The following is a 115,343-nucleotide window of genomic DNA, read 5'->3' on the forward strand; positions in this document are numbered from 1 at the left end:
GGTGCACCATAAACAATAAGGGTTTTAACACCACGATGTGCTTTAACACCATGCTTTGCTTTAAGTTCTTCAATGGTTTTTGCTTCTGGCGTATCGAATGTGTTTAATTCTTTAGATGGAGCAGGGCGTGCTTCGCTAGGTGCAACTGCTTCGGCTTTTTCAATATTTGCTGCGTAATCACTTTCATCACTGAATGCGATTGCATCTTCACCTGATTCTGCTAACACGTGGAATTCATGAGAAACACTACCACCAATTGACCCTGTGTCTGCAATTACTGGACGGTAATCTAGACCTAAACGCTCAAAAATATTGCAGTACGCTTGATGCATACGTTGGTAGGTATTATCCAGACACTCTTCTGTCATATGGAAAGAGTAAGCATCTTTCATGGTGAATTCACGTGCACGCATTACACCAAACCGAGGACGTACTTCGTCGCGTACTTTAGTTTGAATTTGGTAGAAATTAATTGGTAGCTGCTTGTAGCTGTTAATTTCTTTACGTACTAGATCTGTGATCACTTCTTCGTGTGTAGGGCCAAGCGCGAAAGGGCGGTTATGTCTGTCGTTAATACGCAATAGCTCAGGGCCAAACTGTTCCCAGCGGCCAGACTCTTCCCATAGATCAGCAGGTTGAATAACCGGCATAAGTAACTCGATTGCACCGGCTTTGTTCATTTCTTCACGAACTACTTGTTCAACTTTGCGTAAAACTTTCAAGCCTGATGGCAACCAAGTGTACAAACCTGATGCAAGTTTACGGATCATGCCTGCACGAAGCATAAGTTGGTGGCTGATAATTTCAGCATCAGAAGGCGTCTCTTTTAGAGTCGCAAGAATATATTGACTGGTACGCATGGTGGTTCCGTTCGTATAGTATTTTGTTTTTCTAGAAAATGGCCGTTAGTTTAGCAGTGCTAACGAGCCATACAAAGTGTTTATTAACGTTCAATACTGATTTCTGTGACAAGATTGTGTTCACCGTCGACTTGCCAGCGAATATTGTAATGATACAAGTTCATTCCGTAGGTCTGTGTGCCTGTTTTTTGTTTTTTGTAAGCAGGTCGGGGGTCTTGTTTAAGTACATTGGCAATAAACTCTGGCAGTGATTTATCAGATTGCTTTGCTAAAAACTCAGTCGCTTGTTTTGAAAACTCAACAGTCATTAAGGTTTCTGGACGTGTATCGGCAAAACCTGCAGAAGCTTCAGGCATGGCATCTGAATAGGGTAAATAGGGCTTTATATCGATAATCGGTGTGCCATCAAGTAAATCTATCCCAGATAAAAGTAGCGCGAGTTGACCGTTTTTATATTCAACCCCCTCTAATTTCACCGCACTCATGCCAATGCCATTAGGTCGAAAAGTGGCTCGGGTTGCAAATACGCCTTTTTTTTCATTGCCGCCTAAACGGGGCGGACGTACAAGCGCAGAATAGCCTTTGTCAGCGGTTTCGTGAAAACGAAACAACAACCATAAGTGTGTAAACTCTTCGATACCTCGAACAAACTCTTCGCGGCTAAATTCTTTACTAAAAATCAGTTTGGCTTTTGCCTCAGGCACTAAACGGGGCTGTCTAGGTATGGCAAACTTTTGTTTATAAGGAGATTGAATAAAACCGACAGGCTCAATTTGGTAGTTTTCCACAAGCAACTAAATATAAAAACATAGATGTTCAGATTGTAACTTTTCTAAAGCAAATAAACCATGTAATGAAGGTGTAATGGCGTGTAATTGGATTATTTTGCAAACCGACATAATCTTATGTCTGAATTATCGTTTAAGTTACAGAAAAATGACTGATAAAAAAAACGCATCTAGGTTTATTGCCACTAACCATCAACCACATGAGTATGAGCGAGAATTATTGATGAGTGCAAGATCATCAGCCTTAAAAGATCATTTTGCTTCTAGAACAATATTTAACCTTAAGGGAACGAAGAGTACTTCAAGAGGGAGTGATGAGAGTGAACATGGGATTTGAACACAATATTGATGTCGTATGTAGAAAGGTAATATTAAAATATAGCTGTGAAGAGTTACACAGTTCGATTAAAGATTCGCTTATATCGAGAAAAACAAAACTAAATGAGCTTGTTTCTCAGATCCAAGATGGCTTAGTGAGCCCTAAAAACTTTGAACTCTTGATTGAAGAGCAGAAGTCATTATTAATTCACGATTTAAAAACGAATAAACATAATCAGCAGCAAATAAATGACATTGCAAATATGGCCATTTATGAACTTGCTAAGCATGCTCTTAATTAAAATAATTTATTCTTCTACTGTGCGATGAAGCAAGGATTCAGTTTCAATCGCTATTTCTTTCATTTTAATTGCATATTGCTCTAACTTTTTCTGCTCTTTGGTTTTTGCTACAAACTGTGGCACTGGTACTGGGTAACCTGCTTTATCCATCGCAATAAAACTAATAATGCAATGATTACTTTCAGATAGAATATTGTTTTGTGGATCGCCGCATTTTACTCGAATGAAAATTTGCATGCTTGTTTTACCGGTATGTGCGATTTGCGCTGTGACTTCTACAACTTGGCCGACAAGAATAGGGCGTTTAAACCTGACACCTGCGACCGAAACGGTGACACAATAACTGCCACTCCAGCCGGCTGCACATGCATAACCAGCTTGATCTATCCACTTCATAACAATGCCGCCATGGACTTTACCGCCAAAATTGACATCAGTGGGCTCTGCTAAAAATCTAAAAACAAGCTCAGATTGCTGATTCATAAGTTTTAACCTATTGCGATGAGTAATGTTAAGTATAGTCAACAGGCTGCAAAACGAAAAAAGGGCCATAAGGCCCTTGTGCAATTTAGGTATAAGAATACAAATTTACATATTTGGATAGTTCGGACCACCGGTCCCTTCAGGCGTCACCCAAGTGATGTTTTGACTCGGATCTTTGATGTCGCAGGTTTTACAATGAATACAGTTTTGGGCGTTAATAACGAACTGCTTCTCACCTTCGTTTTCAGAAATTTCATATACGCCAGCAGGGCAATAACGCTGTGCAGGCTCATCAAATTTAGCAAGATTAACGTTAATAGGGATCGCTTTATCTTTTAACTGCAAGTGACAAGGTTGCACTTCTTCATGGTTGGTATTTGATAAAAATACAGAAGATAATTTATCAAAACTAAGTTTACCATCAGGTTTCGGGTAGCTAATGGTGTCACATTCACTCGCAGGCTTCATACATGCATGGTCTAAGGTCGTGTCTTTAAATGTGAATGGTAAAGACCCATTGAAAAAGTTTTGATCTAGGGTGTTATAGGCGCCACCTAAAATACTACCAAACTTATGAATAACCGGACCGAAGTTACGTGATTGATATAACTCATCATATAACCAGCTTGATTTGAATAACTCGGCAAATGAACTTAAATCAGCAGTTGGGTTTTCTTGTGCTAGGGCTTCTATAATTGCATCGGCAGCTAACATGCCTGATTTCATTGCGGTGTGATTACCTTTGATTTTGGCAAAGTTTAATGTACCCGCATCACAGCCAATCAATAAGCCGCCTGGGAAATGCATTCTAGGCAGTGAATGGAAACCACCTTTTGCAATAGCTCTTGCACCATAGGCGATGCGCTCACCACCTTCTAATGCTTCTTTAAAGACTGGGTGGTGTTTCATTCGCTGGAATTCATCAAATGGACTCAAATGTGGATTTGAGTAATTTAAGTCAACGATAAGACCCACAACGACCTGATTACTTTCAGCATGGTACATAAATGAACCACCTGTTGTGTCGCCTGTTAGTGGCCAACCAGTGCCGTGTACAACCGTGCCTTCTTTGTGCTTACTCGGATCAATTTGCCAGATCTCTTTAAAGCCTAAGCCGTAATGTTGTGGTGTTGCGTCTTTATCGAGTTCAAACTCTTTAATTAACTGTTTACCTAAATGACCACGGCAACCTTCAGCAAACACAGTGTATTTTGCTCTAAGCTCCATACCCGGCATGTAGCTATCTTTCGGCTGACCTTCTCTGTCTAGGCCCATATCACCTGTGACAATGCCTCTTACTTGATTGTCTTCAATAATGAGAGAGTGTGCACTGAAACCAGGGAATACCTCAATACCTAAGCTTTCAGCTTGTTCAGCAAGCCAACGACATATATTCCCCATAGATACAATATAGTTGCCATCATTCTTGAATGTCTTTGGGATCGCAAAATGAGGAATGCGGGTGGCATTTTCTTCATTTTTGAATAGATATATTTCGTCTTCGGTGACTTGCGTATTTAAAGGTGCACCTAGAGTTTTCCATTCAGGTAATAATTCATCCAGTGCTTTGGTTTCAAATACAGCACCAGATAAAATATGTGCGCCGACTTCAGAGCCTTTCTCAACAACGCAGATCATTAATTCTTGTTCTTTTTGTTGTGCTTGTTGAGCCAGACGAATTGCACATGAAAGGCCTGCAGGTCCTGCGCCAACAATTACAACGTCAAACTCCATCGTTTCGCGTTCGACCATATTATCCTCACTTATCTTGACGGTAGCGTAAACGTTTAAATGTTTTTATTGTGACCTAGTTATATGACGCAATCTTGATCTTGACCGCGATTAAACGACAAGGAACACATTAAAATGGCTGACGGATTGCCAAATAAACGTTTATTTAAATATTAAGTTTTTTATAAGTTAATCTAAGGTTATTTTAGGTTGACGTTTACGTCAACAGGAAGTAGGCTGATTGCATTAAATAAATGTATTGACGTTAGCGTCATCTTCAAGAATTAACCAGATCATGGAGTAACTATGAAAGTACTTGTGCCAATCAAACGCGTGATTGACTACAACGTCAAGGCAAGAGTAAAGCCTGATAACAGTGATGTTGATCTAACGAACGTAAAAATGGCAATGAACCCTTTCTGTGAGATTGCGGTAGAAGAAGCCATCCGATTAAAAGAAGCGGGCATTGCGACAGAAGTGATTGCTGTGTCTATTGGTGATAAAGCTTGTCAAGAGCAGCTACGTACCGCACTAGCACTAGGCGCTGACAAAGCCATTCAAATCGATACAGATGCAAAGCTTGAGTCGATTCACGTTGCTAAGCTGCTAAGTAAACTTGTAGAACAAGAACAACCTGAATTAGTTATTTTAGGTAAGCAGTCGATTGATTCTGACAATAATCAAACTGGTCAAATGCTTGCGGCATTAACAGGTCGTAGCCAAGGTACATTCGCTTCAAAAGTGGTTGTGGAAGGTGGTAAAGCATTAGTTACTCGTGAAGTGGACGGTGGTTTACAAACTGTGTCGCTATCACTTCCAGCAGTTGTTACAACAGACTTACGATTAAATGAACCGCGTTATGCTTCTCTACCAAACATTATGAAAGCAAAGCGTAAGCCATTAGACGTAGTTGCAGCTGACAGCCTAGATGTTGATTTAGCACCTCGAACTGAACTTTTGAAAGTTGAAGAGCCAGCTAAGCGTGAAGCAGGTATCATAGTTGAAGATGTAGCAGAGCTTGTAAATAAATTAAAAACTGAAGCTAAGGTGATCTCATGAGTGTATTAGTAATTGCAGAGCACGAGCAGGGCGCTCTTAAACCTGAAACAGCTAAAGTTATCAATGCAGCTACAAAGATTTCAGACAATATCACAGTGTTAGTTGCAGGTCATTCAGTCGCAACTGTCGCTGAATCTGCTTCTAAAATTGCAGGTGTTACGGCAGTAATTGTTGCTGATAAGGCTGTGTTTGAACATCAGCTAGCAGAAAGTACTGCGGACTTAGTTGTGGAGCTTGCTGCTGATTATTCACATATTCTTGCAAGTGCTTCAACCACAGGTAAAAACACTTTACCTCGTGTAGCTGCTTTACTGGATAAGTCGCAGATTTCTGAAATCATTGATGTTATTGATGCAGATACTTTCAAGCGACCAATTTATGCGGGTAACGCAATCGCAACGGTTAAGTCAGCAGAAGATAAAAAGATTATTACAGTGCGAGCAAGTGCATTTGATGCGCAAGGTGAGCAAGCTGCAGTTGCAGTTTCGTCTGTTGAAAGTGGTGCTGATAATACCCTTTCTGAGTTTGTTTCCGTTGAGCAAACTGAATCAGAGCGTCCTGAATTAAATGCAGCACCTGTTGTGATTTCAGGTGGTCGTGGTATGCAAAATGGCGAAAACTTTGCGCTACTAAATGGTATTGCAGATAAATTAGGCGCTGCGATAGGTGCTTCACGTGCAGCTGTTGATGCTGGCTTTGTACCAAATGACATGCAAGTAGGTCAAACAGGTAAGATTGTTGCGCCTGACTTATACATTGCAGTTGGTATCAGCGGTGCTATTCAGCACTTAGCAGGTATGAAAGACTCTAAAGTGATTGTTGCTATCAACAAAGATCCAGATGCACCAATTTTCCAAGTTGCTGACTATGGTTTAGTAGCCGACTTATTTGATGTGTTGCCTGAACTAGAAAACGCATTATAAAAACAATAGTTTCTGGTTGTAAAGCCGCGCTCCATTTTATGGTCGCGGCTTTTTTTATTACACAGTAAATTGACTGACTAAAGCTTTTAAGTGTGAGGCTTGTTTATCCAAAGAGGCACCTGCATGACTGGTTTGCTCGACAAGCGAGTTGTTTTGTTGAACACTTTGGTCGATTTGTTTAATGGCAATATTGATTTGTGACACGCCATTTGACTGCTCACTACTTGAAATCGCAATGTCATTCATAAGCTTTGACAGAGTCTGAATACTATTTACGATATCGCGCAGGGTATTACCTGATTGCTCAGCGAGCATTAATCCATTTTCAACCTTGTCGGCACTGTCTTTCAGTAATCCTGAGATTTCTTTAGCTGCATCCGAGCTTCGTTGTGCTAACTGTCGCACTTCAGCGGCAACCACGGCAAAGCCTCGACCTTTTTCACCCGCTCTCGCGGCTTCAACGGCTGCATTGAGCGCAAGTAGATTAGTTTGAAATGCAATGCCATTGATTACTTCAATGATATTAGAAATTTCATTTGAACTGTCACTAATGGCCTTCATTGCGGTAACTGTATTATTAACTAATTCACCACCTTCGATGGCTTGTTGGTCGGCATTTTGAGCGTGTTCATTTGCGGTTTGTGCATGTTTGGTATTACTGGTGACTTTATCAGTCACTTCACCCATAGAGACGGTAGTTTCTTCAATAGAAGCCGCTTGTGATTCTGTGGATGAATTCAACTCTTGTGTAGATTGACTTATCTGCGCTGAGGCATTCGCAACGGTATTTGCTGTTTCATTAATTTCGCTGACCATAGCGGCAAGATTTTCGATACTTTGGTTTACTGAGTCTTTGAGACTTGCAAAGTCACCTGAGTAGTTACCATTGATTTTTTTAGTTAGATCGCCTTGCTCTATGGCATTCATCACGGTGATACAAGACTGTAATGGGGTAGAGATAGCATCTAGTGTATCATTAATTGATGAAACAATGTCTCTATAAGCTCCTTGGTGTAACTCGACATCAGCACGCTTTGATAGCTCACCAGAATTAGCAGCACTAGCTAACATTGAAGTGTCATTTAAGAGCAAGTTAATGGCATGAATACTTGTTTCAAAACTGCTCAGAATGTTCTCAAAATCGCCTTTGAATTGTGATTTGTCTAGATTGGGTAGTTGTCCAACGGCAATGTTATCAAGATAGCTAGATGTGAGTTGTACTGGCTGTATGATGGCATCAAGAGTTTGGTTAATGCCAGTGATGATAGATTTAAATTCTCCATTATGCGCATTGCTATCTGCGCGATTAGAAAGCTCACCTGCTAAAGCGGAATTTACTAAATACGTAGAGTCAGAAATTAGTAAGTTAATCGCTTTTGCGCTTTGTTCCAAAGATTGTTTTATCTTTAAAAAGTCGCCTTGGTAGCTCCCTTCAATTTTATTTGGTATTTCACCACGGGAAATGGCTGTGAGATATTTTTCTGTTTGCATGACGGGAGATACAATAGCATCAAGCAAGCGGTTGATGCCTTGGCTTAGTGTCAGCATAAAGCCGTTTAGGTTGTCTACGTCTAACCTGGCGTCCAATTGGCCTGCTACCGCAGCATTAATAATGTCGTCTACTTTATTTTCTGTGTTTCTCTGTTCGGTTAGATCATCGAGTTCAACGACCACACCAATTACATCACTAGCATTATTTAAAACAGGGCTCGCTGTAATATTTAGGTAAACATGCTCGACATTCATTTCGAATTGAACTTGTTGGCTTTTAGCTTGTTCAATTTGTTGTTCATATTTACTCGACAATATTTGAATAATATTAGAGCCAATCAGTGTTGAAGGACTGTTGATTAAACTCTGATAGCGATTTAACAGTGTATTTGTTTCATTATTAGCGTAAATAATTTCATTGTTTGCTTTGTAAAGTAAAACTGGGGAAGATGCGTTGTCTAGTGCTTGTTTAATTCGGCCGCTTTCTTCAGCTTGTAATTTTTGCTGGAGCATTTGTTGGGTCAATTGCTCATTAGCTTCACGAATGTTGGTTTGCATCTTATCGAGCGAAGTAAGTAAAGCGCCAATCTCATCTTTACTAGTTGAGTTGATGCTGTTTTCTAAATTACCGTCAGATATTTCAGTTGCAACTTGTGACGCTATTTTTATAGGGCGAGTGATCCAACGCTGAATTAACAATGCCATGATCACGATTACTATAAATGAAACTGCTAGGATGATTACAGTGCTTTCAAAGATCGCAGTTTCTTTTTCATCACGCAGTCTTTTTACTGCATTGTCAACATACTTATCTATGGATTGATTGAGTTCTTTTAGCTGAGTTGCAGCTGCTCTATCTATACCTTTAACGGCTTTGTCACCTGCTTGAGTATTGTAATTCGCATTTTCAAAATCAGACAAACCAATACGATATAATTCACCAAGCTTATTATGCTCAGTTTTAAATTTATTAAGTTGTGACTGGATAGCTTCAGGTAAATAGGCTTTAGCCATAAGCTCAGAAGTTAGGTTTTGTACAACCTTTTCTTGTTCTGTAAATTGCTTTAAATATTTCTCGAATTGTTCAGGGTTTTCACCACGAATAAGAATATTTTTCCACTCTTGGACCTGAGTTTTGAAAGTATTTAAGATGAGGTTAACTTTTAATTGTGCGCTTAACTCTTCTTCTATTAGAACATCATATTCTTGTGCAATATATTTAACAGAGTTAATCGCGAACATTGCACTGAGAAGTACTAAGGCTAATCCACCAAAAACTGTGCTGAGTAACTTGGCTTTAACAGTCTTCATCTTCATTCCCTAAATTTATTTCAGTATTATGAAGACTAGTGAAATATAATATTAATTCAATGCTTTGTAAGGAATAAAATAATAAAAGGCCAATAAATTGGCCTTTTATTAGTGTCATTACTTTAAATTTAGAAGAATGCTCTGACACCTAATTTAAAGTTTCTGCCAGGAAGCGGGGCTTGCTCTTTAATTACAGAGGTATGAACAAAGCCTAGCTCATCTGTTAAGTTATCAATATTGAAATAAGCCATTACGTCATTGCCTGCAATATCAAAATCATACTGCATACTTAAATCTACTAATGTATAACCAGCTGTCTTACTCTCATAAGAGCTAATGTTATTTTGACTTGCGTAACGCGTCACAGTTAAATCAGCAACTAAATTATCAAGTGCGTATTCGTATTTAACACCAATTTTATTGCTTGGAATACGAGGTAAATAACTTGAGTCTTTTAGTTTTGCCGTAATTGAGTCAGCAAATAGCTTAACCGTATTTTCTTCATTCAGCTTGTAGTGAGTATCTAGTTCAAAACCATATAGCTCAGCATCTTGGCTCTTGAATTGGTATACAGGTAACGCGCCTTCATGCTCATGGTCAGCTTCTTCAATACCATGTTCAGAAGAGTAAATTAAACCAGTATTTTCTTGATAGTAATAGTTTTCAACATCGTTATAGAAAAAGTTTAGTGTGTAACCAAAATCACCAGTGAATTTTCTAAAGCTGATGTCAAAGTTCGTAGAAACTTCTTGTTGAATATCTTCTGGTTCGAAGTGGGCTTCACCATTTTCTAAATGATAACCAAGACCTAACTCATAAGTACTTGTTGCGATATGCGTACCGTTAGAGAGTAATTCAGCAGTTAAAGGTGAGCGTTCAGAGTGCGACAAGTTAACAGCAATGTTCTGTCCTTCTGCATAATCATATACACCACCAATTGAGTAGCTCATATTAGTTTGGTTTAACTCGTATGCAAATAAACGTGTTTCATCATGCTCTTCGTGATCGTGATCGTGATCGTGATCGTGATCGTGTTCATCATGTTCTTCGTGTGCTTCTTCAGTGATAACACTTGAAAGCTGGTAGTCCTCAATACGAGCACCAAGCTCAAGGGTAAAGTCACCGAACTGCTTTTCTTCTAAAACATAAAGCGCATGATTTCTTGTTTCAGTCGCAGGCGTAAATGCCTCTGCACCTTGAGCTTCATAATCACTATCAGAGAAATGATAGCCAATAATACCATGCCAACCAGCAAGTTTATGCTCAACACTAGTTCTTAATTCAGACGTTTTATTTTTGAAAGTTGTGCCTACAGCGCCGCCTTCAATTTCACTGTGTTGATAATCTGTAAAACCTGCTTTCACATTAATATTTTCAATGTAATCGTTGTGAAGTGCGTAATTTAAAAGTGCTTGCCAACGGTCTTGTTTTACACGTGCAAAAACACTTTCTTCGTCATGGCCTTCGTCTTCATGAGATTCATGTTCATCCTCTTCATGGTCATAGTCATGGTCATGGTCATGGTCATGGTCATGATGAGCGTGACTATGCGCAGGAATACCATAGTCTGTATCAATTCTGCCAAATGAGAAGCCTACGGTCAGGTGGTCATTTACATAGCTGGTACCAAAATTAACTTGTTGAGAGTCGATGAATGTATTTGGTACTGATTTTAAAAGTTCTTCGTGTTCCTCATGCTCTTCATGTTCACCGTGCTCTTCATGTTCATCATGCTCTTCATGTTCATCATGCTCTTCATGTTCACTATGTTCTTCATGAGAAGGGTATTCAGGTGCGTCATAATCTTTACCATTTCTTACTACACCGTCAAAATGGAAATTGAATCCATCTTTACCTGTTTCGAATAAAGCAGCATAAGTATTTGTATTTGAGACAGTATCAAAACTATACCCAACGGCACCTGTTGTAGTGTCAATAATATCTGTTGGAATACGGTTATCTACAACGTTTACAACACCACCAATTGCACCAGAGCCATAAAGTAGGGTTGCTGGGCCGCGTAATACTTCTATTTGTTCGGCAGATAAGCTCTCATTAGTTGTTGCGTGATCAGGGCCAATACGAGAAGCGTCACTGCTATCTAAACCATTTTGCGTAATTTTTACTCTTGGACCATCTAAACCACGAATAATTGGGCTGGAAGATACTGGCCCGAAGTAGCTAGCATTAATGCCTGGTTGACCTTTAAGTGTCTCGCCTAGAGTTGGCTTAGCTTGCTTTTTCAATTCATCGCCAGATAGAACTGAAACAGGTGACGCCATTTCTAAATTATTTTTATGAAGGGCAGAGGCGTAGACAACAATGCTTTCAACTGAACTCGGCTCTAAAGATACTACTACGTTGCCTTGATCTGCTTTGATATCAATTCGCTGGTCAATGTAATTGTTTTTAGTGATGTGTAGTTGACTATCAGCATCAGTATTGATGCTAAATTTACCAAACCTGTCAGTAATAACAGATTGCTTTTTACCATGCAGGTGTACTTTAGCACCAGATATAGGTTGTTTGTTTGAGTCAATCACTTTCCCCGTGATTTGCGCAGCATATGCATTGCCTGCAGACAAAGCTGTCAGAATTGCAGTCGCAATTATAGAGTGTTTTTTCATCTTAGTACTTCATTAATGTTCTCAGTTATAGTTATGGTATAACAACACCATGCTTGCGATCAATGAATGTTATACTGTAGCTTTGTTGAATTATCGCATTTATGATCTAAAGTTAGTTCATTAGGGACAGGAGTATCTGATGAGCAAGCCTTTTGTATTTAAAGTAAGGTTAAAAGTGGCGGATCTTTTTCACCATGCAAATCATATAGAAGTGTTTACGGCTGCTGTTGCAAAAAGAGAAACGCTAGAGCATTTTTTACTTAGGATCTTAGGGTTTTGCGCACTTTCATACAACCAGCACACTTTTTTAAATCAAAAGTCAGATAAATCGTATCCGGATGTTTGGTGTGAAAACGATGAGCAAGAAATTGTCTTAGCCTTATATGTATCAGAGTTAGAAATAAGCGAGATTAACCGGCTATGTAAACTTTACGATAAACTTTTGATTTTAACTATCGACGGTGAGCACTGGTACGAAGAAGTATCTCCACACTTAATTCAGCATCACAATATTAGTATTTTTACCCTTAAAGCTAGCTTTTTAGAAGATCTAAAATTAAACCTAACCAATAGTATGCACTGGGACATTTTAATTGAACAGAATTCGATGAGTGTGAGTGATAAGTCAGGTTATTATCAAACAGAAGTAAAACAACTTTGTTAAAACTAGAGTAATGTGATTGAAATATCAGTTAAAGGTTTAGAGCAACACATTAACACTTCGCCATCTCTTACAAATGCTAACGGCTCTTGGTTGTAAATCACTTCACCTGAATTAAGTTTGGCTCTACATGCACCACAAAAGCCTTCTCTACATTGATAAGTAACTTCAATATTAGCTTTTTCGAGTGCATCTAGTATGGAAGGGCACTGAGCCGCAAATGTTAGCGGCTCAGAATGTTCTTCAATAGATATTTTAGAACTGGGTTTCGAATTCATTATAAATCGAAATCACCAAAGTCAGATGCATCGACTTGAGAGTCGATTTGGCCGACTAGGTAAGAGCTGATCTCAGCTTCTTGCGGAGCAACTTGCACGTTGTCTGATACCAACCAGGCATTGATCCACGGGATTGGATTGCTCTTAGTCTCAAAAATAGGCTTTAAACCAACAGCTGACATGCGAGTGTTAGTGATGTATTCAACATATTGGCAAAGGATGTCTTTGTTTAGACCAATCATAGAGCCATCTTTGAACAGGTATTCTGCCCACTCTTTCTCTTGCTGTGCAGCTTCCTCGAACATACGAATTGCTTCGGCTTCACATTGCGCAGCAACAATAGACATCTCAGGATCGTCTTTACCTTCTTGCATAATATTTAGAATATGCTGAGTACCAGAAAGGTGAAGGGCTTCGTCACGGGCGATAAGCTTGATGATCTTTGCGTTACCTTCCATCAGTTCACGCTCTGCAAAAGCAAATGAACAAGCGAAGCTTACATAGAAGCGGATAGCTTCTAAAATGTTTACAGACATGATGCAAAGATAAAGCAGTTTCTTAAGCTCAAATAAGTTAATTCGAACTTCTTCACCATTAATTACATGCTTGCCTTCACCGTAAAGGTTATAAATAGAAACCTTTTCGATTAATTCGTCATAATATTTAGTAACCGCGTCAGCACGCTCATTGATTTTATCGTTGCTTACGATGTCGTCAAAGATAACTTCAGGTGACTGCGTTACGTTACGAATAATATGTGTATATGAACGGCTGTGAATTGTTTCACTGAACGCCCAAGTCTCAATCCAAGTTTCAAGCTCTGGGATTGAAACGATAGGCAATAATGCCACATTTGGCGAACGGCCTTGCACACTATCTAGCAATGTTTGATATTTCAAGTTGCTTAAAAAAATGTGCTTTTCATGCTCTGGCAACGCTTGGAAATCTAAGCGGTCTTTAGATACATCAACTTCTTCTGGACGCCAGAAAAAAGAGAGTTGCTTTTCAATTAATTTTTCAAAAATAGGGTATTTCTGCTGGTCATAACGTGACACGTTTACAGTTTGACCAAAAAACATTGGTTCTTTTAACTGGTCATTATGATTTCTGCTAAATGTAGAATAAGACATATTTTTTAATACTCGATAACGCAAAAAAGTGAGTAAGCACAATGCTTACTCACGTCTTAATTAAATTTTACACGCGCCGCCTTCGCAGCCATCATCTTCAATTTCTGGTTTTAATTCGTCTTGAGAGTCTGACGCACCATCACGTGTATTGTGATAATAAAGTGTCTTAACACCTAACTTATAAGCAGTAAGCAGGTCTTTAAGAAGCAACTTCATTGGTACTTTACCACCTTCAAAGCGAGTTGGATCATAATTCGTGTTAGCAGAGATAGTTTGGTCAATAAACTTCTGCATGATACCTACAAGACCAAGATAACCGTCATTCGAAGGGATGTCCCAAAGTAGCTCATATTGTTCTTTTAGCTTTTCATATTCAGGCACTACTTGCTTCAAGATACCATCTTTACTTGCTTTAACACTGATATGGCCGCGAGGAGGCTCAATACCATTTGTCGCATTTGAGATCTGTGATGAAGTCTCTGATGGCATCAGTGCAGATACCGTCGAGTTACGCATACCGTGCTCTTGAATGCTTGCGCGTAGCGAATCCCAATCAAGGTGAAGCGCTTCGTTACAAATGTTATCTAGATCACGCTTGTAAGTATCAATCGGCATAATACCTTTTGAATACGTTGTCTCATTGAACTTAGGACATGCACCACGCTCTTTAGCAAGTTCATTTGAAGCTTTCATTAGATAGTATTGAATCGCTTCGAATGTGCGGTGTGTTAGGTTATTCGCACTGCCATCAGAGTATTTAACGCCATTTTTCGCAAGATAATAAGCATAGTTAATTACACCAATGCCTAGCGTACGACGACCCATGGTTGCTGTGTGTGCAGCAGGAACCGGGTAGTCTTGGAAATCTAATAGATTATCAAGTGCACGAACAGCAAGCTCAGCTAATTCTTCAAGTTCATCTAGAGAGTCGATTGCACCAAGGTTAAATGCTGATAGCGTACACAGCGCGATTTCACCTTCTGGGTCATTAATGTGTGAAAGCGGCTTTGTCGGCAGCGCAATTTCAAGACATAAGTTAGACTGACGGATAGGTGCAACCTTTGAATCAAATGGGCTATGCGTATTACAGTGGTCAACGTTTTGTAAGTAAACGCGGCCTGTACTCGCACGTTCTTGCGCAAACATAGAGAATAGCTCAATCGCTTTAATGCGCTTCTTACGAATAGACTCATCTTGCTCGTACTGTGTATATAATCGCTCGAACTCTTCTTGATCTTCGAAGAATGCATCGTAAAGACCCGGCACATCAGACGGGCTGAACAGCGTAATGTAGTCGTCTTTGATAAGGCGAGCGTACATTGTTTTGTTGAATTGCACACCGTAATCTAGGTGACGAACACGGTTTTCTTCAACACCACGGTTGTTTTTAAGTACCAGTAGGTTTTCTACTTCTAAATGCCAAAGCGGGTAGAATAGGGTAGCTGCACCACCGCGTACACCACCTTGAGAACAACTTTTAACAGCTGTCTGAAAGTGCTTGTAAAACGGAATACAACCTGTGTGGTACGCTTCACCATTGCGGATAGGGCTTCCTAACGCACGAATACGACCAGCATTTATACCAATACCAGCACGTTGACTCACATATTTAACTATTGCTGATGAAGTCGCATTGATTGAGTCTAAGCTATCACCCGTTTCAATTAATACACAAGAGCTGAATTGACGTGTTGGTGTTCGAACACCTGCCATGATAGGTGTCGGTAATGAAATTTTGAATAAAGAAACGGCATCATAGAAACGTTTGATGTAATCAAGACGAGTTTCCTTAGGGTAATCAGAGAATAAACTCGCAGCAACAAGGATGTATAAGAATTGAGCACTCTCATAGATTTCGCCAGTTACACGGTTTTGTACAAGGTACTTACCTTCTAACTGCTTCACCGCTGCATAGCTAAAGTTTAAGTCGCGGCTATGATCTAAGTAGTTATCAAGCTCGTCAATTTCTTGCTCGGTGTAATCGATAAGAAGGTGTTGATCATAACGCTTTTGTTCAACCAGCTTTGTAATGTGATCGTATAAACGTGGCGGCTCAAACTGGCCATATGCTTTTTTGCGTAAGTGGAAAATAGCTAAACGCGCAGCAAGGTACTGGTAATCTGGAGAGTCTTTATCGATCAAATCGGCAGCAGCTTTAATGATAGTTTCGTGAATATCTTCAGTACGGATCCCATCATAAAATTGAATGTGTGATTTTAATTCAACCTGAGAAACTGAAACATTATCTAAGCCTTCTGCAGCCCAAGTAATGACGCGGTGAATTTTATCGAGATCGAGCGGCTCTTTGCGGCCGTTTCTTTTACTGACAGATAACTGTTGGTTCATAGCTGTGCCTGTAATCCTTCGGATTGAATATTTAAAAAATAATTGGCGAAAAAAAGCTCAGGTTTTGACCACTATATATGGTGGTTCTTCTGATTGGGATCACAAGATAGTGGGGTTCAATTTAATTTGCAATAGCAAGGTAAATGCACAAATGTGGATAAGTTTGGGATAAATAAAAAGTGTTAGTAACTATTAACCTTTTGAGGTTTGACGCAAGTAACCTCAGCAGGAAATCAATAAAAATGATGCGATTTTTAAAGAAAATAAAAAAATATTTATAGTGTTTTCTTAATGAGCAGCTTGTGGTGATGAAAGAGCCAAAACACTAGATGTAGTGTTTTGGCGTAAATATGAGCACTAGATATGGTCTAGCACTAAAAGAGGGTTAGTTAAATTTAGATCTGCTTGCCAACTATACGCATCTTCAAGACTTGGGATGTATCCCCATAAAGCACAGGCAGAAGTCATACCAGCCGCTTTTGCTGCTTGAATATCTCGTTGTGCATCACCGACATAAAGGCATTCTGATGAACTAATACCTAATTGTTCTGCTGCATATAATAATGGCTTAGGTGAAGGCTTTGCTTCATCTAATGTGTCTCCACAAACAATAACTTCAATTTCTTTAAGTTCTGAAATTTGCCCAATTAGTGGTAAAGTCAGGAATGTTGGCTTATTTGTCATGATTGCGACTTTTATATCATCATTAATTAAAGATTGAATTAATGCTGGTACACCATCAAAGCAATCCGTATGCACTGCAATGTTAGCTTCATAATGATCAAGTACATCTTGTCTTAAGCGAGCTAAATCAAATTCAGCGAGACGACTACCAAAGCCAACATCTAAGAGCGCTTTTACGCCATCAGAAATAGCAGGGCTATATACCTCTCGAGAAACAGCAGCAAGTCCATTTATTTCAAGAACGTGGTTTAAAGCAGCCCCCAAATCGTCAGTGGTGTCGAGTAGGGTGCCATCTAAATCGAATATGACAGCCTTCATTAATCAAGTTTCTCGAAATGTAGTAAGTAATTCACACTGACATCATCATTTAAGGTAAATGTTTTATTGATTGGGTTATAATTGATCCCCGCACTTGCGCGAACTTTAAGGCCTGCTTTTTCAGCCCAGCCGATTAAAACAGAAGGGCGAATAAACTTATCGTGCTCATGTGTACCCTCAGGTACCATTTTTAGAATTTTTTCTGCACCGACGATTGCAAGTAAATACGCTTTAATCGTTTTGTTTAGCGTAGAAAAGAACACACTTGCGCCAGGCTTTGCCATTTGTGCAGCAGCTTGGATAATAGATTCTGGATCTGGGACGTGCTCAAGCATTTCCATACAAGTTACTACATCGAATTGCTCAGTATTGTTTGCTGCAAATTCCTCAGCGGGTACTTTTATATAGTCAACTTTTACACCCACTTCTAAAGCGTGCAGTTTGGCAACATTGAGTGGCTCTTGGCCTAAGTCTATACCGGTCGCTTTGGCTCCAAGTTTCGCCATGCTTTCAGTTAAAATACCGCCACCACAGCCGATATCGACAACTTGTTTATCAAATAAACCATTAGATTTGTCATTAATAAAATCGAGACGTAATGGATTAATATCATGAAGGGGTTTAAATTCTCCTTCTGTATCCCACCATCTTTCTGCGATGCTCTCAAATTTCGCAATTTCTTGTGGATCTACATTTTGATGCTCGGTCATAAAAAACTTCCTCGTGAATCTGAGCGCATTTAAATTGGATTATTTCAAAATCACACGGATTTTGCGCCTGTAATAATAATAAATCTGTGTTAGCATGAGCGTTGATATTAATAATAACTTAATCTCTAGGGCACTTGATAGTGCTAATAGAGATAGACTCTGAAGGAAAGTGCAATCAATGACTGATCTCGCCAATGAAATCCTCCCGGTCAATATCGAAGACGAGTTAAAAAATTCATACCTAGATTACGCGATGAGTGTAATCGTAGGTCGTGCATTACCAGACGTACGTGACGGTCTAAAGCCTGTTCACCGTCGTGTATTATTTGCCATGAATGAGCTTCGTAACGACTGGAATAAGCCTTATAAGAAGTCGGCTCGTGTTGTCGGTGATGTTATCGGTAAATACCACCCGCATGGTGACAGTGCTGTATACGACACGATTGTTCGTATGGCTCAGCCTTTCTCTCTACGTTATATGCTGGTTGACGGTCAAGGTAACTTTGGTTCTGTTGACGGTGACTCAGCTGCTGCGATGCGTTATACCGAAGTACGTATGGCGAAAATGTCGCATGAACTATTAGCTGATCTTGAAAAAGAAACCGTTGATTATGTACCTAACTACGATGGTACAGAGCAAATCCCTGATGTTTTACCAACTAAGGTACCTAATTTATTAGTAAATGGCTCATCGGGTATCGCTGTAGGTATGGCGACAAATATCCCACCTCATAACTTAACTGAGGTGATCAACGGCTGTTTAGCGCTTATTCAAAACCCTGATTTAACGATTGAAGAGTTAATCGAATATATCCCAGGTCCAGATTTCCCAACTGCCGCGATTATTAACGGTAAGAAAGGCATCGAACAAGCATACAAAACGGGTCGTGGTAAGATTTACATTCGTGCGCGTGCTGAAATTGAAGTGGATGAAAAAACTGGTCGTGAAACGATCATCGTTCATGAAATCCCTTACCAAGTTAACAAAGCGCGTTTAATCGAAAAAATCGCTGAGCTTGTAAAAGATAAGAAAATCGAAGGCATTAGTGCACTTCGTGACGAGTCTGATAAAGACGGTATGCGTATCGTTATTGAAGTTAAGCGTGGTGAAGTGGGTGAAGTGCTATTAAATAACCTTTACGCACAGACACAAATGCAAACGGTATTCGGTATGAATATGGTTGCACTTGATAATAACCAACCTAAGTGTTTCAACTTAAAAGAAATGCTTGATGCGTTTATTATCCACCGTCGTGAAGTTGTAACTCGTCGTACTGTATTCGATTTACGCAAAGCGCGTGATCGAGCGCATACACTTGAAGGTTTAGCAATTGCACTTGCTAATATCGACCCAATTATTGAGTTAATTCGTAAGTCTCCAACGCCATCGGAAGCGAAACAAGCGCTTGTTTCTCGTCCTTGGGAGTTAGGCACTGTTAAAGCTATGCTTGAAAAAGCAGGTGAAGACAATGTAGCACGTCCGGATTGGTTAGCAGCTGAACTAGGTATCCGTGACGGTCAGTACTATTTATCAGAGCAACAAGCTCAAGCTATTCTTGACTTACGCTTACACAAGCTAACAGGTCTTGAACATGAGAAGATCCTTGGTGAATATCAAGAGCTATTAGACCTAATTGCTGAACTTCTTTATATCCTTTCTTCACCAGAAAGATTAATGGAAGTTATCCGTGATGAATTAGTTGAAATCAAAGAGCAATATGGTGATGAACGTCGTACTGAGATCAGTGCTGCTGCTCACGATATTAGCCTTGAAGATCTGATCAACGAAGAAGATGTTGTTGTAACACTTTCTCACGAAGGCTATGTAAAGTATCAGCCATTATCTGATTACGAAGCACAGCGCCGTGGTGGTAAAGGTAAAGCTGCAACTAAGATGAAAGATGAAGACTTCATCGAGCGTCTGTTAGTTGCAAATACACACGACACCATTTTGTGTTTCTCAACAGCTGGTAGAATGTACTGGTTGAAAGTGTATCAATTGCCACTCGCATCACGTCAAGCACGCGGTAAGCCAATCGTTAACTTGTTGCCACTAGAAGCTGATGAACGTATCACAACCATTTTACCGGTTCGTGAATATGAAGATGACAAGTATGTATTAATGGCAACGGCAAACGGTACTGTTAAGAAGACACCTTTAACAGCGTATAGCCGTCAACGTGCAAGCGGTATTATTGCAATCAACCTTAACGAAGGTGATAACTTGATCGGTGCTGACATCACAGATGGTAGCAACGATATCATGCTATTCACAGATCATGGTAAGGTAGTTCGATTCAACGAAAAGCTTCGTGATTCAGAAACAGGTGAAGTTAAGATTGATCCTGATACTGGTGAAGAAATGCTTGCTTTACGTCCTATGGGTCGTACAGCAACCGGTGTTCGCGGTATTAAGATGCCTGACGGTGTTAAAGTTGTATCATTGATCGTACCTAAGAATGACGGTGCAATTTTGACCGTTACTGAAAATGGTTATGGTAAACGAACACCTCTAGAAGACTACCCAGCGAAGAGCCGTGCAACACAAGGTGTTGTATCAATTAAGGTATCTGAGCGTAACGGTAACGTAGTAGGTGCGGTGCAAGTTGAAGATAACCATGAAATCATGATTATCTCAAACCGAGGCACGCTTGTACGTACCCGTGTTAACGAAGTTTCTACTGTCGGCCGTAACACACAAGGCGTTATTTTGATAAGAACTATTGACGAAGAACAAGTAGTTGGTTTACAACGTATCGAAGAAATCGAAGTTGATGAATTACCTGAAGACGGTTCTGAAGCAGTAGTGCAAGATAACCCAGAAGGTACACAAGAGAGTAGTGAAGAAACTCCAAGTGAATAAATCTTAAAAAGCGGCTTCGGCCGCTTTTTTTAACTCTAAAAAGCGTGAAGTTATTTATAACGATAACTCAATGCGTTCACAAATATACAGTTTAGGAATGAGGAAATGACGGTATATAACTTTTGTGCTGGTCCGGCAATGTTGCCACCAGAAGTAATGAAAAAAGCACAACAAGAATTTTTAAATTGGCAGAACCTAGGTGTATCTGTCATGGAAGTGAGCCACAGAGCTCAGCCTTACCTAGAAATGGTAAAAGAGTGCGAAGCAAGCCTTCGTCGTTTAATGAATATTTCAGATGAATTTGAAGTTTTATTTATGCATGGCGGTGGTCGTGGCCAGTTTGCTGCTGTGCCTTTAAATCTTCACCTAGATGAAGCACCTGGCGTATATGTTGAGAATGGTATTTGGTCTAGTGGAGCAACTAAAGAAGGTGCTAAATTTACTGAAGTAGACGGCATTAATATTCGCACTGATGTAGATGGCCAATTCGATATTCAGCCAGTTGCACAGTGGAACTTGCCTAAAAAAGCGTCGTTTATTCATTATTGTCCTAACGAAACAATTGATGGTATTGAGATATACGACGTGCCAAAGCACGATGCACCTATCGTGGCAGATATGTCTTCAATGATCTTGTCACGTGAAATCAATGTAGATGATTTTGATTTAATTTATGCTGGTGCTCAGAAAAATATCGGCCCTTCAGGCTTATGTATTGTTATCGTGCGTAAAACCTTGTTAGAGCGAGAAGGCTTACCCCGTCCAGCTATCCTTGACTATGCGATTGAAGCAAAACAAGGCAGTATGTATAACACACCGCCAACTTTTGCTTGGTATTTAGCAAGTGAAGTATTTCAATACCTAGAGTCGATCGGTGGAGTTAAAGCAATGGAAGCGCATAATAAGAAAAAAGCAGCGATCCTATATGAGTATATTGATAGCTCAGACTTCTATTCTAATAAAGTTGCTACACACTGTCGCTCACTGATGAATGTCCCATTCTGGTTAAAAGATGATGCATTAAACGATAAGTTCCTAACTGAAGCTGAAAACGCAGGGTTACTAGCCCTAGAAGGACATAGATTTGTTGGCGGTATGCGTGCAAGTATTTATAACGCAATGCCAGTAGAAGGTATTGAAGCTCTAGTCGCGTTTATGGATAAATTTGCACAGGAAAATAGTTAATGGAACAACTTACCTTAAAGCCAATTAAACAGGTAAGTGGTTCTGTAACCTTACCTGGCTCTAAAAGCCTATCGAACCGAATCTTGCTGCTTGCAGCACTTGCTGATGGTGTGACGCAAGTCACTAACTTGCTTGATAGCGATGACATCAGGCACATGCTAAAAGCGCTTGGGCAGTTAGGTGTTAAGGTGGAGCTTAACGAAGACAAGACCATCGCAACTGTTCATGGTGTTTCAGGTAAATTCAAAACGCCAAATGAACCACTATTTTTAGGTAATGCTGGTACTGCATATCGTCCTTTGACAGCTGTTTTAGCCGCTATTGAAGGCAATTATGAGCTTATTGGCGAGCCTAGAATGGAAGAGCGCCCGATAGGTCATTTAGTTGATGCATTAGATTCTATTGATGCAGATATTACTTACCTTAAAAATAAAGATTATCCACCATTAAAAATCCTTGGTAAAAAGCTATTAGGTGGATATGTAGAAATTGATGGCAGTATTTCAAGTCAATTTTTGACAGCGATTTTAATGGCTGCACCTCTATTCGATGGCGATTTAAATATCAAGATCATTGGTGAATTAGTTTCCAAACCTTATATCGATATTACAATTGGTGTGATGGAAAAATTTGGTGTGCAAGTAGAAAATGACAACTATCAGCATTTTGTTGTTAAAGCTGGTCAAGGCTATCAGTCACCAAATAGCATTATGGTAGAAGGAGATGCATCATCTGCGTCATACTTTATTGCAGCTGCAGCCATCAATGGTGGAGAAATAGAAATCAATGGCGTCGGCAAGGCAAGTGTACAGGGCGATATTGATTTTGCAAAAGTTATGGAGCAAGTTGGCGCTAAGATCGATTGGTATGATGAAAAGCTTGTTGTACGTAAAGGCGAGTTAAATGGCGTTGATATCAATGCCAATGCAATTCCTGATGCTGCTATGACATTAGCGACAGTGGCACTGTTTGCTAAAGGCAAAACGGCTATTAGAGATATATACAATTGGCGTGTAAAAGAAACAGATCGTCTACATGCGATGGCAACTGAATTAAAAAAATTAGGTGCTGAAGTTGTTGAAGGGAATGACTTTATTGAGGTTACACCACCTGAAACATTGAATTTAGTTGATATTGATACTTATGATGATCATCGAATTGCCATGTGTTTTTCAATGGTCGCAGTGGGCGGCCAAGAAGTAATCATTAATGATCCAAAATGTACGGCTAAAACCTTTCCAACATACTTCGATGTACTTGCTTCATTGAGCTCTCATTAATCTCCCAAGATCTTGAAAAAGCAGGGTTATAACATTATAGCCCTGTACCTCAATTATATTATTTAACAAAAAGTTACAGCTAAAACAGGATCTATTCATAAAACATGATGTATAATGCCGCGGAATTTTTTGGTGAGCATTTCAGGAGGTTTAAATGCAGGCTGCAATGCCAGTTATCACCGTTGACGGTCCAAGTGGTTCAGGTAAAGGAACTGTTTGCCGTTTATTAGCTGAAAAATTGAATTGGGAAGTGCTAGATAGTGGAGCTATTTACCGTGTTTTAGCGCTTGCTGCAATTCATCACCACATAGAATTAGACAACGAAGAAGCATTAGTGCCTCTTGCTGCTAATCTTGATGTGCAATTTCCAATCGACCGTGAAACCAAATCATGTAAAGTGATCTTAGAAGGCGAAGACGTTAGTTTAACGATCCGAAATGAAGAAGTGGGCGCTGCTGCATCAAAAGTTGCTGCGTTACCACGAGTTCGTGAAGCTTTGTTGCGTCGCCAGCGCGCATTTAGAACCGAAGCAGGTTTAATTGCAGATGGTCGTGATATGGGCACAGTTGTATTTCCAAATGCAGAAGTTAAGATTTACCTTACAGCAAGCGCAGAAGAGCGTGCTCAACGTCGTTTTGACGAGTTGAATGGTCGTGGGTTAAATGTTACACTAAGTGGTCTTCTTGCTGATATTCAAGCGAGAGATGACAGAGATATGAATCGAAAAGTAGCGCCGTTAGTGCCTGCTGAAGACGCCATTGTAATTGATACGACAACATTAAACGCTGAACAAGTGTTTAATGAAGTTCAAAACATTCTTGAACAAGCCGTCATTAATGGTAAGTTAAAACAATCTCTTATAGCATAGATTTTTAATGTACTGACAGGAAGCCGGTGCTTGTTAAACTACCCCATGCGGCATGGTTGCCAATTGGATTATTAAATATTTAGAGACGTATAATGTCAGAAAATTTTGCGCAGTTATTTGAAGAAAGCCTAAAGGGTTTTGAAGCAGAACAAGGTTCAATCGTTAAAGGTACTGTAATCTCAATCGAGAACAACATCGTTCTTGTTGACGCTGGCCTTAAATCTGAAAGTGCAATCCCTGCTGAGCAATTCAAAAATGCTGCTGGTGAACTAGAAGTTGCTGTTGGTGATGAAGTAGACGTAGCACTAGATGCTATCGAAGATGGTTTCGGTGAAACTATCCTTTCTCGTGAGAAAGCTAAGCGTCACGAAGCTTGGATCCGTCTTGAAAAAGCATGTGAAGAGCAAGAGACTGTTACTGGTATCATCAACGGTAAAGTTAAAGGCGGTTTCACTGTTGAAGTTGATTCAATCCGTGCATTCCTACCTGGTTCACTTGTTGATGTTCGTCCAGTACGTGACACAACTCACCTTGAAGGTAAAGAGTTAGAGTTCAAAGTAATCAAGCTTGACCAGAAGCGTAACAACGTTGTTGTTTCTCGTCGTGCAGTTATCGAGTCTGAAAACTCACAAGAGCGTGATGAACTACTTGCTAACCTTGTTGAAGGTCAAGAAGTTAAAGGTATCGTTAAGAACCTTACTGACTACGGTGCATTCGTAGACCTAGGTGGTGTTGATGGTCTTCTACACATCACTGACATGGCTTGGAAGCGCGTTAAGCACCCAAGTGAAATCGTTAACGTTGGTGACGAAATCGCAGTTAAAGTACTTAAGTTCGACAAAGAGAAGACTCGTGTTTCTCTAGGTCTTAAGCAGCTTGGCGAAGATCCATGGGCAGCTATCGCTGGCCGTTACCCTGAAGGTGCTAAGCTTTCAGGTCGTGTTACTAACCTAACTGACTACGGTTGTTTCGTTGAAATCGAAGAAGGTGTTGAAGGTCTAGTTCACGTTTCAGAAATGGATTGGACTAACAAAAACATCCACCCTTCAAAAGTTGTTTCACTAGGTGACACTGTTGAAGTTATGGTTCTTGAAATCGACGAAGAGCGTCGTCGTATTTCTCTTGGTCTTAAGCAGTGTATTGCTAACCCATGGCAAGAATTTGCTCGTCTTCAAAACAAAGGCGACCAAGTTACAGGTAAGATCAAATCAATCACTGACTTCGGTATCTTCATCGGTCTTGAAGGTGGTATCGACGGTCTTGTACACCTATCTGACATCTCTTGGAACACTCCAGGTGAAGAAGCGGTACGTGAGTACAAGAAAGGTGACGAAATCACTGCAATCGTACTTCAAGTTGACCCAGAGCGTGAGCGTATCTCACTAGGCGTTAAGCAAATTGAAGCTGATCCTTTCAATAACTACCTAGACGCAAACAAAAAAGGTGCTATTGTTAAAGGTAAAGTGACTGAAGTTGACGCGAAAGGTGCAACTGTTGAGCTTATCGAAGGTGTTGAAGGTTACATCCGTGTAGCTGACATCGCTCAAGAGCGTGTTGAAGATGCAACTACTGTTGTTTCTGCAGGCGACGAAATTGAAGCTAAATTTGTAGGTGTTGATCGTAAGAACCGTACTATCAGCCTTTCAGTTAAAGCTATGTTCGAAGCTGAAGAGAAAGAAGTTCTTGAGAAGCTGAAGAAAGAAGAGCCAGCATTCGAAAATGCAATGGCTGCAGCTTTCAAAAACGCTCAGAAAGACTAATTTCGAGTACAGATAGAAAGGGCACTTTTGCCCTTTCTTTTTATTTTGAGGAAAAATTATGACAAAGTCAGAATTGATAGAACAGTTAGCTGAACAACATATTCATATTCCAGTTAAGGACGTTGAAAATGCCGTTAAAGAGATTCTTGAACAAATGGCAGGGTCATTAGCAGAATCTGAACGAATTGAAATTCGTGGATTTGGTAGTTTTTCACTACATTACCGTGCCCCTCGTACAGGTCGTAACCCAAAAACTGGTGAAACAGTCGAATTAGATGGTAAACACGTCCCACACTTTAAGCCTGGTAAAGAGCTTAGAGACAGAGTAAACGCAAGTATTGCTGGTTAAGGGTAGGGTAGCAGTTGGTAAAGATCGCCAAAAAAGGATTGTTGTTAGTTCTAATAGTTTTAGCTTTTGTAATAGGTTCACAAAACCCTTCAGAAGTACAAGTAAACTATATATTAGCGAGTAGCACTTTACCTCTTGCCACTATTCTCGCAATCACATTTATTATTGGGTTGTTGATTGGTTGTTTAATCGGCACTGCTTCGGTTTCTAAACTAAAATGGCAGAATTACCGTTTAAATAAAAAAGATAAAGTAAACGCTGGTCAGATAAATACTCAATAATGATAGAACTGCTGTTTTTACTTCTTCCTGTTGCTGCTGCTTACGGTTATGTAATGGGTAAGAATAGTGCTAAGAATCAAGCTCATGAATACAGCAGAAAAATAACGTCCGAATATAGTAAAGGGCTAAAATTCTTACTAGACCGTGAAGAAGATCAGGGTCTTGAACACCTCATTCAACTTCTTGAAGTTTCTGCCGACTCTGTCGAGCATTACCTAACATTAGCCAGCTTATTTCGCAAACGAGGCGAAATAGATAGAGCAATCAAAATTCATGAACTTCTTCTTAATCAGCCAAATTTAGATGAACGCATCATGTCTGATTGCAGACTTGAGCTCGCGCAAGATTACATAATGGCTGGCTTATTAGACAGTGCTGAAGAGCACTTAATTATTCTAGTCAAGTCGAATAACACGCAAGCGCTAGAGCCAATTATTAATTTGTATTCACAAATGAGCGAATGGCAAAAAGGCGTGAATATGTTTGAAGCACATAGTGACTTATTTAGTAAAAGAAGCCATTGTGCAGCAATCGCAAACTTTTATTGTGAAACTGCATTATCTAACCAAACGCCTAAATTAATGGAAAAAACGTTTGCACTTAATCATAAAACTATTCGCCCTATGTATGAACTTGGTTTTGATGCTTATAACAATGAAGATTATGTAAAGAGTATATATTATTGGCGAAAACTCATTTGTAGTTTTACTGATACTGCACCAATCTATATGGAACAGTTAGAGCATAGCTATAATGCGCTAAATTTAAAGTCGCAATACAATGAACTAATCAGTGAGTTATTACCAAAAGGAGGCATGTTAATAAAAATTAAGCACTGCCAATCTTTATTGGAATTAAACAAAGCCAATGAAGCGATAGAATTTCTAACTGATAGTTTAAAACGTGAGCCATCAATTAGAGGTTTTAGTTACTTATTAAAACTGCTGAGTAGTAAAAACCACAAACTACAAGATGTATTAAATGAGATAGATCATTTAGTTACATCCTACATAAATACTAAACCAGAGTATCAATGTCGTCACTGTGGTTTTACAAGCCATAAATTATATTGGCTTTGCCCTTCTTGTAAGCATTGGGAAACTATACGACCAAATAAAGGTGTTGATGGTTTTTAAGGCTTACTTAACTTTATTCGATTAGGATTATTATGTCTCAACACGATTCTAAAAAAGTATTAATTGCGCTTGATTACGATAATGAACAAGCAGCATTAGACTTTGTTAAGCAACTTTCTCCTCAAACGTGTCGCCTTAAAGTCGGTAAAGAAATGTTCACCTATTTCGGCCCTCAGTTTGTTAAACAATTAGTTGACTTAGGTTTTGATGTATTCTTAGACCTAAAATTCCATGATATTCCTAATACAGTTGCTAAAGCTGTAACAGCCGCTGCTGAGCTAGGTGTGTGGATGGTTAACGTGCATGCAAGTGGTGGTCTAGAAATGATGCAAAAGGCAAAAGAAGCCTTAGCTAAATATGAAAATGGTCCATTACTGATTGCGGTGACTGTTCTAACAAGTATGGATCAGGCACAACTATCACGTCTAGGTGTTGATAAAACTCCACAAGACCAAGTTTTATACCTTGCCAAGCTTGCTAAAGAAGCTGGTCTTGATGGTGTCGTATGTTCAGCTCAAGAAGCTGAAAGTTTAAAAACTGAATTAGGCGTTGATTTCAAATTAGTGACACCAGGCATCCGTCCTGTTGGCGCAGATGTTGGCGACCAAAAGCGTATTATGACACCAAAGAAAGCGGTCGAAGCAGGAAGTGATTATTTAGTAATTGGTAGACCAATTACTAAAGCCGAAGATCCTGTTAAAGCGTTAGAAGCCATTAATTTGGAAATTAACGCTTAAATTGACTGACGAAACGATAAAAGGCAGCGCAAGCTGCCTTTTTCTTAAAAATTGTTGTTTATACCAATCCGTTTAACTAAATGATTAAGTGTTATTTAGGATTCGTATTACTGTTTTTTCAAAGAAATAGACTTGGCTTCGATATCAATTAAGCCTTGTTTAAATAAGCCACCGATGGCTTTTTTAAAGTTTGCTTTACTTGATCCAAAACGTTTCTTAATTTCTTCAGGATCTGATTTATCGCCAAGGGGAATAAAACCCTCTGAGTTTTTAAGTTCAGACAAAATCTGCTCACCAAGGTCCTTAAACTTTTGCACGCCTTGCTTTTCAAGTACGACATCTATTTTGCCATCTTCTCTAACTTGTTTGATAAAGCCTTTTAATTTCTGACCGATAAACAGTCTTTTGAAAACGGTATTAAAAAACACCACACCTGTATGGCTGTCATTAATGATAACTTTAAAGCCAATATCCGTTTTAGAAGCAACGATTAAATCGACTTCTTCGTTTGGTTGATATGACGGTGTTTCTTTGTCTAAAAATTTCTTTAAGTTACTAGATGCACAAATACGTTTACTTGCATTATCTAAATATAACTTAACAAGATAGCTATAGCCTTCACGCATTTTTGGCTTTTGTTCATTGTAAGGAGATAAAATATCTTTATCGATACCAATATCTAAGAAAGCACCAATCTTATTTATTTCTTTAACTCGTAATAAAGCAAAATCACCTACTTGAGCTATTACATCTTTAGTCGTAGCAGTAGGGTGACCTAAATTATCTTGGTAAATGAACACATGAACGCTATCACCTTCTTCTAAATACTCTGGTACTTCAGATTTTTTCAGAAAAACTTCGCCTAGTTGACCGCCGTCTAAATAAGCACCTTCAGCGCAAAGCTCAGTGATTTGTAAATGTTGTTTTGTGCCTAACATAATTATTCCTCAGTTGGCTTGGGCTTACGTCTTAATGGTGCTGCACCATCTACGTCAAATGGCGCAGGGATAGGTTTTTTATTTTTCTTAATCGGTTTTTTATATGGTTTTTTCTTAACCTTTTTAACCGTATCTTTTGATTTATGGTTAATTTTTTTGGCTGGTTTTGGTGGTCTAAGACCTTTAAATTTACCTTCTAACCCTTCAATGACTTTAAAATCAGGGATTTCGTGTAAATATGACTTAATGGCTAGGTAACTCTTCCAATCTTTAGGACCTACAAATGATACTGCGACACCTTTAAAGCCGGCACGCCCGGTACGACCGATTCGGTGGACATATTCTTCGGCTTGTTTAGGGAGATCGAAGTTAATAACGTGTGTAACGCTTAATAAGTCAAGACCACGTGATGCAACGTCTGTGGTCACTAATACTTTAAATAAGCCGCGACTAAAAGAGTCCATGATGTCTAAGCGTTTGGCTTGCGTTAAATCACCCGCAAGACCTACTGCAGAGATATCCATTTCTTTAAGCAGTTCACTAATGCGCTGAGTGTCGTTTCTTGTGGCTGTAAAAATGATGCATTGACCAACAGATTCATCAGTCACTAAATGTTTGAGAAGTGCTTCTTTGTGATCAAGATGATCAGCAAAATATAGTGCTTGCTCAATGTCGTCGTGTTTCTGTTGGGCATCATTCAAAATGATGCGTTTTGGTGCTTTTAAGAGCTGACGAGAAGTGACTTCAACTTGTGCATGATCTAAAGTCGCTGAAAATAGCAATGTTTGTCTTAGACGATGATCAGCAGATTGGTTGATTAAGTTTAATTGTTCTTCGAAACCTAAATCTAACATGCGGTCAGCTTCATCGAAAATAAGCAGTTCTAAACCATTTAATTGTACTGTGTTTTGAGATAGATGATCAGCTAAGCGACCAGGGGTAGCTACAACAATGTGTGGATTCTTACGAAGTGCTTTAACTTGGTCGTTAAAGTTCTCACCGCCAAGGATTTTCACTAATGAAATATTAGTGCTTGCAATTAACAGTCGGCATTGATTAAAAACTTGTGTCGCGAGTTCACGTGTAGGTGCAATGATAAGCGCTCTTGGATCGCGCTTACTTAGTGCTTTTTGTTTCATTATTCTGTGCACTGCAGGCAGTAAGAAAGCTAATGTCTTACCAGAGCCAGTTTTAGATTGTGCAAATACATCGTGACCTGCGATTGCAGTCGGAACGGCCTGAGCCTGAATTTCAGTAGGTGAAACTATCCCTTGGTGCGAAAGTTGTTGAGCCAAGCGGCTATCAATACCTAATTCGGTAAATTGCAAAGTTACTACTCCAAATAAAGTTTAAGCAGCAATTATATCAAACAGAGTTCTGCAACACAGGGATATTTTAGCTTTATTCGTGCATTTTTTTGTTAAATCCGTACAATACCGCCTCCGGCGCCGGATTTACGATCCGGTAGTTAGCTATTAGTCGTGCTTAAGAACTAATAGCCTTATTCAAAGCTAATTAGGAATATTATGTCTGCTCAATATGTTGTATGTGCACTTTATAAATTCGTTTCATTACCAAACTTCAAAGAAATTCGTCAGCCTCTTATAGAGGTTATGGAAGCAAATGAAGTACGTGGTACTTTGCTGCTTGCTGCTGAAGGTATTAACGGTACTGTAGCTGCAAAGCGCGAAGGTATTGATACATTACTTGCTTGGTTAGATGCGCAACCAGGTTTAGATAATATTGTTTCTAAAGAGTCTTACGACGAAACGTGTCCGTTCTATAGAACAAAAGTAAAACTTAAAAAAGAAATCGTGACTATGGGTGTAGAAGGTATCGACCCGTTAAAAGTGGTTGGTTCTTATGTTAAGCCACAAGATTGGAACGCGCTTATTTCGGACCCAGATGTTGTGGTTGTTGATACACGTAATGATTACGAAATTGAAATCGGTACATTCAAACATGCTATTGACCCAAACACTAAGACTTTCCGTGAATTCCCTGAGTGGGCAGAGAAAAACTTAGACCCTGCTAAAAATAAAAAAGTAGCGATGTTCTGTACAGGCGGCATTCGTTGTGAAAAGTCGACTGCTTATATGAAAGAGCAGGGCTTTGATGAAGTTTACCACTTAGAAGGCGGCATTCTTAAGTACCTTGAAGAAGTACCGAAAGAAGAATCTTTATGGGAAGGTGAGTGTTTTGTATTCGATAACCGTGTAGCCGTCGATCATGACTTACAAAAAGGTCAATACGATCAGTGTCATGCTTGTCGTATGCCGATCACCGAAGAAGAAAAACAAAAGCCTGAATATGAAGAGGGTGTTTCTTGTCATCACTGTATTGATAATGTAACTGAAGAGCAGCGTGCACGCTTCGCTGAGCGTCAAAAACAAATGAAATTGGCGCAAGAGCGTGGCGAAGGCCATATAGGCCATGAAGCTCAAGAAGCTTTATTACAGCGCAAGCAAGCAAAACAGCAGCAAAAAGAAGCGCAACGAAAAGCTTTAAAATCATAATTAAGAAAGCGCTCAATTGAGCGCTTTTTTGTTGCCCGAGACGGTTGTTTTATAGCCAGTATATTTGTTAGTCTTATAAAGATATTAATAATAATAAAAACATGTGACACTTTATGGGCAATCTATTTTTAAAAGAAAAAGAGAATTGGTGGGTTTGGTTATTGTGGTCCGCAATAGGGGCTGCTCTTTCTTACTATTCATCTTATGTCACGGAACAAGTTCAATATTTATTTCTTCCAGCATCATTTTTACTTTTAGTGCTTACTTGGTGGATGAATTATAGTAAACGCTATGAATTTTCAAGAGCTTTTAAAGTGTTACTTTTTGTTGGGAGCATTTCATTTGCTCCCCTTTTATATACACAAAATTATACATTAGATGAGATCACAAAATTATTTGTTGATTCAGCGTTTGTACTCATAAGCTTAACTTGCGTGAGTTTAATGGGCGCATTCATAGCAAAACGACCTAAACAGTATTATTAGTAATCAAACAATTCAATATTGGTTCTTTTTTTAAAATAGTACTTTACAAGGTTTATAAAACTCTCTATTATTCGCGCCAACAACGGAGAGATGGCTGAGTGGTTGAAAGCACCGGTCTTGAAAACCGGCATACGTTAATAGCGTATCTAGGGTTCAAATCCCTATCTCTCCGCCACCTCATTCCCAAAACCGCCTTTAGGCGGTTTTTTTCGTTTGGAGGAAGTATGAAACTTGATTTGGTAAAGCGTTTTTCACTTTGGATCATTTTTAGTTTTTTCTATGTCAGTGGCTTGGAAATGGCATTGCAATTATCAATCGATGCACAACAAGACCCTAACCTTCTTAACACCGTTCTCTACACATTTCTGTTTAATCTATTAGTTGGTCACTTAATTGTGAAGTACGAAAAAGTATGGCCAATATTCTGCGCAATAATAGTTGGTGCTTTTGGTATCATTGGCTTTGGCTATTTTTTTACAGAGCAACTCATCGACTACAGCAAAGAGTTAAAACTTTCATTAGTACTGAGCTTACCTTTTGCAACATTTGTTGTGATAGAACTAAAAAAATTAATGGATAAGCAGCAAGCAGAGTAACCTTTATCTCAATCTGCAGTGTGTTACACTGCAACATTCTTTAAATTAAAAAAGCGAAAATTTACATGTCTGATTTATTTAATACAGGTGCAGAAAAAGCAAGCTACGGTATCGGTCTTCAAATGGGCGAGCAGCTTAAAGCTAACCCTTTCGACGGTCTTAACCTTCACTCAGTGTTTGAAGGTATGAAAGATGCGTATGCTGGTGAAGCACTTCGTGTTGAAATCCCTGAAATTCAAGCTGCATTTGAAGCAATCAATGCAGAAATTCAAAAGCGTCGCGAAGAAGAAGCTAAAGTATTAGCTGCTGAAGGTACGGCTTTCCTAGAAGACAACGCTAAGCGTGCAGAAGTAACTGTTACTGAGTCAGGCCTACAGTACGAAGTACTAGCAACAGGTGAAGGTGACAAGCCAGCTGCAGATTCAACTGTACGCGTTCACTACCACGGTACATTAATTAACGGTACAGTTTTCGACAGCTCTGTTGAGCGTGGTCAACCTGCTGAGTTCCCAGTAAATGGTGTTATCAAAGGTTGGACTGAAGCACTTCAACTAATGGCGCCAGGTGCTAAGTTCCGTCTTTATATCCCACATGACCTAGCTTACGGTGAGCGTGGTGCTGGTGCATCAATCGCACCATTCTCAACACTTGTATTCGATGTTGAGCTATTAGAAGTTCTATAATTAAGAATTTACCACTTTTTCAATTTCACTCAGTGAATTGAATCAGCTATAAAAATCCTCGTTTTTACGGGGATTTTTTTGCATAAGATTTTGGTTCATCTTTTAGTCTCACACAAAAAAAGCGCCAATTTGGCGCTTTTTTTAATCTAGTGCAGATTAGTAGTTTGCATTGCCTTTAGTACGAGGGAAGGCGATAACATCACGTACATTGCCCATACCTGTTACATAAGCAACCAAGCGCTCAAAGCCTAGACCAAAGCCTGAATGAGGTACTGTACCGTATTTACGTAGATCGCGGTACCAGCTATAGTCTTCTTTGTGAAGACCCATCTCTTCTAAACGTGCATCTAGTACATCTAAACGCTCTTCACGTTGAGAGCCACCGATGATCTCACCAATACCTGGTGCTACAACGTCCATAGCTGCTACTGTTTTGCCATCTTCATTCTGGCGCATGTAGAATGCTTTAATGTCACGAGGGTAGTTTTTAATTACTACTGGAGCTTTAAAGTGTTCTTCAGCAAGATAACGTTCGTGCTCAGATTGTAAATCTACACCCCATTCAACTGGGAACTCAAATTTCTTACCACAGTTTTCAAGGATTGTGATTGCATCAGTATAATCAACTTGTGCGAAATCTTTTTCAACAAACTCTTCTAAACGAGAGATCGCTGTCTTCTCGATACGTTGTGCGAAAAATTCCATATCGTCACGACGTTCATCAAGTACTGCTTTAAATACATACTTAAGCATATCTTCAGCAAGGCTAGCGATGTCTTCTAAGTCAGCAAATGCTACTTCAGGTTCTACCATCCAGAACTCAGCAAGGTGGCGAGACGTATTTGAGTTCTCGGCACGGAACGTTGGGCCAAATGTGTAGATTTTTGACATCGCACTTGCATATGTTTCGCCATTTAACTGACCAGAAACAGTTAAGAAGGCTTCTTTACCGAAGAAGTCTTCAGTGTAGTCAATGTCACCTTTATCCGTAAGCGGTAGGTTCTGCATATCTAATGTTGATACACGGAACATTTCACCCGCACCTTCACAGTCACTCGCTGTGATGATTGGTGTACTGATCCACATGTAACCACGTTCGTGGAAAAAACGGTGAATGGCTTGTGATAAACAGTTGCGAACACGTGTCACAGCACCAATTACGTTTGTACGAGGACGTAAGTGCGCATGTTCACGTAAGAATTCGATACTATGGCGCTTTGCAGCCATAGGGTAGGTATCTGGGTTTTCAACTAAACCGATAACTTCAACTGTATCAGCTTGAATTTCGAAAGCTTGACCTTGACCCTGAGATTCAACCAGCTTACCCGTTACGCTAACTGAGCAACCTGTAGTTAAATTGGTAACTTCATCATAATTATTGAGCGAATTCGGAACAACTGCTTGAATAGGGTTAAAACAAGAACCGTCGTGTACGGCTAAGAAAGAAATACCTGCTTTAGAATCGCGGCGTGTACGGATCCAACCTTTTACTGTTACTTGGCTGTCTACCGCAACGGTGCCTTTAAGTAGCTCCGTTATCGCTATGTGGCTCATCTTCACTCCAATGATTTAGTTACTCTAATAATTATTTAAACTGTCGTACCCTTTGGTACGAGGGCATTATCTTACCTGTGATGAGCAAATAAAAAAACCATTTATGACAACTCTTTTCAGGTCAATTGCACTAAATAACACTATATATATAAGTATCATGACTAATTTGCATAAATATGGCATCATTGGCGTATATTCAGTGATAAAAATAAGTAATTAGTTGAGAGGCAATGAAGCAAGTTTTTATTCTAAGAGGGCTCCCAGGTTCAGGCAAAAGCCATTATGCACAAAACTTAGTCGATGAACTCGTCGCAGGTGATGAAACACAATACACGATTTGTGCAACAGACGATTATTTTTATAACGAACAAGGTGAGTATCATTTCGATAAATTCAAGCTATCAGAATTTCATAATTTGAATCTTGCTCGTTATATCAATGCGCTTGCTGAGGGTATCCCACTTGTGATTGTTGATAACACTAATATTAAAAAATGGGAGTTTGTAGCATATGCACAAGCAGCCCATGCGTTAGGTTATCAAGTTAAAGAAGTGGTGGTGGGTGAGATCAAAGATAAATCTTTGCAGCATTTGTATGCTAAACGAAATACCCATGGTGTAGCATTAAGAACCATCAGTAAAATGGCCTATATGTTTGAGTGGTAATACTTGGTTAAATATTTAGATTTAACTTCTGTAATTAAATAAAATAAAAAAACCCGCTGAAAGCGGGTTTTTTTTCATTCTACTTATAGATTAAGCATTTTCTAGTGCAGTGCGAGCATCTACGAATTCCATGTTGAAGCCTTCAGCAACTTCTTTACATGTAATTTGACCGTTGATCACGTTTAAGCCATTCATGAAGTGATCGTCTTCAAGAAGTGCAGCTTTATAGCCTTTGTTCGCAAGCTTGATGATATACGGTAACGTTGCATTGTTTAGTGCAAACGTTGAAGTACGTGGAACAGCACCAGGCATGTTAGCAACACAGTAGTGAACAACGTCATCAACGATGTATGTTGGTTCAGCGTGTGTAGTTGCTTTAGAAGTTTCAATACAACCACCTTGGTCGATTGCAACGTCAACGATTGCAGAACCAGGTTTCATGTTCTTGATGTGTTCAGCAGTCACTAGTTTTGGTGCTGCAGCGCCTGGGATAAGAACACCACCGATTACAAGGTCAGCTTCAAGTACGTGCTTTTCTAAAGCGTCAGCAGTTGAGTATACAGCTTTAACACGGTTACCGAATTGCGCGTCTACACGACGAAGAACGTCAACGTTACGGTCAAGAACAACAACATCAGCACCCATGCCTACAGCCATTTGTGCTGCATTGTTACCAACCATACCAGCACCGATAACAACTACTTTAGCAGGCTCAACACCAGGTACACCACCTAGAAGCATACCACGGCCTGCATTTGATTTTTCAAGTGCCTGAGCGCCAGCTTGAATAGACATACGGCCTGCAACTTCTGACATTGGCGCAAGAAGCGGTAAACCACCACGAGCGTCAGTTACAGTTTCGTATGCGATACAGATAGACTTGCTCTTAACAAGGTCTTCAGTTTGTGGAAGATCTGGTGCAAGGTGAAGGTAAGTGAATAGGATTTGACCTTCACGTAACATAGCGCGCTCAACTGCTTGAGGCTCTTTTACTTTAACAATCATGTCTGCTTTTGCAAAAACATCAGCAGCTGTTGGTAAGATTTCTGCACCAACTGCAATGTAATCTTCGTCAGTAAAACCAATGCCAATACCAGCATTTGTTTCAACAACAACTTGGTGGCCGTGGTTAATTAATTCACGAACACTTGCTGGAACCATACCAACACGGTATTCATGGTTTTTTATTTCTTTAGGTACACCGATAAGCATAATAATCGCCTCACATATAAGAACGGGATAAAATTTTCGACTATTATATTGGTCATTAGCTAGCATGTCCTACCTTTTTTGGTGTATCTTCTAGATATAAATTCTAAAAAGTATCGTATGGCAGATTAAAACTCTGAAAAGCACATGTACCAACAGTTAGATCGAATAGACAGAAACATTTTAGTAGAACTTCAGAAAGATGGCAGACTTTCAAATGTAGAGTTAGCAAGGAGAATTGGACTTAGTGCAACGCCCTGTTTAGAGCGAGTAAAAAAGCTAGAGCGAGAAGGCTATATAAAGGGGTATAAAGCAGTTGTTGACCCTGCTAAGTTAGGACAGGGGCTGTTAGTTTATGTAGAAGTAACGGTAAATAAGAATAGCCCTGATGTATTCGATAAGTTTAATCAAGCAGTAAGGCAGCATGATGAAATAATAGAATGTCACTTAGTGTCTGGTAATTTTGACTTTTTACTCAAAACACGAGTAACAGATATGTCTGAGTATCGAGGTGTTTTGGGCGACATACTGCTGCAATTACCAAATATAAGTGAAAGTCGCACTTATGTTGTTATGGAAGAGGTAAAAGGGGAGCTCGGAGAAGTAATAAAACCCTGTGAAGCTTAGTTATTTCTTGGTATTGTTATAGTTATTACAAAAGCGTGCTTAAGCGCTTATTCAGATAAAAAAGATTTTAATATCCAAAAGTTTAGATTTACCAAAAAAGCATCAACTGCACTCAAAAAAAATCTAAACCAAGGCAAACTAGGGGTAAACGCACTTTATGCGTCTTAATGGAATTCAAAGGCTACTTGAAACTGGCCTGATCGTCAGCACATTCACGGCACTATTCACTTTATGTGCCTTGATAAGCTTTGACCCATCTGATCCTGCTTGGTCTCAAACAGGTGAATATCTTGAAGTAAAAAACATCACAGGCACAGCAGGTGCATGGGTTGCTGATATTTTGCTCGTAAGTTTTGGTTGGATGGCGTTTTTAGTGCCTGCAGCCATTCAATTGACTGGATATTTACTCTTTAAGAAGCCACACAAGTTATTTCACCTTGATTACGTCACTCTAGCTCTAAGACTGATTGGTCTAGTTTTGTTTGTTTCTTCAGCAAGTGCAATAAGTAGCATTAATTTTGATGATATCTATCATGTGTCATCAGGTGGATTTATTGGTGACGTCGTTCGTGATGCGATGATCCCAGCATTTAAATTCACGGGCACTTCAATTATTTTATTATGCTTTTTCTTTGCAGGGTTAACCTTAATGACAGGGGTTTCATGGGTTGAGTTTGTTGACTACATTGGTGAAAAGGTTATTCAAGCTTGTCGTTTATTATTCAACAAGTTCCAAGACTTCCAATCAAACAAGCAAGCACAGCCTGTTGTTAGACAAGAAACTGAAGTTCAGTTAGATGAAATGACAACTCTTGAAGATATGTCAGATAAAACCGAAATCACCCATGCTGAATCTGACATTACTTCTCAACAATCGCTAGAACAAAAAACAATTGCGAAATTAAAAGATAGACTATTTGCTAAGCAAACTGAGTCAGAAACAATTCAAGACACTAAAAGCAAAGTAATAAAAAGTGAACCTATTGTTGAGAGTTCAAGTTTGGGTAACTCTCGAGCTGATGTATTTGATGAATTAGATGATATTCTAGAGCAAGAAATCAACTTTTCAGCGATTGATGACGACGACTTTGATGCCTCTAGCGCGTTACAAGGGTTAGACGATGCACCTGTTCTAGCTCAAGAACCAGAAACCCGAGTTCAGTCTCCTGCAAGACCGCTCAAGCCAAAAGCAGAACCTGAAAAACCAGTTTTCGTGCCAGAGCCAACAGCGAAAGAAAAGTTTGAAGAATTGCTGAATGCTGAGCCGCCAAAGGATCCTCTTCCATCACTCGATTTATTAGATAGGCCTGATAAACAGAAAAATCCTATTTCAAAAGAAGAATTGGATGCCGTTTCTCGTCTTGTAGAAGTGAAGCTACTTGATTTTAATATTCAAGCGAGTGTAGTAGGGGTGTACCCAGGTCCCGTTGTCACGCGATTTGAGCTCGATTTAGCACCGGGTATTAAAGTTGCGAAAATCACCGGACTTGCAAAAGATTTAGCTCGTTCACTATCAGCGGTTAGTGTTCGAGTTGTAGAAGTGATCCCAGGTAAAACCTATGTTGGTCTTGAATTGCCAAATAAACATAGAGAAATTGTACGCCTTTCAGAGGTAATTAACGCCCCTAAATTTGAGCAAAACCCATCGCCATTGACCATGGTTTTAGGTAAAGACATTGCCGGTCAGCCTGTAGTGGCGGATTTGGGCAAAATGCCACACCTATTAGTTGCGGGTACAACGGGTTCAGGTAAATCTGTTGGCGTAAATGTCATGATTTTGAGCTTGCTCTACAAGTCTCCGCCAGAAGATGTGCGTATGATCATGATAGACCCGAAAATGCTAGAGCTTTCTGTTTATGAAGGTATTCCACATTTACTATGCGAAGTTGTCACAGACATGAAAGAAGCGTCAAATGCACTGCGATGGTGTGTTGGCGAAATGGAACGACGTTACAAACTCATGTCAGCACTTGGTGTCCGTAACTTAAAAGGCTATAACCAAAAAGTTCTTGCGGCCAAAGAAGCGGGTCAACCAATATTAGATCCGCTGTTCAAAGACACAGACGGCATGGCGAATGAGCCTGAAGAGCTTGATAAACTGCCTAGTATCGTTGTTGTGATTGACGAGTTTGCCGACATGATGATGATTGTAGGCAAGAAAGTTGAAGAGTTGATTGCTCGCATAGCACAAAAAGCACGTGCTGCAGGTATTCACTTAGTGCTAGCAACACAAAGACCGTCTGTTGATGTTATTACGGGTCTTATTAAAGCGAATATTCCAACTCGTATGGCTTTCCAAGTATCAAGTAAAATTGACTCTCGTACCATCTTAGATCAGCAAGGGGCGGAAAACTTACTTGGCATGGGTGACATGCTGTATTTACCACCAGGAACCAGTGTACCAATTCGTGTTCACGGCGCGTTTGTTGACGACCACGAAGTACATGCTGTTGTAAATGACTGGAAAGCCCGTGGTAAGCCAAATTATATCGAAGAAATCTTATGTGGTGATGCCACTGAAGATATTTTATTACCGGGTGAAACACCTGAAGGAGCCGACGACGAATCTGATCCACTTTATGACGAAGCCGTTAACTTTGTCATTGAATCTGGCAAGGTATCTGTTTCGAGTGTGCAGCGTAAGCTTCGTGTCGGTTATAACCGAGCTGCTCGTTTAGTTGAACAAATGGAAGCGTCAGGTGTCGTAAGTTCACCTGGGCACAATGGTGCTCGAGAAGTATTAGTCCCTAAAGGGGGAGTAAATTAAATGATGAAAAAAACACTATTATCAAGTTTAATCGGTTTGTCTTCGCTGTTTTTGTCACAAGCCGCATTTGCAGATGCTGCAATTGAACTTAAAGCTAAGCTCTCTGAAATGACGACGTTTAAAGCGAGTTTTAATCAAAAAGTAACGGATGAGCAAGGTGAAGTATTACAAACTGGCTCGGGTAACTTAGCGCTAGCACAGCCTTTAAAAATTCATTGGCAACAACAAGAGCCTGACTCAACCATGTTAGTGTCTGATGGTCATCGTGCTTATTATTACGATGAATTTGCAGAGCAAGTGACCATTATGGCTAGCCTTAACCTAATCGAAACAACGCCTTTTGTGTTATTAACTACAAATGCAAAAACACAATGGGAAAAATATCAGGTTTCTAAGACTAAAGATAATTACAAAATCATCCCTAAATCGACAACCGATTCGCAAGTAGAATCGTTAGAGCTACAGTTTAATACTGACAAACAACTTTCAAAAATATTGGTGGTGGATTTATCAGGTCAATTAACTGAGTTTAAATTTTCTGACATCAAATTAAACGGTACTTTAGACAGTAACCTGTTTAACTTTACCATTCCTAAACATGTTGTAATAGACGACCAAACTCAAAGTGAATAGGTTTTGTGAGTAATTTAGGATTTGATTTTGGCAACGATGTAAAGCCATTGGCCGCTAGAATGCGGCCAACTCAACTAACAGATTATATCGGCCAGTCACATATATTAGCCGATGATAAACCCTTATATAAAGCCATCCTGTCTGGCAGAGCACATAGTCTAATCGTTTGGGGCCCGCCTGGCGTTGGCAAAACCACCATTGCTGAAATAATTGCTAACCATGCTAATGCTCGTATTCAGCATTTATCTGCTGTGACTTCAGGTGTAAAAGAAATCCGTGAAGCAGTACTAGAAGCTAAACAAAACCTCAGTATGGGACAAAGAACTTTATTGTTCGTTGATGAAGTTCATCGATTTAATAAGTCTCAGCAAGATGCTTTTTTACCTCACATCGAAGATGGCACTTTTATTTTCATTGGTGCCACCACTGAAAACCCAAGTTTTGCTCTGAACAACGCGATTCTATCACGGGCACGTGTTTACACTTTAAAAGCTTTAACCGATGAAGAGCTTGTTCAGGTATTAAAACGCGCTATTACTAAAGATGAGACACTTTCAAAGCTTCAAATCACGGTGTCTGATGCGCAACTTATGCAAATCTCGCAGGTAAGTAGTGGTGATGCTAGAAAAGCCTTGAATTTACTTGAGCAAGCTATTGAGCTATCTGATCAACATGGCCAAGTGGTTATTACATCTGATGTACTTAATCAGCTATTACCTTCTCATTTTGCAAAATATGATAAAGGCGGAGACTTATTCTACGACCTGATCTCAGCGTTTCATAAATCAGTTAGGGGTAGTGATCCAGATGCTGCACTTTATTGGTATTGTAGAATTCTAGCAGGTGGTGGTGACCCGCTTTATGTCGCAAGAAGGCTTTTAGCCATTGCCACCGAAGATATTGGCAATGCTGATCCAAGAGCGATGCAAGTCGCATTAAATGCGTGGGATATTTTTCAACGTGTGGGGCCAAGTGAAGGCGAGAGAGCCATTGCACAGGCGACTATCTATTTAGCCAGTGCAGCAAAAAGTAACGCAGTTTATATGGCATTTAATCAAGCTAAACAAGATGCAGCAACCGACCCAGATTATCAAGTACCCGTTCATTTACGTAACGCACCGACAAAGCTCATGAAAGAGCTAGGTTATGGTGATGAATATCGATATGCCCATAATGAAGAAGGGGCATTTGCCGCAGGAGAAAACTACTTTCCTGAAGAAATCAAAGATAGGCAATATTATGTGCCTTCTGAACGCGGCTTAGAAAAGCAGATCAAAGATAAGCTTGAATATTTAAAGTCATTAAATCAAATGAGTGTGAACAAAAGATATTCAAATGATTAAAATGTACCTCTCAATTGCACTTGGAGGCGCACTTGGTGCGTGTTTAAGGTTTTTTATTAGTGATACAATGCTTAAACTGCTGGGTAGGGGATTCCCATTTGGCACTTTGACCGTTAATATAATCGGTTCATTATTATTGGGAGTTGTATTTGGCTTACTTGAAAAACAAGTACTCGCGGTAAGCCCTTATAAGTCACTTATTGTGATTGGTTTCTTAGGTGCATTAACAACTTTCTCTACATTCTCAATGGACTCTTTGTTGCTACTTCAACAAGGGCAAATTGTGAAGATGATTCTCAATATCACCTTAAATGTGGTGTTATGTATTTTTATGGCTTGGTTAGGCCTTAACTTAGTCATGCAAAAAGGTTAAAAGCAAAATGTTAGATTCAAAATATTTACGTCAGGATATTGCTGAAGCAGCAGCTCGACTAGCTAAACGTGGCTTTGAGCTTGATGTTGATGCGATTAATGCTTTAGAAGAGCAACGCAAAGCGCTTCAAACAAAAACACAAGAATTACAAAGCGAAAGAAACAGCCGCTCCAAAGCAATTGGTCAAGCTAAAGCTAAAGGCGAAGATATTCAGCCACTACTAGACGCTGTTGCTAACCTTGGCGACCAACTTACAGCGGCTAAGAACGAACAAGACGAAATTTTAGCTAAGCTAAATAATATCGCTTTAACTTTACCTAACTTACCTGCTGAAGATGTGCCAGCAGGCAGTGATGAAAGTGAAAATGTTGAAATCATCAAATGGGGTGAACCTAAACAGTACGATTTTGAAGTTAAAGATCACGTAGATTTAGGTGAAGCGCTTGATAAAGGCTTAGACTTTGAAGCGGGTGTTAAACTAACTGGCTCTCGCTTCACTGTAATGCGTGGTGGTGTTGCGCGTATGCACCGTGCACTAGTACAATTCATGCTTGATACACACGCTGATAAGCATGGCTACACTGAAATGTACGTACCTTACCTTGTAAACAAAGACAGCTTGCTAGGTACAGGCCAGTTACCTAAGTTCGCAGGTGATTTATTCCACACTAAAGGTTTAATCAACGACGATGGTGAAGAGCAAGAAGGCTTCAGCTTAATTCCAACGGCTGAAGTTCCGCTTACAAACTGTGCACGTGATGAAATCTTTGATGAAAAAGAACTTCCAATCAAAATGACTGCACACACGCCTTGTTTCAGAAGTGAAGCGGGTAGTTACGGCCGTGATACACGTGGTTTAATTCGTCAACACCAGTTTGATAAAGTAGAACTTGTTCAACTTGTAAAACCAGAAGACTCAATGGCAGCGCTTGAAGAGCTAACTGGTCACGCTGAATATATTTTACAAGCATTAGAGCTACCGTACAGAAAAGTTGTGTTATGTACTGGTGATATGGGCTTTGGTGCAACAAAAACATACGATCTAGAAGTATGGTTACCGGCTCAAGACACGTACCGTGAAATTTCATCTTGCTCAAACATGTGGGATTTCCAAGCACGACGTATGCAAGCACGTTTTCGCCGTCAAGGTGAAAAGAAGCCTGAGCTACTTCACACATTAAATGGTTCTGGTCTAGCCGTTGGCCGTACGTTAGTAGCAATTTTAGAAAACTATCAACAAGCAGATGGTTCAATCGTGGTACCAAAAGTATTACGTCAATACATGGGCGGTTTAGAAGCCATTAAATAAGACTTCTGTACAAATGATTAAGGTCGCTTTTAGCGGCCTTTTTTGTGTCTGTAAGATCCTAATAAATATGCACTTTATTTAGTCAAAGAATTACAGTGAAATGACAATGCGAATTTTCATTGATTTTAGATTCTTAATCCATATATATAGATTTATCAAATTCAAATTTCATATATTATCTTTTGCTTGTCTAAATTATTCTTTTTTTCTTAGAGTTAATTTTAATTATGTAAATTATATTGCAGCTATATGAAGAATATGTTTTATTAGGTTCCAAGGGTTGGCCAATCCTGCTTTTATGAAGCGTTAAAGTCATTTCTTTAATTGTCTTCGTGTTCTCGTATTTACAAAATTAGACTTTATAAAACATGCATCATTTTAATTTGAGCGTAAAGGCTAATAACATTTGAATTTTACGTTTTTATTAACTATTCATTAAATGTTGCAATGTTTTGCAGTGTTAATAAACAAAAGGTGAGGATTTACCTATGAAGAGACAAAAGCGTGATCGATTAGAAAGAGCACATTCCCAAGGATATAAAGCAGGTTTAGCAGGACGCTCAAAAGAACTTTGTCCATATCAACAATTAGAATCTAGATCAGAATGGTTAGGCGGGTGGCGAGAAGCCGTAGACGACCGCAATATGTTTAAAACTTAATTTATAGTGAATTTAATACAACAAAGCCCTCAAATGAGGGCTTTGTTGTTAGAGCAACTATTTAGAAAATCTAATTAGAATGCGCTTGTATCTTGGAAAAGACCTACTTTAAGATCTTTTGCTTCATAGATAACGCGACCATCTACTTCAACAGTACCGTCAGCAAGACCCATGAATAATTTACGCTTAATTACACGCTTCATATCTACACGGTAAGTTACTTTTTTAGCTGTTGGTAAGATTTGACCTGTGAATTTAACTTCGCCTACACCTAGTGCACGTCCAAGACCTGGGCCGCCAGACCAACCTAAGAAAAAGCCAACGATCTGCCACATTGCGTCTAGACCAAGACAACCAGGCATTACTGGGTCGCCTTTAAAGTGACAATCGAAGAACCAAAGGCTAGGGTCAATGTCTAACTCAGCAATAATTTGACCTTTGCCAAATTCACCACCGTTATCGTTGATCTCAATGATGCGATCCATCATTAGCATGTTGTCACTTGGTAAACGGCAGTTGCCTTCACCAAACATTTCACCACGACCACATAGGATCAATTCTTCTTTTGTGTAGCTGTTCTTTGGTTCCATAGTATTAATACTTTTTCTTCAAAATAAAAATTCAGGCTACTTTAGCTTACAGATGTACGCCAAACAACTCTGAACAGTTGATTATTGTTAATATTTTAAACATTTAAACATTTTTATATGACAACTTGCATCAACTTGGGCGATTTTTAGAATACATTTCTTTATAATGATTCTTGTTAACTTAGTTCATTTTGGATCGACATGATTTTATTCGTAGACGCTTTAACTGTGATTGATTTTTCTTACTTTTGTAATAAAAGAGGGCCGGTAGGTGAAAGTTGGATTGCTGACTTAACACTTCATGGAGACTTGAATGATGAGTCTATGGTTTTAGATTTTGCACTGGTAAAAAAACAGATTAAACGGATTATCGATGACACAATCGACCATAAACTTGCAATACCTACAGGTTTGAATGGTACATACAGCATTGAAAACGAACAAGTGAAGTTAGATGCACAATTCGGTGACGAACAACACATTGCGATGTATGCACCAGAACAAGCTATTTGCTTAATTGATGCTGAAACAGTGAACGAACAATCAGTGATAGCGTTCTTGAAGCAACAAATTATGCCTAAGATGCCTGAAAACGTAAAAGACATTGATATTGAACTTCGTCCAGAACAAACTTCTAGCTTTTATTACCACTACAGCCATGGCTTGAAGAAGCATGATGGAAATTGTCAGCGCATCGTTCACGGCCACCGTTCATTGATTGGTATTAGCCTCGATAACATTCCTATGCCTCGTCTCCAAAAAGAATGGTCACGTAAATGGGAAGATATTTACCTTGGCTCTGAAGAAGATTTGATTGATAACTCAGAACTAAAGCATGTTAAAGCTTTAGACTCTGACTACTCGTTTTCATATACGTCCTCGCAGGGGTATTTTGAATTAGCAATCAGTAAAGCGCGTTGTGATATCTTACCTTGTGATACAACAGTTGAGTGTATTGCTGATTACTTAGCAACAGAAATTAAAAAGGCGCACCCTGACAATGCTGTGAAAGTAAAAGCATTTGAAGGCGTAGGCAAAGGAGCCATTGCTTATGCTTAAAAATGTATTGATTGCGTTAGTTGGTTTGACAGCCAGTGTCAGTTCAATGGCATTAGAACTGAAAGGCAGCCTAACGCAAGGCGGTATGATCATCGGTAAATTAGACAAGCCTAACTCGGTCTATTTTAATGGTAAAGCATTAAAAATAACCAAAGAGGGAGAGTTTGTTTTCGGTTTTGGCCGAGATGCAGATACAAAGCATACTTTAACTTGGGTAGACCAAGCAGGTAAACAGCATACTCAAGACATTGTGATCACTAAGCGTGAATATAAAATTGATCGCATTACGGGTGTCGAAAAGAAGTACGTTTCACCACCTGACTCAGTGCTTGCTCGCATTAAAGATGATGCAAAACGTGTGCGAGCTGCGCGAGCAGGAGAGTCTGATTTTACATATTTTAAAGACACCGTTTTACGTCCAGCCAAAGGCCGTATTTCAGGTGTTTATGGCAGTCAGCGCTTTTTTAATGGCAAACCTAGAAACCCACATTTTGGTTTAGACATTGCCAATACAACGGGCACGCCAGTTTGGGCACCACTTGCGGGTAAAGTGGTTATGGCGGATCCTGAACTATACTATAGCGGTGGTACGGTGATCATCGACCATGGTCATGGCATTACATCTACCTATATTCACCTAAATAAAATACATGTAAAGGTTGGCGATAAAGTAAAAGTCGGTGATCATTTTGCAGATATAGGAGCCACAGGCCGTGTAACTGGCCCGCATTTAGACTGGCGTTTCAACTGGTTCAATGAACGTCTTGACCCTGCATTATTAATGACAGATAAACTAGCAAATACGAAGTAGTAACTTAAATGAATGATATTGAAAAACAAGCCTTGATCGAGCAACGTATTAAAGAGTCTGTTACGTCTGTAACTAAGACTGTTTTTCCTGGACGCACAAATCACCACAATACTTTATTTGGTGGTGATGCGCTGGCTTGGATGGATGAAGTTGCATTTATCGCGGCAACACGTTTTTGTCGCAAGCCTTTAGTTACTATTTCTTCAGATAGAGTAGATTTTAAAGAAGCTATTCCAGCGGGCACTTTCGCTGAATTAGTAGCGACTGTATCTCATGTTGGTAATACCAGTTTAAAAGTAGATGTTAATATCTTCCTAGAGCGAATGCACAAAGATGATAAACATTTAGCTATTTCGGGTAGTTTCACCTTTGTTGCTGTTGATGATAATCACAGACCAACACCAGTTGTTTGTGAAAATATGCTTAAAGGTTTTAAGTAGTATTTATGCAATGAGGGCTTGGTAGCCCTCATATCTCATCTGTAATTTCTTCGATAATATTAAATAACTGCTCTTCTTCCATATCTAGATGATCTATCACGTCATCCATGATGTTTCTCCATTCAGTATTTACTTCGCTTGGTTTGTCTTTTAAAAAAGCACAGTGTCTCGAGAGTTTGAGAATACACAGTAAATCTAACCCAATTTTGTCTAACTCTTCTGATTGAAATAAGCCATCGATGTCATGTTGGTAGTATATAATGTTTATCATGACTTTTGGTAAGCGCCATTGCTGCGCTAGTAAAGCACCAATGGTCGCATGATTAGTTTGGTATTTATCAAACTGCAATTTAGCTGCGTCATCCCAATTGTTTTCGCCTGCAAAAGACATCACTTCTTCAAAATCGTCAAAATGTTGATTTAAAATTGCCACACCGACGCCATGAAAAAGCGCAAGCATATAAGCGTGATTAGACAAGGCCGGTTTTTCGAGTTTAATTGCAACTATACTGGCAATATGGGCTATATCGGTTTGCACATCCCAAAATTTAGCCATAGTTGGATCTGTACCAACAGCAGCTTTAACTGCGACGGCTTTAACTAAGGGGACTAATCTCTTCAAGCCTAAGATCATAATCGCTTGATCGATTGATTCTATTTCTTTCGCGCGACGAAAAGCGCTTGAATTGACGACTTGAAGTATTGCTGCACAGATCCCAACATCTTCTTGTAGAATTTCAGATACACGAGAAATGTTTGGCTCTGGCTTTTTAGTTTCTTCAGAAAACTTTATGAGCGCTTCAGGCCTTGGTGGAATTGAAACACTTCTAAGAATTGCCTTTTCTTCATTGGTTAATGATATTGGCATACCATAACTCCAATCTAATTAACTATTTAAATCATAGTTTATGGTTCAGAAAAGTGGTATTGAATTGACGGGTAGGAGTGGAAAAAGAATTGCGTAGTAAACTACGCAATTCATATTTAACTTATTTACATAGCTTCGTATTCTTCTTGCCAGAAGAACTTTTCTTCACCGAAAGCAGGAACTAGTCCATCTAGCCAAGTTGCTTCTTCATCGTATTTTGCGAAGAATGGACGCTGAACCCACTCAGGGTTGCGCGCTTGGATAAAGCGAAGTACAAATACTTTTTCACCAGCAATTTCAGTAACACCTGACACTTCAACTTTACCAGGACCAGCACTCATCGAAGGGCCACGTACTGTTCTACTCACACCAGAAACTTGCTTGTAAGCATCGCGGAAAATTTCCCAAGTTTTGTAAAGTGGTAATTCGAAGTAGCGCTTAGCACCTGTATCACGCTCAATGAACATATAGTAAGGGATCATGCCCATTTGAGTTTGTTCTTTCCACATTTCAGCCCACATATCTGAATCAACGTTTAAGTTGTTTAACAGTGGAGCCTGAGTACGGATCTGTGCGCCAGTTTTACGGATAAGTTTGATTGCTTCACGGCTAATGTCTGTACGTAATTCTTGCTTATGGTTAACGTGCGCCATAATTGAAACATGTTTGCCTGCATCTACAAGCTCTTTTAATAACGCTAATAGGTCTTGCGCATCTGGATCAGTAACGTAACGGAATGGCCAGAATGTTAAAGACTTAGTACCAATACGAATAGTCTTGATGTGATCAAAGCGCGGCTCTTTTAGTGCTTCTAGGTACTTACGTAACTTCACAGTTCGCATAACCATAGGGTCGCCACCTGTCATCAATAGATCGGTTACTTCAGTGTGTGATGCAAGATAATTGTGCAGTAACTCTTCATCGTTATTGTTAAAACGCGTTGCTTTTCCTACAAACTGCGCCCAACGGAAACAGAAAGTACAATAAGAGTGACAATATTGACCTTGAGCAGGGAAGAACAACACAGTTTCTTTGTATTTGTGTTGAATACCTTCAACTTGCTCGCCTTCAAAAGTTGGTACATTCTTATCCATCTGTCCGGCAGGGTGCGGATTCAACTTTTGACGAAGTTGTGTTGCCAATTCAAAAACTTCTTCTGGCGTATGCTCACGCTTTAATAGTGCAGCCATCTGTTCATATGACTCATCATCAAGCATGCCTCGCTGTGGGAAAGTTAATTGGAATACCGGATCATTAGGTACTTTATCCCAATCAATTAGCTCTTCGATTACATAATTATTAACTCGAAAAGGAAAAACATTGGCGACAACACGCATCTCAAAGCGTAAATGCTCAGGAAGTTGATGCAGTTGTTCAATCTTATCTATCTGACGATGTTGATAAACATTGAATTTAGGTGGTACATAAGCTTCTGCTGGCTGCAATTGGACGGTTTGCTGCATATGTTAGTTTACTCTACTTCTAATTACATAAAGCGCAGTAGTCTAACAAATTAATAGTTATGTTTCAGCGTTATTTGTATCAGTTCGAACAAATAACGCTAAGTTTATGAATATAAGCTTTAGTATTCTTCTGTGGTGATAGCTTGGTAAATTGCAGTGCATAAAGCCATTATGTCGATATCTGAGCTGATATAAGGTGGCATTATATAAATCAGCTTGCCAAACGGTCTGATCCAAACCTTATGTTCTCTAATAAAATACTTTTGAATTTTTGCGACATCTACAGAACGATTGACTTGAACGACACCAATACCACCTAATACTCTGACATCTTCAACAGCATTTAATTCTGAACATTGAGATAAGTAAGTATTCATTGTCTGTTCGATACGATTAATTTGTGAAAGCCAATCGTTTTCTTCTAGTAGCTCTAAGCTGGCATTAGCCGCAGAGCAGGCAAGAGGATTACCCATAAAAGTTGGTCCGTGCATTAATACGCCAGCTTCACCTTGACTGATCCCGACAGCGACATCTTCTGTTGCCAGTGTCGCAGAAAGCGTCATCGCACCACCAGTCAATGCTTTCCCGATACACATAATATCTGGACTGATGTTTGCGTGTTCACATGCAAACATTTTTCCTGTTCTACCAAAGCCAGTAGCAATTTCATCTAAAATGAGGAGTACTTGATATTTATCACACAGTGCTCTGAGCTTTTTGAGATAAGACGGATGATAAAAGTTCATACCACCAGCGTTTTGTACTATGGGTTCGATAATAAAAGCGGCGACTTCATTGCTATGTTGTTCAAACGCGTGTTCTAACGCTGCAAGTTCGGCTTCATTTTCGTTATCGTAAAAACCAGCTTTTGGTGCTTCGACAAAGATATGTTCAGGTAAGAAACCCTGATACATGCTGTGCATTGAATTAACTGGGTCGCAAACACTCATCGCAGCGAAGGTATCACCATGATAGCCTTTTCTAGCGGTCATGAGCTTTGTTTTAGTGGTTTCACCTTTACTTATCCAGTATTGCAATGCCATTTTTATTGCAACTTCAACGCTTACAGAACCGCTGTCGGCTAAAAACACTTTTTGTAAAGGTTCTGGGCTAATTGCAACCAGCTTTTTACATAGGTCAACCGCTGGAGCATGTGTGATCCCACCAAACATAACATGGCACATTGTTTGTGCTTGTTGTTGTATTGATGCGACTATTTTAGGGTGATTGTATCCATGTATGGCACTCCACCAAGAGGCCATGCCATCGATGAGTTCAGTGCCATCATCAAGATAAAGTTTGTTCTTATCAGTATGAGTAACACCATACACAGGTAACGGATCACCTATAGACGTATAGGGGTGCCAAATATGCTGTTTATCGAATTTGATATCTATAGGGTGATTATTGCTCACTTGTAAACCTTTAGTTTTGCTGTGACGTTGACAATACTACGACACTCAGTAGACTAAGCCAATCACCGTCAAATCAAACGCCTAATTAATAGACAGGCTAAGAATAAAAAGAGTATCAGATTATGGCTACAGTTCGTCACGATTGGACTTACGAAGAAGTAAAAGCACTATTTAACATGCCGTTTAACGACTTGCTATTTAAAGCAGCAAGTATTCACCGTGAGAACTTTAATCCAAACGAAGTACAGATCTCGACCTTACTTTCAATTAAGACGGGGGCATGCCCTGAAGACTGTAAATATTGTCCACAGTCAGCGCATTATAAAACAGACTTAGATCGTGAACGTCTAATGGAAGTAGAAAAAGTAGTAGAGCAAGCGAGATTAGCCCGATCGAAAGGCGCAACACGTTTCTGTATGGGCGCTGCATGGTCTGACCCAAAAGACAGAGACATGCCTTATATTGCTAAAATGGTGCGTGAAGTAAAGGAACTTGGGCTAGAGACATGTATGACCCTGGGGATGCTTGATAATGAAAAAGCACACGCCCTTAGAGATGCAGGTCTTGATTACTATAATCATAACCTTGATACTTCGCCTGAATATTATCAGCAAATAATCACAACACGTACTTATCAAGACAGATTAGATACATTAGACAATGTGCGTGATGCGGGCATGAAAGTATGTTCAGGTGGTATTGTTGGCATGGGTGAGCAAGCGGGTGACCGTTATGGTTTATTAATGCAACTTGCAAACTTACCAAAACAACCTGAAAGTGTTCCGATTAACATGCTTGTAAAAGTTAAAGGCACACCACTTGAAGATGTTGAAGATCTAGACCATTTTGAATTTATTCGAACTATTGCTACTGCACGTATTATGATGCCGCACAGTTATGTGCGTCTGTCAGCTGGTCGAACTGCAATGAATGAGCAAATGCAGTCAATGTGTTTCTTCGCTGGCGCTAACTCAATTTTCTACGGTGACAAGTTACTGACTACGGAAAATCCAGAAGCCGATGCTGATATGAACTTACTTAAGAAGCTCGGTATGAATCCAGAGAAACGTCAAGACTACTCTGATGAAGCGTACGAAGCGTCTTTAAGTTCAAAAATTGCTGATAAGGCAACGTCAGAGCTATTTTACGAAGCATAGTGAATGGCTTTTGAATTTATACAAGAAGCGCTGCAACAGAGACGAGTAGAGTCTTTGTTGCGTGCTCGCAATGTAATTGCCGATTCAAGTGACGCACGCTTTTTAACGAGCAAAAATGGTAAGCACTATCTTAACTTTGCCAGTAATGATTATCTTGGTTTAGGGTCTAATTTAGAGTTACAAGGTACACTGACAGGCAGCCGCTCTTCGGCACTTGTTACAGGATATCACCAGTGCCATAAAGATTTTGAATCCTTACTGTGTAAACATTTTGGCTACGAGTCAGCTTTACTATTTAGCACGGGCTTTAGTGCAAACTGCAGTGTGATTAAGTCTCTTTTTTCACAAAGTTCGGGCTCAAAAGCCGCGTTAGATTCTGTCATTTTCCAAGACAAACTTAACCACGCCAGTTTAATAGATGGGGCTTTACAATCTGATGCCAAGCATATCCGTTTCAACCATAATGACATGGGGCACTTACGACAGCGTTTAGAAAAAAGTAAAGCTGCTAATAAGTTAATTATTAGCGAAGGCGTGTTCTCAATGGATGGAGACTGTGCGCCGCTGAAGCAGCTAATGGAATTAAAACAGCAGCACAATGCTTGGCTGATGTTAGATGATGCACACAGCTTTGGTGTATTGGGCGAGAATGGCCTGGGAAGTGTAGGCCTAGGTTGCAAGCCTGAAATTCTAGTTATTACTTTCGGTAAAGCAATGGCGTGTCAGGGCGCGGCGGTTTTAGCAAGCAAAACAGTCATCGACTTTTTACTCCAGTTTAATCGTGATTATATTTATTCGACGTCTATGTCACCGCTCATGGTGCAAGCCGCAGAGCAGCAGTTTTTACGTGTACTTGACGCGAGTGAGCAGAGAAAGCACTTGTTTAGTAATATTGCGTTATTCAAGCAGCTTTGTTCTGATCTAAATATTCCTGTAATGCCGTCAGAGACCGCCATACAACCTGTTGTGTTAGGGAGCGCTGAAAATGCATTAAGTGCGCAAGCTAAGCTCAAAGAGCAAGGGATTTGGCTAACAGCAATTCGCCCGCCTACTGTTCCGCACAATACGGCCAGACTCAGGATCACAATGACCGCAGCACATACTCATGATGATATTAAAAAGCTAGTAACAGCCTTAAAGGTGTCTACATGATTGCAACACCCGATAAACTGTCAACGGCGAAGCAGTTTTCAAAAGCTGCAGGGCAATACAAGCAACATGCGCATGTGCAAAAGTTGGCTGCCGAGTTGTTATTCTCAAGATTGAATAAACAAAGCCAAGTCATGCTCGACTTAGGCGCTGGTCCTTTATTGCATCAGCATAAACTTAAACATCATAGTGAGTGTCTAGTTGCGATGGATCTGAGTTTGGGCATGTTGTCTGAAACGCATCCGGAGGATAATGTGAATCGTGTTTGTGCAGATATGGATAAACTGCCTTTTACAGAAAATGTATTCGATGCTGTATTTTCAAACTTTGCAATTCAGTGGAGTGCAGATCCTGAAACTTTATTTAAATCACTTCATTTTGCGAGTAAGTCAGGCTCTCAAGTTTTATTATCGACAGTATTAGATGGTTCTTTGTCTGAAATAGCTCAGGCATGGAAAGCTGTGGACGATAAACAACACATTAATGATTTTTTGAATCTAACTCAGTTAATCAAAATTGCACAAAGTGTTGGATTCAAAGTGGTGTATTCAAATCAGCTCTGTCTTGAAGATCACTATGACAAACCAATCAATGCCATCAAATCAGTGAAAAATATCGGTGCAAATCATCTGACCGACTGTCAAAAAGAGCAAGGTCTATTGGGTAAAGCGGCTTATAAAAATCTACTGTCCGCTTTTCCATTACGAGACGGTAAAGCGGTTATTAGCTACCAAGTCGGTATTTTGGAGTTAACGAAATAATGAATTCATTTTTTATCACAGGGACCGATACTGAAGTCGGTAAAACCCATGTTACTTGTTTATTACTCAAGTTCTTGACTCAACATAAGCGCTCGGCGATTGGTTTTAAGCCTATTGCAGCCGGAGCTGAAGAAGCATTTGGCCAGTTAGTCAATGAAGACGCTTTAAACATCATGGAGTCTTCAAATGTCCATGCTAAGTATGAACAAATTAATCCAATTTGTTTCGAGCCGCCAATTGCGCCTCATATTGCAGCGCAACGTGCAAACAAAGTAATTACACAAATAGAACTTAATCATCATTATAAAGAGATTCTATCCGTCGGTGCCGAGTCCACTCTTGTAGAAGGTGCTGGTGGCTGGTCTTTACCAATCAATGACTCTGAATATTTGTCTGATTGGGTAAAAGCCCGAGAAATACCTGTTATTTTAGTTGTTGGTATGAAGTTAGGCTGCTTGAATCACACACTGCTTACAATTCAAGCGCTCAAAGCTCAAGGGGTGAAATGTGTAGGCTGGATTGCAAATGAGATAGATCCCAACATGTCGGAATTTGATGCAAACCTTGAAAGTTTGAAAGCACGCATTGATGCGCCTTTACTTGCTGTCGCACCTTTTGCAAAAAGCAAAGCAAAATTGAAAATTTACAAGGCACTAACCGATCTTTTTGCAATTAACTTGTAAGTGCATGTATTTAATCTGAGCTCTTGATACTAAATCTATCTCTAGCTGCAGAGTTGAAGAGCACTTATAAACTTAATATCTATAAGTTAGTAAATCTCTTAACCAAAACTAAGGTTTTTTAAGCCAAGTTTATTTTGAATTAAAAAAGTGATATCTCAATAAATATCACTTTTAATTTCAGGTTTGTATTTATTAACGAATAATCTGAATTTAGATTAGAAAAATTCAAAGAATGAGATCACAAATTCGGTACCTTCATTGGGCTCACTTAACACTTCAACTTTTGCATTATGTTGCTGCAAAATGCTATATGAAATAGACAAGCCTAAACCAGTGCCTTCGCCTGGAGCTTTAGTTGTGAAAAAAGGGGTGAATATTTCTTTTATGTTTTCTTGAGGAATGCCTTTACCTTCATCTTTTACACGCACCATGATTTTTGTACGCTCTCTATAGCAACGTACGAACAAAGTTCCACCCTCAGCCATGGCCTGCTTTGCGTTAACAAACAGGTTTATAAAGACTTGTTGTAATTTACTTTCTATGCCTAAAATCGTCGCGCTTTCTAACAGGTCAGTTTCGATATGGTGTTTATATTTGAATTCATTGCTTACCATATTAAGAGATTTATTTATGACTTTGGTCACATCGATTGGCTCTAGTTCATCGTTGTCCATCCGAGAGAAAGTACTCAAATCTGCCACAATGGCCTTGACTCTTTCTAACCCCTCGACTGAAGATTTTAAAATTTCGTCGCTGTCTTTAAATAAAAATGGCAATTCATATTCTTCATAGTTTTTGTTTAATTGTGACAACGAGTTACTCGATTGTTCATCAGCAAGCGGCTGCAACGCAGATTTAATATCTTTGATATAGTCAGCCATGGTATCGAGGTTACTTAATACAAAGCCAACCGGGTTATTAATTTCATGGGCAACACCAGCAGCAAGGTAACCTAGAGAAGCCAGCTTTTCTTGTCCAACGAGTTGCAATTGTGTTTGTTCTAAAACTTTGTTTGTTTCTTCAAGGTTTATGAGTTGTTGTTGAAGCTCTTCTTCAGCTCTCTTTCTTTCAATCGCAATAGAAAGCATGCTTCTTGATGACTCAAGAGTTTGTAGTTTGGTGATATTGATATCTTGTTGGTCTTGATAGAGTAAAACTGCAACACCAACCGTTTTTTTATCTTCAAGTGTGAGTGTGTACAGAGGTACCATGACGCAAAATTGATAAAAATCTTGTGCTTCGTTACTTATGTCATTGGTATCTATGAGTTGTGTTTCTTGCTCTTTTTGTAATAAATCGAATACTTTTTCTCTGTCGAGTTGAGCAAGAAAAGACTTTAACAGTTGCAAGTGCTCATTTATTTCAGATTCGGTACTCGTTTGAGTGTAGTATTGAAATTGACCGTAATTACATTGATTATCAAGTTCAATGAATAAATTATCTGGTTTAGATAAAAACGCACAGGTTCTTTCGAGATAGTTTTCAACAATCTTATTTAGCGTTGGCTTGCTCCAGGTTTCAGCTAAAAGGCCAGTTAAAAAAGACAGTTGAGTTTGTTGGTTTTCGACTTCCATACGCGTTTCATCATTTAAAACTTCTTGTTCTAATAGCTCTCGAGTATAGTTTTCAAGCTGCATTTCGGCGAGCTTTCTAGCTGCTCGCTCTCTTTTTAGTGCGCGTTCAAGTACGTCTATTTTGTTTTGTGTTTCTTCACTCATAGAAACCTTACTTCTATATGACAAGCTTCATCACCCTCGTGTAAACATTTCGATTGAGAAATAGAGACTTCTTCCCCAAAATGCTTCGCCGCTCCTAAAATGAGCCCTTCAGATAAATGACATAGCTTTCGTTCTGATCGATAAATCATCGTCAGATGTTGATCATTTTGGTCTTTATAATCAAATTCAGGAAGATTTGAATCTGCATAGAGTTTTTTTACTTCAACGTGAATTAAGTTATCAACCATATGTAGAAACGCATGCAGAGATGGCGCTTGTTTTGCTTCACTGGGTGCCATAGGCATGAGTTTAGCAAATAAGAACTCTCCAAAAGTTCTAAGTAAATCAGAAGCTGGTACGTTTAATGCTTCACAATAATAAGTGACGATGCTGAACATTTCGCTGTCATCGTACTTTATTGAAGATGTGTAGATCCCTTGAGAGGGAAGGTCGAGTGTATTTAACATGGTGTCCCATGCTTCTAAGCCATGATTGGTTTCTACAAACTCTTGTAGCGCGTTGAAAACACTGCCTTTCATATAAATCTCCGCATTTTGCGTTATGAGGTTGATATATTTTTAAAATAGTGTCACTTTTTACTTAACGCAATGTTTTAAAATCATTTGTAGAAACATAAGGTTTTATTAAATGTCTGATAAATTGCCAATTTTGATTGTGGATGATGAGACACAAGTACTTAACGCTTTAAAACGCCTGTTTAGAAAGGAGTTTGAAGTGACTGTGTGTGATAAACCACTTGAAGCTGTCGAAATTTTAAAACAGCAAGAATTTGCGCTTATCATTTCAGACATGAAAATGCCATTGATGAGTGGTGCAGAACTGCTTGCCCAGGCTTTTATCATCAATCCAAACACAGCTCGTATTCTACTTACGGGCTACTCAGACATCGACTCAACTGCTTTAGCAATTAATGAAGGCAAGATCTCAAACTATGTCAGTAAACCTTGGCGCAACGACGATTTAAAAGAAATTGTGATGCAAGCTTGTGATCAGTATCAATTAAAGCAGTCTGTTATTCGTTTACAAAATGAGTTAGAAGAGAAAAATAAACAATTACAAACTTACAACGATGAACTTGAAAGTAAAGTTCAAGCTCGAACCTCATCACTTTCTCAGCTTACTGACAAATTGAAAAACGTGAATCAAAAGCAGCGCAAACTGTTTCATGACGTCATCGAGATGATTAACCTAATCATTGAAGACACGACAGGTAGTGACGATGGACACATAAAGCGCGTAGCTTCTCATTGTCGGTTAGTTGCTAAGCACCTAGGGTTAGAAAAGCCACTCATTACTCAAGCTTACTTAGCTGGGTTAATGCATGAAATTGGTAAGGTGTCATTACCTGATGAGCTTGTTAAATGCACTGAAAATGAATTGACGAAAGATCAACTCATAGCAAAGCAACAAAATGCTATAAAAGGCGCTGAAATCCTTCAAAAACTGCCTAATTTGCAAATTATAGGCAAAGGTATTTTGCATCAATACGAACACTATAATGGTACTGGTTTACCTGATCATTTAATCGCAGATAACATACCTACTATCAGCCGTATTCTTACCATAGTAAATGATTACGATAAGTTATTAATCGGTCGTATTACTGGTGAGAAGATGCAGCAAGATCAAGCAATGCAAACTATGCGAACTTTAGCAACTGAGTTTTATGACTCACACATCCTAGATGTGTATTTTGAATTACTATCGAGCGGTAAGGTGTTCGAAAATCATGATATTGACGTGTGTGTCGGAGTGAGTTGTTTAGAAACAGGTATGCATTTAACACAGGATCTATTGAATAAACAGGGCGCTGTTATCTTAACAGCTGGAACCGAAATCACCCCAAGTATTATTGAAAAGTTACAAAAGTATCAAAAGGATTGGAATTATATTTTTAACGTGTTCGTGCATTAGTTTCTATTCTTAACCACTCTCTGGTGGCTCTCAAAAAACCTTTAGTTTAAAATACGGCTAGTTTTACTTTATATGCTATTTGGAGCTCGTTATTTTAAACGTATCTAATGTCACCATGCAGTTTGGTGCAAAACCACTTTTTGAAAACATTTCTGTTAAATTTGGTGATGGAAATCGCTACGGTCTCATCGGTGCCAATGGATGTGGTAAATCGACATTCATGAAAATTTTAGGCTCTGAGCTTGAACCTTCTGCGGGTAACGTGAGTGTAGCTCCAAATATTCGTTTAGCGAAACTTAATCAGGATCAATTCGCTTACGAGCAATACTCTGTTATTGATACCGTTATTATGGGTCACAAAGAGCTTTGGGAAATTAAAGCCGAGCGTGATCGTATCTACTCTTTACCAGAAATGAGTGAAGAAGATGGTATGAAAGTGGCAGATCTTGAAACACAATTTGCAGAAATGGATGGTTACTCGGCTGAAGCAAAAGCGGGTGAATTACTACTAGGCGTTGGCATAGGTACTGAGCAACACTATGGCTTAATGTCGGAGGTCGCACCGGGTTTCAAACTTCGAGTACTTCTTGCGCAGGTGCTATTTGCTGATCCTGACATCATGCTACTAGATGAACCAACCAACAACTTGGACATCTACACAATTAAATGGTTAGAAGAAGTGCTTAATCAGCGTGATTGCACCATGTTAATTATTTCGCACGACCGTCACTTCTTAAACTCCGTTTGTACGCACATGGCCGATATCGACTACGGTGAATTACGTGTCTATCCAGGTAACTATGACGAGTATATGTTTGCAGCGACTCAAGCGCGAGAAAAACTATTAAACGAGAATGCTAAGAAGAAAGCGCAAATTGCAGAACTTCAACAATTCGTGTCTCGCTTCTCGGCAAATGCTTCAAAAGCAAAACAAGCCACATCTCGTGCGAAACAGATTGATAAAATTCAACTTGATGAAGTTAAAGCATCGTCTCGTCAATCGCCTTTCATTCGTTTTGAACAAAGCAAGCAGCTTTTCAGAAATGCACTTGAAATTACCAATGTATCACAGGGTTATGACAGCACTTTGTTCTCAGGCTTAGAAGGCTTAGTCGAAGTGGGTGAGCGCATCGCTATCATAGGTGAGAATGGTGTGGGTAAATCAACGTTACTCCACACCTTAGCGGGTCGTTTGGCACCTAAGGCAGGTGAGTTTAAATGGTCTGAAAATTCAAATATTGGTTATTATGCCCAAGACCATGCTGATGAGTTTGAAAAAGACCAAACTGTATTTCAGTGGATGGAGCAATGGCAGCAAGAAGGTGACGACGAGCAAGTGGTTCGTGGTTTCTTAGGCCGTATGCTGTTTTCACAAAATGACATCAAAAAGTCAGTAAAAGTCCTATCAGGTGGTGAGCAAGGTCGTATGTTGTTCGGCAAACTAATGATGCACAAGCATAATATTTTGCTGATGGATGAACCTACAAACCACATGGACATGGAATCAATCGAAGCACTTAACTTAGCACTTGAGCAATACGAAGGCACCTTGTTGTTTGTGTCACATGACCGTCAGTTTGTATCATCACTTGCAACCCGTATTTGGGAAATTAAAGACGGTAAAGTGATAGACTTTAAAGGCACATATGACGAGTACCTAGCACAACAAGAGTCGGCTAACTAACCGCTTTATACAATGGTACTTTTCAATGGTATTACCTAACTAGATAGGTATAATACCCACACAGAAACTGCAGGCTTACCCCCAATAAGAGCCTGCAGTTTGTTTTTCTATCGTTCAAAACTTCTGAGGATTTATTATGACGGTTGGCATTATCATGGGCTCAAAATCAGACTGGCCTACTATGCAACATGCAGCAGACATGCTGGACAAGTTTGGCATCGACTATGAAACAAAAGTAGTTTCGGCTCACCGTACACCTCAACTTCTGGCTGATTACGCGTCAAGCGCAGCTGATCGTGGTATCAAAATTATTATTGCTGGTGCTGGTGGCGCTGCACACCTTCCAGGTATGGCTGCGGCTTTCACAAGCTTACCAGTTCTGGGTGTACCAGTTAAATCTAAAACACTAAACGGTGTTGATTCATTGCTTTCAATTTGCCAGATGCCAAAAGGCGTAGCCGTTGGTACATTAGCAATTGGTGATGCGGGTGCGGCTAACGCGGGCTTACTTGCAGCTCAGATTTTAGGTTGTCAGCAACCAGAAATCTTTGCAAAAGTTGAAGCTTTCCGTAAAGAACAAACAGAAACAATTTTAGCTAACCCAAATCCTGCTGAGTAATATGAACGTTTTAGTCCTTGGCGCAGGGCAACTTGCGCGAATGATGAGCTTGTCATCGAAGAACTTAGACATTCATGTTACAGCTTACGATGTTGGCTCTGAAAAAGTCATCGATCCTGTTACGTTTTTAACAGTTGATCAGTCATTACAACAAGCCATTGATTCTGCAGACGCTATTACTGCTGAGTTCGAGCATATTCCTTTAGATATTCTAAAGCTATGTGATGAAAGTGGTAAGTTTTACCCGGGCACAGAAGCCATAGCAACAGGTGGTGATAGAGCGAAAGAAAAAGCACTTCTTGATACTGCAAAAGTTGCATGCGCGCCTTATAAAATTATCACTGAAAAACAGCACTTGCTAGATTCGATTGAAGAACTCGCAATGCCTTTGGTAGTCAAAACTTGCCAAGCAGGTTACGACGGTAAAGGGCAGTGGCGTGTAAAATCTTTGGATGAGGTTGAGCAAATTTGGGCTGAAATGTCTGAATTTTTAGCGAAAGATGCATCTCATCAAATTATTGCAGAGAAAATGATCCCATTTGATCGCGAAGTATCTATCATTGGTGTTCGTTCGAAAAATGGTGAAACTGCAATCTACCCACTGACTGAAAACCAACATACCAATGGGGTATTAACGCTTTCAATCGCGGGTAAAGAGAAAAATGCAATTCAAGCGCAAGCAGAGTCTGCGTTTAACGCTATCGCCAATGCATTAGAGTATGTCGGCGTATTAGCCATTGAGTTTTTCGATGTAGATGGCACTTTGTTGGTAAATGAAATTGCGCCACGTGTACATAACTCGGGTCATTGGACTCAGCAGGGGTGTCATGTTAGTCAATTCGAAAACCACATGCGCGCCGTTACGGGCCTACCACTCGGTTCAACGATTTTGAATCGCCCAACCGCGATGATCAACGTGCTAGGGCAAGCAAATATTCCAACTGACGTATTGGCTGTTGCTGATACAACCAGTCACTGGTATGGCAAGTCTGCAAAACCAGGCCGTAAAATGGGTCATATTAACGTTTCTGCTAATAGCTTATCTGAACTTGGTGATAAACTTGCTGAGCTGGCAAAAGTACTGCCAGAGCAAGACTACCCTGGTGTTCAGAAAACTGCTCAGCAGTTAAAACCACTGTAATAAAAAAGCCGAGTTCAACTCGGCTTTTTTGACTCTAATTATTGGAATATAAATAAGGCATTAGCAAAGTGACTAGTCAGTCTATTAAACAGTTTTCGTTTATTGGGTTATTTGTACTTTGTCTTACAGGATTTATTGGTCCTGCATTCTCTCTTCTTCTTGGTCTTGCTTTCACACTGATTTTTACTAACCCATACTTGTCGTTAAGTAATCAAGCCAGTAAATGGTTATTAAAATTAGCTGTGATAGGACTAGGATTTAATGTCGACTTTAATGATGTACTTGAAGTCGGGCGAAGTTCATTTGTTCTTACCATTGTCAGCATAACAGCCATAATAGGGCTCGGTGAAATATTAGGACAGCTCTTTAAAGTCAATAAAAACACCAGTGTGTTGTTGTCTTTTGGCACAGCCATCTGTGGTGGTAGCGCAATTGCGGCAATGGCTCCAGTAATAAAAGCTAAACAGCACGAGATTGCGGTGTCATTGGCCATCGTATTTCTATTAAATGGCTTAGCTTTGCTGATTTTTCCTGCCATCGGGCATTACTTTGAGTTAACCCAAGAACAATTTGCGATTTGGGCTGCGCTTGCGATCCATGATACGAGCAGTGTGGTTGCAACAGCCTCGACTTACGGACCAATCGCAGTCGGTATTGCAACAACAATCAAGCTCACTCGCGCTATGTGGATCATTCCATATACTGCTTTGGCCGGTGTATTTTGGAAAAGTGAAGAAAAGGCCAGTATACCACTTTTCATTGTCGGCTTTTTATTGGCTGCACTTATTAATACGTACTTTCCTGAATATTCGACTTTTTGGCAGTTGGGTTATGTAGGAGCAAAACATGTACTCTATGCCTGTTTATTTTTGGTCGGATCAAGTGTGTCTTTGGCTATGTTAAAACAAACAGGGTGGCGCCCTCTAGCGATGGCAACTTTACTTTGGGGCATTGTAAGTTCAGTCATTTTACTATTGATAATCGATCGGGTGATAAATTAATACAAATTTCTTGGAACTTTTCAAAAATGGACTAGTCTTAGGTAATGAGGCGCGGATAGGCCTCATTTCATAATCGTTGTTCATCAACGACTATGTGAGCGCAGAGAGTATTTGGCCAGCATCCTATGCTGGCCTTTTTTATGTTCATATACCCCAATGTTTTACTGAAAGAATTACGCACTTCCTTAATTATTGTTATTTTATCTAAAATTATTCGTATTCTATCTTCGCATTTGCTTAAATTGAGCTAGTCTAACAAGTTGAAGAATAACTATGATCAAACACTCTCTAATTTCAGCTGCGGTCGCAGCGAGCCTGTTCTTAACCGGTTGTCAAACAACCACATCTACTGACGCTGTAAAGGCTGAGCCTACTTCAAACTTCGCACCTGTTGTGGCAACGCCTTTAGATTTTGGTGGTGAGAACATCACATTAAAGCAAGCAATGGCGCACCCTGATTGGTTGGGTCGTCAACCTGAGCGCGCATTTTGGGCTTCAGATAGCCAAACTGTGATTTTCAACCGCAAGCAAGCGGGTAATGAATTACGTGATACTTTTGCTGTTACAGCTGGTAAAGCGCCTACGCAAGTTGTGTTAAACCAACTTCATACGGTTGGTACTAAAAACGCGGTCTATTCACAAGACGATGCAGTGCAAGCCTACACGTTTGAAGGCAATGTATTTGTTAAGAACATCAAAACGGGCGCAATCAAACAGCTAACACAAAATTCTGATAGAGCACGCTCTTTACAGTTTTTAAATTCTGGTGAATTAGCTTATCGCACAGGTAATAGCTTCTTTAGCGTTGATATTAATTCAGGTCTTACTAAAGAGCTTGTGAAATTACATCTAGCTGACAAACCTAAAGGCACGCAAGAGCCATCAACATACATTGCCAAAGAGCAACACAAGCTGATTGATTTTGTAAAGCTAACACATAAAAACGCACTAGATAAAAAACAGCGCAAAGAGCAATTAAATGCTGAAAATGACACAATTGCGTCTAACCAATTTTATCTAGGTAAAGGTAACCGCCTTGTAGAAGCAAGCCTTTCTCCAGAAGGCGATAAACTTATCGCCGTTGTGACAAAGAGCACACCATGGCGCGCTGATACTGACATTATGCCTAATTATGTGTCACAAAACGGTGACATTGAAGCAGTACCAGCTCGTCGTCGCGTAGCTGATTCGAAACCATCTAGCTCAGATGTGATTTTCATTGATATCGCATCTAAAGCACAAACAACTTTAAGTTATGAAACACTACCTGGTTTTGATGAAGATGTTTTAGCAGCTGAGAAAGCAGAAAACGCAAAAGCTGAAGGCAGAAATTACGAATCAAAACGTGAGCCTCGTCATATTAACTTGATGATGGACTGGGGGTGGGATCAAAGTGCGGTACAGTGGAACTCGTCAGGCTCTCAAGTTGCGGTAATGCTTGAAGCATGGGATAACAAAGACCGTTGGATAGCAACCGTTGACTTTGACAATAACGAGTTCAAATCACAACATCGTTTACACGATGATGCATGGGTGAACTACACGTACAATGACTTTGGCTGGATGAACAATTCAGATACTTTGTATTACTTGTCTGAAGAAACAGGCTATAGCCATATATTTACTAAACCTGTAAATGGCAAAGCAAAGCAACTTACAAAAGGTCAATTTGTTGTATCACACCTAACGCTAAGCAAAGATGATTCACAAATCTATTTTAAAGCGAATGTTAAGCACCCAGGTATTTACGAAGTTTATCGCGTGAATACACAAACTACTGAAAAAGTGCCGCTGACTGATTTAGATGGTATGACGGATTATGAATTGAGCCAAGATGAGCAAAAATTATTGCTTAATCACTCAAAGGTCATGATGCCTAATGAACTATATGTTGCAGATGCAAAGCCAAATGCACAAGTAACGCGTTTAACAAATACTGTGTCTGACGAGTTCTTAAATAAGAAATTAATCGCACCAAAAATCGTTGCTGTGCCTTCAAGTCATACTGATCAACCAATCTATGCAAAAGTCTATTACCCGGCTGACTACGTAGAAGGTGAGTCTGGCAAAACACGTAAAGCCGTTATCTTCAATCACGGTGCGGGTTACTTACAAAACTCACACATGGGTTGGTCTGGTTACTTCCGTGAGTTTATGTTCCATTCACTGTTAGCAAGCGAAGGCTATGTGGTTATGGATATGGACTATAGAGCGTCTAAAGGTTACGGCCGTGATTGGCGTACAGCCATTTACCGCCAAATGGGCACACCTGAAATTCAAGACTTAGAAGACGGTGTTAAGTGGATGGCTGAAAATGTAAATGTTGATACAGGCGCAGTAGGTACCTATGGTGGTTCTTACGGTGGCTTTATGACATTTATGGCACTGCTTACAAAGCCTGAACTATTCCAAGCGGGTGCTGCACTTCGACCAGTTTCTGATTGGGCATACTACAATACCCCATACACCTCTAACATTCTTAACCACCCAGATGTAGACCCAATTGCTTATCGCCGCAGTTCTCCAATCTACTTTGCTGAAGGTTTAGAGAAACCATTACTTATCAACGCGCCAATGGTTGATGATAATGTTTTCTTCCAAGATGTTGTTCGACTTGTTCAACGCTTTATTGAGCTTGAAAAAGAAAACTTCGAGACAGCGATTTACCCAGTAGAGCCGCATGGGTTTAGACAGCCAACGGGTTGGTTAGATGAATACCGTCGTATTTATAAGCTGTTTAAAGAGCATCTTTAAAACATAAAATAAATAGTAAGGGCCTTTATAGGCCCTTTTTAATGGAATTAAAATAGCGCTGTTTATTCATACAGTCATTTGATTTTGTCCAATAACATTATTACAGCGCGTTTTGTCCAATTTTCACAGGTGAACAAAATTGGACATTATAAACTCATGTTTACAAAGAACTTTTCTTGTGTGAATATTGGGACACGTAATATAGCCCGTTTTGTCGGTATTTATACAGGCAGTTTGGGAGAGAATAAGCTGTTAGCTTTCTATAAGGTTTCGAGTTGAGAACAATATTAAGTTTTATTCTAGCTTCTTTGGTCGTGGCTTATTTAGCGCCAATGGCAATTGAAATGAAATTTGTATCAGTACCCATTGGTATTTTTGCTTGGTCGGTAATAATTGTTCTTCTTTTGGTTCCAGTAACGGCTTTCCCAATATACAAACTTATAACCAAGATTTGTGGCTATTCATTGAATACCGTTCTTAAATCTTCAGTTATATCTACTTGTCTAGTTTCTTTCTTTTTTGTGTTTCCTTTTGGTTTAGAACGCTCAGTTGTAAATGGTAAGGTATTAGTCGAAAATGGTTCAATAACGCTAATTGGTTATGGATATAGCATTTTACAATTATGCTTGTTTTCTATAGTTGGGCTTATCGCTGGGGGCGTATTTTACGTTTCCAAAATGGAGCGCCGCGAAAGCTAACAAATGCATCAACGCATGGACTAATAAAGCTTGGCTTAGTTCGTGCCTCACTAATTTTAGCCAAGCTTTATTAGCCCGTTATGCGGGCGTTAGGTTTACTAGTTTGAATACAATTATCAAAGGGTTAAGAAATGCAATCCTTACAGGTTGGGGGTTGTCTTTTGCATATTTTTGGTACTTAGCAGACTTTAATGTGCTTTTCTTTCATTTACTTTTCGCTTCAGTTCTAGGTGGTTTAGTAAGTGTATCAGCGTTAGTCTTTTATGTGCTGCCTATACACCTTTGGTTGAGCCGTAACGAACTTGTTGGTTTACATCACTATTTAATAGTCGGTCTTGTTCCTTCTATTATATTTGTATTTATACCTTCTTTTACGGACGCAACGGGTAGGTTAATTATTGAATCAATAATAACTTATGCAGTTTTCGGTGTTACTTTAACAACAGTGTTCTGGTTTTCTGTATGTTATCGTAAACCTAACAAAGCAAATTAAAAGTGCGGACAAAAAACAGTTGGCTTTGTTCGTACCTCACAAATTTTAGCCAACTATTTTTAGCCGTTTATTTGCGGCGTTATAAGCCACAGGTAGAACATGCGTAACTTTCTAGTTTTGTTGTTATTATTCAGCAGCGCTTCTTTTAGTAGCGAAGGTGTTTTTGAGCGATGGACTGTAAAAGGAAAAGAATGTGTTTTTAAGTTACAAATACCACCTAGCGTAAATTGGGATGGTGAATCTGAATTACCTATTTCTGTTAAGGGCATTAATACCGCTTTCAAAAACTGGGCTAATGCTAACCTAAGCAGCGGCGAAAGAGCGCATGTTACAAATTACAATTTAGCATCTGTTTTTTCAGAAGACGCTACAACCAATTACTGGGTTTATAAAGTTGGCTATGTTGTTTTTAATAATGGCTCGCCTACGCAATACTTTAATCGTAAGGTAGTAATTGACCTTTCTGGTAAAGTAATTACCCCAGTATGTGGCTTATAACAAGTTAATTAAACAATGGACGCAAAACAGCAGGCTTGCGCTCATTCTTCGCTTAGTTTAGCCTGCTATTTTCCGCCGTTTATTAAGGCGTTAGTTACTAATGGAATTCATCCAGTAAGGAGATAAGGTGAATCTTAAAAAGCACAAATCAGGTTTTCTAGCTGGCTTCATGTCAAGTACAGCACTTCTAGTAAGCGACTTATTTATTTTTGGTAACTTACAACTAAATCAGTTATCTATTTTTTGTTTAAGTTTAGTAAGCATAATTTGTCTTTTCGGTTTTATTTCTTCAATAAAATCAGATGCTCAAAAGGTACCGTAACTAACAAGGCCGTTAAACCAAGGACACAAAACAGCAGGCTTGTGCTCCTTCGTCGCCAATTTTAGCCTGCTATTTTGTGCCGTTTACGGCAAGCGTTATGTGCCATATTGGTTTGGAGCCATTGATTGAAGCTTGTGATCAAAATTTTACTTTTAATATCAATAGGCATGGTATCTATTTTTGCTGTATTACTTTATTTTCAGCTATCTAATAGAGATTGTTTAAATATACCTGAATCAGAAGCTGTCGATATGATTAATCGAGTTTTTGAAAGTAAACAAAATCAAGCTTCAAGCAATGGCTATATTTTTGAACATAAATTGCAAAACCTTCGGTATTCCCATGAGCAATCCCGTGAAATGGATACAGACAGTGATTTGGGGTACGTGGAGTTGCAATACAATAAAGCTAATAAAAAGGCTTTAGTTGCAGTTATTCATAGTAACTGTGAAATACAGTGGATTAATGGCACATAACAAGTTCCTAAACCAAAGGACGCAAAACAGCAGGCTGCGCTCCTTCGTCGCTAAGTTTAGCCTGCTATTTTGCGCCGGTTAGGCAAGCGTTATATGCAATGGAGAGTTAAGTGTTTATCGTATCCTTAACATATAAATCGGAATTATCAGAAGTAGATAAATATATTGAAGCTCACGTTACATTCCTTGAGAAGTATTACGCATCAGGTAAATTTATTGCTTCAGGGCGAAAAGTTCCACGAACAGGTGGAATTATACTTTTAAATGCTGCTAATAAAGCAGAAGTGGACTCAACAATAAAAGAAGATCCATTTCATATCGCTAATGTTGCAGATTATGAAGTTACAGAGTTTGTACCAACTATGGCTGCAAAAGAATTTGATGCAATTAAAAATTGCATATAACAAGCCACTAAAGCGTGACTCGTAACAGTTGGCTCGGTTTCGCTTCGCTACACATTTTAGCCAACTATTACTCGCACCTTAGTGGGGCGTTATATTCGGATTTATACTTTCGGAGAAAATATTGAAATGTGTAAATTGTTGTGCGATCACAATCAATAGAAAACTAGCTCCGGAGGGTAAGTGTGTAGCGTGCGGTAAAGACCCTAGCTACAAGTATGACCCTGAGGCAGATGCTAATGCAAAGTTAAAAGCACCTTACCGGAGACCGATTTTTGGGTTCATTGTCTATTTAGTAGTGCTGTTGGCATTTCACAAGCCAATAATAACAGGCTTAACATATGAGCCAGATCTTTATAGTCTTGCCAGAGCACAAGTTGTTAACTCGAGTATTTATAAAAATACCCCAGCAAAATCTTTTCGAACTGATTTTAACGTGCGAATAGATTATACATACCGCGTTAATGGTGTTATTTATCAAAGCGACCTAATTGACCTTAGGCATAACCAAAAGCGATCATTTCATAACAAGCTTGATGCAGAGCTATTTATTAGTCAGTTTCGAAAAGGAGCGGAGGTTGATATTTACTACAAGAAAAATAATCCATCTTTTGCTGTTTTAAGACTAGAAAATCGTATTACTTTAAAGAGGTTTGTTAACTGGAATGCAGCTTTTGTAATATTTTTTCTTATATGGCTACTTAAAGGGTTAATTACTTATAGAAAATTAAAAGCAGCAAAAATACTTCCTTAACACATTACTTTTGTGGTGGAAAGAATATAACAAGCCAAGTCAACGGGACAATTTTAAGCTGGCTCCCGTCGCTTCGCTCCTAATTTTAGCCAGCTTAAAAATTGCCCCTGCTTGGGGCGTTATGCGTCACATTAAATCGCTGTATTTAATGCGGTTTTCATCTCAAGTCTTTCCTTCAAATCAGCTTTTAGGTACAGTAGCGAATCAAATTTTAAGTTGGTCTTGGCTTTTCGTTTTTCAATTTAAGCTGTGACCAGAAAGGTCATTCACCAGTCTAACGCTTCTTTGCAATTTTAGGTTTGGTGAGTGTTTTTTAATTTTAAGTTTGGCTTATTAGTGCAGGCGCAAGCGCTTCTAAATTTGAGTGTCAACGCATAACAAGGTCGTCAACGCGGACAAAAAACAGTTGGCTGCTACGCTTCGCTTCACATTTTAGCCAACAATTTTTTGCCGGTTACAACGGCGTTATGTTTCTAAGGAGAGTTCGTGCCGTACGTAATGAACGAGAAACAATTTGAATCTGTTCAGTCACTTGATAGCAATGCCCGCTTTCAACATTTTGTCAGTAAAGTAGCTGATTGGGAGCAGTTATGGACTGTAAAAAACGATGAAGGTTGGTTAGTTCCTGTAGCGCCAGAAGGCTTCGAATATTTCCCTGTATGGCCACACCCCGAATACGCTCAAAAGATTACTGATTTAAACTTTCCTGGGCACAAAGCCGAAGAAATTTCATTACAAGAGTTTCTATCGCATTGGTTGCCATTGTTACAAGATGATGACGTTAAAGTTGCGGTGTTCCCAAATAGAGAGTGGACTTTCTGGTGTATAGAAGCAGACGATTTAATGGCAGAGATCGTTGAAGAGATGCGGCAATACGAATAGAAACATAACAAACAGTTTAAAAGCGGACAAAATTCAGTTGGCTGGTTTCGCTCCGCTTCACATTATAGCCAACTAAATTTTGCCTTTTAACTGAGGCGTTATAAGCCACAGGTAGAACATGCGTAACTTTCTAGTTTTGTTGTTATTATTCAGCAGCGCTTCTTTTAGTAGCGAAGGCGTTTTTGAGCGATGGACTGTAAAAGGAAAAGAGTGTGTTTTTAAGTTTCAAATACCACCTAGCGTAAATTGGGATGGTGAATCTGAATTACCTATTTCTGTTAAGGGCATTAATACAGCTTTCAAAAACTGGGCTAATTCTAACTTAAGCAGCGGCGAAAAAGCGCATGTTACAAATTACAATTTGGCATCTGTTTTATCAGAAGACGCTACAACCAATTACTGGGTTTATAAAGTTGGCTATGTTGTTTTTAATAATGGTTCGCCTACGCAAAACTTTAATCGTAAGGTAGTAATTGACCTTTCTGGTAAAGTAATTACCCCAGTATGTGGCTTATAACAAGCCAATAATGGTAAGGACGCAAAAAGCATGGCTGCGCTCGTACCTCGCTAAATTTAGCCATGCATTTTGTGCCCCATATCGGAGCGTTAGGCAACTCGATGAAATGTAGCGTCTGTGGAAATAAATCTAAAAGGAAAATCGAATTTAAAATTAGTCTGTTAGATTGTTTTGGTTTGTTTGTACTTTGCATTCCTTTCGCCTCAATTTTGTTTGCGATAGTCTACGGAGTAACATCACTGTTTGTCGGTGCCGTTGGATCAATTTTGGCAGGTGTAAACACAAACCCTGAACTTTTAAGGTCTTTAGTATCTGTAGTTATTTTGTATTTAATACTTGCACGCTTTTTAGTGAAGTACATGCCAAAATTGCTCAACATTCTTGGGTATTTCATCAACTATAAGTTGGTTATCTCGGCAGATTGTGACAAATGTAATCAAAGGTGTGTAATGCATAGTTACCCAACTGAGCCTCATGCGTAACACATTGCCTAACAAGCAATTAAACAGGGATAAAAAACTTGCGGGCTATTCGCTTCGCTCAATTTTAGCCCACAATTTTTACCCGTTAATCGGGCGTTATATAACAATTGGAGTTGTGAGAAATGTTTAAAGCCCTATTTATAATCAGCATCGTTCTGATTTTTTCGGGCATTGCTCTATTTGTTTATGATACTTATCTGTACGAGGTAGTATTAACAGAAGTAGCTAAAGCGGACGACCTCTACATGGTTGTTGTACCGAGTGATTCATTCTCTATTGTTGATTATTGGGCGCACTTTTTAATTTCTGGAAGTTGCTTATTTATTTTAATTAGAGTTAAGAGTGCTATGAGTAAGTAGTTTGTTATATAACAAACGCTTTAACCAAAGGACGCAAAACAGCAGGCTTGCGCTCCTTCGTCGCTAATTTTAGCCTGCTATTTTGCGCCGGTTAAGCGAGGCGTTATGCGTCACTTTAAATAGCTGTCTTTAAAACGGTTTTTATTTCAAGTCTTTTCTTCAAATTAGCTTTTAGGTACAGTGGTGCAATCAATTTTTAAGTAGGTCTTGGCTTTTCTTTTTTCAATTTAAGCTGTGACCAGAAAGGTCATTCAACAGTCAATCGCTTCTTTGCAATTTTTGGTTAGGTGAGTGTTTTAAGTTTTAAGTTTGGCTTATTAGTGCAGGCGCAAGCGCTTCTAAATTTGAGTGTCAACGCATAACAAAGTCGTCAACGCGGACAAAAAACTGTTGGCTGTTACGCTTCGCTTCACATTTTAGCCAACAATTTTTTGCCGGTTACAACGGCGTTATGTAGCTCTGAAGTTATGAATTTAGAAACTGCTGAAATCAAGAGTAACTTCAAGCAGTTCGTGTTGGTGTCACTCTTTGGCCCATTAGGTTTGTTTTATAGTAATAAGTTACTTGCGGTAATTGCAGTACTGTTGTTTTTCATCTTGCTTGGGGCTTACTTTTTGGGCTTCTTGATAGTGTGGTTATTCTCTTTTGTTGCTGGTTTTTATAGTGTCAAAGAACATAACAAAAGAGTAAACGAGTTCGAAAAGCTTAAGACAAGATACAAGCACTTAGGTTAAAAACACTACATAACAAAGTTGTAAACGCGGACAAATAACAGCTGGCTTTGTTCGTGCCTCACAAATTATAGCCAACTATTATTAGCCGGTTACAACGGCGTTATGCGTCACTTTAAACCGCTGTCTTTAATGCAGTTTTTACTTCAAGCCTTTTCTTCAAATCAGCTTTTAGGTACAGTGGCGTAATTGAGTTTTAAGTTGGTCTTGGCTTTTCGTTTTTCAATTTAAGCTGTGTCCAGAATCATCATTCACCAGTCCAACGCTTCTTTGCAATTTTGAGTTTGGTGAGTGTTTTTAAATTTAAACTTTGGCTTAATGGTGCAGGCGCAAGCGCTTTGAAAGTGGTGTGTCAACGCATAACACGGTCGTCAACGCGGACAAATAACAGTTGGCTTTGTTCGTGCCTCACAAATTATAGCCAACTATTATTAGCCGGTTACGACGGCGTTATGCGTCACTTTAAATCTCTGTCTTTAATGCAGTTTTTACTTCAAGTCTTTTCTTCAAATCAGCTTTTAGGTACAGTGGCGTAATCACATTTTAAGTGGGTCTTGGCTTTTCGTTTTTCAATTTAAGCTGTGACCAGAAAGGTCATTCACCAGTCGAGCGCTTCTTTGCAATTTTTGGTTCGGTGAGTGTTTTTATAAATAAAAGTTTAGCTCGTTGGTGCAGGCGCAAGCGCTTTGAAAGTGGTGTGTCAACGCATAACAAGCAATTAAACAGGGATAAAAAACTTGCGGGCTATTCGCTTCGCTCAATTTTAGCCCACAATTTTTTACCCGTTAATCGGGCGTTATATTTCAGGGAGAGATTGGTGAAAATTTTTACTGTCTTTATTCTTTTCTTTAGTTCCTTGCTGCAAGCAAATGATATTGTATTTCTGGGGTCACCTTTTTCAGTAGTCGAAAGCGAAAAGTCATGTGATAAATATGTAGAAAGCGGTATTTGTATGGATGTTGCTTTTGAATTGAAATATAACGTCTACGAATGGTACAACGAAAACCCTGAACCAGAAATTATTGAGTTTATAGGGTTCACTCATTCAAGTGGTTTACCTAAATTCACTTCGTTCAACTTCGCTTTGGTGCACTTGAAAAAGGTAAATGATCATTATTTGGTAAAAGACATCAAGCCTGTGGTTGAATTAGAAGACGAGTATATTATTTGTGTAGATAAGCAACTGCCATACTTTAGCGAGTGTAAAAATAGGCAATCAGTTAAGAGCTACTTGGACCTCAGCAACTGAAATATAACAAGTTAATTAAACAATGGACGCAAAACAGCAGGCTTGCGCTCATTCTTCGCTTAGTTTAGCCTGCTATTTTTCGCCGTTTATTAAGGCGTTATGTTTACAGAAGAATAAGAGTATATGAAAAATAAATTTATTTTAATTTTAACCGTACTTGTTTTAACGGGTTGTGCTTCAACAAATATCAAAGGTAATTATTCTTTAAACTCTCAGTCAGGAAAGGGAGTGCTAATTTCTTCAATTAGTGTACAAGGTAGCTACTCTGGATATTCAGTTTACTTTCAAGGTATTGATAATGAAAACAAAGGGTACATTGAATTTGGTGCAGGTACAGCTTTATTGCCCATTTTTCCTGAAGGCGATTTTTCACATTTAGATCGTAAAGGGGAAGTATTTGCTGTCGAATTACCTGCTGGAAAGTATAAAGTATGGCGTTGGGGAGTTGCGAGTGGTTATGCCTTTATTAAGCCAGCGTTGCCCATGTCAATTGAATTCGAAATCATAGCTGGTAAGGCTACTTATATTGGAAATTTCGACTTTATCCAAACAGATAGTTTTGGCTTGACTGTGACTGGAGTTAAGGTCAATTATTCAGACCAGTTTAAAATCGATACGGGAATTATAATTAATAAATACCCCAACATCGAATTTTCGCAAATAGGGAAAGGCATCGTTGACAATGCTAAATATATAGCCATAGGTGGTAACTCTAATACAAATTGGGATATACCTATTGTGGTAATGTAAACATAACAAGGCAAATTAAAAAATGCGGACAAAAAACAGTTGGCTTTGTTCGTACCTCACAAATTATAGCCAACTATTTTTAGCCGTTTATTTGCGGCGTTAGGTATACAAGCTAGCTATGGAGAGTAAGTGAAACAATTATTTTTAATATATATTTTTTCATCAGTTCCTCCTTTACTAATTTATCTGGTCAGCATTTATGGTTTTGATAATTGTGATGTGCACTTGGGGTGTTTTGGCCTTTTTTCGGTTTTCTCTATTTATGTTTTAGTTTGGGGGTTACTGGGAGGGGTTGGCTTTATTATTTCATGTGTTTTAACTAAATCTTCAGGTAAAGGTATAGATTTACCTTTTAAATATCTTGCAACTCTAGGACTGATAATTGGTGTAAGTCATTTTGTTGCGCAACTTAACGTAGATAATTTCTTGGCCATGTTACCTATACCTATTTTGCTATCTTGGTTTTGTAGTTCAGTCTTATTTCATATAACGGCAAAGCAGTTTTAAAGTATACCTAACAAGGCGTTAAAGGCGGATTCGTAACAGTTGGCTCGGCTCCGCTTCGCTACACAAATTTAGCCAACTATAACTCACCGCTTAACGCGGCGTTATGCAGCCCAAGGAGCTCTGAGTTGTTCGTTAGATTAGGTGTAATATTCTTATTGTTGATTAGCTTTTCATCGACTTCTGAAGAGTGCAGGGTCAAGTATCTAGAAGAGTTAAAGTATACGGATATAGAATGCCAGTTTTATATGGGAACAGCTGCGTATAGAAATGAAGTTTATTCTGTAGCTGCTGCACACTGGAATTTTGTTATTGATTCACCCGTTAAGTATGAGGGTGAAGAAAGTATTAAGGCTATGGCGCTTAGCACTATAACCTTCTTAACTTATCAAGGCTTAGGAGTTACGCAAGATAGAAGTAAAGCCGTGAAAAATTGGAAGGATGCAGCCGCTAAAGGTGATTTAGAAGCTCGGAAGCATCTGGTTTTTGCTTATTCTGACGATAAATATAAGAAAAAAGATTTAATAAAAGCATTGGGCTGGTATGAATCAATATTTATTTTATACCCAAAATCAACAGATGTAGATGAATCTGACCTTGGTTTATACCAAGATGCACTCGAAAGTGCTGATAAGTTACGGGCTCTCCTTTCAGAAAAGCAAAATAATTCGGCAATGAATTTCGCAAAATCTACGATATAGTGCTGCATAACAATGCAAATTAAAAAGTGCGGACAAAAATCAGTTGGCTTTGTTCGTACCTCACAAATTATAGCCAACTAATTTTTGCCGTTTATTTGCGGCGTTATGCGTCACTTTAAATCGCTGTCTTTAGTACAGTTTTTGTCTCAAGTCTTTTCTTCAAATCAGCTTTTAGGTACAGTGGCGTAATAAAGTTTTTAGTTGGTCTTGGCTTTTCATTTTTCAATTTAAGCTGTGACCAGAAATGTCATTCACCAGTCGAACGCTTCTTTGCAATTTTTGGTTTGGTGAGTGTTTTTAAATTTTAAGTTTGGCTTATTGGTGCAGGCGCAAGCGCTTTGAAAGCGGTGCGTCAACGCATAACAAGCAATTAAACAGGGATAAAAAACTTGCGGGCTATTCGCTTCGCTCAATTTTAGCCCACAATTTTTACCCGTTAATCGGGCGTTATGCGTCACTTTAAATAGCTGTCTTTAAAACGGTTTTTACTTCAAGTATTTCCTTCAAATCAGCTTTTAGGTACAGTGGCGTAATCAAGTTTTTAGCTGGTCTTGGCTTTTCATTTTTTAATTTAAGCTGTGACCAGAAATGTCATTCACCAGTCGAACGCTTCTTTGCAATTTTTGGTTTGGTGAGTGTTTTTAAATTTTAAGTTTGGCTTATTGGTGCAGGCGCAAGCGCTTCTAAATTTGTGTGTCAACGCATAACAAGGTCGTCAACGCGGACAAAAAACTGTTGGCTGTTACGCTTCGCTTCACATTTTAGCCAACAATTTTTTGCCGGTTACAACGGCGTTAGGTAATTGTCATGGTCGAGCATGTATCAAATTTTTAAAATTGTTGTATACATAACCGTAATCCCACCATTACTGTTTGTGGCATTTGTTTTTATAGCTGCATTTATTCCATCTGATCCTGAGCCTTTGGAAGTTGTTTTTAAAGAGTCATGTGGTGTTGAGTTACCTTCTGGTTATGTAGTCATAGAACGGGAGCCTTCTCGGGGTTTTGCTCCTCAGGGAGTATCTTATTCTGAAAAAGGAGTAGTACAGGTTCATCTTAAAGAGGCATCAGATATTTTAAAGTCTCTAGAAATTAATACTGATTACAAATTGCTAGAAGGTGCATTTGAGAGTTTTATAGTTGGTAAAAAGCTCGGTATATGCCAAGTATCAACAATTTCTGGGTATGTAAATTATCAATACGCTGTGTGGTAATGTTACCTAACAAGTTACTCAAAAGGACGCAAAACGCTTGGCTTGTGCTCCTTCGTCGCTAATTTTAGCCAAGCATTTTTCGCCCATTAGTAAGGCGTTATGCGTCATTTCAATTAACTGAATCTAAATCGGTTTTTTCCTCAAGTCTTTTCTTCAAATCAGCTTTTAGGTACAGTTGCGTAATCAAATTTTAAGTTGGTCTTGGCTTTTCGTTTTTCAATTTAAGCTGTGACCAGAAATGTCATTCACCAGTCGAACGCTTCTTTGCAATTTTGAGCTTGGTGAGTTTTTTTATAAATAAAAGTTTAGCTCGCTGGTGCAGGCGCAAGCGCTTTAAAAGCGGTGTGTAAACGCATAACAAGGCGCTAAACTAGGACAAAATTAAATAAGCTCGTCGCTTCGCTCGATTTTAGCTTATTCAATTTTGCCTGTTAGCTAAGCGTTATGCGTCACTTTAAATCGCTGTCTTTAAAACGGTTTTTACTTCAAGCCTTTTCTTCAAATTAGCTTTTAGGTACAGTGGCGTAATCAAATTTTAAGTTGGTCTTGGCTTTTCGTTTTTCAATTTAAGCTGTGACCAGAAAGGTCATTCACCAGTCGAACGCTTCTTTGCAATTTTGAGTTTGGTGAGTGTTTTTTAATTTTAAGTTTGGCTTATTGGTGCATGCGCAAGCGCTTTTAATTTTGAGTGTCAACGCATAACAAGGTCGTCAACGCGGACAAAAAACTGTTGGCTGTTGCGCTTCACTTCACATTTTAGCCAACAATTTTTTGCCGGTTACAACGGCGTTATGCGTCCCTTTAAATCGCTGTCTTTAAAACGGTTTTTTGCTTCGAGTCTTTTCTTCAAATCAGCTTTTAGGTACAGTGGCGTAATTAAGTTTTAAGTTGGTGTTGGCTTTTCGTTTTTTAAATTTAAGCTGTGACCAGAAAGGTCATTCACCAGTAGAGCGCTTCTTTGCAATTTTTGGTTCGGTGAGTGTTTTTATAAATAAAGTTTAGCTCGTTGGTGCAGGCAAAAGCGCTTTGAAAGTGGTGTGTCAACGCATAACAAGCAATTAAACAGGGATAAAAAACTTGCGGGCTATTCGCTTCGCTCAATTTTAGCCCACAATTTTTTACCCGTTAATCGGGCGTTATGTGGCATGGTGAAAATTGGAAATATCGAGAGTTCTCAAATATACGCTTTTAATGTTTGTTGTACTTACAACTTTAAATACGGTAATCACTCTTCTAATCGGCACTAATAACCTAGCTCAACAGTCATTGAGAGAGTATGTTTCCTATAGTTTACTACCAAACTTTTTTCTAGGTGCGGGCTTATATACGCTCATGGCTAAGCGTCAAGCTTGTAAAGCTTGGTTATATTCTATATTTGTTTTCGTTGTAAGCTTTTTGCTTGGCAGTTTGGTTTTGTATATTTTAGTTCAACAGCTATATCTGCCTACAATTTACATAGAATTACCGTTATCAATACTTTCAGCTATTATCGGTACAGCGATTGGTATAAAGTGGCATCAAAAAGGTGCTATTGCCACATAACAAATTAATTAAACTATGGACGCAAAACAGCAGGCTTGCGCTCATTCTTCGCTTAGTTTAGCCTGCTATTTTTCGCCGTTTATTAAGGCGTTATATTGCTTTGTAAGGTCAAACTTTGAATACAAAAGAAAGCAGGGAAAGTGGCATCTTATATGCGGTGTTCATTACCGTGTTGTTGTATTTCTTTTTTAAGATTACTTTGATCTTTTCAATAGTGACAGGCAGAAATATCACTTGTTTAAGCTCTATTTGGAGTAACTCTGATACTTTAATAACTCCTTTCTCTGCATTTTTCATACTGGCGATATTTAGCTGCATTTGGTTTTTGTATTGCGGCATACGGTACAAACGAAAAGTATGTAAATCGGTATATTTGCTATTAGCTGTCGGAACTGTGTTCTATTACTTTTGGTTCAAAGGTTTTTACGGTTTCTGGCAGCTAATGAGCTACGAGCAAAAGGAAATTACATTACAAGAGTTTTTTGAAAAAACAGGTGGTACAGAAAGGTTAAAGCTGTATGGTAGTGGCGATAATAAAAATGTATTGTGTAAATCGCAATATAACAAAGCAAATTAAAAGTGCGGACAAAAAACAGTGGGCTTTGTTCGTTCCTCACAAATTATAGCCCACTATTTTTAGCCGTTTATTTGCGGCGTTAGGTATACATGGTGACTATTGCTGATTTTTCGAGAATAAAAATTAGATACCATATTTATGGAACTCTTTTGGTAATGCTGGCTGTTGTCTTGTCTGCTTTACCAACATATTTCCTTTTGAGCCTAATAGCAGATCTTTTAGGCGTTGATATGAGTGCACCAGGCCAACCTAATTCTGGTTTAGATAGTTTCGATTATTTAGTTTTATTCATAATGCTATTTAACTTTCTTGTTAGCGTCGCTTTGATCATTTGGTTGATTTGCAAATATAAAAAATGGACGTTTAAAGATGGGGTTTACTGTTTGTTATTGGGTAAAAACATGCCCAAACGCTGGCTCGATTGAGTGAAGTATACCTAACAAGCGCATCAATAATGGACGTCTTACGCTTGGCTGGCGCTCATTCTTCGCTAATTTTAGCCAAGCTAATCCGCCCATTATGCGGGCGTTAGGTATTTATGCAGAAAAGTTTACATCATAGTGATTGGTTCGGGATCTTAATTGGTATGGCCCTTGGAGTTGTTCAACCATTCGTAATTATAGAGAAAGCTTTTGGTCCTGAAATGAACTCAAATACTTTAATTTCTGTTGCTTTATTTGGTTTGTTCGCGCCGCCAATTTTAGCAATAGTTAACAAGCTGTTTAAAACTGCGCGCTCATCTTTTTTTGAATTTATTGGCAATTACGTTAATACAGTTTTTATGATGATTGCGTTTGGTTTAAGTACTGGTGCAACTGGCTTGGTTTACCACTTAGCAATTGGTTTGCCCAGCAATACATTAATGCCAATTGTATTTTTTGGCGCTGCAGGTTTTGGCTTTGTATTAGCGTATTTTATTTACCCAGATCTAGCTTATAGGCAAAAAAATACCTAACAAGTCATTGCAGCAGGACAAATAACAGTTGGCTTTGCTCCTGCGTCGCTATTTTAGCCAACTATTATTTGCCTCTGAATGAAGCGTTATATGCCAATGATAATTAAGTACCCGAAATTTAAATTCAATTCGAAACGCAGTCTATGGATAGTTTCTTTGCATGTCTTTGCGATTATACTGTTTATATTCATTGGCGTTTCGGCATTGTCAATTTTGCTTTTTTTAGCGATTTATTTGGTTTTAGTATTCACTTGGGCTTTGAACCGAAGCACTAAGAGAAGAAAACGTTTTGAGCGACATATCAATAGTTTTGGGCATCCTTTTGATAAAGATAACTTGGACCTAGAAAAAGTGGTTGTAATGGCCGTACCTTTCGAAGGCTCTACCTCGTGTGTGAAGTTGTACTGGCACGAAGGTGAAATGGTTTTTGGTGTTAGGCGTACATTTCGAAAGTTGTATAACTCTGAAGTTGAAGAAGTTAAGGAGATAGAAACTTTCAAACAACCTGTAATTCACATCAAATTAATTGATGGTAGTTGGGACGATGAATTCTACTTGCCTCTAGATACTACTTTTAGGAATAAGTGAAAATGGCATATAACAAACAGTTTAAAAGCGGACAAAATTCAGTTGGCTGGTTTCGCTCCGCTTCACATTATAGCCAACCAAATTTTGCCTTTTAACTGAGGCGTTAGGTTTATGAAGAAGCCGCTTTTACATTTAAGTTTCTCTTTAATAATTTGCTTTGTAATACTGAAAACAGTCCCATACTGGCCTGAAAGCAAATTGCAGCATGTAGTTTATGTGTTTTTGAATTCAAAAAGTTTTGTAAAAGCTATAAGGGCAACCGAGCAAGAAGGTTATGTTTCAATACAGTGGGTACAAACCTCTGCAGAAACCGAAGTTTCACTAGCTTGGGTTGCTGCAGGTGCCAAATATAAAGAAGTCTCCAACCCAGATTTAAGCAGAATTGTAGTTCCATATAAAGAAAATGGCTTTAATTCACTTTGGCTTCAAAAAGAGGGTGAGGCTTGGATATTACGAAAAGCTTTTTCCTTTAAAAGTGAGTACGGAATTGGTGAAGGTGCTTACGCTTTAGGTAAGAATATTAACCCCAAAGATGTGTGTTTACCAAAAGTACAATGTTTAGAGCACTTATTTGATAATTGGTATGTTATAAAAAACTAGTATGCAAAAATAAACCTAACAAATTAATTAAACAGCAGGCTTGCGCTCATTCTTCGCTTAGTTTAGCCTGCTATTTTCCGCCGTTTATTAAGGCGTTAGCTTTCTAGGAAGTGCAGATGACATTAAATGACTTAACGGTAAATTTCTCGCACCTTGAACGTGACACTCTGTTATCTGAATGGGAGTGGTTATTGGGTGGAGAATATTTACCTATATTGCTTTCAGCTTCCGGTGATGCATTTGTTCAAAATGTAAATAATGGCCAAGTTTGGTGGCTTGATTCAGGAGGCGGTGAGTTCTCACAAGTAGCAGAGACACCTGAAGACTTCAATGAGTTGTTAGCTGATAAAGAGTTCGTTATAGAATACTTTGCAGTTCAAATGGTAGGTGATTTAATAGAGTCAGGTAAATCATTATCACACAACCAAATTTATAGCTTAACAAAACCTTGGCTGTTGGGTGGTGAGTATAAAATTGAAAATATTGAACCAACTGATATTGAGGTTCATTTTTCCCTAACAGGTCAAGTGGCACAACAAGTTGGTGTAAGCGAAAGCTAACAAGGCCGTTAAACAAAGGACACAAAACAGCAGGCTGTGCTCCTTCGTCGCAAATTTTAGCCTGCTATTTTGTGCCGTTTACGGCAAGCGTTAGCTGTACAAGGAAAACCTGAGTAGTGGAAATGTTCGCAGAAATTATCAAGAATATGTATGAGATGTCACTGGCTGAGTTCGCAGTGATGATAGTGGATACTCTGACTTATCTAGTGGCTCTTTTTATAGTGCTTGTTGCATTTGGTAAGCTTGATAAAGTTACTAAAAGTAAGCATGCCAAAGGAGTAAAAGTCTCAATTTTGGCTACAATTCTCTCTTCATTTGTAGCTCGTTCAATTGTAGAAAGTTCTGAAGAACATGGATTAATTGAGGTGCTTGTATTTCTTATACCTTCGATTTTTACGTTATTAGCTGCAGTTTGTTTTTATCGGTTTACTAAAGAAGTTCTAGTAAAGTACAGCTAACAAAGCCGTTAAACCAAAGGACACAAAACAGCAGGCTTGTGCTCCTTCGTCGCCAATTTTAGCCTGCTATTTTGTGCCGTTTACGGCAAGCGTTAGCAGCCAATCCATACTCGCCATCTCAGTGCCAAGGTTTAAGGGCGTACGCCCAGTACTATTTTCTCAAATATTGGTTTGTTTTGGTGTTTCATTTGGCTGGTGTTCAACTTACTAAAGTACAAAAACCAAACGCAGATGTTTGGAGGTTTTCTTTAATTAGTTAAAGTACTTACATAAAAATAAATTGGGTACATGTCGGTTGTCATTAAAGGCTGTTTAAGCTTTGGCAGCTAACAAACAGTTTAAAAGCGGACAAAATTCAGTTGGCTGGTTTCGCTCTGCTTCACATTATAGCTAACTAAATTTTGCCTTTTAACTGAGGCGTTATGCGTCATTTCAATTAACTGAATCTAAATCGGTTTTTTCCTCAAGTCTTTTCTTCAAATCAGCTTTTAGGTACAGTGGCGTAATCAAATTTTAAGCTGGTCTTGGCTTTTCGTTTTTCAATTTAAGCTGTGGCCAGAGTCATCATTCACCAGTCGAACGCTTCTTTGCAATTTTTGGTTTGGTGAGTGTTTTTATAAATAAAAGTTTAGCTCGCTGGTGCAGGCGCAAGCGCTTTAAAAGCGGTGTGTAAACGCATAACAAGGCGCTAAACTAGGACAAAATTAAATAAGCTCGTCGCTTCGCTCGATTTTAGCTTGTTCAATTTTGCCTGTTAGCTAAGCGTTAGTTGCCTAGGAAAATTTTGAGAATACTTTTACTTTTATTGAGCCCATTTGCTTCTTTAGGGTCACAAGAAAGCGAGGCTCCTGAAACAGTTTGGGTTGAGTCACCTAAGCATTTTAACTGCAATCCTAGTGAAATCAGCTTCAAAGATAGTATTTCTATTTCTCTGGGTGAGAGCTCATTTGATGAGTTAGCTATATTTCGAGAATCAGATAAGACGTGGTTATTTCTGGTAGTTGGTGGTGCTCCTGAGGAAATGAATAGTTTAATGTCACCTTCTGAGCTGAAATCAACAAAAGTGTTGAGCTTAAACTCCGAAACCACAGGTTTTCGCTGGGAGTATAGTGGTTACAATGAAAAAATATTCACAGTTTCTGGTAAATACACAGTGTATAACAGTGATACTTTAGAGAGTGAAGTAGGCGGCTATAAGTGCGACATCGTTGTAACCGGCAATTAAACCGTGAACGCAAAACAGCAGGCTTGCGCTCATTCTTCGCTTAGTTTAGCCTGCTATTTTTCGCGGTTTATTAAGGCGTTATATGGTTTGAAAGATATGAGTATGAAGTTAGATTCTGATAAAAATTTCCTTATCAGAGCATCGTTGGTTGCAATTGGCATAATTGTGGCAGTTGTCTATGGCAATATAGAATCCGAGAATACTGAAGAAACAGTGAAAAGTCATATAATAGATTTAACCTCAGAAGAACCTGAGCGCTCAGTCTTAACGAGATTATTTCGAGGCTCTTATTTTATAGTATTAAATATAAACTTTTTTGATATGCCGACCGATGAAGAACAGTTTGAATCGAGAAAAAGTTATTATAAAAGCAAGGTAAAAGAATATATCTGTACTAATCGAGTAACATTAAGCAAATTTGAGAAGTACACAAAAATTGAAGCTGATCTCGTAAGTATTGAACCTAACAAATCGATGGGTCTATTAAGTTTACGAAAGTCAGATTGCAATAAAACCATATAACAATGCAAATTAAAAAGTGCGGACAAAAAACAGTTGGCTTTGTTCGTACCTCACAAATCTTAGCCAACTATTTTTAGCCGTTTATTTGCGACGTTAAGCAGACAGAAAGTTATGGATAATATAGATATCGAAAAGTATTCCCCAAATATTGAACCTGTTGAAGATAAAGTTCATCGGTTAGCCAAAGCGGTAACAAGTGGCGTGCCTGTTATCGGAGGTCCTCTTACAGAGATATTAGCCTCAGTCGTAACCCCACCGCAAGAGAAGAGGACTCAATTATGGCTTTCTGAACTTACAAACGTTGTTAACTCTCTTGTAACCAATCACAATGCCAACCTTGTCAAGCTATCTGAAGACAATAGGTTTTTGACAGCAATAATTCGTTCCAGTGATATAGTACTAAGAACCTCTGAAGTCGAAGTTATAGAAGCAATAAAGAATGGATTAATTACTGTAGCTTTAAAGCAGGATTTAGATGAAGCCATAGTTGCAATGTATCTTAGTTCAATAGCAAAACTAACCTCATTACACTTAAGGTTAATCCGTTATTTTTCTCAGTTACCAACATTTGATACCTCAATTCAATTATCAGAAGAGCGACAAGAATTTTTCTTTCAAGATCTAAAGAGCTTTGATGATTTATTTAGTAAAAGGCATATCGTAGATAGATTAATGCAAGACCTAATAACAGATAAAATAGTAGACCTTCCCCACAAAGCAGGCAGAAGCATGGGTGGGCCTAATTTTGTAAACATGCGATTAACACAGTTTGGTGAAGAACTTAAAAACTTTATTGGTGAAAAATCTGCTTAAGAAGTCGTTTAAAAGAACAAAAACAGTTGGCTTTTGCTCCTTCGTCGCTAATTTTAGCCAACTATTATTTTGCCACCTAACAAGACATTAGCTGTAAAGTCATATTTGATATTTCAGTGCCAAGGTTAAGGGAACATGCCGGCAGGTGTTTTCACTTAAATAAAGTTTTGTCGGTTATCAATGCTGTAAGATGGGCCACTTTAGCAGACTTATTGCTTTGTTCTAAAATTTTATTCAATATTTACTAGCCCTTATGTGGTTGGTTTGGTTGCAATCACTTGATGCGGCTTACTCCTAATATTCATTTAATATTAAGCTGAAACGATCAGTGAAAAATAGCTAAAAAGCATTAACAACAAAACGGTTGGGTGTTTTTTTTGAACAGCAATCCCTTTGCTGACTATGACTCCTTAGGATCTAAAGCTTCAATTTATTTCTGTGTTATGAAAAACGCTTCTTTGAAATATTGTTCTCTTTGCAATTTTTCGGGGCGAGTACATTTTGATAATTAAATAATATATTTAGCATAGTAATAAGCAGGGCTTTGCTTTTATATGATTCATATGTATTTGAATTATGAGTCTATAACCTTGTTATTAGCACATCAATAAAATGACTTAATACTTTTGACCTCGGCCATACTGTTTAGACTTTACATAACTTTACTTGTCAAACAATGGTTGTTTTTAATTTTTTTGAGTATCTTTATATCAGAAATTAAAATAATTGGAATTGATATGCTTTACGGTCTGCTTAATAAAAAAAAAGCTTTGAGTATAATAGCTTTCAGTTTTTCGTTATTAGGTTGTGGAGGCGATAGTGATAATACAGGAGATACCTCCGATGTGGTGAATACTAATCAAGCCCCAGTTGTAAATTCGCCAATTGGTGATGTTTTTACGCTGAAAGCAAATACTATCAATTTAAATATTGACGGCAGCTCTCCTTTATTTACTGACTCTGATGGTGATGAATTATCATATGAAATCGAGGTAACACCGAGTGCACCTTGGCTAACGTTAGTTAATGGGGTTATCAACGCAGAATCCCCAGAGTCTGGTACATATAAAGTCGTTATAACTGCGACAGATCCCAGTAAATTGTCAATATCTTATGAATTTACACTTACAGTAAACTCACCGCCAGAGCTTAAACAGGATTTTGACAATCAATCTTTAACTGTTGGTAGCCAATTTATGTGGCAACTACCACTAAATGACACTCATTTTATTGATGTCAATGATGATGAAATTAAATATGAGATAGTCTTATCTAATAGTGATATTGGTTTAGAGGTTACAGATAACAGCATCTCTGGGACGCCAATAGTGAAGGGGAATGTTATTGTCACTATTGTTGCCACTGATATTCATAATGAAAGCACATCAACTTCTTTCAATTTAAAAATAAACGACACTGATCAAGTTGCGACTAAACCTGTCAATATTCTACTGCTCATTGCTGATGACATGGGGCAAGATGCTTCAGCACAATATTCACTTTCTTCTGATGTACCAAATACGCCAAATTTGAATGCACTTGCACAAAGAGGTTTAGTATTTGAAAACTTATGGGTAAACCCTGTGTGTTCACCTACTCGGGCAACTCTGTTAACGGGTAAATATGGTATTCAAACTCAAGTACTTTCTCCAGGTGACGTATTAGATTTGAGCGAAACAACGCTACATGAACAACTTAAAGGTGATGCTATAACGCAAGAGTATGCAACTGCTTTAATAGGCAAGTGGCATTTAGGGGATGCTTTTAGTGACCCTAATCAATCAGGTATTGATTATTTTGCAGGGCTTAGAAGTGGTGGCGTACAAGACTATTATGATTGGCCTTTGATTGAAAATGGCCAAATGATAGATATGACCACTTACACCACGACTGAGTTTACAAATAGGGCAATTAACTGGTTAGATAGTCTGTCTGATGAAACCCCGTGGTTTTTATGGATGGCATATAACGCGCCGCATACCCCATTTCATTTACCGCCTAGTGATTTACACAACAGAAAACTGTCAGGCACCGAAGAAGATATCGAAGCAAATTCGAGAGCTTACTACTTGGCTGCTATTGAAGCGCTAGATGCTGAAATTGGCCGCTTGATTTCAAGCTTAGGCACTGAAACCTTAGAAAATACAGTTATTTTATTTATTGGTGATAATGGTACGCCGGGTACAGTAAGAGACCGAAATGCACCTTTGAGTGGCGCTAAGGGCTCGATAAACGAAGGTGGCATTAGAGTACCAATGATAGTCGCGGGTAAGGGGGTTGAGCGTATAGCACAGAGAGAGACAGCGCTTATAAATGGTACTGATTTTTACAGTACTATTTTAGATATTGCTGGGCAAAATGTAGCTTCTATAAATAACAGTCAATCTTTTACGCAGTTACTCAAACAATCCGGCGGCGAAAGCAGAACGCATATTTTTTCACAAACTGATGATGCTTTTACTATTCGAAATGCCCGTTATAAGCTAATAGAAAATCAAGATAGCTCAAAAGTACTTTATGATTTACAACTAGATCCAGCAGAAACGTCAGATTTGATTTTAGGAAGTAATGACGCAAGTTCAATCTTGACCGAACTTGAAAACATCTTAAATAGCTTAAAAAGCCAACCAAAAGAATAATGGCTATGGAAAAGAGATTAATTCAAAATCAGTTTTTAAACTCAAAATTAACTACGTTACTGATTTCTACCTTAATTAGTTTAGTTGGTTGCAGTGAAGCTCCTGTAAACCAACCTTATGCTTATTCTGAGGTTTGTTTAACGTCGGGGTATTTTAGTCAAGGTTCAGATGAACACTATACTGAAGAGTTGCCTAAACAACAGGTATTTGTAGAGGGGTTTTGTATAGACAGCCATGAGGTCACTATCGGACAATTTGCCGATTTTGTTAAAGAAACAGGTTATCAGACATTAGCTGAAACTGGTCCCTCACGAAGTGATTATCCAAGTGCACCTGATTCATTTTTTCAACCAGGCTCTGCTATTTATGTGTTTCCTACAGCATTTGAAAGTGGGTATTGGACGTTTAATCAGCAAGCAAGTTGGCAAAATCCAAGAGGTGATTTTTCGTCTGTGCCTAAACAATCTAAACACCCTGTGACTCACATCGCGTTAAAAGACGCTCAAGCATACGCAAAGTGGCTTGGAAGACGTCTACCAAGTGAAAAAGAATGGGAGTATGCAGCTAAATTTAATCAACAAGATTCAGTCAACAATGATGACACGCCTAAAGCAAATATTTGGCATGGAATATTTCCTCATAATAACACGCTGGAGGATGGTTATTTAGCCACAGCTCCAGTGATGAGTTTTGCTGCAAGTTCGGCCGGTTTATACGATATGATCGGCAATGTTTGGGAATGGACAACGGACCCCTATAACAAAGATGGCAGCAATCATTATACAATCAAAGGTGGTTCGCATTTATGTGCAAAAAATGCGTGTGCTAGATATCGACCATCAGCAAGACAACCACAAGAAATTGGTTTAGGTACAAGCCATGTTGGATTTAGAACAGTAAGAGATATCGATTCAACAGATTAAACACAACAAGTAACTGAATTTTTGAATACAAAGTTTGCTCCTTCAGACTACTAATTTTAGATTTGCTCCTAGCATCTAATTATTTATAGAATTCAGAGCTGGCTCGATATTTGATTGAGGAAATGAAAATATAAAATCAATTTAGTGAAACTTATCTGGCGCAAACCAAGCTCAAACTTATTAAATTTTTTATTATGGAGAATAGAGTGGGAAACTTACCATTTAAGGATAAGCTAGTTTTAATTTTATGTTGTTGTATCAGTTTTATATTCTTTATTTCTGGTTTTTTAGGGTTTATTGCAACCAATAGCTCAGTAAGTGATTTAGCAATATCAATAGGCGCTGCAATTTCAATATTCTGCTTGGGGCTTAACCCTAAGGCTTTCTATTTGCCTTTAAAATTTCTCTTATCAGAAGTAACTACGCCCATATTACTAAAATCTAGTACGTTGAACTATTTATTTCTAAGTGGATTGTTGTTGAGTGTTTTCGGTTTGATAGCTAAATTTATAAGCTAAAATTTGTTGAGGATTCTTATGGATTCCTTGAGTAGTTATTTCCATTTTGCTTATTTTTTCGTAGCATTTTGGTAAATCAAAAGCTCCGTAAATGGAGCTATTGATTTACTTCGATAAGGTTTACTCAGCTAAACCAAGCAATTCAAGTCTTTCTTTAGCCAGCGAGTATCTTGCTCTAACATCTTCAATTTGTTCTTGAGTCAGTTTCTTTCCAAGTGTGCGTAAACCGCCTTCCGCATCGTTATGGTGAACACCAAAAGCAAACTTTAAGTACTCTAAAAGTAATGGTTGTGCGTCAAGGTATGAGATAGAGTTCATTGCTTGAGAAATTTTGTTCGCTTCTGCCCATTGCCCATTATTTACATACTCTTGCATCGTAACGCTTGCTTTAGGGAAGATACAACCGACGCCAGTAATACCACCGCATGCGCCTGCCAGACCTGCGTGTACAGTAACTGTATCTACACCTGCTAGTACTTTTAATTCTTTGTTTTCTAGCATTAGTGTTTCAATGACTGAAACATCAGTGGTTGAGATTTTAAGCGCTGTTACCTCTGGTAAAGCTGCAAGTCTCATTAATAATGAAGTTGATAGAGCATGATAGCCAGCAGCATCTGGATTATTATATGGCATGATCGTAACGCCAGCTTCTTTAGCTGCAGACGCTGATAACGCGTAATAGTCATACATTTCATCATCTGATGGTGTAGCTTCGGTTTTTGGCGGCATAACCATGACTGTATCAACGCCAACTTTTGCGAGCTCTTTTACGATTTCGGCTAATTCTTCTTTTGTTTCTGCCGCAGCACCACTAATTAAAGGTACATTAAATTCTTTGGCTACTTCTGAAAGAGAAGCAAGTAAAGATAAGCGTTGTTCATTCGTTAAATAGCTATTTTCGCCAAGTGTGCCAGAGCCAACTAAACCGCCCATTCTGGTTCCTGCTTTACCTTCAGCTCTTAAAATATCTGCAGCATACTTTTGTGTTGCTGCTAGATCTATTTCTAAAGCGCCAGACTCAGACTCTTTTAGCCATGTAAAAACGGCTGGCATAACCGTATAACGCCAATCTGTACTGTTTGTTTCCATCGTAATACCTTAAAGAATAAAAAACGTATCATAAATAAAATCGTATAAAATATACAATTAAATTGTAGCACCTAAATTGCAATCAGCAAAGTATGAGTTTTATTGACTTCATTCTTTAGAACAAAGTACCTACTTAGAGAATGTTTAACGTTCGACTGTACTTAAAAGAAAATGAATAAAAGCAGAAAGTTAGCGCTTGTTGTTTTTGCGTGTTTTGGAAAGAAAACTTTTCTAAATATTCATTATTAGGTACATTGATTAAAGATAGCATTCTATATAATTATTAGATTTAGACTCATACAATCCACTTTTATTTTGGTCTTAGGTCGAGTTTTAATTAATTTTTAAAGGAATAAAGATGAATACTTTAATTTTTTCAGCCGGTATTTTGGCGCTGTTAACGGCATTGGTTCATATAATTGCAGGTCAGATTGAACCGGTTAGGCCTTTTCTTAAATCTGACTTTCCCGACATACCAAAAGCAACCCTGTTAGGCTGCTGGCATATGGTATCTGTGATGCTTGTTATTTCAGCTGCTGCATTCTGCTTTATTGGATGGTTTAATTTTATTGAATTTCAGAACCTTGTAATTTTACTTTCTGCAAGCTTTGTCTTTTTTTCTGTCGTGTTTATTGTGGTTGGATGGTACTTTTTTAAGACGCGTACATTTATCAAGTTACCGCAGTGGTCACTCTTGTTATCCGTCGGGTTATTAGGCTTCATGGGGGTAAACTAGTCTTAATTATCAGAACAAAACCATGTCAAAAATTGAGATACGGCGCTTATTTAAATTACATGAGTAAAAAATTTGAGTCGGCTATACACAAGTTTTCATGGTCTTCCGTCAAATATAAAACTTTAAATTGATTAAATATTGATTGTTTTTATAGTTTTTTTATATACGATAGCCGAGTCGAAATTAACTCATTTTTAAAAGAGGAATTGATGAGTAAAAACAAAAAATATCAACACGACCACCATCGTGGTGAGATAAAAGATAATGCGATTAAGGCGCTTGTGACGAGTGTGTTGTTTAAGAGTAAAGTTGAAAAGCCAAAAAAAGGTAAGTGCAGTTATCAACGTAGCAACAAACACAAAGGCCGAGAGCCTTATCTTAAGGCAGCCTAAGCTTTAAGATAAGGTTTTTGTTCATATAGATAAGGATTTTCTATGTTTATTGTGTCTTTGAGTTACTGCGCACCGCTTAGCGTCATTGATAAATACATTCCAGAGCATAAAACGTTTCTAGAGAAGCATTATGGCAATGGCAACTTTATTTTGTCAGGCCGCAAGAACCCAAGAACGGGTGGTGTGATCATTTCTACAATTAAAGATAGAAAGCAGTTAGACAAGGTAATTGCGCAAGACCCATTCTTTATTGAAGCTCTTGCGCATTATGAAATTACAGAAATTTTACCAACCATGGCTGCGCAGCCATTGGCGTTTCTTCTCCAAGATTAATCCGATTTTAAATAAGTACCTTAACCACTTTAGTTTTAGGTACTTATCTAACTAGTAGTAGCTCTACCACTTCTTTGTTGGCAACTTGCCTTTTTGTCACTAGCAGTTTGTTATTCTTAATATCCGTGATATTTTCGGTGTTCTTTGTAAGTGTCGTAATAGTCTCAAAGTCTTTAGTTTTTAAGTCATAACGCCAAGCTAGATTTTGGTTATTTACACCGTAAATCTTGTTATCACGAATAAAGAAGCGTTTGTTATCACCGCCTTGTATATTAAGTGCGGGAATAGGTTGATACTCTATCGCGCTAGAAATCCAGAATCTATCCATATGATCGGTGAGTACAATCGCACCGGTATCCGTTTTTGTTGCCCAATTGACACGCTTGTCTGTCAGCTTTTGCACTGCGCCTGAAATTAAATCTACTTGAGCCAGTTTTTTTACTCCATTCAACTGTGCAAATACCAATGCCGAGTTTTTATTATCGTCCCAGTGTAATAATGCAAGTACTGGTAAGCTTGTCTTTATTGGTGTTTGTACTTTATCTAAAGAAATATTAAATAACGTGCTATTTGCGTTCAATAATATATTTTTACCATCGCTCGACCATTTCATACCAGTGACATAGCTGTCTGTTGGTAACTTACTCAGTTGCGTAGTCGTATTTTGATTTGTTACCCAAACTTGTTCGTCACCCGATCGTTCTGACTCAAAGGCAATGTAATTGCCTTTTGGTTGATACACTGCACTATTTTCACCTGTATTTGACCTTGAAATAACACTAGATGAACCATCGTTTATATCGACTACAATTATATCTGTATCATACACCCCTTTTATAACCAGGCCTCTATCACCATCAGGGTGAAACATTGGACTTGAGAAAGGCTTGTCAACGGGAATACTAATATTCTGTATTTCGCCATCAAACGTCATTGAAAACAGTTGCCTACCTGTACTAAAAATTAATGTGTTTTCAATTGGAGAAAAGTTAGGGCGAATAAAACGATAACCTGTAATTTCTGGAGGTAAAAGAATTGGATGGCTAGAAATCAGCTCGCCGTTAGGTTTGATGAGATCTATATAGTATCTGCTATCTTCCTTAATACTCGTGACTGCAAGTAAATCATAGGTTGGTGAGTAGTCGTAGTGGTAAACAAAGCCATCATGGATCACATTGGTTTGGCTCTGATTACTTTCAAAACTCACCAGTTGCCAACGCTCAGTGTGTCTTTGCATTAGCGCAATATGACCATTGTTCATCCAATAGGGTCGTCTAATCTCGGAATTTTTGCACTCTAGGATTAAATCCATTTCCTGCGGTGCGTTTAAGGCTTTTTCGAAATCAAGACTCATAAGTTGATAGCATTTTTTTTGCGTAACGGGTTCAGCACAGTCAACGGTTCGGATGACAATAATTTTCTTCCCGTCTTTTGAGAAGCGTTGTTGCCCATAGATATCCATATTTTTGGTGAGTTTATATTCTTGCTGTGTTTCTAGGTTTTTCGCCCAAATATCGTTAATACATTCTTCTTCTGAGTAGCGATGAAAAATAATGTACTTACCATCTGGTGAATAAATACTGGCTAATTCTTTGCCGTCTGTCGCGGTTAGGGCTCGTATTTGCCCTATGGAAAAGGGTTTTGATGGTTGTGCTGCGAAGTAATAACTACTTATTAATACAAGAATCAATAATGTAAATATAGACAAGACGTATGTAATGTTTAACAACGGCTTATTAGAGCTTTTTGTAGAGCTATCGCTTTGACTTACTTTGTTATCTCTGCCTAAGGGGACATCTTCAGGGTTTTGCTTTTGGAAGTGTATTGTTTGTTCTTCTTTGGTGAGCCAATGTACGTTTTGCTCTAAGCTGTAACCTTGTTTTGCATGGGTTTTAATATAGGTTTGCTCTTTACCATCATCACCTAATGCTTTTCTGAGCTGGGCGATACTGCGTTGTAATGTATTAGGTGAGACAACAGTGTCTTTCCAAACGTTATCTAATAACTCGTCCTGACTAATCACTTTGCCTTGATGTTTGGCTAAATAAGTAAGAACGGCGAGGGCTTTTGGCGGAATGATTTGTGGTTTAGTGTCTTGTGTAATTTGATTGCGCGAAAGGTCTATAAGAAACTCGCCAATTTTATATTGCTCTGCCATGCCAGCTCGAAGTGCCAATTTGAATTAAGTTATTTATGAATAGATTACCTTTGGGCTTTTCAAAACGCAATTCTCTAACTATCTGATATACATGCTTTTAAAAATTATCAGGTAAACGTCAGTATAAAATCATTGTCAGTTCATGTGTTTTTAAATGTTTTTAGTAGCTTTGTTGTACAACTGACTAAAAGGAGGCTGTATGAGTCTTAAATCAACATTAAGCATTACACTATTTGTATCTATGAGCATTTTATCGAGTAATGCGGTATCGCATGAGTTTACTAAGAACCTACCGATTGCATCTAAAAATGAACAAACCATGTCATTTTGGGATTTACCCTACCTTGAGAGTGCTTACGTCAGTACATACCCCGAAGGAAGATCGGATGGGTTAGAAGTAGGTGATCTATCTAAAGTTACTAAGAACAAAAGTGTAATCCTTCAATTATCAAAAGACATTCAGTCAGGAAAGTATGGCTTGTATGACAGTTTGTTAATCAGCCATAAAGATAGATTGATTTATGAATCTTATTACCGTCGTTCAAGAGTAGATTTACCGACTGGGCAAGCCTCTGCGACAAAAGCGCTTACTAGTCTTATAGTTGGTATCGCTATTCAAAAGGGGTATTTAACATTAGACGATTTACATAAGCCATTAGTTAGCTTTTTCGATGGCTTAGATTCGAGTAAATTTGTTTCTGGAGTTGAAAAAATTACGCTCCACAAAGCGATGACAATGCGAGGTGGGATTAAAATAGATCAAGAAACGATTAAAGAGATTGAAAATCAGCCTGATAATCTGAAAGGCAAAAAACATATACAAGCGATTTTTGAAAATTCTCAAGCCATTACAGATGAGTCACAAGCCTATGCATATGGTAATTTAAATGATGTGCTGGTAATGCAAGTCATTGATGCTGTTGTGCCTGGCGGTGCAGAACAATTTATTAAAACCGAGTTGCTTGATAAGTTAGGCATTAAAAATTATCAATGGAGAAAGTCAATCAGTGGCTTACCCACTGGCGGATATGGTGCCAAGTTCACATCACGAGATATGTTAAAGTGGGGGAGTTTATTACTCAATGATGGCCAGTGGCAAGGTAAGCAACTTGTTTCTAAAGCTTATTTAGATAAAGCAACTTCAGCCATTGTTGACCCGCTTGATACATGGATCCCCGAAACCTTCATGTATGGCTATTTTATTTATCAGACGGATATCGCGATAGATGATAAACAATTTAAAGCTAACTTTGCATGGGGCGGTGGTGGTCAATACGTTATTTCAGTAAAAGACCTTGATTTGGTTGTTGTAATAAAGGGTCATGATAGAGAAGATAAAATATTAGATGCAGCCTTAAACACGGTTTTACCTGCATTTTTATAAAGTTTTATAAGACTACATAAAGTTGAATATTTTTATGTAGTCTTTCAATTATTTGCATGATAAGTGTTATCATTCACGGCTAATTTATATCTTTTTAGGCTGTAATGAACAAATATCTTTTTGGACTCGTTTTCTTAGCATCAAATTCATACGCGTCTTCTACTCCTTCTTTTACGACTGAGCTTTTAATTGGGTCTTCTTCAAATAAGCTCCACGCATCTCAAGACTTTGATTTAGGTGATGAGCGCTCTTCTAGTAATAGCTCTACTTCTTTCGGTATTAGATTTGGTCTACCTATCTCGGAATATTTTTCGGTTGAGTTATCTAAACATTTTTATGGTGAGGCAGATCATTCGTACACACGAAATATCTCTTCTGATTTGATAAATGACAACAGCTTCGAATCTGTCTCTGTTAAATTACCAATCGAAACAGACGCGCTTAAATTTGGTATTAAGAGTTATGTAAATATTAATGCAAAACTGAATGTAAATTTACGAGTTGGTTTAGCTAATTGGCACTATAAACAATATTCGCCTGCTATGTTAGTTGTAAATGATATTCAAGAACAAACCCATAGTGGTAGAGATGTATACTTTTCAGTGGGCTCTGAATATGAAGTTTCAGATAGTATTTACATAGGTTTTGAGTACTCGCAATTCAGTATTAAAGAAAGCGAACATGGAGCATTTGCAGCTGATGTCAGTTATTCTCATAAAATAAACGACTATTCTTTAGTGTTAGGTTGGGCTTTTTAAACTCAGCTTCTAAAACAAACAAGCTTCAATAATATAAATCATTATATTATCTCATCTACTATTCACGCGTCCTCTAATTATGTACTCTTACATCGATTTATTTTTGGAGGACATTCGCGATGATGCGAACGATTGTATCAGTCAGCTTAGGACTGGCTTTTAGTGTTGGTGCTTTTGCCAATGAGGTGATGACACCTGAAAAGTTATGGGAACTAAAAAGAGTAAGCGCTTTAGGCCTTAATAAAGACAAAACCCACGTTATTTATAAAGTTACAACACCAAGCATTGAAAACAATAGTTTTGATAGCAAAGTTTATCAGGTTTCTTTGAAAGGTGGCGATGCACAGCTATTAGAAAATTACCAAGGTGTTGTGATCGACAAAAGCCTGTCACCTGATGGTACAAAAAAACTTTTCCACAAAAAAGTTCAGCTTGAAGATGTGCTTGCAACAGATCGCTATAAAGAGCTCGGCAAAGCTAATGCGTATGTGTTCGATGATTTAAATTACCGTCATTGGGATACTTGGAAAGACGGTAAGTATAAGCATGTTTTCTACCAAGACCTCAAGACAGAAGAAAAAGTCGACATCATGAAGGGCATGCCGTTTGATAGCCCAACATCGCCGTTTGGCGGTGTCGCTGACTATACATGGGGCCCAAAAGGTGAAAATATTTACTATGTAAGTAAAAAGCTTACAGGCACTGAGTATGTAAAAAGTACAAATACAGATATTTATCGTTATAACCTGAAAAGTAAAAAGACGACCAATATCACTGAAAGTAACTTAGGTTACGATAAGTATCCTGCGTTCTCTGCAAAAGGCCAATTAGCTTGGCTACAAATGGATGAGGCAGGTAACGAAGCTGACAAAAATGATATTGTCGTTAAAGTTAAAAATCGTGAGCTTAACTTAACTAAGCATTGGGATGGCACAGTAAACAGTTTTAAGTGGAGTCATGATGGTAAAAGCATCTACTTTATTGCACCTATCGATGGCACAGTTCAACTTTTCCAAGTTGCAGTGAATACAAAAAGTAAATCTAAACCAAAAATTAAACAGCTAACTAAAGGCCAGTTTGACGTAAATGGCATTGTTGCTGTGCTAAAAGACAAACTCGTCGTTACACGTAATAGCATGAATGCGGCGCGTGAGATTTATCGTTTTGACCTTCGCAGCAAAAAACTAACAGCTCTCACCAAAGAGAACGACGCTTTCTATGCGGGTCTTGATTTACCAAACGTTGAAAAGCGTATGGTTAAAACAACAGATGGCCAAGACATGCTGACTTGGGTGATTTACCCGCCGAACTTTGATAAGAAGAAAAAGTATCCAACACTTCTTTATTTACAAGGTGGTCCACAGTCTGCACTTTCACAGTTCTACTCTTTCCGTTGGAACTTCCAAGTAATGGCTTCTCAGGGCTATATTGTTGTTGCTCCTAACCGTCGAGGTATGCCAGGTCATGGTGAGCAATGGAACAGAGACATCAGTAACGATTGGGGTGGTCAGGTAATGGAAGATTACCTTGCTGCAATTGATGATGTTGCAAAAGAGTCTTACGTTGATAAGTCTCGAATTGGTGCTGTAGGTGCGAGTTACGGCGGTTACTCTGCGTTTTATTTAGCAGGCAACCATGAAGGCCGATTCAAAACCTTTATTGCACACTGTGGTATTTTCGACTTACGAAGCATGTACGGTACAACTGAAGAGCTGTTCTTCGTCAATAACGAGCTTGGCGGTGCTTATTGGGAAAATAACGCATCTACAAACAAAGCATACGGTCAATTTAACCCAATCAATCACATTGATAAGTGGGATGCGCCGATGTTTGTTATTCATGGTGCAAAAGACTACCGTGTGCCACTTGAGCAAGGTATTGCGGCATTCCAAGCTGCTAAGCTACGTGGTTTAAAGAGTCGTTTCTTACTATTCCCAGAAGAAAACCATTGGGTACTGACACCGCAAAACGGTATTGTGTGGCAGCGTGAGTTCTTCAAGTGGTTAGAAGAAACGTTGTAAAAAACACAACTTCATAGTACCTTTCACAGGAATTTTATAGCCAGGATATTTATGTATTCTGGCTTTTTTATATAAATAAAAAGGAGAACTTGTGAAAAAGGTTTTGTTATCTGCGGCTGTGATCATGTTATCTGGGTGTGCTCAAAATATTTATCTTCAGCCTATGGTTGATGGTCCTAGTGCAAAATTAAGATTAGCTTCTGTCCCGAGTAATAATAATTTTGTTGGTAGACCAAGTAATAACAGTTGCATCTCGACTGTTTCTGAGCATGGTAGCCATATTGCAACACTTGGTGTGAAAGCTAACCTTGTTAGAAGCTTGAGTCGTTTAGATATGCCTGCTTATGATAAAGAGCTTGGTGATTCACATCAAAATGAAGTTTACATTCCAGCAGGAAAACCATTCTCATTTCAATTTAACGGCGTTGGCATTTCAGGGTTTTCTCCAGGCAAAGTCGATTCTGGTGGAGCTTTATACTCTTGGTGCAGAAAGTTGGTTACATTTGAAGCACAAGAAAATGGAAATTATGAAGCTTTATACGATTATGTCGAATTACCTAATGGAAAAGAAACGTGTGGTGTAAAGCTATTCGAGATTATTGAAACAGAAAATAATACATACAAAAAAGTTGAAATGAGCAACTATAAAGTAATCGAAAATTATTGCGATTAAACAATAATTCTATCTTTCTTACTTGTGCTTGGCAGAGCATTGAAAAAAGAGCCAAGCACAATGATTTTTTGCGCTTCCGATACCGAATATGTTCTTAAAACAAGGTTATTTGTACAAGCCGTCATTTAATATTAATCTATTTATATTTTTCAGCTTAGCGCAACATTAGATTGTATTTAAGGATGATGCCGATGTCTAAATTTAAATATTTTCTATTTGTTATATTGATAGGTAGCTTTATTGGGTGTGGAAGTAGTTCTAAGAATTCTGAAAAACCAAGTGCTCAGACATTTCAGCCTTTCCAAGCAGGCGAGCGTTCAATTCTTAAGCCTGTTTCATCTACATTTACAGGTGTAACTTACCCAATTCAGCTATATTTGCCAAAAAACATAAGTGCAAATAAAACTTACCCTGTAATATATGTTTTAGACGCAGAGTGGCATTTTAGTAAAGTAGCAGATAGCTTAGACGAACTTGAAATTGAAGCGATTATTATTGGCGATGAAAACTTTGTCGATGCTAACTATAAGCACCGTGAGGATTACTCGCAATGGCCCTTAGCGCAAGATTACTTTAACTTCATTGTTTATGAATTGGCGCCAAAATTAGAGCCAAATTATCCAATAAATCAATCTAAACGAAGTATAGTTGGACATTCTTATGCTGGTTTGTTTGCAGGTTTAGCCATGTTAATGGATGACCCACAAGATCCGTTTTTTAGCGCGCATGTCTCGTTCGATGGTAGCTTTTGGGCACATACAGAAATTACCCCTTTACTTGTTTCTGATAGAGGCGTGCTTGATAGTCGTTTAAAAAGCAAGGCCATTTTGATTGCAGCTAGAGGCAAAGTAAGTAATGGCCGATATGTAGATTGGTTTCAAGAGATGCTGGAGTATGAGCAATTTAAAGAGCTCGAAATCGTAAAACTAGACTATGATGTTGATCATATCCCTGTAGTCAAACACGCAATGGATGACGCGATGAGCGCTTTACTGATCGATTAGTGAGTCTATTCATTTAAAAAGGCCATTTCACTCTTTGGCCTTTTTAATATTTAGTTATTTAGTCTTTCTTTTCTGACTTGTCTGTTAATTTGTTTCTAATTAACCCTAATCCCATCACCAGTCCGCCAATGGCACCAATTAAATGTGCTTCAATGGCGACACGTGATTGGATCAGTTCGCTGACTTCAACGCTTGGTCCAGCCCATTGTTCCCAAGCGAGTTTTGCCCAAATACCAACGAACAAAAGAATGCCTGAACGCATACCAACTTGAATGTCTTTGAGTGCGCCCCAAACGATTACACCATGTAACAGACCACTTAGCCCAGTGTAGATTTTTATATCAGGTACAAATAGCCAAATGCCTATTCCAGTCCATAAAGCTAAGAAAACAATATGAATATAATATTGGCTTTGTGTTCTATGTTCAGCATGTAACAGCCATATAAAGCCAATCCCTACAATGTTAAGTAGTAAGTGCGTTGGGTTCGCGTGAACAAACTGTCCTGTGAATATACGCCAGACTTCACCAATCGCGATTTTATCTCGATGAAACTCTAGTAAGTCATTGGTATTTAGGATCATTAAGGTAAAGCTTAATAATGAAAGCAGTATGGGAGGCAGTATGTATTTTTTATCTAGTGGCAATTGGATCATCAATCAAATTTCTTTTTTATTTTTTGCATATTTTGCCCGTTTACTCTTATCATGCAAACCAGAACTTGAAAATTAATGACAACAACTATGACATTCAAATCTCTGCCTTTTGCGTTATCGCTTTGTTCATTGGCTTTATTAAGTGCCTGCTCAAGCCAAATTTCACCAAAACAAGAAATAAGAGAGCCAGAAGCAGCCACTGGTTTTACAAAAAAGCAAAAGCACATCTCCGATAATTATATGATTGCGGCTGCAAATCCCTACGCTGTTAAAGCGGGTAAATTGATGCTCGACAAAGGCGGCAGTGCAATTGATGCGGCAATTGCTACGCAGTTGGTTTTAACCTTGGTTGAACCTCAATCTTCAGGTATTGGTGGCGGTGCTTTTATTTTGCATTTCGATAAAAGCGAAAATGCACTAACAACGTTAGATGGCCGAGAAACAGCGCCAGCTAAAGCAACCTCAGGTTTATTCTTAGACGAAAATGGCAAAGCAGCCCCTTGGATTAAGGCCGTTGTAGGTGGTCGCTCGGTGGGTGTACCCGGTATTCTTCACGCCTTTGATAAAGCACACAAAGAACATGGTAAATTGGCTTGGGCCGACTTATTTGAGCCAGCCATTGAATTAGCAGAGCAAGGGTTTGTGGTTTCGCCGCGATTAAATATGTTGTTGTCTAAAAAGTTTAATCCGGGTCTTACTCGTTTACCCGAAGCGAAAGCTTATTTTTACCCAGATGATCAGCCTTTAGCTGTGGGCAGTATTCGTAAAAACCCTAAATTGGCTGCGTTATACAAGAATATATCTGAGCAGGGTATTTCGGCTTTTTATACAGGCCAGCATGCAGAAAATATGGTTGATGCCGTGCAAACCTCCGAAATTGCACCTGGGTTATTGTCTTTATCAGACCTAGAAAATTACCAAAGTAAACATCGAGACGCTATCTGTACGCCTTATCATGCGTACAAAGTGTGCTCTATGGCACCACCGAGTAGTGGTGGGGTGGCTGTACTGCAAATTTTGAAATTACTTGAAGGTAAAAAGTTAAGCCAATATCAGCCTAATGACCCTAAAGCCCTGCACTTATTTACCCAAGCTTCGCGTTTGGCATTTGCTGACAGAAACCATTATGTGGCAGATCCTGACTTTGTCACTGTGCCAGCCGATGCATTACTTGATGATGAATATCTAGCTGAACGTGCAAAGCTGATTTCAGACAGAGACAATCATACGGTCCCTGTAGGTAAGCCGCTAAACGGCGCATTAAGTTATGCCGCAGATAACAGCTATGAACTGCCTTCTACCACTCATGTTTCAATTGTGGACCAAGCGGGGAATGCGGTGTCTATGACCAGCTCTATTGAAATGGCCTTCGGTTCGACAGTTATGGTTGACGGCTATTTATTAAATAACCAGCTAACCGACTTTGCGCTTTCTCCGAAGAAGAATGGCAAATTGCGCGCTAATCGCGTTGAAGCCAATAAGCGTCCACGTAGTTCTATGTCGCCGGTTATGGTGTTCAACAAAGATGGCAGTCTACGTTTAGTTGTTGGCTCTCCGGGAGGAAGTCGTATTATTAACTATGTTGCACAAACAGTCATAGGCGTACTTGATTGGCAGTTAGACATTCAGTCTGCTATCAATCTTCCAAAGATAACTAACCGCAACAAAGTAACGACTTTAGAAAAAGGCACTGAGCTTGAACAATACAAAGCTTATTTTGAAAGTTTAGGGCATAAAGTTTTTATTCGAGATTTGAATTCAGGTTTACATGGCATTGAACTGGTCGGAGGTCAGCTCGTAGGTGGCGCAGATCCTCGACGAGAGGGCATTGTGCTCGGTGAATGACGGCTAAACCCGTAGGTTTAGTGATATTTTTAAGATATACTGCAAGGCTCTTTAATTATCTAGTTGTGTTAAAGCGCCTTTTTTATTTATAAGCAATTTTTTGCTTTCTTGCCTATTCACAGCTAAGTAATAATAAAATCAGCCAGACGTATCATTACAAGTAAATATGACTAAACAAACCGATCCAAATTATCTATACATTCCATACTCAGGTCCTAACCTGTTAGAAACGCCTTTATTAAATAAAGGTAGTGCATTTAGTCAATCAGAGCGTGAGAACTTTAACTTAAATGGGTTATTGCCACCGCGTTTCGAAACCATTGAAGAGCAAGTAGAGCGATGTTATCAGCAGTACTCTTCATTCAGAGATAACTTAAATAAACACATTTATCTGCGCGCAATTCAAGATAACAATGAAACTCTTTACTACCGTTTAGTCCGTGATCATTTAGAAGAAATGATGCCTATCATTTATACGCCTACGGTAGGTGATGCATGTGAAAAATTCTCTGATATTTATCGCAGCTCTCGTGGTCTATTTATTTCATATGAAGAACGTCACAACATCGACGATATTTTACGTAATGCGACAAAAGGCAAAGTAAAAGTGATTGTTGTTACTGACGGTGAGCGTATTCTTGGTTTAGGTGACCAAGGTATCGGTGGTATGGGTATTCCAATCGGTAAATTATCGCTTTATACCGTTTGTGGCGGTATTAGCCCTGCTTACACGCTACCTGTTATGCTTGATGTGGGTACTAATAATGAAAAGCTACTTGCCGATCCTATGTATATGGGTGCACGTCATAAGCGTATTAACCAAGAGCAATATGACGAGTTCTTAGACTTGTTCATCAAAGCGGTTAAACGACGTTGGCCAAACGTACTGCTTCAATTCGAAGATTTTGCACAACCAAATGCCATGCCTCTACTTAAGCGTTATAAAGATACGATTTGTAGCTTCAATGATGATATTCAAGGTACTGCGGCGGTTACTGTGGGCTCTTTACTTGCTGCTTGCCGTGTTAAAGACGTAAAACTGAGTGAGCAAAAAGTGGTGTTTGTTGGTGCAGGCTCTGCGGGTTGTGGTATTGCTGAGCAGATCATCAGTCAAATGGTATCTGAAGGCATTTCAGATGAGCAAGCGCGTAGCCAAGTGTACATGGTTGACAGATTTGGTCTACTTACTGAAGGTATGGAAGGGCTACGTGATTTCCAAGCTGCGCTTGTGCAACAAAAAGATGCGTTAACTGATTGGCAATATAGCGGTGACTTTGCGTCTTTATTAGATGTAATGCACTGTGCGAAACCAGACATTTTAATTGGTGTTTCTGGTCAGCCTGGTTTGTTCACTGAGCAAGTGATTAAAGCGATGCATTCAGGATGTGAGCAGCCAATTATCTTCCCTCTAAGTAATCCTTCACGCCAAGTTGAAGCACATCCAAAAGATGTGATTGAGTGGACGAATGGCCAAGCGATTGTTGCAACTGGTAGCCCATTTGGTGAAGTGGAATATAACGGCGAAAAGTTCATTATTCCTCAGTGTAACAATAGCTATATCTTCCCAGGTATCGGTTTAGGCGTCATTGCAGCTAAAGCTAAGCGTATCACTGATGCAATGCTGATGGTGTCAAGTGAAATGCTTGCTGAAGCTTCACCTCGTGCAAACACAGGTAAAGGCAGTCTATTACCTGCGCTGGTGGAGATCGAACCGTTAAGTAAAAAGATTGCATTTGCTGTTGCGAAGAAAGCGATGGAAGAAGGTGTCGCATTAGAAATGTCTGATGAAGCCATCCTTAAAGCAATCGATAAAAACTACTGGTACCCTGAGTACCGCAATTACAAGCGTTGTAGCATTTAATACTTAGCTTGTAATTTAAATTGAGCCAGCAAGATTGCTGGCTTTTTTTATGTCTAATTTTTCCAAGCTTCTATACTTATACCAATCCGCAATAACACTTAATCATATTGATGGATTAAACCTGATGATAGCTGTGTTAAAGACTTCTAATTTAGAACAACTAAATAACGAAATCTTTGCCTTGCTACCAACAAGGTTTTCTTGCCTCAAAATAGATCACTTAGTTAAGTGGATTGGTACTAACTTGAGTTCAGGTTCATTACTTTAACTATGTGGTGAGGCAAGTTGATGAAGTATGCGCTAGTTTTCTTATTGGGATTATTTAGTATCGGACTTTATGGAGCACCTTTAAAAGTTAATATCGCTTCTGACTATGTACCGAGTCCTAACAGCAGTGCCGATATGGTTACACGTTTATTAATTGATATTTCAAAAAGACTATATCCGCAGTTAGAAATAGACTTTATGCCCGCAAGTCGCATTCGCGAGTGGCGAACCTTGAGTATGTATCCAAATACGTGTTTGTATAACAAAGTTAAAAACACAAAACGTGAAGCCTTAGCTTATTTCTCAGCTAGACCGCTTACGGCATTTCCTGCGAATAGATTAGTTTTAAGAGATAAAAAAGGGTTCTCCGCTGATGTTGCTTTAAATGATTTAGTCAAAACAGATTTTAAGATTGCCATAACGAAAGGCCGAAGTTACGGAAAAAACATTGATGACTTTATTAAGTCCCATCCACAGCTATTTGTTGTGAATGAAGGAGAAGAAAGCGCGAAGCGTCTACGTAAAATGCTCATACAAGGTCGCTTTGATGGCATGATTGAATATACGTCAGTCATAATAAGCGAGTATGCGAAGGTACTAGGTGAAAATAAAATTAGTTTTCATCGCATAATTGATCAAGCGCCGAGTGTATTTGGTTATATTGCTTGTGCAAAAACACCGCAAGGAAAACAAGCGATTAATTTATTTAATAAAAAAATGGCCGAATCTGAGGTTCAAGAGTTAATAATTGAAGCGCATAGAGACTTATTTTCACCTCATGAGCGTGACTTTATTAGCGACTCTTTAAAAATTGCCTTTTCTATTCAGCCATAATTAATCAAGTTTTTACTTTAATAGCGCATCTTTGATCAATTCAGGCGTTTTTTCGCTTATATTGGCTTAATACCTATAAATGGAGCAGGTATGTTTAAAAAATTACTAGCCGTATCGTCTTTACTTTTATCTTCAAGTTTTAATTACGCTTATGCAGAGCCAACCAGTCCTCATTTAAGTGTGACAGGGTACGCAGAGCAGCTCGTTCAGCCTGATCAAGTTGTTTTAAGTGTTGCGATTTCACACTCCGATAAAAATATTAACAAAGCAAAAGATGAAGTAGACAGTGTGATTGCGCGAGTTATTAAAGTCGCCAATAATTTTAATGTCAGTAAAAACAACATTGATGCATCGCAACTTAATATTTATCGCCAACATGAATACAACCGAGGCACGCAACAGCAAGAGTTTACGACTTTTCAGGTAACACGTAATGTTGAGCTAAAGCTGACAGACGTCGATAAATATGCGCAATTTTTACAACAGCTTGTTGAAGCCGGCGTCAATGAAATTGGTTTTACGCAGTTTTCTTATTCAAAGGCAGACGAAGTGCAAGATAAGCTTAAAAAGCTTGCTATCAAAGACGCTAAATCTGAAGCTAAAGAACTTGCCAGCGCATTCGATGCGAAATTAGACCGAGTTTATTCTGTCAATTTTGCACATGCGCCATCTATGCCTACACCGTATGCAAGACAATCAATGATTGAATCAGGCAGAGCACATAAGCAGGCGTATAATGTCTCTGATATTGTTATTTCTTCAGAAGTTTTCGTCACTTATTTAATTAAACAGTAATACTAATTCTCAATCTTTTTGAGGGACTAAAACTGACGTTAGCGTCGTTGAAAACTTCTTATTTAGAACAACTAAATAGCAAAATTTCGACTTGCCTATATGGATGTAGGTACCTCAGCAAGAGCAGGACGCGTTAGCGGTGCTATCGACAAGTTTTTCTCGACTCAAAATAGATCGCTTAATTAAGAGGATTGGTATAAGTTTTTCGTTATAATGCGCGCTTACTATTGTAGGGCGCATTATGAGTAAAATCTTTATTATTGGTTTACCGAGAACTGGCACGACAAGTCTTTGTGCCGCATGCATTGAACTTGGTTTAACGACGGCACATACAGCTTATACAATAGAGACATTTAATAACGCGCAAGTCATTGCGGACACGCCCGTATTTAATGATTATGCATTGCTGTATCAAAAATATCCTGATGCTAAATTCATTTATTTAGAAAGAGACTTAGCGGTGTGGCTACCGTCTATCTCTAAATTATTAACGCGCATGTCAGGCAACCTGTTCTCAGATAAAGGTGGCTTTAACGACACCATCAAACGCTGTTTCTTAAACTCCTTTTCGGGATTAGATGCCAAGCACCTTGATAACTTCGAATTTCTCACTATGTGTTACGAAACACATAAAGCCAAAGCCATTGCGTTTTTCGAGGACACTCAAGCGGAGCATTTGTTTTTGAATGTTAGCCAGCCAAACAGTTTTACAAAACTGTGTGATTTTCTAGAAGTTGATGCTTCTAGCACAGAAATTACAGACATGCCTAAGCTCAACGTGAATGGTAAAGTTACGGCTTGGAATGACTTAAAGCACCCACTTAAAGTCAGCTCTACACGTATGGGAAAAGTAGATAAAGACGTCGATTTACTCACATTTATGCAATCTGTTTAATTCGTGTATCTCCTACGCTAGAATAACCGCAGTTTATATTGATTAAGAATGTTTATGTTTGAACTGAAGTACCACACCCCGTTTAATTGGACTGAAAAAGTGCTCGCTGATTTTGATGCCTTTTTACAAGATCACGCTGCTGCAGAGAAAAAAGCATCTGGCATGGCGATGTCTATGTTGGGTCATTACCCTGACAGAATTAAGCTTGTGAAAGCCATGACAGATTTAGCCATCGAAGAGATGATCCACTTTAAACAAGTGTTGAAATTATTAACAGAGCGTGGGGTTACCTTAGGTAACGACCAAAAAGATCCTTATATCAAAGGGATGCGCGCTTTATTTAGACAGGGCACCGATGAATTCTTAATCGACCGTCTATTAGTTGCGGCGGTGATTGAAGCGCGTGGCCACGAACGTTTTTCTTTGGTTGCAGAAGCCTTACCTGAAGGCAAAGAAAAAGACTTTTATGTGGCCATTGCTAAATCAGAAGAAAAACATAAAAACCTATTCGTAGAATTGGGCTACGAATACTTCAATAAAGACATTATTGACGCACGTTTAGCTGAAATACTTGAAGCTGAGGCGGAGATCTGTAAAAAGATACCATTTACAGCGGCGCTTCATTAATTCTAATATTACTGCTGTATAAATAAGGACTAGCGCATGAAAACGATTATTTTTGGTAATTCTGGCTCAGGAAAGTCAACACTTTCAAAGCGTTTAGCACAAGAATATTCAGCTGCACATTTAGATTTAGACACTCTTGCTTGGTTACCAACGTCACCACCAACTCGGGCACCACTTGATTCTTCACTCGATAAAATCAACGAATTTGTTCAATCCCATTCAAATTGGGTGATTGAGGGTTGCTATAGTGATCTCATTAAACCGATCACAGAGCAGTGTCAGCATTTGGTGTTTATCGATTTAGATGTGGAGACCTGTAAAGCCAACGCTAAAGCGCGTCCTTGGGAGCCGCACAAATACCCATCAAAAGAAGCACAAGATGAAAATCTAGACATGTTATTGGCTTGGATTGAAGATTATGACACCAGAGACGGTGTATTTTCAAAAGCGGCCCATACAAAACTATTCGAAACTTTCACTGGCAATAAAGTGCGTTTAGAAAGCAATCAGCAAAGTAGGGCGTTTAGCTTGAAGTAGTACGTAATAAATCAAACCTCTCAAAATAGAGCTCCTTATATTGAGAGTTGATATAAAAACTCAGCGGCTTGGTAAACATCAAGCCGCTTTTTTTTGCCGGCTTTATTCTAAAAGCGCTACATAGCGCCGCTTGGTAACGCTGTTAAGCTTGCCGATATGGCTAATTATACATATACTGTATTTATATACAGTATATGTATTTTGGTGCAGTATGAAAGTAATACCTGTTAAAGCAGCAGCGGGGATCACCGGTTTTGAGTCTCCCGCAGCCGAATATAAAGAGCTCGGTTTATCCCTTGACCAACTTATAGTTGGTGACCCTAACGCCACTTTTTTGGGCCTCGCATCTGGTGACTCGATGCAGGGCGTTGGTATTTTTGATGGTGATTTATTAATTGTAGATAGGGCGGCCGAGCCAAAACACCAAGATGTCATTGTTGCCAACTTTAACAATGAGTTTGTATGTAAAATCCTTGATATCCATAATCGACGGTTATTGTCTGCATCACCTTTGTTTAAACCAGTATTTATCAGTGATTGTGATGTTTTTCAGCTCGAAGGTATTGTGACTGGTTCATTAAGAATGCATCGGCAAAACATGAGATTAAAACAATGTATGCGTTAATTGATGCCACCTCGTTTTATGCTTCAGCCGAAAAAGTATTCGACTTATCAATACGTAAGCGACCCGTTGTGGTGCTCTCAAACAACGACGGCTGCATTGTTGCTGCATCTCCTGAAGTAAAAAAACTGGGCGTTCCAAAGTTTGAGCCTTACTTTAAATTAAAGCCTATTTTAGATAAACATAATGTGGTTATTCGCTCCTCAAATTATGAGTTATACGCCGATTTAAGTGACAAAATGATGTCCATTATCAACCGTTTTAGTGATCAACATTATGTATACTCCATCGATGAGTCATTTCTAAAGTTTGATGGCTATAGTGATGTGGTGAGCTCTTGGTATGAATATGGTCATCTTATTCGTCGCACAGTCTGGCGAAAAACCAAATTACCAGTGGGTGTCGGTTTTGGGCCAACACCTACACTTGCGAAAGCCGCTAATCATGCGGCTAAGAAGTTTGTAGGCGCAACAGGCGTTGCCGTTATTGATAGTGAAAAGTCTCGAAAGCAAATTTTAGCCAATATGGCAGTATCGGACATTTGGGGTGTAGGGCGCCGATTAACCAAGCAACTTAAGTTATTCGGCATCGAAAGTGCGTTAGATTTGGCTAAGCAAAATCCAAAAATGATGCGAAAACAATTTAGTGTTGTGCTTGAACGAACGATATCGGAGCTTAATGGGGTGTCATGTTTATCATGGGATGATGTAAAACAGCGCAAAAAAGAAGTATTCAGCACCCGCAGTTTTGGTGAGCGCGTTGAAAACCCATTCGCACTTAAAGCATCATTAGTAACGCATTGCTCAATAGTAGCCAAGAAACTACGCAAACAAGGATCTTTAACGAAGCGATTAATTATCTTCGCTCATAGCTCTCCACATGAAGATAATTACTATAAAAGGTCGTTTATTCAGAAACTTGCTGTGCCATCGAATGATAGTATGGTATTTGCCAAGCAAGTCGAATTGGTGTTCAGCCAATTATTCCAACCTGGTGTGCGATATTACAAAGCGGGTATTGGCGCCATTGAACTCGAAGACGATATGCACCAACAAATTGATATGTTTAATGTTTCTGACGATAAACCTGAGCTTATGCAGTGTTTAGATACAATAAATAAACGCTACGGTAGTAGTAGCTTACGTATTGGGACAGAGTTACAAAGCAATCAGTGGCAAATGAAAAGAGATTGGTTATCGAGAAGATATACAACGCGATGGCCTGAGATCCCGCTAATAAAATGCCAATAAAAAAATGATAAAAATATCGGTTAGAAAAAACAATCTATACTCAAAGAAGTAAAGCTAACGCAAAGTGCTTGTGGTGAAGGAATATGTTTAACAAATTGATATTTGCAATGGTGATATTATTAAATTCAAATTTAGCAAACAGTACAAGCAATGAAATTTCTATTGGTATTGCAGTCAAAGAAAACAAATACATTGCAGATATAAAAAAGATTGTCACACAAGCTTACAACGAATTAGATAAGACCGTTATTTGGAAAAACTTGCCAACAAGCAGATCGCTCAGGTCAAGCTTCGAGCAAGTTTTGTTTAAGAGTAAAAAATTAGAAGATGTTACAGGGCATCACTATATAAACAAAAAACATAAAAACTTAGTTTCGAGTTTAGAAGAGCAATTTTCTAAACGCAGCCAGAACATTAAAACCAATTCGAAGTCGATTTCAGATCTGGTAAAAAATAACAAACATATAAAACAATTAGATTTTTAGAAACTAGGCATTTGAAAGTTAAGCCTTTGGAGAAGAGCATTAATAAAAGAAATAAAAGCTTAAATAAATCAAAGATAGTGTATGTTTATTCTAGATATTTAGCTTATTTAACATAATATAAATTATGCGATATAAAGTGGTAGTTAATACAAATATGGACTTCTCCATATTAAACATTAAAAAAACAATTAATGTCCAATACTAGACGGTATCGGACATTTTAAAGCGGTGTTATGTATTGTTTAATCTTGGCTGTTATCTTAGTATGAAGAAAAAATTTTTAAGAAGTAAAAACATATGGAATTTGTTAGACCACTAGAGCCAATTTTAATTATCGACGACTCAGTTGAAGCCCGTGAGTACTTAAGCAATATATTAGAAAACCTCGGGTTTGAAGAAGTATCTGGTTCTGAAGACTTCGAGTCTGCAAAACATCTCCTTGAAAAAAATCCCCCAAACTTAATTTTCCTCGACATTGAACTACCTGATACTGATGGTTCAGGCATTTTAGACTATTTAAATGATCACTATCCTAAATCACATGTGATTATGTGTTCTGGTCATAATAGTCTGGAGTGTGTACAAAATACTTGGGAATGTGGTGCTAAAGATTTTATAGAAAAACCATTTAATGCCAAAAAAGTTGATACCGTATTAAAAAGATTAGAACTGGTTACATGAATACAAAAATAAATACGCTCCTAGAAGCGCTTTCAACCGTTATCTATGACAAACAGCCACAAGTAAAATTAGCGATCTGTAGTCTACTATGTAAAGGTCACTTATTAATTGAAGACTTACCTGGTATGGGGAAAACCACTTTATCCCATGGTTTAGCTGAAGTGTTGGGTTTTACCTATCAAAGAGTTCAATTTACCAGTGATTTACTGCCTGCTGATATAACTGGCTCAACTATATTTAATACCGATAAACAAAGCTTTGTATTTCATGAAGGCCCTGTTTTTACACAAGTTTTACTGGCTGATGAAATAAATCGAGCGAGCCCAAAAACACAAAGTGCATTACTTGAAGCAATGGAAGAAAGACAAGTAACTATGGATGGTCAGACTCATCACTTACCTGAACCGTTCTTTGTAATAGCGACACAAAACCCACTTCATCAATCAGGTACACACCCCCTGCCAGAATCTCAATTAGACCGCTTTTTTATGCGTGTTAGTTTAGGTTACCCGTCTAAAGATGCTGAGAAAAAACTTATACTTGGTGATCATGGTAGAAAAACAACGCTCACACAATTGATGGAATTAGGCACCCTATCAGAATTGCAATCAGCCATTGAAGAAATGGAAATAAAAGAGCAAGTTGTTCAATACATACTAGATTTAGTGAGTTTCACTCGAGAGTCTGGGTTATTTAAAGATCCCCTATCCCCACGGGCGAGTATTGCATTAGGAACAGCCAGTAAAGCATGGGCCATGATCCATGGAAGAGACTATGTGACCCATGATGATGTGCAGGCTGTTTTTCCTGCAGTTGCTGGTCACAGGCTCAACTTAGATGCCACGGAACAATTTAGAATCATCGACGATATATACGCACAAGTGCCGGTTCAAATGTAATGATTAAACTGCCCAAACCTGCTTGGTTTGATGCTTTGTTATTAAAAAAGCATCAAGGAGACAGTATTAAACTCAAGCATGACACCATTTATGTTTCACCATCAAAATCAGGGCTGGGATTTTTAGGGATCGCAGTCTTAAACTTTATATTAGGCATTAATTATCAAAATAATTTGATATTAGCTGTCTCTTATTTAATGTTTGTTCTTCTGCTCATGTGCTTGATATATGCTTTTAGTAATTTCAATGGCTTGTTAATTGAAGTTGCAGCAATTAAAGATGATTTTGCAGATAAGCGCCCATCAGTGACCTTCAAAATCGAAAATCAAAAACAACGTTACGACATCCAAATTGAACATATTGAAACAAAAGAAAAAAGTATTTTAAAAAGAATAAAAAACAATGAGTTTATAGACGTACTCTTGCCTGTAAAGCGTGGAAAACATAAGCTCGGGCGTTTTAAGATTCTCACCCACTACCCGTTTGGTTTAGTCACTATTTGGAGTTATTTGATAAGCGAAAAACATATCTATGCCTACCCAGCACAAATAGAAACAGAGCTACCAAAGAATAGCTTCATTATTTCCGAAAAAGGCGAAAAAGCACTCGACGATAAGGCTTTAGCTGAAGACTTTAATGAATTAAAAAGTTATCGCGAAGGTATGAGTATACATAGGATATCTTGGCGGCATTTTGCTAAGAATAAAGAGCTCTTAGTCAAAGACTATCAATCACCAAATAAATCAGCTAGCTATGGCTTTGATTTTGATAAAGTTTCAGGCACTAAAGAAGATAAACTGTCACAGCTAAGCTTTTTAATCGTGCAGGCCGAAATAGAGCAACAAAGTTACGCCCTTAAATTACCAAATAGACTCATTACTTTAAGCCAAGGAAACAGTCATAAAAAGCAATGTTTGGAGGCATTAAGTGAAGCTTAATCAAATAACTTGCTCTCTAATATACTTACTACTTGCTTGGATAATGTCCAGTGATCTTGGTTTCGTAATTGCGTCATATATTACGGGCTTATTTATAGCTTACGAATTAAACAGAATAATCTATAAAAAGACCATAACTAGCAGTATAATCAATGGCAGTGCTTTGGCGGGTATTGCACTATTAATGGGGTTTGTTGGTGTAAAAAACTCAGTCGCATTCTTTGTTGCTATGATGCTACTTGCATCATTACTCAAGATCTATCAAGCGCAAAGTGACAGACAAACCATGCAAGTGTTTGTACTTAACTTTTTCACAATTCCCTGCTTATTTATATTCTCGCAAAATTTCTTCTCGGCATTGTTGGTATTTATATTAATTGGCTTTAATTTAGCCTTAATGCTGATATATCAATATGAGTTTTCACCAAAAGAAGCCGTTAAAAACGCATTCAGCAAATTGGCTTTAACAATTCCAGTCAGCGTGATGTTAGTACTTTTTATTCCTAAATTACCTGCATTTTGGCAACTCCCTGGACCTAACTCCGCCAAAACTGGTCTATCAGAAAATGTTGATCCATTTGAAATTTCAAAACTATCCGAATCAAATGAGTTAGTTTTCCGAGCTATTTTCCCAAAAGAGCGAAATATGGAAGGCCCATTTTATTGGCGTGCGCTTATACATGATGAATTTGATGGTACACGTTGGAATATGTCGTCATTACAAAGTGTTTCGGCGAATTATCAAGCCAGTGATAGTTCGCATAGCTACACCATTATTGCTGAGCCCAGCCATTTAAAATGGCTTTATACGCTTGAAAAAATGACAACAGAGCAAGAGTTAGTCGCTACTAATGTGTTCGGTCTGCCTTATAGAAAGCGCCCTGTCAGTTCAGCATTTGAATACAAAGTTTATAATGTCGTTGATACTAAAGACTCCAGTATTACCCGTTGGCAATACAGACAAAATATTCAATTACCAAGTGATTTAAATCCTCAAGCAAGAGCACTGGCTGAGCAGATTGATAAACAAAGTAATGATACTGCAGAATTTATTGCTTTATTGAGGGATTATATTTTAGCTCAAGGCTTTACTTATACGCTTAACCCACCTATCAGCCAGTCTAGTAACAAAATTGATGAATTCTTATTTAACAACAAGGCGGGTTTTTGTGGGCATTATGCTTCTACGGTTGCCATGATGATGCGCACTGTTGGGATCCCAGCAAGATTAGTGTCGGGCTATTTAGGTGGTGAACTCAATTCAGAAAATAACTACTACAGTGTTTATCAATACGATGCGCATGCTTGGCTTGAATATTACGTCCCTAATCAAGGTTGGCTCGAGTTAGATCCAACAGCATGGGTATCGCCAGAGCGTTTAAATGGCTCTTTATCTCAGCATAGCCAATTGGCGGAAGAATTGAAAAGTAACATTGGCATAACACTCATGGGGTTATCTGATGTTGCATTAGTTAATTGGCTACGGTTGCAGCTAGAATCATTTGATTATCAATGGACACGTTGGGTTTTAAATTTTGACGATCAAAAGCAAAGTAGCTTTCTAAAAAATATATTTGGTGAAAAGGCTAAAATGCTTTCAGGTATCGCGGTGATCATAGGTCTTAGTTTATTATTTGCATTAGTTTATTGGGTCTTACAACGCAATTCACATCAACCCACTCCCTTGCCTGTTAAACTGTTATGCAAATTACAAGTTAGCGCTTGTGGTCAATTTGATAACACTAAAACACCTGGACAAATCATTTCAGCTATTAAATCAAAATATCCAAAGTTAGGAGTAGAACTTGATAATTTTCTATATGAGTTCGAAAAAGTTCGATACGGAAATAAAAGTGAATTAGCAGAATTAAAGAAACACTATTTTGCATTAACAAAACAATTTAAAAACAATAAAAGAGATTAGTATGAATTCAGTATTAATTGGGGTTTTGCTCATGTTAGGCCTGTCTTTGGCCAGAGTAAACGTGATTGTAGCAATGACAATCAGTGCACTTTCTGCAGGTTTGATCGCAGGTCTCGGTTTAGGTGATACATTACAAGCATTTAACAGTGGTTTATCTGGTGGCGCAGAAATCGCATTAAGTTACGCTATGCTAGGTGCATTTGCAGTAGCCATATCAAAATCAGGCTTAACGCTCATTCTTGCCGATAAATTACTGTCGAAAGTCGACAAAGCACACTCTAAACATTTGCAAACATTAAGCATGCTGATCATGACCATCATTTTGGCATGCGCGATTGCGTCACAAAATTTGGTCCCCGTACATATCGCATTTATACCAATTTTGATCCCGCCATTGTTGGTAGTCTTTAATAAGCTACAGCTTGATAGACGTGCTATTGCTTGTATTTTAACATTTGGACTTGCGACTTCTTATATGGTTCTGCCTTATGGCTTTGGCGGTATTTACCTTTATTCTATTTTGCATAAAAACTTAGCTGAAAACGGCTTAGAAATAGTGAATACCGATGTACCTGAAGCCATGATTATTCCAGCGCTAGGTATGCTTCTCGGCCTGATAATCGCAGTGTTTTTTAGCTATGGAAAG

General features: G+C 38.7%; 113 protein-coding genes and 1 tRNA gene (2 of these 114 running past the window's edge). 90 read left to right on the top strand and 24 right to left on the bottom strand.

The annotated features are described in order from the left end of the window. Positions 1–860, bottom strand: the 5' end (the start) of a protein-coding gene (locus ACXAC4_RS07685; protein ID WP_475160352.1) for a proline--tRNA ligase. The gene continues 865 nt to the left of window position 1, outside the view; 860 of the gene's 1,725 nt are visible here — the first part of the coding sequence; it begins with the start codon at positions 858–860; its stop codon lies off the left edge, out of view. A gap of 83 nt (positions 861–943) precedes the next feature. Continuing rightward, a complete protein-coding gene (tsaA, locus tag ACXAC4_RS07690) occupies positions 944–1,648 on the bottom strand; it encodes a tRNA (N6-threonylcarbamoyladenosine(37)-N6)-methyltransferase TrmO (RefSeq protein WP_475160354.1) in 705 nt (234 codons plus the stop codon). 326 nt (positions 1,649–1,974) lie between these two features. Between tsaA and ACXAC4_RS07695 the strand changes: the two genes are divergently transcribed. After that, positions 1,975–2,268, top strand: a complete 294-nt coding sequence (locus ACXAC4_RS07695) for a hypothetical protein (RefSeq protein ID WP_475160356.1) — start codon at positions 1,975–1,977, stop codon at positions 2,266–2,268. 6 nt (positions 2,269–2,274) lie between these two features. On the opposite strand, the gene ACXAC4_RS07700 is transcribed toward ACXAC4_RS07695, so the two are convergent. Then, on the bottom strand, positions 2,275–2,751 hold the full coding sequence (locus ACXAC4_RS07700) for an acyl-CoA thioesterase (RefSeq protein ID WP_138482338.1): 477 nt from the start codon (positions 2,749–2,751) through the stop codon (positions 2,275–2,277). A 105-nt stretch (positions 2,752–2,856) separates the two neighbouring features. Then, the gene (locus tag ACXAC4_RS07705; protein WP_475160358.1) at positions 2,857–4,503 is read right to left on the bottom strand and encodes an electron transfer flavoprotein-ubiquinone oxidoreductase; all 1,647 of its coding nucleotides are present in this window, start codon (positions 4,501–4,503) and stop codon (positions 2,857–2,859) included. 285 nt (positions 4,504–4,788) lie between these two features. Between ACXAC4_RS07705 and ACXAC4_RS07710 the strand changes: the two genes are divergently transcribed. Continuing rightward, positions 4,789–5,541 carry an electron transfer flavoprotein subunit beta/FixA family protein gene (locus tag ACXAC4_RS07710; protein WP_475160360.1) on the top strand — a complete coding sequence of 251 codons (753 nt, stop codon included), beginning with the start codon at positions 4,789–4,791 and terminating at the stop codon, positions 5,539–5,541. Further along, a complete protein-coding gene (locus ACXAC4_RS07715) occupies positions 5,538–6,464 on the top strand; it encodes an electron transfer flavoprotein subunit alpha/FixB family protein (protein ID WP_475160361.1) in 927 nt (308 codons plus the stop codon). The genes ACXAC4_RS07710 and ACXAC4_RS07715 overlap by 4 nt, the downstream gene beginning before the upstream one ends. Positions 6,465–6,521: 57 nt before the next feature. On the opposite strand, the gene ACXAC4_RS07720 is transcribed toward ACXAC4_RS07715, so the two are convergent. Together ACXAC4_RS07720 and ACXAC4_RS07725 are read right to left on the bottom strand one after the other, a co-directional pair. After that, positions 6,522–9,266 carry a methyl-accepting chemotaxis protein gene (locus tag ACXAC4_RS07720; protein ID WP_475160363.1) on the bottom strand — a complete coding sequence of 915 codons (2,745 nt, stop codon included), beginning with the start codon at positions 9,264–9,266 and terminating at the stop codon, positions 6,522–6,524. A gap of 128 nt (positions 9,267–9,394) precedes the next feature. Next, the gene (locus ACXAC4_RS07725) at positions 9,395–11,893 is read right to left on the bottom strand and encodes a TonB-dependent receptor (protein ID WP_475160364.1); all 2,499 of its coding nucleotides are present in this window, start codon (positions 11,891–11,893) and stop codon (positions 9,395–9,397) included. A 139-nt stretch (positions 11,894–12,032) separates the two neighbouring features. Here ACXAC4_RS07725 and ACXAC4_RS07730 point away from each other — a divergent pair, with 139 nt between their 5' ends. Then, positions 12,033–12,557 (top strand): YaeQ family protein, encoded by a 525-nt coding sequence (locus tag ACXAC4_RS07730; RefSeq protein ID WP_475160366.1) that lies wholly within the window; start codon positions 12,033–12,035, stop codon positions 12,555–12,557. Between the two features lie 2 nt (positions 12,558–12,559). Here ACXAC4_RS07730 and yfaE read toward each other — a convergent pair whose 3' ends face one another. The 5 genes from yfaE to ubiG all read right to left on the bottom strand — a co-directional run bounded on the left by yfaE (position 12,560) and on the right by ubiG (position 18,020). Further along, positions 12,560–12,832, bottom strand: a complete 273-nt coding sequence (gene yfaE, locus ACXAC4_RS07735) for a class I ribonucleotide reductase maintenance protein YfaE (protein WP_138482325.1) — start codon at positions 12,830–12,832, stop codon at positions 12,560–12,562. After that, complete coding sequence (gene nrdB / locus ACXAC4_RS07740) at positions 12,832–13,962, bottom strand: class Ia ribonucleoside-diphosphate reductase subunit beta (protein WP_138482323.1); 1,131 nt, start codon at positions 13,960–13,962, stop codon at positions 12,832–12,834. The genes yfaE and nrdB overlap by 1 nt, the downstream gene beginning before the upstream one ends. A 60-nt stretch (positions 13,963–14,022) precedes the next feature. Next, positions 14,023–16,308: a class 1a ribonucleoside-diphosphate reductase subunit alpha gene (gene nrdA / locus ACXAC4_RS07745; RefSeq protein WP_475160368.1), complete on the bottom strand. Its 2,286-nt coding sequence runs from the start codon at positions 16,306–16,308 to the stop codon at positions 14,023–14,025. A 357-nt stretch (positions 16,309–16,665) separates the two neighbouring features. Then, positions 16,666–17,310 (bottom strand): HAD family hydrolase, encoded by a 645-nt coding sequence (locus ACXAC4_RS07750; protein WP_475160369.1) that lies wholly within the window; start codon positions 17,308–17,310, stop codon positions 16,666–16,668. Continuing rightward, the gene (gene ubiG, locus ACXAC4_RS07755) at positions 17,310–18,020 is read right to left on the bottom strand and encodes a bifunctional 2-polyprenyl-6-hydroxyphenol methylase/3-demethylubiquinol 3-O-methyltransferase UbiG (protein WP_475160371.1); all 711 of its coding nucleotides are present in this window, start codon (positions 18,018–18,020) and stop codon (positions 17,310–17,312) included. Before ubiG ends, ACXAC4_RS07750 begins: the two co-directional genes overlap by 1 nt. A 178-nt stretch (positions 18,021–18,198) precedes the next feature. Between ubiG and gyrA the strand changes: the two genes are divergently transcribed. The 9 genes from gyrA to pyrF all read left to right on the top strand — a co-directional run bounded on the left by gyrA (position 18,199) and on the right by pyrF (position 28,479). Next, complete coding sequence (gyrA, locus tag ACXAC4_RS07760) at positions 18,199–20,883, top strand: DNA gyrase subunit A (protein ID WP_475160373.1); 2,685 nt, start codon at positions 18,199–18,201, stop codon at positions 20,881–20,883. A 105-nt stretch (positions 20,884–20,988) separates the two neighbouring features. Then, positions 20,989–22,068, top strand: a complete 1,080-nt coding sequence (gene serC / locus ACXAC4_RS07765) for a 3-phosphoserine/phosphohydroxythreonine transaminase (protein WP_475160375.1) — start codon at positions 20,989–20,991, stop codon at positions 22,066–22,068. Then, a complete protein-coding gene (gene aroA / locus ACXAC4_RS07770; protein ID WP_475160376.1) occupies positions 22,068–23,348 on the top strand; it encodes a 3-phosphoshikimate 1-carboxyvinyltransferase in 1,281 nt (426 codons plus the stop codon). The genes serC and aroA overlap by 1 nt, the downstream gene beginning before the upstream one ends. 154 nt (positions 23,349–23,502) lie before the next feature. Beyond that, complete coding sequence (gene cmk, locus ACXAC4_RS07775) at positions 23,503–24,216, top strand: (d)CMP kinase (RefSeq protein ID WP_349287301.1); 714 nt, start codon at positions 23,503–23,505, stop codon at positions 24,214–24,216. Between the two features lie 92 nt (positions 24,217–24,308). Beyond that, a complete protein-coding gene (gene rpsA / locus ACXAC4_RS07780) occupies positions 24,309–25,976 on the top strand; it encodes a 30S ribosomal protein S1 (protein ID WP_058029725.1) in 1,668 nt (555 codons plus the stop codon). Positions 25,977–26,034: 58 nt separating this feature from the next. Further along, on the top strand, positions 26,035–26,325 hold the full coding sequence (gene ihfB / locus ACXAC4_RS07785) for an integration host factor subunit beta (RefSeq protein ID WP_138482285.1): 291 nt from the start codon (positions 26,035–26,037) through the stop codon (positions 26,323–26,325). Between the two features lie 14 nt (positions 26,326–26,339). Beyond that, positions 26,340–26,606, top strand: a complete 267-nt coding sequence (locus ACXAC4_RS07790) for a lipopolysaccharide assembly protein LapA domain-containing protein (protein WP_475160381.1) — start codon at positions 26,340–26,342, stop codon at positions 26,604–26,606. Further along, positions 26,606–27,742 (top strand): lipopolysaccharide assembly protein LapB, encoded by a 1,137-nt coding sequence (locus ACXAC4_RS07795; protein WP_475160383.1) that lies wholly within the window; start codon positions 26,606–26,608, stop codon positions 27,740–27,742. Before ACXAC4_RS07790 ends, ACXAC4_RS07795 begins: the two co-directional genes overlap by 1 nt. A 32-nt stretch (positions 27,743–27,774) precedes the next feature. After that, entirely contained in the window at positions 27,775–28,479 is a 705-nt protein-coding gene (pyrF, locus tag ACXAC4_RS07800; protein WP_475160385.1) for an orotidine-5'-phosphate decarboxylase, read from the top strand. A gap of 107 nt (positions 28,480–28,586) precedes the next feature. Here the strand turns inward: pyrF and ACXAC4_RS07805 are convergent, their stop codons facing one another. Next, the gene (locus ACXAC4_RS07805) at positions 28,587–29,423 is read right to left on the bottom strand and encodes a CvfB family protein (RefSeq protein WP_475164078.1); all 837 of its coding nucleotides are present in this window, start codon (positions 29,421–29,423) and stop codon (positions 28,587–28,589) included. Further along, positions 29,420–30,745 (bottom strand): DEAD/DEAH box helicase, encoded by a 1,326-nt coding sequence (locus ACXAC4_RS07810; protein WP_475160387.1) that lies wholly within the window; start codon positions 30,743–30,745, stop codon positions 29,420–29,422. Before ACXAC4_RS07810 ends, ACXAC4_RS07805 begins: the two co-directional genes overlap by 4 nt. Before the next feature lie 198 nt (positions 30,746–30,943). Here ACXAC4_RS07810 and trhO point away from each other — a divergent pair, with 198 nt between their 5' ends. The 5 genes from trhO (at position 30,944) to ACXAC4_RS07835 (ending at position 33,697) form a co-directional block, all read left to right on the top strand. Then, a complete protein-coding gene (trhO, locus tag ACXAC4_RS07815) occupies positions 30,944–31,933 on the top strand; it encodes an oxygen-dependent tRNA uridine(34) hydroxylase TrhO (protein ID WP_475160388.1) in 990 nt (329 codons plus the stop codon). 113 nt (positions 31,934–32,046) lie between these two features. Continuing rightward, the gene (locus ACXAC4_RS07820; RefSeq protein ID WP_138568563.1) at positions 32,047–32,418 is read left to right on the top strand and encodes a hypothetical protein; all 372 of its coding nucleotides are present in this window, start codon (positions 32,047–32,049) and stop codon (positions 32,416–32,418) included. Positions 32,419–32,502: 84 nt separating this feature from the next. Then, a tRNA-Ser gene (locus ACXAC4_RS07825) sits at positions 32,503–32,593 on the top strand. Positions 32,594–32,642: 49 nt separating this feature from the next. Further along, positions 32,643–33,014 (top strand): hypothetical protein, encoded by a 372-nt coding sequence (locus ACXAC4_RS07830; RefSeq protein ID WP_475160390.1) that lies wholly within the window; start codon positions 32,643–32,645, stop codon positions 33,012–33,014. A 65-nt stretch (positions 33,015–33,079) separates the two neighbouring features. Then, positions 33,080–33,697 carry an FKBP-type peptidyl-prolyl cis-trans isomerase gene (locus ACXAC4_RS07835; RefSeq protein ID WP_138482268.1) on the top strand — a complete coding sequence of 206 codons (618 nt, stop codon included), beginning with the start codon at positions 33,080–33,082 and terminating at the stop codon, positions 33,695–33,697. A gap of 156 nt (positions 33,698–33,853) precedes the next feature. Here the strand turns inward: ACXAC4_RS07835 and asnS are convergent, their stop codons facing one another. Next, positions 33,854–35,251 carry an asparagine--tRNA ligase gene (asnS, locus tag ACXAC4_RS07840; protein WP_475160392.1) on the bottom strand — a complete coding sequence of 466 codons (1,398 nt, stop codon included), beginning with the start codon at positions 35,249–35,251 and terminating at the stop codon, positions 33,854–33,856. A gap of 230 nt (positions 35,252–35,481) precedes the next feature. On the opposite strand from asnS, the gene ACXAC4_RS07845 reads away from it, so the two are divergent. Then, the gene (locus ACXAC4_RS07845; RefSeq protein ID WP_349287292.1) at positions 35,482–35,916 is read left to right on the top strand and encodes an ATP-binding protein; all 435 of its coding nucleotides are present in this window, start codon (positions 35,482–35,484) and stop codon (positions 35,914–35,916) included. A 90-nt stretch (positions 35,917–36,006) separates the two neighbouring features. Here ACXAC4_RS07845 and ald read toward each other — a convergent pair whose 3' ends face one another. Beyond that, complete coding sequence (ald, locus tag ACXAC4_RS07850; protein WP_058029738.1) at positions 36,007–37,128, bottom strand: alanine dehydrogenase; 1,122 nt, start codon at positions 37,126–37,128, stop codon at positions 36,007–36,009. 144 nt (positions 37,129–37,272) lie between these two features. On the opposite strand from ald, the gene lrp reads away from it, so the two are divergent. The 7 genes from lrp (at position 37,273) to rmf (ending at position 44,836) form a co-directional block, all read left to right on the top strand. Then, positions 37,273–37,752, top strand: coding sequence for a leucine-responsive transcriptional regulator Lrp (gene lrp / locus ACXAC4_RS07855; RefSeq protein ID WP_130254308.1), 480 nt, complete (start codon positions 37,273–37,275; stop codon positions 37,750–37,752). Positions 37,753–37,909: 157 nt separating this feature from the next. After that, positions 37,910–40,519, top strand: a complete 2,610-nt coding sequence (locus tag ACXAC4_RS07860) for a DNA translocase FtsK 4TM domain-containing protein (protein WP_475160395.1) — start codon at positions 37,910–37,912, stop codon at positions 40,517–40,519. After that, positions 40,520–41,152 carry an outer membrane lipoprotein periplasmic chaperone LolA gene (gene lolA, locus ACXAC4_RS07865; RefSeq protein WP_475160396.1) on the top strand — a complete coding sequence of 211 codons (633 nt, stop codon included), beginning with the start codon at positions 40,520–40,522 and terminating at the stop codon, positions 41,150–41,152. It begins immediately after the preceding gene. A gap of 5 nt (positions 41,153–41,157) precedes the next feature. Then, entirely contained in the window at positions 41,158–42,495 is a 1,338-nt protein-coding gene (locus ACXAC4_RS07870; protein WP_475160398.1) for a replication-associated recombination protein A, read from the top strand. Next, a complete protein-coding gene (crcB, locus tag ACXAC4_RS07875) occupies positions 42,488–42,868 on the top strand; it encodes a fluoride efflux transporter CrcB (protein WP_058029743.1) in 381 nt (126 codons plus the stop codon). Before ACXAC4_RS07870 ends, crcB begins: the two co-directional genes overlap by 8 nt. Before the next feature lie 7 nt (positions 42,869–42,875). Then, the gene (gene serS, locus ACXAC4_RS07880) at positions 42,876–44,177 is read left to right on the top strand and encodes a serine--tRNA ligase (protein ID WP_349287287.1); all 1,302 of its coding nucleotides are present in this window, start codon (positions 42,876–42,878) and stop codon (positions 44,175–44,177) included. 488 nt (positions 44,178–44,665) lie between these two features. Further along, positions 44,666–44,836: a ribosome modulation factor gene (rmf, locus tag ACXAC4_RS07885; RefSeq protein WP_130254303.1), complete on the top strand. Its 171-nt coding sequence runs from the start codon at positions 44,666–44,668 to the stop codon at positions 44,834–44,836. A 74-nt stretch (positions 44,837–44,910) separates the two neighbouring features. Here rmf and fabA read toward each other — a convergent pair whose 3' ends face one another. Continuing rightward, positions 44,911–45,426 carry a 3-hydroxyacyl-[acyl-carrier-protein] dehydratase FabA gene (gene fabA / locus ACXAC4_RS07890; RefSeq protein ID WP_349287286.1) on the bottom strand — a complete coding sequence of 172 codons (516 nt, stop codon included), beginning with the start codon at positions 45,424–45,426 and terminating at the stop codon, positions 44,911–44,913. Positions 45,427–45,627: 201 nt separating this feature from the next. Here fabA and ACXAC4_RS07895 point away from each other — a divergent pair, with 201 nt between their 5' ends. The 3 genes from ACXAC4_RS07895 to ACXAC4_RS07905 are packed head-to-tail and all read left to right on the top strand — an operon-like array spanning position 45,628 to position 47,736. Next, positions 45,628–46,485 carry a 6-carboxytetrahydropterin synthase gene (locus tag ACXAC4_RS07895; RefSeq protein WP_475160400.1) on the top strand — a complete coding sequence of 286 codons (858 nt, stop codon included), beginning with the start codon at positions 45,628–45,630 and terminating at the stop codon, positions 46,483–46,485. Then, positions 46,478–47,296: a M23 family metallopeptidase gene (locus tag ACXAC4_RS07900; RefSeq protein ID WP_475160402.1), complete on the top strand. Its 819-nt coding sequence runs from the start codon at positions 46,478–46,480 to the stop codon at positions 47,294–47,296. Before ACXAC4_RS07895 ends, ACXAC4_RS07900 begins: the two co-directional genes overlap by 8 nt. 8 nt (positions 47,297–47,304) lie before the next feature. Next, positions 47,305–47,736, top strand: a complete 432-nt coding sequence (locus ACXAC4_RS07905) for an acyl-CoA thioesterase (protein ID WP_058029749.1) — start codon at positions 47,305–47,307, stop codon at positions 47,734–47,736. A gap of 28 nt (positions 47,737–47,764) precedes the next feature. On the opposite strand, the gene ACXAC4_RS07910 is transcribed toward ACXAC4_RS07905, so the two are convergent. The 3 genes from ACXAC4_RS07910 to bioA all read right to left on the bottom strand — a co-directional run bounded on the left by ACXAC4_RS07910 (position 47,765) and on the right by bioA (position 51,482). Next, positions 47,765–48,604, bottom strand: coding sequence for an HDOD domain-containing protein (locus ACXAC4_RS07910; RefSeq protein WP_475160404.1), 840 nt, complete (start codon positions 48,602–48,604; stop codon positions 47,765–47,767). A gap of 125 nt (positions 48,605–48,729) precedes the next feature. After that, complete coding sequence (locus ACXAC4_RS07915) at positions 48,730–50,067, bottom strand: KamA family radical SAM protein (RefSeq protein ID WP_138634427.1); 1,338 nt, start codon at positions 50,065–50,067, stop codon at positions 48,730–48,732. A 119-nt stretch (positions 50,068–50,186) separates the two neighbouring features. Continuing rightward, the gene (gene bioA, locus ACXAC4_RS07920; protein ID WP_475160405.1) at positions 50,187–51,482 is read right to left on the bottom strand and encodes an adenosylmethionine--8-amino-7-oxononanoate transaminase; all 1,296 of its coding nucleotides are present in this window, start codon (positions 51,480–51,482) and stop codon (positions 50,187–50,189) included. 122 nt (positions 51,483–51,604) lie between these two features. On the opposite strand from bioA, the gene bioB reads away from it, so the two are divergent. From bioB to bioD, 4 genes are read left to right on the top strand one after another with little or no spacing between them, the layout of a single operon-like run. Then, positions 51,605–52,639: a biotin synthase BioB gene (gene bioB, locus ACXAC4_RS07925; protein WP_475160407.1), complete on the top strand. Its 1,035-nt coding sequence runs from the start codon at positions 51,605–51,607 to the stop codon at positions 52,637–52,639. Between the two features lie 3 nt (positions 52,640–52,642). Then, positions 52,643–53,791, top strand: coding sequence for an aminotransferase class I/II-fold pyridoxal phosphate-dependent enzyme (locus ACXAC4_RS07930; RefSeq protein WP_475160410.1), 1,149 nt, complete (start codon positions 52,643–52,645; stop codon positions 53,789–53,791). After that, positions 53,788–54,549, top strand: a complete 762-nt coding sequence (locus ACXAC4_RS07935; RefSeq protein WP_475160412.1) for a methyltransferase domain-containing protein — start codon at positions 53,788–53,790, stop codon at positions 54,547–54,549. The genes ACXAC4_RS07930 and ACXAC4_RS07935 overlap by 4 nt, the downstream gene beginning before the upstream one ends. Next, the gene (bioD, locus tag ACXAC4_RS07940; protein ID WP_475160415.1) at positions 54,549–55,232 is read left to right on the top strand and encodes a dethiobiotin synthase; all 684 of its coding nucleotides are present in this window, start codon (positions 54,549–54,551) and stop codon (positions 55,230–55,232) included. The genes ACXAC4_RS07935 and bioD overlap by 1 nt, the downstream gene beginning before the upstream one ends. Positions 55,233–55,447: 215 nt before the next feature. On the opposite strand, the gene ACXAC4_RS07945 is transcribed toward bioD, so the two are convergent. Together ACXAC4_RS07945 and ACXAC4_RS07950 are read right to left on the bottom strand one after the other, a co-directional pair. Beyond that, a complete protein-coding gene (locus ACXAC4_RS07945) occupies positions 55,448–56,950 on the bottom strand; it encodes a sensor histidine kinase (protein ID WP_475160418.1) in 1,503 nt (500 codons plus the stop codon). Then, positions 56,947–57,489, bottom strand: coding sequence for a heme NO-binding domain-containing protein (locus ACXAC4_RS07950; RefSeq protein ID WP_475160420.1), 543 nt, complete (start codon positions 57,487–57,489; stop codon positions 56,947–56,949). Before ACXAC4_RS07950 ends, ACXAC4_RS07945 begins: the two co-directional genes overlap by 4 nt. 109 nt (positions 57,490–57,598) lie before the next feature. On the opposite strand from ACXAC4_RS07950, the gene nosR reads away from it, so the two are divergent. The 34 genes from nosR to ACXAC4_RS08120 all read left to right on the top strand — a co-directional run bounded on the left by nosR (position 57,599) and on the right by ACXAC4_RS08120 (position 89,034). Further along, positions 57,599–58,885 (top strand): response regulator c-di-GMP phosphodiesterase, NosR family, encoded by a 1,287-nt coding sequence (nosR, locus tag ACXAC4_RS07955; protein ID WP_475160425.1) that lies wholly within the window; start codon positions 57,599–57,601, stop codon positions 58,883–58,885. A 79-nt stretch (positions 58,886–58,964) separates the two neighbouring features. Beyond that, positions 58,965–60,569, top strand: a complete 1,605-nt coding sequence (locus ACXAC4_RS07960; RefSeq protein WP_475160428.1) for an ABC-F family ATPase — start codon at positions 58,965–58,967, stop codon at positions 60,567–60,569. Positions 60,570–60,705: 136 nt separating this feature from the next. Further along, a complete protein-coding gene (gene purE, locus ACXAC4_RS07965) occupies positions 60,706–61,188 on the top strand; it encodes a 5-(carboxyamino)imidazole ribonucleotide mutase (RefSeq protein ID WP_130254288.1) in 483 nt (160 codons plus the stop codon). A gap of 1 nt (position 61,189) precedes the next feature. Next, complete coding sequence (locus ACXAC4_RS07970) at positions 61,190–62,329, top strand: 5-(carboxyamino)imidazole ribonucleotide synthase (protein WP_475160430.1); 1,140 nt, start codon at positions 61,190–61,192, stop codon at positions 62,327–62,329. 68 nt (positions 62,330–62,397) lie between these two features. Next, positions 62,398–63,330 (top strand): YeiH family protein, encoded by a 933-nt coding sequence (locus tag ACXAC4_RS07975; RefSeq protein ID WP_475160432.1) that lies wholly within the window; start codon positions 62,398–62,400, stop codon positions 63,328–63,330. A 273-nt stretch (positions 63,331–63,603) separates the two neighbouring features. Next, complete coding sequence (locus ACXAC4_RS07980; RefSeq protein WP_475160433.1) at positions 63,604–66,084, top strand: S9 family peptidase; 2,481 nt, start codon at positions 63,604–63,606, stop codon at positions 66,082–66,084. 275 nt (positions 66,085–66,359) lie between these two features. Further along, positions 66,360–66,782, top strand: a complete 423-nt coding sequence (locus ACXAC4_RS07985) for a hypothetical protein (RefSeq protein ID WP_475160435.1) — start codon at positions 66,360–66,362, stop codon at positions 66,780–66,782. Positions 66,783–66,885: 103 nt separating this feature from the next. Further along, positions 66,886–67,275 carry a hypothetical protein gene (locus ACXAC4_RS07990; protein WP_475160437.1) on the top strand — a complete coding sequence of 130 codons (390 nt, stop codon included), beginning with the start codon at positions 66,886–66,888 and terminating at the stop codon, positions 67,273–67,275. Positions 67,276–67,374: 99 nt separating this feature from the next. Continuing rightward, the gene (locus ACXAC4_RS07995) at positions 67,375–67,773 is read left to right on the top strand and encodes a hypothetical protein (protein WP_475160439.1); all 399 of its coding nucleotides are present in this window, start codon (positions 67,375–67,377) and stop codon (positions 67,771–67,773) included. 447 nt (positions 67,774–68,220) lie between these two features. Continuing rightward, complete coding sequence (locus ACXAC4_RS08000) at positions 68,221–68,571, top strand: hypothetical protein (protein WP_475160440.1); 351 nt, start codon at positions 68,221–68,223, stop codon at positions 68,569–68,571. A gap of 110 nt (positions 68,572–68,681) precedes the next feature. Continuing rightward, entirely contained in the window at positions 68,682–68,975 is a 294-nt protein-coding gene (locus ACXAC4_RS08005) for a YciI family protein (protein WP_475160441.1), read from the top strand. A 121-nt stretch (positions 68,976–69,096) separates the two neighbouring features. Further along, positions 69,097–69,726, top strand: coding sequence for a DUF3592 domain-containing protein (locus ACXAC4_RS08010; RefSeq protein WP_475160443.1), 630 nt, complete (start codon positions 69,097–69,099; stop codon positions 69,724–69,726). A 486-nt stretch (positions 69,727–70,212) separates the two neighbouring features. Continuing rightward, the gene (locus ACXAC4_RS08015; protein WP_475160445.1) at positions 70,213–70,608 is read left to right on the top strand and encodes a DUF2750 domain-containing protein; all 396 of its coding nucleotides are present in this window, start codon (positions 70,213–70,215) and stop codon (positions 70,606–70,608) included. Between the two features lie 118 nt (positions 70,609–70,726). Next, the gene (locus ACXAC4_RS08020) at positions 70,727–71,125 is read left to right on the top strand and encodes a hypothetical protein (protein ID WP_475160447.1); all 399 of its coding nucleotides are present in this window, start codon (positions 70,727–70,729) and stop codon (positions 71,123–71,125) included. A 1,308-nt stretch (positions 71,126–72,433) separates the two neighbouring features. Further along, complete coding sequence (locus tag ACXAC4_RS08025; protein WP_475160448.1) at positions 72,434–72,700, top strand: hypothetical protein; 267 nt, start codon at positions 72,434–72,436, stop codon at positions 72,698–72,700. Positions 72,701–73,514: 814 nt separating this feature from the next. Beyond that, the gene (locus tag ACXAC4_RS08030) at positions 73,515–73,946 is read left to right on the top strand and encodes a hypothetical protein (RefSeq protein WP_475160449.1); all 432 of its coding nucleotides are present in this window, start codon (positions 73,515–73,517) and stop codon (positions 73,944–73,946) included. A gap of 123 nt (positions 73,947–74,069) precedes the next feature. After that, positions 74,070–74,696, top strand: a complete 627-nt coding sequence (locus ACXAC4_RS08035; RefSeq protein ID WP_475160451.1) for a hypothetical protein — start codon at positions 74,070–74,072, stop codon at positions 74,694–74,696. Positions 74,697–74,825: 129 nt separating this feature from the next. After that, positions 74,826–75,203 (top strand): hypothetical protein, encoded by a 378-nt coding sequence (locus ACXAC4_RS08040; protein WP_475160452.1) that lies wholly within the window; start codon positions 74,826–74,828, stop codon positions 75,201–75,203. Between the two features lie 125 nt (positions 75,204–75,328). Further along, positions 75,329–75,901 carry a hypothetical protein gene (locus tag ACXAC4_RS08045; RefSeq protein WP_475160454.1) on the top strand — a complete coding sequence of 191 codons (573 nt, stop codon included), beginning with the start codon at positions 75,329–75,331 and terminating at the stop codon, positions 75,899–75,901. 817 nt (positions 75,902–76,718) lie between these two features. After that, positions 76,719–77,114, top strand: coding sequence for a hypothetical protein (locus ACXAC4_RS08050; RefSeq protein ID WP_475160457.1), 396 nt, complete (start codon positions 76,719–76,721; stop codon positions 77,112–77,114). 1,155 nt (positions 77,115–78,269) lie between these two features. Beyond that, positions 78,270–78,656: a hypothetical protein gene (locus ACXAC4_RS08055; protein ID WP_475160459.1), complete on the top strand. Its 387-nt coding sequence runs from the start codon at positions 78,270–78,272 to the stop codon at positions 78,654–78,656. A 115-nt stretch (positions 78,657–78,771) separates the two neighbouring features. Then, positions 78,772–79,233 carry a hypothetical protein gene (locus ACXAC4_RS08060; RefSeq protein WP_475160462.1) on the top strand — a complete coding sequence of 154 codons (462 nt, stop codon included), beginning with the start codon at positions 78,772–78,774 and terminating at the stop codon, positions 79,231–79,233. Positions 79,234–79,322: 89 nt separating this feature from the next. Beyond that, a complete protein-coding gene (locus tag ACXAC4_RS08065) occupies positions 79,323–79,658 on the top strand; it encodes a hypothetical protein (RefSeq protein ID WP_475160464.1) in 336 nt (111 codons plus the stop codon). Positions 79,659–79,771: 113 nt separating this feature from the next. Beyond that, positions 79,772–80,188 carry a hypothetical protein gene (locus ACXAC4_RS08070; RefSeq protein WP_475160466.1) on the top strand — a complete coding sequence of 139 codons (417 nt, stop codon included), beginning with the start codon at positions 79,772–79,774 and terminating at the stop codon, positions 80,186–80,188. Positions 80,189–80,344: 156 nt separating this feature from the next. Further along, positions 80,345–80,776 carry a hypothetical protein gene (locus ACXAC4_RS08075; protein ID WP_475160468.1) on the top strand — a complete coding sequence of 144 codons (432 nt, stop codon included), beginning with the start codon at positions 80,345–80,347 and terminating at the stop codon, positions 80,774–80,776. A gap of 111 nt (positions 80,777–80,887) precedes the next feature. Further along, complete coding sequence (locus ACXAC4_RS08080) at positions 80,888–81,376, top strand: hypothetical protein (RefSeq protein WP_475160469.1); 489 nt, start codon at positions 80,888–80,890, stop codon at positions 81,374–81,376. A 116-nt stretch (positions 81,377–81,492) separates the two neighbouring features. Next, complete coding sequence (locus tag ACXAC4_RS08085) at positions 81,493–81,936, top strand: T6SS immunity protein Tdi1 domain-containing protein (RefSeq protein ID WP_475160472.1); 444 nt, start codon at positions 81,493–81,495, stop codon at positions 81,934–81,936. 122 nt (positions 81,937–82,058) lie between these two features. Next, on the top strand, positions 82,059–82,394 hold the full coding sequence (locus ACXAC4_RS08090; protein WP_475164080.1) for a hypothetical protein: 336 nt from the start codon (positions 82,059–82,061) through the stop codon (positions 82,392–82,394). A gap of 784 nt (positions 82,395–83,178) precedes the next feature. Next, complete coding sequence (locus ACXAC4_RS08095; RefSeq protein WP_475160473.1) at positions 83,179–83,619, top strand: hypothetical protein; 441 nt, start codon at positions 83,179–83,181, stop codon at positions 83,617–83,619. 102 nt (positions 83,620–83,721) lie between these two features. After that, the gene (locus ACXAC4_RS08100) at positions 83,722–84,141 is read left to right on the top strand and encodes a hypothetical protein (RefSeq protein ID WP_475160474.1); all 420 of its coding nucleotides are present in this window, start codon (positions 83,722–83,724) and stop codon (positions 84,139–84,141) included. Positions 84,142–84,252: 111 nt separating this feature from the next. Then, a complete protein-coding gene (locus ACXAC4_RS08105; protein ID WP_475160476.1) occupies positions 84,253–84,954 on the top strand; it encodes a hypothetical protein in 702 nt (233 codons plus the stop codon). 737 nt (positions 84,955–85,691) lie between these two features. Beyond that, positions 85,692–87,593, top strand: coding sequence for a sulfatase-like hydrolase/transferase (locus ACXAC4_RS08110; protein WP_475160477.1), 1,902 nt, complete (start codon positions 85,692–85,694; stop codon positions 87,591–87,593). Positions 87,594–87,598: 5 nt separating this feature from the next. Continuing rightward, entirely contained in the window at positions 87,599–88,516 is a 918-nt protein-coding gene (locus tag ACXAC4_RS08115) for an SUMF1/EgtB/PvdO family nonheme iron enzyme (protein WP_475160480.1), read from the top strand. A 206-nt stretch (positions 88,517–88,722) separates the two neighbouring features. After that, positions 88,723–89,034: a hypothetical protein gene (locus tag ACXAC4_RS08120; protein WP_475160482.1), complete on the top strand. Its 312-nt coding sequence runs from the start codon at positions 88,723–88,725 to the stop codon at positions 89,032–89,034. A gap of 120 nt (positions 89,035–89,154) precedes the next feature. Here the strand turns inward: ACXAC4_RS08120 and ACXAC4_RS08125 are convergent, their stop codons facing one another. Next, a complete protein-coding gene (locus ACXAC4_RS08125) occupies positions 89,155–90,123 on the bottom strand; it encodes a dihydrodipicolinate synthase family protein (RefSeq protein WP_475160484.1) in 969 nt (322 codons plus the stop codon). Between the two features lie 358 nt (positions 90,124–90,481). On the opposite strand from ACXAC4_RS08125, the gene ACXAC4_RS08130 reads away from it, so the two are divergent. From ACXAC4_RS08130 to ACXAC4_RS08140, 3 genes are all read left to right on the top strand, one after another. Next, positions 90,482–90,859, top strand: a complete 378-nt coding sequence (locus ACXAC4_RS08130; RefSeq protein ID WP_475160486.1) for a hypothetical protein — start codon at positions 90,482–90,484, stop codon at positions 90,857–90,859. Between the two features lie 209 nt (positions 90,860–91,068). Continuing rightward, positions 91,069–91,251, top strand: coding sequence for an alternative ribosome rescue factor ArfA (gene arfA, locus ACXAC4_RS08135; protein WP_475160487.1), 183 nt, complete (start codon positions 91,069–91,071; stop codon positions 91,249–91,251). A 42-nt stretch (positions 91,252–91,293) separates the two neighbouring features. Then, on the top strand, positions 91,294–91,584 hold the full coding sequence (locus ACXAC4_RS08140; RefSeq protein ID WP_138478889.1) for a YciI family protein: 291 nt from the start codon (positions 91,294–91,296) through the stop codon (positions 91,582–91,584). A gap of 43 nt (positions 91,585–91,627) precedes the next feature. Here the strand turns inward: ACXAC4_RS08140 and ACXAC4_RS08145 are convergent, their stop codons facing one another. Continuing rightward, a complete protein-coding gene (locus ACXAC4_RS08145; protein ID WP_475160491.1) occupies positions 91,628–93,742 on the bottom strand; it encodes a winged helix-turn-helix domain-containing protein in 2,115 nt (704 codons plus the stop codon). Positions 93,743–93,941: 199 nt separating this feature from the next. Between ACXAC4_RS08145 and ACXAC4_RS08150 the strand changes: the two genes are divergently transcribed. The 5 genes from ACXAC4_RS08150 to ACXAC4_RS08170 all read left to right on the top strand — a co-directional run bounded on the left by ACXAC4_RS08150 (position 93,942) and on the right by ACXAC4_RS08170 (position 99,582). Continuing rightward, a complete protein-coding gene (locus ACXAC4_RS08150) occupies positions 93,942–95,126 on the top strand; it encodes a serine hydrolase domain-containing protein (RefSeq protein ID WP_475160493.1) in 1,185 nt (394 codons plus the stop codon). A 104-nt stretch (positions 95,127–95,230) separates the two neighbouring features. Further along, the gene (locus tag ACXAC4_RS08155; protein WP_475160494.1) at positions 95,231–95,884 is read left to right on the top strand and encodes an outer membrane beta-barrel protein; all 654 of its coding nucleotides are present in this window, start codon (positions 95,231–95,233) and stop codon (positions 95,882–95,884) included. A 119-nt stretch (positions 95,885–96,003) separates the two neighbouring features. Continuing rightward, on the top strand, positions 96,004–97,905 hold the full coding sequence (locus ACXAC4_RS08160) for a S9 family peptidase (RefSeq protein ID WP_475160495.1): 1,902 nt from the start codon (positions 96,004–96,006) through the stop codon (positions 97,903–97,905). 91 nt (positions 97,906–97,996) lie between these two features. Next, on the top strand, positions 97,997–98,578 hold the full coding sequence (locus ACXAC4_RS08165; RefSeq protein ID WP_475160497.1) for a hypothetical protein: 582 nt from the start codon (positions 97,997–97,999) through the stop codon (positions 98,576–98,578). 191 nt (positions 98,579–98,769) lie between these two features. Continuing rightward, a complete protein-coding gene (locus ACXAC4_RS08170) occupies positions 98,770–99,582 on the top strand; it encodes an alpha/beta hydrolase (protein ID WP_475160499.1) in 813 nt (270 codons plus the stop codon). Between the two features lie 58 nt (positions 99,583–99,640). Here ACXAC4_RS08170 and rrtA read toward each other — a convergent pair whose 3' ends face one another. Further along, positions 99,641–100,237 carry a rhombosortase gene (gene rrtA / locus ACXAC4_RS08175; RefSeq protein ID WP_475164083.1) on the bottom strand — a complete coding sequence of 199 codons (597 nt, stop codon included), beginning with the start codon at positions 100,235–100,237 and terminating at the stop codon, positions 99,641–99,643. Between the two features lie 87 nt (positions 100,238–100,324). On the opposite strand from rrtA, the gene ggt reads away from it, so the two are divergent. From ggt to ACXAC4_RS08250, 15 genes are all read left to right on the top strand, one after another. Next, complete coding sequence (gene ggt / locus ACXAC4_RS08180; RefSeq protein WP_475160500.1) at positions 100,325–102,082, top strand: gamma-glutamyltransferase; 1,758 nt, start codon at positions 100,325–100,327, stop codon at positions 102,080–102,082. 166 nt (positions 102,083–102,248) lie between these two features. Next, positions 102,249–103,943 carry an NAD-dependent malic enzyme gene (locus tag ACXAC4_RS08185; protein ID WP_475160501.1) on the top strand — a complete coding sequence of 565 codons (1,695 nt, stop codon included), beginning with the start codon at positions 102,249–102,251 and terminating at the stop codon, positions 103,941–103,943. Positions 103,944–104,231: 288 nt separating this feature from the next. Beyond that, positions 104,232–105,044 carry an ABC transporter substrate-binding protein gene (locus tag ACXAC4_RS08190; protein ID WP_475160503.1) on the top strand — a complete coding sequence of 271 codons (813 nt, stop codon included), beginning with the start codon at positions 104,232–104,234 and terminating at the stop codon, positions 105,042–105,044. 90 nt (positions 105,045–105,134) lie between these two features. Next, complete coding sequence (locus ACXAC4_RS08195; protein WP_475160505.1) at positions 105,135–105,839, top strand: SIMPL domain-containing protein; 705 nt, start codon at positions 105,135–105,137, stop codon at positions 105,837–105,839. A gap of 241 nt (positions 105,840–106,080) precedes the next feature. Continuing rightward, positions 106,081–106,734: a sulfotransferase gene (locus ACXAC4_RS08200; RefSeq protein WP_475160507.1), complete on the top strand. Its 654-nt coding sequence runs from the start codon at positions 106,081–106,083 to the stop codon at positions 106,732–106,734. A gap of 54 nt (positions 106,735–106,788) precedes the next feature. Beyond that, positions 106,789–107,361 (top strand): MiaE family protein, encoded by a 573-nt coding sequence (locus ACXAC4_RS08205; protein ID WP_475160509.1) that lies wholly within the window; start codon positions 106,789–106,791, stop codon positions 107,359–107,361. 36 nt (positions 107,362–107,397) lie between these two features. Then, a complete protein-coding gene (locus ACXAC4_RS08210) occupies positions 107,398–107,898 on the top strand; it encodes an AAA family ATPase (RefSeq protein ID WP_475160511.1) in 501 nt (166 codons plus the stop codon). 211 nt (positions 107,899–108,109) lie between these two features. Continuing rightward, positions 108,110–108,523, top strand: coding sequence for a LexA family protein (locus tag ACXAC4_RS08215; protein WP_390444718.1), 414 nt, complete (start codon positions 108,110–108,112; stop codon positions 108,521–108,523). Next, on the top strand, positions 108,511–109,770 hold the full coding sequence (locus ACXAC4_RS08220; RefSeq protein ID WP_475160513.1) for a Y-family DNA polymerase: 1,260 nt from the start codon (positions 108,511–108,513) through the stop codon (positions 109,768–109,770). The genes ACXAC4_RS08215 and ACXAC4_RS08220 overlap by 13 nt, the downstream gene beginning before the upstream one ends. Before the next feature lie 83 nt (positions 109,771–109,853). Then, the gene (locus ACXAC4_RS08225) at positions 109,854–110,255 is read left to right on the top strand and encodes a hypothetical protein (RefSeq protein ID WP_475160515.1); all 402 of its coding nucleotides are present in this window, start codon (positions 109,854–109,856) and stop codon (positions 110,253–110,255) included. A 297-nt stretch (positions 110,256–110,552) separates the two neighbouring features. Further along, complete coding sequence (locus ACXAC4_RS08230) at positions 110,553–110,936, top strand: response regulator (protein WP_138478860.1); 384 nt, start codon at positions 110,553–110,555, stop codon at positions 110,934–110,936. Then, the gene (locus ACXAC4_RS08235; RefSeq protein ID WP_475160518.1) at positions 110,933–111,835 is read left to right on the top strand and encodes an AAA family ATPase; all 903 of its coding nucleotides are present in this window, start codon (positions 110,933–110,935) and stop codon (positions 111,833–111,835) included. Before ACXAC4_RS08230 ends, ACXAC4_RS08235 begins: the two co-directional genes overlap by 4 nt. After that, positions 111,835–112,773 (top strand): DUF58 domain-containing protein, encoded by a 939-nt coding sequence (locus tag ACXAC4_RS08240; RefSeq protein WP_475160522.1) that lies wholly within the window; start codon positions 111,835–111,837, stop codon positions 112,771–112,773. Before ACXAC4_RS08235 ends, ACXAC4_RS08240 begins: the two co-directional genes overlap by 1 nt. A gap of 43 nt (positions 112,774–112,816) precedes the next feature. Then, positions 112,817–114,697 (top strand): transglutaminase TgpA family protein, encoded by a 1,881-nt coding sequence (locus ACXAC4_RS08245; protein ID WP_475160523.1) that lies wholly within the window; start codon positions 112,817–112,819, stop codon positions 114,695–114,697. Position 114,698: 1 nt separating this feature from the next. Beyond that, positions 114,699–115,343: the 5' end (the start) of a Na+/H+ antiporter family protein gene (locus ACXAC4_RS08250; RefSeq protein WP_475160525.1), read on the top strand. 678 nt of this gene lie beyond the right edge of the window; 645 of the gene's 1,323 nt are visible here — the first part of the coding sequence; it begins with the start codon at positions 114,699–114,701; its stop codon lies beyond the right edge, outside the window.

This window comes from Pseudoalteromonas sp. AWM4_233, from assembly GCF_056158285.1.

What these genes read in the sequence shown, in the direction of transcription:
- ACXAC4_RS07695 (WP_475160356.1), top strand. Translation starts at nt 1,975, where the DNA reads ATGGGATTTGAACACAATATTGATGTCGTATGTAGAAAGGTAATATTA.
- ACXAC4_RS07700 (WP_138482338.1), bottom strand. Translation starts at nt 2,751, where the DNA reads ATGAATCAGCAATCTGAGCTTGTTTTTAGATTTTTAGCAGAGCCCACT.
- ACXAC4_RS07705 (WP_475160358.1), bottom strand. Translation starts at nt 4,503, where the DNA reads ATGGTCGAACGCGAAACGATGGAGTTTGACGTTGTAATTGTTGGCGCA.
- ACXAC4_RS07710 (WP_475160360.1), top strand. Translation starts at nt 4,789, where the DNA reads ATGAAAGTACTTGTGCCAATCAAACGCGTGATTGACTACAACGTCAAG.
- ACXAC4_RS07715 (WP_475160361.1), top strand. Translation starts at nt 5,538, where the DNA reads ATGAGTGTATTAGTAATTGCAGAGCACGAGCAGGGCGCTCTTAAACCT.
- ACXAC4_RS07720 (WP_475160363.1), bottom strand. Translation starts at nt 9,266, where the DNA reads ATGAAGACTGTTAAAGCCAAGTTACTCAGCACAGTTTTTGGTGGATTA.
- ACXAC4_RS07725 (WP_475160364.1), bottom strand. Translation starts at nt 11,893, where the DNA reads ATGAAAAAACACTCTATAATTGCGACTGCAATTCTGACAGCTTTGTCT.
- ACXAC4_RS07730 (WP_475160366.1), top strand. Translation starts at nt 12,033, where the DNA reads ATGAGCAAGCCTTTTGTATTTAAAGTAAGGTTAAAAGTGGCGGATCTT.
- yfaE (WP_138482325.1), bottom strand. Translation starts at nt 12,832, where the DNA reads ATGAATTCGAAACCCAGTTCTAAAATATCTATTGAAGAACATTCTGAG.
- nrdB (WP_138482323.1), bottom strand. Translation starts at nt 13,962, where the DNA reads ATGTCTTATTCTACATTTAGCAGAAATCATAATGACCAGTTAAAAGAA.
- nrdA (WP_475160368.1), bottom strand. Translation starts at nt 16,308, where the DNA reads ATGAACCAACAGTTATCTGTCAGTAAAAGAAACGGCCGCAAAGAGCCG.
- ACXAC4_RS07750 (WP_475160369.1), bottom strand. Translation starts at nt 17,310, where the DNA reads ATGAAGGCTGTCATATTCGATTTAGATGGCACCCTACTCGACACCACT.
- ubiG (WP_475160371.1), bottom strand. Translation starts at nt 18,020, where the DNA reads ATGACCGAGCATCAAAATGTAGATCCACAAGAAATTGCGAAATTTGAG.
- gyrA (WP_475160373.1), top strand. Translation starts at nt 18,199, where the DNA reads ATGACTGATCTCGCCAATGAAATCCTCCCGGTCAATATCGAAGACGAG.
- serC (WP_475160375.1), top strand. Translation starts at nt 20,989, where the DNA reads ATGACGGTATATAACTTTTGTGCTGGTCCGGCAATGTTGCCACCAGAA.
- aroA (WP_475160376.1), top strand. Translation starts at nt 22,068, where the DNA reads ATGGAACAACTTACCTTAAAGCCAATTAAACAGGTAAGTGGTTCTGTA.
- cmk (WP_349287301.1), top strand. Translation starts at nt 23,503, where the DNA reads ATGCAGGCTGCAATGCCAGTTATCACCGTTGACGGTCCAAGTGGTTCA.
- rpsA (WP_058029725.1), top strand. Translation starts at nt 24,309, where the DNA reads ATGTCAGAAAATTTTGCGCAGTTATTTGAAGAAAGCCTAAAGGGTTTT.
- ihfB (WP_138482285.1), top strand. Translation starts at nt 26,035, where the DNA reads ATGACAAAGTCAGAATTGATAGAACAGTTAGCTGAACAACATATTCAT.
- ACXAC4_RS07795 (WP_475160383.1), top strand. Translation starts at nt 26,606, where the DNA reads ATGATAGAACTGCTGTTTTTACTTCTTCCTGTTGCTGCTGCTTACGGT.
- pyrF (WP_475160385.1), top strand. Translation starts at nt 27,775, where the DNA reads ATGTCTCAACACGATTCTAAAAAAGTATTAATTGCGCTTGATTACGAT.
- trhO (WP_475160388.1), top strand. Translation starts at nt 30,944, where the DNA reads ATGTCTGCTCAATATGTTGTATGTGCACTTTATAAATTCGTTTCATTA.
- ACXAC4_RS07820 (WP_138568563.1), top strand. Translation starts at nt 32,047, where the DNA reads ATGGGCAATCTATTTTTAAAAGAAAAAGAGAATTGGTGGGTTTGGTTA.
- ACXAC4_RS07830 (WP_475160390.1), top strand. Translation starts at nt 32,643, where the DNA reads ATGAAACTTGATTTGGTAAAGCGTTTTTCACTTTGGATCATTTTTAGT.
- ACXAC4_RS07835 (WP_138482268.1), top strand. Translation starts at nt 33,080, where the DNA reads ATGTCTGATTTATTTAATACAGGTGCAGAAAAAGCAAGCTACGGTATC.
- asnS (WP_475160392.1), bottom strand. Translation starts at nt 35,251, where the DNA reads ATGAGCCACATAGCGATAACGGAGCTACTTAAAGGCACCGTTGCGGTA.
- ACXAC4_RS07845 (WP_349287292.1), top strand. Translation starts at nt 35,482, where the DNA reads ATGAAGCAAGTTTTTATTCTAAGAGGGCTCCCAGGTTCAGGCAAAAGC.
- ald (WP_058029738.1), bottom strand. Translation starts at nt 37,128, where the DNA reads ATGCTTATCGGTGTACCTAAAGAAATAAAAAACCATGAATACCGTGTT.
- lrp (WP_130254308.1), top strand. Translation starts at nt 37,273, where the DNA reads ATGTACCAACAGTTAGATCGAATAGACAGAAACATTTTAGTAGAACTT.
- ACXAC4_RS07860 (WP_475160395.1), top strand. Translation starts at nt 37,910, where the DNA reads ATGCGTCTTAATGGAATTCAAAGGCTACTTGAAACTGGCCTGATCGTC.
- lolA (WP_475160396.1), top strand. Translation starts at nt 40,520, where the DNA reads ATGATGAAAAAAACACTATTATCAAGTTTAATCGGTTTGTCTTCGCTG.
- crcB (WP_058029743.1), top strand. Translation starts at nt 42,488, where the DNA reads ATGATTAAAATGTACCTCTCAATTGCACTTGGAGGCGCACTTGGTGCG.
- serS (WP_349287287.1), top strand. Translation starts at nt 42,876, where the DNA reads ATGTTAGATTCAAAATATTTACGTCAGGATATTGCTGAAGCAGCAGCT.
- rmf (WP_130254303.1), top strand. Translation starts at nt 44,666, where the DNA reads ATGAAGAGACAAAAGCGTGATCGATTAGAAAGAGCACATTCCCAAGGA.
- fabA (WP_349287286.1), bottom strand. Translation starts at nt 45,426, where the DNA reads ATGGAACCAAAGAACAGCTACACAAAAGAAGAATTGATCCTATGTGGT.
- ACXAC4_RS07895 (WP_475160400.1), top strand. Translation starts at nt 45,628, where the DNA reads ATGATTTTATTCGTAGACGCTTTAACTGTGATTGATTTTTCTTACTTT.
- ACXAC4_RS07900 (WP_475160402.1), top strand. Translation starts at nt 46,478, where the DNA reads ATGCTTAAAAATGTATTGATTGCGTTAGTTGGTTTGACAGCCAGTGTC.
- ACXAC4_RS07905 (WP_058029749.1), top strand. Translation starts at nt 47,305, where the DNA reads ATGAATGATATTGAAAAACAAGCCTTGATCGAGCAACGTATTAAAGAG.
- ACXAC4_RS07910 (WP_475160404.1), bottom strand. Translation starts at nt 48,604, where the DNA reads ATGCCAATATCATTAACCAATGAAGAAAAGGCAATTCTTAGAAGTGTT.
- ACXAC4_RS07915 (WP_138634427.1), bottom strand. Translation starts at nt 50,067, where the DNA reads ATGCAGCAAACCGTCCAATTGCAGCCAGCAGAAGCTTATGTACCACCT.
- bioB (WP_475160407.1), top strand. Translation starts at nt 51,605, where the DNA reads ATGGCTACAGTTCGTCACGATTGGACTTACGAAGAAGTAAAAGCACTA.
- ACXAC4_RS07930 (WP_475160410.1), top strand. Translation starts at nt 52,643, where the DNA reads ATGGCTTTTGAATTTATACAAGAAGCGCTGCAACAGAGACGAGTAGAG.
- ACXAC4_RS07935 (WP_475160412.1), top strand. Translation starts at nt 53,788, where the DNA reads ATGATTGCAACACCCGATAAACTGTCAACGGCGAAGCAGTTTTCAAAA.
- bioD (WP_475160415.1), top strand. Translation starts at nt 54,549, where the DNA reads ATGAATTCATTTTTTATCACAGGGACCGATACTGAAGTCGGTAAAACC.
- ACXAC4_RS07945 (WP_475160418.1), bottom strand. Translation starts at nt 56,950, where the DNA reads ATGAGTGAAGAAACACAAAACAAAATAGACGTACTTGAACGCGCACTA.
- ACXAC4_RS07950 (WP_475160420.1), bottom strand. Translation starts at nt 57,489, where the DNA reads ATGAAAGGCAGTGTTTTCAACGCGCTACAAGAGTTTGTAGAAACCAAT.
- nosR (WP_475160425.1), top strand. Translation starts at nt 57,599, where the DNA reads ATGTCTGATAAATTGCCAATTTTGATTGTGGATGATGAGACACAAGTA.
- purE (WP_130254288.1), top strand. Translation starts at nt 60,706, where the DNA reads ATGACGGTTGGCATTATCATGGGCTCAAAATCAGACTGGCCTACTATG.
- ACXAC4_RS07970 (WP_475160430.1), top strand. Translation starts at nt 61,190, where the DNA reads ATGAACGTTTTAGTCCTTGGCGCAGGGCAACTTGCGCGAATGATGAGC.
- ACXAC4_RS07980 (WP_475160433.1), top strand. Translation starts at nt 63,604, where the DNA reads ATGATCAAACACTCTCTAATTTCAGCTGCGGTCGCAGCGAGCCTGTTC.
- ACXAC4_RS07995 (WP_475160439.1), top strand. Translation starts at nt 67,375, where the DNA reads ATGCGTAACTTTCTAGTTTTGTTGTTATTATTCAGCAGCGCTTCTTTT.
- ACXAC4_RS08020 (WP_475160447.1), top strand. Translation starts at nt 70,727, where the DNA reads ATGCGTAACTTTCTAGTTTTGTTGTTATTATTCAGCAGCGCTTCTTTT.
- ACXAC4_RS08025 (WP_475160448.1), top strand. Translation starts at nt 72,434, where the DNA reads ATGAATTTAGAAACTGCTGAAATCAAGAGTAACTTCAAGCAGTTCGTG.
- ACXAC4_RS08035 (WP_475160451.1), top strand. Translation starts at nt 74,070, where the DNA reads ATGAAAAATAAATTTATTTTAATTTTAACCGTACTTGTTTTAACGGGT.
- ACXAC4_RS08050 (WP_475160457.1), top strand. Translation starts at nt 76,719, where the DNA reads ATGTATCAAATTTTTAAAATTGTTGTATACATAACCGTAATCCCACCA.
- ACXAC4_RS08065 (WP_475160464.1), top strand. Translation starts at nt 79,323, where the DNA reads ATGGTGACTATTGCTGATTTTTCGAGAATAAAAATTAGATACCATATT.
- ACXAC4_RS08070 (WP_475160466.1), top strand. Translation starts at nt 79,772, where the DNA reads ATGCAGAAAAGTTTACATCATAGTGATTGGTTCGGGATCTTAATTGGT.
- ACXAC4_RS08080 (WP_475160469.1), top strand. Translation starts at nt 80,888, where the DNA reads ATGAAGAAGCCGCTTTTACATTTAAGTTTCTCTTTAATAATTTGCTTT.
- ACXAC4_RS08085 (WP_475160472.1), top strand. Translation starts at nt 81,493, where the DNA reads ATGACATTAAATGACTTAACGGTAAATTTCTCGCACCTTGAACGTGAC.
- ACXAC4_RS08090 (WP_475164080.1), top strand. Translation starts at nt 82,059, where the DNA reads ATGTTCGCAGAAATTATCAAGAATATGTATGAGATGTCACTGGCTGAG.
- ACXAC4_RS08100 (WP_475160474.1), top strand. Translation starts at nt 83,722, where the DNA reads ATGAAGTTAGATTCTGATAAAAATTTCCTTATCAGAGCATCGTTGGTT.
- ACXAC4_RS08105 (WP_475160476.1), top strand. Translation starts at nt 84,253, where the DNA reads ATGGATAATATAGATATCGAAAAGTATTCCCCAAATATTGAACCTGTT.
- ACXAC4_RS08110 (WP_475160477.1), top strand. Translation starts at nt 85,692, where the DNA reads ATGCTTTACGGTCTGCTTAATAAAAAAAAAGCTTTGAGTATAATAGCT.
- ACXAC4_RS08115 (WP_475160480.1), top strand. Translation starts at nt 87,599, where the DNA reads ATGGAAAAGAGATTAATTCAAAATCAGTTTTTAAACTCAAAATTAACT.
- ACXAC4_RS08125 (WP_475160484.1), bottom strand. Translation starts at nt 90,123, where the DNA reads ATGGAAACAAACAGTACAGATTGGCGTTATACGGTTATGCCAGCCGTT.
- ACXAC4_RS08130 (WP_475160486.1), top strand. Translation starts at nt 90,482, where the DNA reads ATGAATACTTTAATTTTTTCAGCCGGTATTTTGGCGCTGTTAACGGCA.
- arfA (WP_475160487.1), top strand. Translation starts at nt 91,069, where the DNA reads ATGAGTAAAAACAAAAAATATCAACACGACCACCATCGTGGTGAGATA.
- ACXAC4_RS08140 (WP_138478889.1), top strand. Translation starts at nt 91,294, where the DNA reads ATGTTTATTGTGTCTTTGAGTTACTGCGCACCGCTTAGCGTCATTGAT.
- ACXAC4_RS08145 (WP_475160491.1), bottom strand. Translation starts at nt 93,742, where the DNA reads ATGGCAGAGCAATATAAAATTGGCGAGTTTCTTATAGACCTTTCGCGC.
- ACXAC4_RS08150 (WP_475160493.1), top strand. Translation starts at nt 93,942, where the DNA reads ATGAGTCTTAAATCAACATTAAGCATTACACTATTTGTATCTATGAGC.
- ACXAC4_RS08155 (WP_475160494.1), top strand. Translation starts at nt 95,231, where the DNA reads ATGAACAAATATCTTTTTGGACTCGTTTTCTTAGCATCAAATTCATAC.
- ACXAC4_RS08160 (WP_475160495.1), top strand. Translation starts at nt 96,004, where the DNA reads ATGATGCGAACGATTGTATCAGTCAGCTTAGGACTGGCTTTTAGTGTT.
- ACXAC4_RS08170 (WP_475160499.1), top strand. Translation starts at nt 98,770, where the DNA reads ATGTCTAAATTTAAATATTTTCTATTTGTTATATTGATAGGTAGCTTT.
- rrtA (WP_475164083.1), bottom strand. Translation starts at nt 100,237, where the DNA reads ATGATCCAATTGCCACTAGATAAAAAATACATACTGCCTCCCATACTG.
- ggt (WP_475160500.1), top strand. Translation starts at nt 100,325, where the DNA reads ATGACATTCAAATCTCTGCCTTTTGCGTTATCGCTTTGTTCATTGGCT.
- ACXAC4_RS08185 (WP_475160501.1), top strand. Translation starts at nt 102,249, where the DNA reads ATGACTAAACAAACCGATCCAAATTATCTATACATTCCATACTCAGGT.
- ACXAC4_RS08190 (WP_475160503.1), top strand. Translation starts at nt 104,232, where the DNA reads ATGAAGTATGCGCTAGTTTTCTTATTGGGATTATTTAGTATCGGACTT.
- ACXAC4_RS08195 (WP_475160505.1), top strand. Translation starts at nt 105,135, where the DNA reads ATGTTTAAAAAATTACTAGCCGTATCGTCTTTACTTTTATCTTCAAGT.
- ACXAC4_RS08200 (WP_475160507.1), top strand. Translation starts at nt 106,081, where the DNA reads ATGAGTAAAATCTTTATTATTGGTTTACCGAGAACTGGCACGACAAGT.
- ACXAC4_RS08205 (WP_475160509.1), top strand. Translation starts at nt 106,789, where the DNA reads ATGTTTGAACTGAAGTACCACACCCCGTTTAATTGGACTGAAAAAGTG.
- ACXAC4_RS08210 (WP_475160511.1), top strand. Translation starts at nt 107,398, where the DNA reads ATGAAAACGATTATTTTTGGTAATTCTGGCTCAGGAAAGTCAACACTT.
- ACXAC4_RS08215 (WP_390444718.1), top strand. Translation starts at nt 108,110, where the DNA reads ATGAAAGTAATACCTGTTAAAGCAGCAGCGGGGATCACCGGTTTTGAG.
- ACXAC4_RS08220 (WP_475160513.1), top strand. Translation starts at nt 108,511, where the DNA reads ATGTATGCGTTAATTGATGCCACCTCGTTTTATGCTTCAGCCGAAAAA.
- ACXAC4_RS08225 (WP_475160515.1), top strand. Translation starts at nt 109,854, where the DNA reads ATGTTTAACAAATTGATATTTGCAATGGTGATATTATTAAATTCAAAT.
- ACXAC4_RS08230 (WP_138478860.1), top strand. Translation starts at nt 110,553, where the DNA reads ATGGAATTTGTTAGACCACTAGAGCCAATTTTAATTATCGACGACTCA.
- ACXAC4_RS08235 (WP_475160518.1), top strand. Translation starts at nt 110,933, where the DNA reads ATGAATACAAAAATAAATACGCTCCTAGAAGCGCTTTCAACCGTTATC.
- ACXAC4_RS08240 (WP_475160522.1), top strand. Translation starts at nt 111,835, where the DNA reads ATGATTAAACTGCCCAAACCTGCTTGGTTTGATGCTTTGTTATTAAAA.
- ACXAC4_RS08245 (WP_475160523.1), top strand. Translation starts at nt 112,817, where the DNA reads ATGTCCAGTGATCTTGGTTTCGTAATTGCGTCATATATTACGGGCTTA.